The following is a 112,223-nucleotide window of genomic DNA, read 5'->3' on the forward strand; positions in this document are numbered from 1 at the left end:
GAGCGTCCAGAGAGGCGTTCCCACGCGGAGCGTGGGAACGATCATAGGGCCTCATTGCCGGCAAGCCGGCTCCCACAGGGATAGGCATGATCGTGGGAATGATCGTGTCGGCCGGTCCCTACATCCGGGCATAAAAAAACCACCTCTGGCAGGTGGTTTTTTTATGCCCGGTATTCACTCCCCGCGGTAGATACATCCGCTGGTGCAGGTCTCATGGATGCGGATCGCCGACAGCTCAGGCAATAGCGGCTTCAGTTCCTGCCAGATCCACTTCGCCAGATTTTCGCTGGTCGGGTTCTCCAGGCCAGGGATATCGTTCAGGTAGTTGTGGTCCAGGCGCTCATAGAGAGGCTTGAAGATCGCCTTGATCTCGGAGAAATCGCGAATCCAACCGGTATGCTGGTCGACTTCACCGCTCAGATGGATCGCCACCTTGAAGGAGTGACCATGCAGGCGGCCACACTTGTGTCCATCCGGTACGTGAGGCAGGCGGTGGGCGGATTCGAACGTAAACTCTTTGAAGATTTCCACAGTATTGTCAGCTCTGAAGGGTGGCTATCGCTTGAGCGATAAGTGCAACTCGGCAGTTTAACAGCTCCGCTGCGTGATGACCGACTCAAAGCGCCAGCAGGCGCTCGCCCAGCCCGCCGTTATCGGCCAGTTCGAGGAATTCGTCACCCAGGCGCCGGCTCTGTGCCATTGCCTCGCGCCAGTAGGCCTGGCGGCCCTTGTCATCGCCCATGTAGCGCTTGAAGTCATTGCGGTCCGGCAGTTTGCCGTGAGGCAGGCGGGCCAGGTATTCACGCGAAGGGGCCAGCAGCAGGACATCCTGCAGCCGGTCCGGATTCCCGCGTCGCCATGGCAGCGCCTTGTCGAACCAACCGGGAATGACCTTGTCCGTGAAGTGCGGATACAGCACCACATCCTCGCCGCTAAAGGGCAGGTCAAGGTGATAGTCGAGCAGGCCGCCGTCGCGATAGGTACCCTTGCCGACGCCGACGATGTCCCGTACGCCCTCCATCACCATCGGGATCGAGCCGGAGGCCAGCAGTCCCTGGCGCAGGTTATCCGAGGCCAGTGGCAGCAAGCGTGACGGAAAGTCCTGCAGGGGCAGCAGGGGAGGGGACAGGCGCGGGTCATGCAGGATCACCCGCTCGAAGTGGCGGGCCAGGCGCCCGCGTCCGACCAGGTTATCGGCAATGACCGAGGACAGCCCCAGTCCGAGACGACCCCGATGGTCGTGGGCCAGCAAGCCATGGCTCTTCACGATGACCACGTTCAAGCGGTAGTGCTCGTTTGTCAGGATCGAGGCGTCCCGGCCATCGAGCAGGTCATGCAGCATGCGCTGACAGCTCTGGCTGACCTCGGCCATGGTCACGCCCTTGGCGAAGCTCTGTTCGTTGTACAGCTGTCCCAGGCGTTCGATGCCTTGCGCTGCATTCGGCAGACAGGCACTGGCAAACCGCCAGGCACCGATCGAGGCGCCGATCAGCGAGCGCTCTCGTGGACTCGCCGGCAGCCATTCACCGAACAGTGCCAGGTCCAGGCCCTGGATGCCCAGGGCTTTCGGTCCGCCCGCCGCGCCCGGCAGCGTGCCGACATCGGCGGCCTTCAGGCCACCTTCACGAATACGCCGGAATGCGCGCTTGCCGGCCTTGAGGGTCAGCGCGGGAAATTTGATGTGAATCGCAGTCATACAGCCCTCGTTCTCTGGGTCGCCGAATTATAGGGAAGGTTGCCGCGAAAGGCTGTCGACATCAGGAAAAGGGCCGGTTTGTGAATAGGCGTGAATAGATGACAGCCGGGGAAATTCAGCTTCGCTTAAGTTGAGACGGTTAACGTGGCGGGCATAACTGGCCATTTGCCATGGAGACCTACGATGAAAGCCCTGGGCGCCGCTTTGGCCTTTTTCGCTCTGGTAGTCACCACCTGTCATGTATCGGGTCGTGATATTGCCAGTGACGAAGCGGCGAAACTGCAAGTGGCAGGTACAATCCAGCCTCTTGATCGATTGACGGCCGTTGCCTTGGCCCGACACCCTGGCGCTGTGCTGGGGGATACCGAGTTGGACGAGAAATACGGCCACTACATTTATCAGGTAGAACTGCGCGATGCTCAGGGAATTGAGTGGGAGATTGAATTGGACGCCATCAGCGGTCAGGTTCTCAAGGACCATCAGGACAGGTAATGATCTTCAATGCGCGTGCCTGCGCTCTGCTGGCGCTGACCACTCTCTGTTCCCTGGCGTCGGCCAGGGACCTGGACCAGGACGAAGCCCTGCGCCTGCGTCAGCAGGGGGTGATCCTGCCTCTTGAGCGCCTGCTGCAGCAGGCCATGGGGCATTACCCCGGGGCGAAGCTGCTGGAGGCTGAACTGGAGGCCAAGCATGGCCTCTATGTCTACGAGGTCGAATTGCTGACCCAGGCCGGTGTGGTCCGGGAACTCAAGCTGGACGCCAGCAATGGTGACTTATTGAAAGACGAGGAGGATGACTGATGCGGCTGCTGCTGGTGGAAGATAACGTGCCCCTGGCTGATGAGCTGCTGGCCGGCCTGGCACGCCAGGGATACGCCGTCGACTGGTTGGCTGATGGGCGCGATGCGGCGTATCAGGGGGCGACCGAGCCCTATGACCTGGTCATTCTCGATCTGGGGCTGCCGGGCTTGCCGGGTTTGGAGGTGCTGCAGCAATGGCGGGCCGGTGGCCTGACGGTGCCGGTGCTGATCCTGACCGCACGGGACTCCTGGGCCGAGCGTATCGAAGGGCTGAAGGCCGGAGCCGACGACTACCTGACCAAACCCTTTCATCCGGAAGAGCTGCAACTGCGGGTGCAGTCGTTGCTGCGTCGTGCCCACGGCCAGCCCAACCAGCCGACGCTGAAGGCTGCGGGCCTGCATCTGGATGAGGGCCGCCAGTGCGTCAGCCGCGACGGTGCGGAGATCCAGCTGACCGCGGCCGAGTTTCGCCTGTTGCGCTACTTCATGCTGCACCCCGAGCAGATTCTTTCCAAAGGTCATCTGGCCGAACATCTCTACAACGGTGAAACCGAACGCGATTCGAATGTGCTGGAAGTGCACGTCAATCACCTGCGCCGCAAGCTCGGGCGTGCGGTGATCGAGACTCGCCGCGGCCAGGGTTACCGGTTCGGCGGAACCACCGGGTGAGGTCGATCCAGCGCCGCCTGAGCCTGGGCCTGGTCAGCGTGCTGCTGGTGGTCGGCCTGATCGTCGCGCAAACCAGCCTGTGGTTGTTCGAAGTGGGCCTGCAGCGCTATCTGGAGGATGGCCTGCACGCCGACAGCGAGAACTTGCTGGTCGCCCTGGTACGCGGCCCCCAGGGGCTACAGCTGGATGAGCGGCGATTGTCCCCGGCTTATCAGCGACCGTTCTCCGGGCACTACTTCCGGATCGACTTCGCCGATCATCACTGGCGTTCCCGTTCGCTCTGGGACCAGGAGCTACCGGTTCCGGCGCAACCGGGCCTGCATGCCAACCTGCAACTGGGACCCGAAGGGCAGATGCTGCTGGTGCTGCGTTCGGACTACCGGCGGCTCGGGCAGTCGATCAGCATCAGCGTGGCTCAGGACTACACGCCGGTGCGGGAAAGCTTCCAACTGATGCAGCGTATCGGCCTGGGGATCGGCCTCGCGGCGCTGATCGTGATGCTCTTGTTGCAACGGGTCACCGTTCGCCGGGCCTTGCGTCCTCTGGAAAACGCTCGGGAACAGATCGCGCAATTGCAGCAGGGGCAGCGCTCGCAACTGGATACCCAGGTGCCGCTGGAACTCGAACCGCTGGTGGCGCAGATCAACCATCTGCTGGCCCATACCGAAGACAGCCTCAAACGTTCACGCAATGCCCTGGGCAATCTCGGCCATGCCCTGAAAACCCCGTTAGCGGTGCTGCTGAGCCTGGCGTCGAGCACCCGGCTGGATGGCCAGCCAGACTTGCGCAAGGTGTTGCGCGAACAGCTGGAACAGATCGAACAGCGCCTGAGTCGTGAGTTGAACCGTGCCCGTCTCGCTGGCGAGGCCTTGCCGGGCGTGCCATTCGATTGTGATACGGAGCTGCCCGGGTTGCTCTCGACCCTGAGCATGATCCATGGCGATCACCTGCTGTTGAGCCATGCCTCACCACCCGGCCTGCAGTTGCCCTGGGACCGGGAGGACTTGCTCGAACTGCTGGGTAACCTGCTGGACAACGCCTGCAAGTGGGCCGATGCCGAAGTACGCCTGAGCATCGCCGAAACCGCGGGAGGTCATCGCCTGAGTATCGAAGATGATGGTCCGGGGATTCCCGAGCAGAATCGGGATGCGGTATTCAGCCGTGGAACGCGCCTGGATGAGCAGACCATCGGGCATGGGCTGGGATTGGGCATCGTGCGCGATATCGTCGACGCCTGGGGGGCGCGGATGAGCTTGTCGAGCAGCCCGCTGGGCGGGCTGCTGGTGACGATCGATTTGCCGCGCAGAAGCTGAAGCGACTGCGCGCGGGACCTCAGGCCCGGAACTGATCCATCAGCCCCTGTTGCTGGTTGGCCAACTGGTTGAGCGACTGGCTGACCCGTGCCGATTCGTTGGCCTGGCCGGACAGCGATTCGGTGACATCGCGAATGCTCGCCACGTTGTTGTTGATTTCCTCGGCCACCGCGCTCTGTTCTTCCGCCGCGCTGGCAATCTGCAGGTTCATGTCGGTGATCACCGTTACCGCGTCGCCGATCTGCTGCAATGCCGTCACTGCCTGGCTGACCTGCTCGACACTGCCCTGGGCCTGGCGGTGGCTGTTGCCCATGGAGGTCACCACTTCGCGGGTGCCGGTTTGCAGTTCCTCGATGACCTGGCGGGTTTCCTCCACTGACTCCTGGGTGCGCCGCGCGAGATTGCGCACTTCGTCGGCGACCACCGCAAAGCCGCGTCCGGCTTCACCGGCCCGAGCGGCTTCGATGGCGGCGTTGAGCGCCAGCAGATTGGTCTGCTCGGCAATCGCACGAATGACTTCCAGCACCGAACCGATCTTCTCGCTGTTGGCCGCCAAGCCTTCGACCTGGCCCATGGCGTCGCTCATGTCGGCGGCCAGATGGCCGATGCTGGCGGTGGTGCGACCGATCACGGTCAGTCCCTGGCGCGTCGCCTGGTCGGCATCACGCGCGGCCTGGGCGGCCTGGGCCGCGCTGCGGGCGACATCCTGGGCGGTGGCACTCATTTCATGGGAGGCGGTGGCGACCTGGTCGACCTGGCGGTACTGCTGCTCCATGCCGGCGCTGGTCTCGGTGGCGATGGACGCTGACTGGTCGGCGGTGCCACGGGCGTCCTGGACCGAACGCTTGACGTCGGCGATCACCGGCTGCAGCTTGTCGAGGAAACGGTTGAACCAGCCTGCCAGTTGGCCCAATTCATCCTGCTTGTCGTAGTGCAGGCGACGGGTCAGGTCACCTTCGCCACTGGCGATATCTTCGAGCATATTGGCCACGCCGAGAATCGGCCGGGTCACGCTGCGGGCCATCAGCCAGACCAGCAACAGTCCGATCACGGCGCCGAGCAGGCCCAGACCCAGCTCGATCAGGGTGCCGGCGGCGTTGCGCTCATCGAGTTGGGTCTTCAGCGCTTCGGCCGGCCCGACCAGGACTTTTTCCGGCACATCGAGCAACACGCCCCATGGCTTGCCGCCGGGAATCGGCAGGAATGGTGCGAGAATCTTCAGTTGCGCGTCACTGCGCAGCACCTGTGTTTCGCTGCTGCCGGCCAGTTGGCGGATCAGTGCGGCACCATTGTGGCTGTCGACCTGGTCCAGGCGCTGGCTGAGCTTGCCGGCATCCGGGCTGTAGCCGGCCAGCAGGCCCACCGGGCTGAGAATACTGACACTGGTCTGGCCGTCGTAGAGTTTCTTGCTCGCCTGCTGGCTGACCGCTTGCAGGCTGTTGAGATTGATATCCACGGACAGCGAGGCGATGACCTTGCCCTCGACGATCAGTGGAAACACGATGCTGGTCATCAGCACGTTATGACCATCGATCTCGTAGAAGTAGGGTTCGATCACGCAGGGCTTGAGGGTGCTGCGCGGGCAGGTGAACCAGGCGTTGTTCGGTTCGCCGCTGGGACCGGTGCTGGTGTCGCTCATGTCGCTTTCCGGCAGCGCCATGGAGGTCAGTTGGCCCGGGGTCGGTTGCGACCAGTAGAGGGCAAAGCGGCCCTTGTCGTTGCTGCCCAGTTCCTTCTGGCCGGCGAACAGTTCGTCCTTGCTGTCCAGTGCATTGGCTTCGAAGACCAGAGACAGGCCGAGCAGGTCCGGGTTGGCCTGCAGTGCGGCCTTGACCTGGCGGGTCAGGTCCTCGCGCAAGTCGAAGGCATCGAGAAAACGCTTCTGCGCCTGTTCGCGCAGGAACAGCACCTGGCGGGCAAAACCGTTGCCGTACTGGTAGGCGTCCATGAACTGGCGACGAATGATCAACGCCTGCACTTCACCCTGGGCCTCGATGCGCGCCTGGGCGGCCTCGTTGAGCATCTCCATGCTCGATGCCTTGACCAGCTCCGAACTGTGCTCCATGCGATAGAGCGAAAGGCCGACCAGCAGGGTGACGATCCCCAACAGGCTGAGTCCGGCGAGCAGGGTGATTTTCCATTGGATGGAAAGCTGTCTGAGCGACATGAAAGACGTCCTTAATCTTGAACTACAGAGGTTTGGAAGTTTAACGGCCTGGTCAGCTTTTTCTTTATTTGAACGAACAAATAAAAAACAATGACCTGTGTCAGGAAAGTGCGGGTTTTATCCCATCGAATGACTGTCGATTGAAATCGACAATACGTCGTTGACGGTCGATTTCATGCTGGCCATAACTGCCGTCCCCACGGTTCGTGTGGCTTCTGCGGGTGCCGATGGCCCTCAACTTTCCGGCGTCGGGGCCGTTAACCCCTTACCTGCCGACAATAAAGAGAACACCACCATGCGCCTGAGCCTGAAGGCCAAAGTCCTGTCCCTCGCGGTATTGCCGGTCCTGCTGTTCGCGGTCGTGATCAGCCTGACCACTGTGCTGATCCTGCAGAACCAGGCCCGCAACGAAGTCGAGGAAACCCGGCAGCGACTGATCTCCGAGGCCAAGGCCACCTTGCAGAGCTATGTGGCGGTGGCGATGACCGCGATCAAGCCGCTCTACGATGCCGCCGCGCCGGGTGACCAGGCTTCCCGCGATCAGGTGATCAAGCTGTTGGCGAGCATCAAGTACGGCAAGGACGGTTACTTCTTCGGCTACGATTCGCAGATCGTCCGGCTGTTCAAGAGCAACAGCCCGGAAGGCCTGGGCAATAGTTTCAGGGAGGCCCGTGATCCCAACGGCGTCTATGTGAACCGGGATCTGGTGCAAGTTGCCAAGGACGGTACCCATTACCTGCAATACAGTTCGCCGCTGCCGGGCAATGAGACGGTGCTGGTACCCAAGCTGGGCTACACCGAGTACCTGTCCAAGTGGGACATGGCCATCGGCTCCTCGGTCAACCTCGATGGCATTGAAGCCCAGGTCGCGGTGGTGCAGGGCAAGGTCAACGAACGCATGGAAGGCGTGGTGCTGAGCATCGTCGGGATTGCCGTGCTGGTACTGCTGGTGATCGCGGTGGTCGGGATGATCGTCGCCAATACCATCCTGCGCCCGTTGATCCTGATGAAGGCCAACCTCGACGATATCGCCGCGGGCGAGGGTGACCTCACGCACCGCCTGGCGATCACCAGCCAGGACGAACTGGGGGAACTGGCCGGCTCGTTCAACCGCTTTGTCGACAAGATCCATGGCCTGGTCCGGCAGATTACCGAGATGACCGGCCAGTTGACCGGGCTGGTCGGTCAGGTCTCCGAGCAGGCCAACCGCTCGGAGCAGGCGATGGAGCGTCAGCGCCACGAAACCGATCAGGTCGCCACGGCGATCAACCAGATGTCGTCGGCGGCCCAGGAAGTCGCGCGCAGTGCCCAGGGCGCGGCGGTCGCGGCCCAGCAGACCGATGCCGAAGGCCAGACCGCCAAGCGCGTGGTGGATGGCAGCATCCAGCAGATTCACGCGCTGGTGGAGGATATCCGCAGCAGCGGTACCTCCCTGGACAGCCTGCAGCAGGACGTGACGTCGATTGTCAGCGTGCTGGGAGTGATCCGTTCGATTGCCGAACAGACCAACCTGCTGGCGCTCAACGCGGCCATCGAGGCCGCCCGGGCCGGTGAGGCCGGACGTGGTTTCGCGGTGGTCGCCGACGAGGTCCGGGCGCTGGCCAGCCGGACCCAGCAGAGCACCCAGGAAATCCAGGGGATGATCGATCGTTTGCAGTCGGGCACGCAGTTGGCGGTCGAGGCCATGCGCCGTTCCAGTGAAGCGGGCGACGGCACTTCGGTGCGCGCCAACGAAGCAGGTGCCTCGCTGGATACCATGGCGCAGTTGATCGGCACCATCAATGCGATGAACGCGCAGATCGCCAGCGCTGCCGAGGAGCAGACGGCGGTCGCCGAAGAGATCAACCGCAGCGTGCACCAGATTGCCACGGCGGTGGACAGTGTGGCCGATGAAACCCAACGGGGCGCCCAGACTTCCCGCAGCCTGGCGGATCTGGGGCAGCGCCTGGGCAAGCTGGTGGGGCAGTTCCGGATCTGAAAACATCGCCGGCAAGCCGGCTCCCACAAATCCCCTGTGGGAGCCGGCTTGCCGGCGAAGAGGGCAGCCCAGCCAGCAATGCTCTACGGGCTGACCTGAATATCGCGCATCAACAAACCGAAACGCAGGTCGACCTGATCCGGAATCGGCAGATACACCGTGTGTCCATCCCCCGGCGCCACTTCAATCGCGCCGCCGCTGCCATTGCGCAGCTCATGCAGATCGAAATGAAAGTTGCCCCTGGGCGTCATCAACTCCAGGTGATCGCCCAGCCCGAAACGGTTTTTCACCTTGACCTCGGCCAGCCGGTCGCGACGTACTCCCGTCAATTCGCCGACAAACTGCTGGCGTTCGCAGACCGAGCTGCCGTTCTGATAGTTCTGGTATTCGTCATGCACATGCCGGCGCAGGAAGCCTTCGGTATAGCCGCGCTGGGCCAGTGACTCGAGGTTGTTCATCAGGTTGCGATCGAACTCGCGTCCGGCCACCGCATCGTCGATGGCCTGGCGATAGACCTGGGTGGTCCGGGCGCAGTAGAAGTGCGATTTGGTCCGGCCTTCGATCTTCAGCGAGTGCACGCCCATGCGTGCCAGGCGCTCGACATGCTGCACCGCGCGCAGGTCCTTGGCATTCATGATGTAGGTGCCGTGTTCGTCCTCGAAGGCGGGCATCGATTCCCCGGGGCGATTGGCTTCGTGCAACAGGAACACTTGGTCGGTCGGTGCGCCGAGGCCCAGGGTCGGCTCGACCGGTTCGGGGGCGAAGACCTTGACGATCTCGCCCGTGAGGTTTTCCTCGGCCGGCTGCGCCGTGTATTTCCAGCGGCAGGCGTTGGTGCAACTGCCCTGGTTGGCATCGCGCCGGTTCATGTAGCCGGACAACAGGCAGCGTCCCGAGTAGGCCATGCACAAGGCACCGTGGACGAAGACTTCCAGCTCCATGTCCGGGACTTGTTCACGGATCTCGGCGATCTCTTCCAGGGACAGCTCCCGCGACAGGATGATCCGCGTCAGCCCCAGTTGCTGCCAGAACCGCACACTGGCCCAGTTCACCGTATTGGCCTGTACCGACAGGTGAATCGGCATCTGCGGGAAATGTTCGCGCACCAGCATGATCAGCCCCGGATCGGACATGATCAGCGCATCCGGCGCCATCGCGATCACCGGTGCCAGGTCCTTGAGAAAGGTCTTGAGCTTGGCATTGTGCGGGGCGATGTTCACCACCACATAGAAGCGCTTGCCCTGGGCCTGTGCTTCACGGATGCCGAGTGCCAGGTTGGCGTGATCGAATTCGTTGTTGCGCACTCGCAGGCTGTAGCGCGGCTGGCCGGCATACACGGCGTCGGCGCCGTAGGCGAAGGCATAGCGCATGTTCTTGAGGGTACCGGCGGGGGCCAGCAATTCAGGAGCGGGAAGGGACATGGTCGGATCGTTCGCAAAAAGTCGCGAGGTTAAACCGCCCGGGCTTCGGGTTTATTGATCTGGGTCCAGACCGGGTGAACGAATGAGCCCGTCCGGCGGACTAATGTGGGAGGGCCTGAGCGTCCCCGCCGTTTTTTCCCAGGTGGACCGGCCATGAGCGAAACTTCCCTGCACAACAAATCCCTGCTGGTCCTGCTGGCATTGGTGACGATTGCCTTTCTGTGGATTCTCCAGCCGTTCTACGGCGCGGTGTTCTGGGCGGTCATCCTCGGCATCGTCTTCGCCCCCTTGCAACGCCGTCTGCTTCAGCGCCTGAACGCCCGGCGCAACCTGGCGGCGCTGTGCACCCTGGGGATCTGTCTGGTGATCGCGGTGCTGCCGGTGATCGTCATCGGTGCCTTGCTGGTGCAGGAAGGCACGGCGTTGTACCGCAACATCGAAAGCGGCCAGCTGGATATCGCCGGGCATGTCGCGCAGTTCAAGCATCTGTTGCCGGCGTCTTTCCAGCGCGGGCTGGATCAGTTCGGGCTGGGTGATCTCAACGGGCTCCAGGCCAAGGTGGTCAAGGGCGCGACGCAAGGCAGCCAGTTCTTTGCCAGCCAGGCCGTGAGTGTCGGGCAGGGGACCTTCGAGTTCGTGGTGAGCTTTTTCATCATGCTCTACCTGCTGTTCTTCTTTCTGCGCGACGGTCCGGAACTGGTGCGCCGGATTCGCGCCGCCGTGCCCCTGGCCGAGCAACAGAAGCGCCGCCTGCAACTGAAGTTCAACCGCGTGGTACGGGCCACGGTGAAGGGCAATCTGCTGGTGGCGGTGACCCAGGGTGCCCTGGGCGGAGTGATTTTCTGGCTGCTGGATATTCCCAGCGCCTTGCTCTGGGCGGTGACCATGGCGTTTCTATCGCTCTTGCCGGCGGTGGGTGCGGGGATCGTCTGGGCGCCGGTGGCGGTGTATTTCCTGATGACCGGAGCCATCTGGCAAGGCGTGGTGCTGGCGTTGTTCGGGGTACTGGTGATCGGTCTGGTGGACAATGTCCTGCGCCCGATCCTGGTGGGCAAGGACACACGCATGCCCGATTACCTGATCCTGATCAGCACCCTGGGCGGATTGTCGGTGTTCGGCTTGAACGGCTTTGTCATCGGGCCGCTGATCGCCGCCTTGTTCCTGTCCAGTTGGGGCATCTTCACCGAGAGCAAGAAACGGATAAAGCTTCCCGCCTGAACACATCATCTGAAACTGTAGGAAACCCCGGCATACACGCCCATGCCTTCGCCAGGCACCGAACGCGCGGCATCGGTGCCCTTGTCGTCGTAGCCGGGCACCACCACGGCGGCATAGCGCTCGTTACCCAGGTTGCGCAGGTCCAGCCAGGCCTGCCAGTCCTGCTTGGGCGAGGTATAACCCAGGGTCGCGCCGAGCAGGGCATAGGACGAGGCATCACGGGAGTTGGCGTAGTCCACGGCGACCCGTGAGGCCATCTGCGTATTCAGGCCGACATAGACACCGGTCGGATGGGCATAGCGAATCTCTGCCTGGTAGTAATGCTGGGGAATACCCGGCAGGCGGTTGTCGCCGAATGTCGCGTCGTCGCGATAATGGAAGTCGCTGAGGGTATAGGCCTGGCGCAGGGACACCGTGCCCAGGCCCGGATGCTCCCACAGCAGGCTTTCCAGGCCGGCTTCGATACCCTGGTGCACGGTGGGGCTGGCGTTCACCTCTCCCGTGATCTGCGCCTGGGTCTGTGTGGCGGCCTGCATCTCCACCGTCAGCAGTTCATGGCGGACCGCCGAGTAGTACCACGCCAGGTCCCATTTGCCGAGCCAGGCTTCGCCCCGGCTGCCTAGTTCCAGAGTGGTCGCGGTCTGGTTCCTGAGTTGCATCGGCGTGCTTTGCAGACCGGTGGCGGCGCCATTGCCCGCGCCGAAGCGGGTTCCCGAACTCCAGATCAGTGCCCACGGATGCGGCGGCTCGACCGAACGGCTGAGGTTGCCATAGACCTGTAACCGTGGGCTGAACGCGTAACGCAGGCCCACCCGTGGCGCGTAGTCCCAGTCGTGCTGGCTGACCTTGCCGCCGTTGGCCGGATAGCTCACATCACTTTCGCGACGGGTATGGATCATCGCCAGGCCGGTGGTCAGCCAGAGATCGGGCATCAGTTCCAGATCATTGCCGGCATGCAGCACATTGTCCGAGCCCTGGTAACTGAAATCCCGGGTCTTGGTGCCGACCGGGTAGAGCGGATTGGTCTGGATCCGCACAAACTCCGAGGCACCGCTGTTGGGCAGGTGTTTGGTGCTGCGCCAACCCAGGGTGCTTTTGCTTTCCAGGCCGAACAGTGTGTCGCGATGGGTGTAGTTCAAGGTACCGCTGACATCGGTGTAGGCGACCTTCAGGCGGTTGATGCCTTCGCGCAGGTCCATCGGGTAGTCGTGGTAGACCAGCCCGACCTCGAGCTGCGAATCGTCGTCCAGGTATATCGTGGTCTTGCTGCCCAGCCAGGTACTGCCTGGTTGCGGACGGCTGGCGTCACGACTGACATAGAGCGGGTTGGCGGCGCGCGGGTGGTGCCTGATCTGGTCCTGGGTCACGCGTCCGGCCAGTTCGTTGTCGGTTTCGCGATAGCGCAGGTAAAGGCGGGTCTCCAGTTCCGGGCTGAAGCGATAGCCGACATTTGCCGCGAGGCCCTTGCTGCTGCCCCGGGTATGGTCCTGATAGCCATCATCGTCCGAGTCGGTCAGGGCCAGGTAATAATCCAGGTCGCCGAGAACCTGGCCGGAACTGATCTGGCGCTTGCGATAACCATGGCTGCCGGTTTCATAACGCACCTGCAGCGGCGCGGCATCCCGTCCGGTGTGGGTGACATAGTCGATGGCCCCGCCGAGGGCGAGAGAGCCACGGTCAAAACCGTTGGCGCCCCGTAGCACTTCGGCACGGCTGAGCCACAGCGGTTCGAACAATTCATAGGGCGTGCCGCCGGGACCGGTCAGTGGCAGGCCGTCGAACAGCGTGTAGATGCCCGAACCGTGGGCGCCGGGCGCACGGTTGAGGCCTGAGCCACGAATCGACACCTTGGTGCCGTCATTGCCGGCTGACTGGGCATATACCCCGGGCTGGTAGGCCAGCACGTCCTGGTTGCTGGCGGTGCGGCCGTTTTCGACCCGATCGAGGTCGATCAGATTGCTGGCGCCGGGAATCTCATGCAGTTGCGCACGGGCGTTGTCGAATTCACTGACCTCTTCGCTGCGTACGTCCACTTCACCGAGCTCCAGCAGGTCGGGCGCGGCTTGCAACGGTGCGGCGCAGAACAGCGCCGCCAGAGGCAACAGGGAAGAGGGCAGGGCGATACGCATTGATCATGGCTCGGCGGAACAGGGCGCGCCAGCCTATAGAAGTCGAGAATCGTTCGCAATGGATTGACGGGGCGCTGAAAACAAAACACCCCGCCGGAGTTGCCTCGGGCGGGGTGTCGGGTCGGGCTGGCCGCTTGCTTAGCTGGCCAGTACCGCGTGTTGCACCAGTTCCAGCAACGGCTGCGGGTACAGGCCGAGGAAGAAGGCCAGTACCGCGATTGCCAGCAGCATCACACCGCCCGCACGTTGTTCCCAATGCAACTGGGCATCGTGGCGGCGCAGGTTCGGCTCGATCAGGTACAGGGTGACCATCACGCGCAGGTAGTAGAAGACACCGATGGCGCTACCGATCACCAGAGAGCCGATCAGCCACCAGTGCTGGGATTCGACACCGGTCGCGATGATGTAGAACTTGCCGATGAAGCCGGCGGTCAACGGGATACCGGCCAGGGACAGCATCATCACGGTCAGTACGGCGGTCAGGTACGGACGACGCCAGAACAGGCCGCGATACTCGTACAGGGCATCCATGTCACGACCGTTGTACGGCGAGGACATCAGGGTGATCACGCCGAAGGCGCCGAGGCTGGTGATCACATAGGTGACCAGGTACACGCCCATGGCTTCCAGCGCCAGGCCCTTGCTCGCCACCAGGGCGATCAGCAGGTAGCCGAAGTGGGCGATGGACGAGTAACCGAGCAAACGCTTGAGGTTGCTCTGGGTCAGGGCCAGCAGGTTACCGACCAGGATCGACGCGACGGCAATCACCGCCAGCACGTTGCTCAGGACACCACTGCTGGCGACCGGCGAGATCTGGAACAGACGGATCATCACGGCGAACACGGCAACCTTGCTGGCGGTGGCCAGGAAGGCCGCTACCGGCGCCGGGGCACCTTCGTAGACGTCCGGGGTCCAGAGGTGGAACGGTACCAGCGACAGCTTGAACGCCAGGCCGACCAACATCATGCCCAGGCCCAGTTGGGCAATCGGGCTAGGCAGGCCGGTGGCGGCCAGGGCGTGGCCGATACCGGTGAAGCTCAGGGTGCCTGCTTCGGCATAGAGCAGGGCCATGCCGAACAGCAGAAACGCGGAACCGGCGGCCGACAGCACCATGTACTTGATACCGGCTTCCAGCGAGCGCTTGTTGAAGAAGGCATAGGCCACCAGGCCGTAGACCGGTACCGAGAGCAGTTCCAGGCCGATGAACAGGCTGGCCAGGTGCTGCGCGCTGACCAGGACCAGGCCACCGGCGGCGGCCATCAGGATCAGCAGGTACAGCTCTTCGCGATTGCCCGGGTAGCCCGCGCCGCCATCACCCAGGTAGGCGTGGGCGAGGGTGACGCAGGCCAGGGTCGCCACCAGGATCAACGCCATGTACAGGCAGGCGAAATCGTCGATCTGGATCAGCGGGGTCACCACCAGCGGGGCGACTTTCAGTGCCGGCAGAATCGACAGCAACGCCAGGTTGAGACCGGCTACCGAGAGCAGGAAGGTCTGTGAGTGGTTGCGGCGCCAGGCGATTGCCAGCATCACCACGATAATGGTGAGGCTGGTGATCAGCAGCGGCGCCAGCGCGATAAAGTGTTGGATCGTGAATTCCATAGCGCTCTTACCGGGCCGAAGCGAGTTGAGTGAAGGCGGTGCCGAGCCACTGCTGCACGCCATGCATGGTGGCGGCAGACGTGTCGAGGAACGGTTGCGGGTACACGCCGATGTAGATCAGCAGTGCCGCAAGACCGAGCACCATGGCCAGTTCGCGACCGTCCATGCCGTGCAGCACTTCGTCCGACTTGGCCGGACCGAAGTAGGCGCGGTGGATCATGATCAGCGAGTAGACCGAACCGAACACCAGGCCGGACGTGGCAATCGCGGTGATCCACGGCGCACTGACAAAGGTGCCGATCAGGATCAGGAACTCGCCGACGAAGTTGCCGGTTCCCGGCAGCCCCAGCGAGGCGGCGGCGAAGAACAGGCTGATGGCCGGCAGGTAGGCGATCTTCGACCACAGGCCACCCATTTCACGCATGTCACGGGTGTGGGTACGCTCGTAGAGCTGGCCGCTGAGGATAAACAGTGCCGCCGCCGACAGACCGTGGGCCAGCATCTGGATCACCGCGCCTTGCAGGGCTTGCTGGCTGCCGGAGTAGATCCCGATCAGCACGAAGCCCATGTGCGAGACGCTGGAGAAGGCGATCAGGCGCTTGATGTCGGTTTGTGCGAAGGCCAGGAACGCGCCGTAGAAGATCCCGATCAGACCCAGGGTCATGGCGATCGGCGCGAATTCGGCCGAGGCGTTCGGGAACAGCGGCAGGGCGAAACGCAGCAGACCATAGGCAGCGGTCTTCAGCAGGATACCGGCGAGGTCGACGGAACCGGCGGTCGGCGCCTGGGCGTGGGCGTCCGGCAGCCAGGAGTGGAACGGCACCACCGGCAGCTTGACCGCGAAGGCGATGAAGAAACCGAGCATCAGGATGTACTCGGTGGTCAGCGACATCTTGGTCTTCAACAGATCGGCGTAGTTGAAGGTGATCACGCCGGTGTTGTTGAAGTTGACCAGCACCAGACCGAGGATCGCCACCAGCATGATCAGGCCGGAAGCCTGGGTGAAGATGAAGAACTTGGTCGCCGCGTAGATCCGGGTTTTCTTGCCGTCCGAAGAACTGTGACCCCAGAGCGCGATGAGGAAGTACATCGGCACCAGCATCATTTCCCAGAAGAAGAAGAACATGAACAGGTCGAGGGCCAGGAACACGCCGACGACACCACCCAGGATCCACATCAGGTTCAGGTGGAAGAAGCCCACGTGACGCTGGATCTCTTTCCACGAGCAGAGTACCGAGAGGATACCCAGCAGGCCGGTCAGCAGGATCATCAACAGCGACAGGCCATCGAGGGCCAGGTGCACGTTGATGCCGAAACGCTGGATCCAGACGTGCTTGAACTCAATCGCCCAGGTCGGATCGGCGCCAGGCGCCGGTGCCAGGTGGAAATCCCCGTGGGCCCACAGCCAGAGGCCGAGGGCGAGTTCGAGGGACATGGTCAGCAGCGCAATCCAGCGGGGGAGGGTAGAGCCGAAACGCTCACCCAGCCAGCACAGCAGGCCACCGATAAAGGGGATCAGGATTAGCCAAGGCAGAATCATGACGGGCTCAATTCCTTTCGCAATGTCGCAAGGTTCATAGTCAGACCGCTACCAGTACGATGGCGCCAAGTACCAGCACGGCACCAGCGGCGATCGACGCGGCATACCAACGCAGCTGACCGGTCTCGGTGCGGCTCAGGGCGGTGTGACCGCCTTTGGCCATACGCGGGATCAGGCCTATGGTCTGGTCGAGCGGGTCTTTGCGCAGCACATGACTGATCGCCAGGTATGGCTTGACGAACAGCTTGTCGTAGATCCAGTCGAAGCCCCAGGCGGCAAACCACCAGGCCGACAGGAAACGCCCGATGCCGCTGTTGGCGACGGCGGTGGCGAAGCGACGCTTGCCGAGGAACAGCAGGGCCGCCAGCAGGATACCGGCCAGGGCGATGGCGCCCGAGGCGATTTCCAGGCTGTGCTTGGCTTCGCCGCCGGCATGACCGGCGCTTTCCGGCAGGACGCCGGCCAGTGGCGGATGAATCCAGGCGCCGATGAAGGTCGACAGTACGATCAGCACGCCCAACGGCAGCCAGTGGGAAATCCCGTGGCCGGCATGGGCTTCGGTCTTGGCTTCACCGTGGAAGGTGATGAAGATCAGGCGGAAGGTGTACAGCGAGGTCATGAACGCACCGACCAGACCGGCGTACAGCAGGCCGTGGTTGCCGCTGGCGAAGGCTTCCCAGAGGATTTCGTCCTTCGAGTAGAAACCGGCGGTGACGATCGGCAGGGCGGCCAGGGCGGCACCACCGACGATGAAGCTGGCGTAGGCCAACGGCAGTTTCTTCCACAGGCCGCCCATCTTGAAGATGTTCTGCTCGTGGTGGCAGGCAACGATCACCGCACCGGATGCAAGGAACAGCAGGGCCTTGAAGAAGGCGTGGGTCATCAGGTGGAAGATTGCGCCTTCCCAGGCACCGACGCCCAGGGCCAGGAACATGTAGCCGATCTGGCTCATGGTCGAGTAGGCGAGGATACGCTTGATATCGGTCTGGACCAGGGCGGCGAAGCCGGCGAGAACCAGGGTCACGCCACCGACGATACCGACAAGATGCAGGATATCCGGCGCCAGGGCGAACAGGCCGTGGGTACGGGCGATCAGGTAGACACCGGCGGTCACCATGGTCGCGGCGTGGATCAGTGCCGAAACCGGGGTAGGACCGGCCATCGCATCCGCCAGCCAGGTCTGCAGCGGCAGTTGGGCCGACTTGCCGACCGCGCCGCCCAGCAGCATCAGGGTCGCCAGGACGATCCAGAAGTCGCCGACCTTGAAGTGCTCGGGCGCCTTGACCAGCAGTTCCTGGATATTCAGCGTACCCAGTTGCTGGAACAGGATGAACAGGCCGATGGCCATGAACACGTCGCCGATGCGGGTGACGATAAAGGCCTTGAGTGCCGCGTTACCGTTGTTGCGGTTGCTGTAGTAGAAACCGATCAACAGGTAGGAGCACAGGCCCACGCCTTCCCAGCCGAAGTACAGGAACAACAGGTTATCGCCCAGGACCAGGAACAGCATGCTGGCGATAAACAGGTTGGTGTAGGCGAAGAAACGCGAGTAGCCGTCCTCACCGCGCATGTACCAGGACGCGAACAGGTGGATCAGGAAACCCACGCCGACCACGACACCGAGCATGGTGATCGACAGGCCGTCGATGTACAGGGCGAAGTTCGGGGCAAAACCGTCCACCGACATCCACTGCCACAACAGCAGAGTGTAGTGACCACCCTCCGGTGGTGCGACATTGAATTGCCAGATCACGTAGGCGGCGACAATCGCCGACAGGCCGATGGAGCCGACACCGATCAGCGCCGAGAGGTTTTCCGAGAGGCGTCCACGGGAGAACGACAGCAGCAGGAAACCGATCAGGGGGAATACGAAAGTCAGAAAGATCATGTTCATCCGCGCATCTCACTGGCAGCGTCGATATCGAGCGTGTGGAAGCGGCGATACAGCTGCAGCAGGATCGCCAGGCCGATACTGGCCTCGGCGGCTGCCAGGCTGATCACCAGGATGAACATGATCTGTCCATCCGGTTGCGCCCAGCGTGCGCCCGCGACGACGAAGGCCAGGGCGGCGGCGTTCATCATCACCTCCAGGCTCATCAGCACGAAGAGGATGTTGCGGCGGACCATCAGGCCGACCAGGCCGAGGCAGAACAGGATACCGGCGACGGCCAGTCCATGCTCAAGAGGGATAGCAGGCATGGTATTACTCCTTCGCCTCGTTGCGGCCCAAGTGGAATGCCGTGATGGCTGCGGCGAGCAGCAGCATCGAGGCAAGTTCGACCACCAGCAGGTACGGGCCGAACAGGCTGATGCCCACGGCCTTGGCGCCTACGGTGGTTTGACCGATCGCGGCACCGCTGCTGTGGCTGAACAGTACGTACAGCAGTTCGATCAGCAGCAGCAACGACAGCACGGCCGGCCCACCCCAGATACCGGGCTTGAGCCAGACGCGCTCCTGCTGGACCGCGGCCGGGCCGAGGTTGAGCATCATCACCACGAACACGAACAGCACCATGATGGCGCCGGCGTAGGCAATCACTTCCAGGGCACCGGCGAACGGTGCGCCGAGGCTGAAGAAGGTCATCGCCACGGCGATCAGCGAAATGATCAGATAGAGCAGGGCGTGCACGGGGTTGGTGTTGGTGACCACGCGAAGCGTGGACACAACCGCGATACCCGATGCGAAATAGAAAGCGAATTCCATCGTTCTTCCTTAAGGCAGCAAGCTCTTCACGTTGATCGGCTCGGCTTCGTTCTGGGCGGAGCCTTTCGGCTTCCCGGCAACAGCCATACCTGCAACACGATAGAAGTTGTAATCAGGGTTCTTGCCGGGGCCGGAGATCAGCAGATCCTCTTTCTCGTAGACCAGGTCCTGACGTTTGAACTCGGCCATCTCGAAATCCGGTGTCAGCTGGATCGCGGTGGTCGGGCAGGCTTCCTCGCAGAGGCCGCAGAAAATGCAGCGCGAGAAGTTGATGCGGAAGAACTCCGGGTACCAACGACCGTCGTCGGTTTCGGCTTTCTGCAGCGAGATGCAGCCCACCGGGCACGCCACGGCGCACAGGTTGCAGGCTACACAGCGCTCTTCGCCATCGGGGTCGCGGGTCAGGACGATGCGGCCGCGATAGCGCGGTGGCAGGTACACCGCTTCCTCGGGGTATTGCAGGGTGTCGCGTTTGCGGAAGCCATGGCCGAAAACCATCACCAGGCTTCGCAACTGGGTACCGGTACCCTTAACGATGTCGCCAATATATTTGAACATGGGTCAAATCCTCACTGAACCGCGCCCGCAGGCGTGTTCAACAACACAAGCGCAGCGGTCACCAGCAAATTGATCAGGGTCAGCGGCAGGCAGAATTTCCAGCTGAAGTCCATCACCTGGTCATACCGTGGGCGCGGGATCGAAGCGCGCAGCAGGATGAACAGCATGATGAAGAACGCGGTCTTCAGGGCGAACCAGATGAACGACAGTTGCGGCAGGATGCCGAACGGACCGTGCCAGCCACCGAAGAACAGGGTGACCAGCAGCGCCGAGATCAGGATGATGCCGATGTACTCGCCAACGAAGAACATGCCCCATTTCATGCCGGCATATTCAATGTGGTAACCATCGGCCAGTTCCTGTTCCGCTTCCGGCTGGTCGAAGGGGTGACGGTGAGTCACGGCCACGCCGGCGATGAAGAAGGTCAGGAAACCGAAGATCTGCGGGATGACGAACCACAGGTGCTGGGCCTGGTAGTCGACGATGTCGCGCATGTTGAACGAGCCGACCTGGGCCACGATGCCCATCAGCGACAGACCCATGAACACTTCGTACGACACGGTCTGGGCCGAGGCCCGCAAGCTGCCCAGCAGGGCGAACTTGTTGTTGCTCGACCAACCGGCGAACAGCACCGCGTAGACCGACAGGCCGGCCATGGCGAAGAAGAACAACAGGCCGATGTTCAGGTCCGCGACACCCCAGGTCGGGGTAATCGGGATCACGGCGAAGGCGATCAGCAAGGCACTCATGGCCACAACCGGTGCCAGGGTGAAGATCACCTTGTCGGCGAACGGTGGCGTCCAGTCTTCCTTGAAGAACATCTTCAGCATGTCGGCGGCGATCTGGAACATGCCGAACGGGCCGACACGGTTCGGACCGTAGCGGTCCTGCCACCAGCCCAGCAGGCGACGTTCGACGAAGCTCAGCAGGGCACCGCAGACCACCACGGCCAGCAGGATGACAATGGCCTTGATGACCGTGAGGATCACGTCAATCACTTCAGGTGTGAACCAGGTCATTGAGCTGCCTCCTGCAGACCGTCGACGGATTTGCCGAAAATCGCTGGTGGAATCCCGGCCAGACCGGCCGGCAGGGCCACCAGGCCGGCGCCCAGTTGTTCATTGATGCGCAGTGGCAGGCGCAGTTGAATGCCCGCCACGTTCAGGCTGAGCAGCGCGCCATCGTTGACGCCCAGGCGGTCCGCTTCGGACTTGGCCAGCGCGACGTAGGCCGCCGGGATGCGCTCTTGAACCGGTGCGGCCTTGGAAGAGTTCTCTTCACTGCCGAACAGGTGGAAGAACGGCACCACTTGCCAGGTGCCCTGGGCTGGGTTGAAGGCGCGTGGAACACTGGCGAACCAGTTCAGCGCATCACCCTGGCTTTCGATCAGGCGGGTGCCCGGGTCGCCGGCACGGATGTGACCACCGACTTCGTCCTGGAACTTGTTCCAGGCCTGTGGCGAGTTCCAGCCCGGCGACCAGGCGAACGGCACCTGTTGGCGCGGTTCGACGGAGCCCGAGTAACCTTCCATGGAGAAGGCGAACGCGGTATCGACGTCCTGGGAGGTACGCGGCTCATGCACGCTGATATTGGCGCGCATGGCGGTGCGACCGGAGTAGCGCAGCGGTTCGCGGGCCAGTTTCATGCCCTTGATGCGGAACGCCGCGGACGGTGCCGCATCGATGATGCGGGCCAGTTGCGGCGTGCTCGATGCACAGGCGGCAGTGACGTGGTCCAGTTGGGTCCAGTCGATCGGCTGGTTCAGCAGGGTGGCACGCAGGGCATGAAGCCAGCGCCAGCCTTCGTGGACCAGGATGCTCGCATCGAGGTACTTCGGATCGAAGACCTGGAAGAAGCGCTGGGCGCGACCTTCCTGGCTGACCAGGGTACCGTCGCCTTCGGCGAAGCTCGCCGCCGGCAGCACCAGGTGGGCGCGGTCGGTGGTAGCGGTCTTCTGGTGGTCGGCGACGATCACCACTTTCGCGGCATTCAGCGCAGCGTCGACCTTGGCGGCGTCGGTGCGGGTGAACAGATCGTTTTCCAGCACGACGATGGCGTCGGCCTTGCCATCGATGACCGCTTGCAGGGCAGCGTCCAGCGACTCACCACCGAGCATGGCCAGGCCGAGGCTGTTGGCTTCCGGCACGATCAGGCTGATGGAACCGGCTTTTTCGCGCAGCTTCAGGGCCTTGGCAATGTTTGCGGCGGCTTCGATCAGCGCCTTGGAACCCAGGGAGGTACCGGCGATGATCAATGGGCGCTTGGCGGCGAGCAGGGCGTCGGCGATGCGCTTGGCCAGTTCAACGGCTTCAGCGTCCAGGCCTTCGACAGCCGGTGCGCTGGCGTCAAGGGCGTGGGCCACGGCGAAACCGAGGCGGGCCAGGTCGTCAGGTGCGGCGTGCACGCATTCTTCGGCGATGTCGTCGAGCTTGGTTTCTGCCAGGCTGGCGATGAACAGCGGGTTCAGCGCGTGCTGGCCGATGTTCTTCACCGCGGCATCGAGCCAGGGCTGGACACGCATGGCATCGGCCATGGCTTCGGCCTTGCCCTTGACCGACTGGCGCAGGGCCAGGGCCATGCGAGCGGCGGTCTGGGTCAGGTCTTCACCGAGGACGAACACGGCATCGTGGTCTTCGATGTCGCGCATGTTCGGCACGGGCAGCGGGCTGTCCTTGAGTACCTGCAGGACCAGGCGGATGCGCTCCAGCTCGGATGCTTCGATACCCGAATGGAAGTGCTCGGCACCGACCAGTTCGCGCAGGGCGTAGTTGCTTTCCAGGCTGGCACGGGGCGAACCGATACCGACGATGTTGCGACCGCGCAGCAACTCGGCAGCTTTATCCAGGGCGTTGTCCAGGCTCAGCCTGGTGCCGTCGGCCAGCAGCGGCTGGCGTGGGCGGTCGGTGCGGTTGACGTAGCCATAGCCGAAACGGCCACGGTCGCACAGGAAGTACTGGTTCACCGAACCGTTGAAACGGTTCTCGATACGACGCAGTTCGCCGTAGCGTTCACCCGGGCTGATGTTACAACCGCTGGAGCAGCCATGGCAGATGCTCGGCGAGAACTGCATGTCCCACTTGCGGTTGTAGCGCTCGGAGTGGGTCTTGTCGGTGAACACACCGGTCGGGCAGACCTCGGTGAGGTTGCCGGAGAACTCGCTTTCCAGGGTGCCGTCTTCGACGCGACCGAAGTACACGTTGTCGTGGGCGCCGAACACACCGAGGTCGGTACCGCCGGCGTAGTCCTTGTAGAAACGCACGCAGCGGTAGCAGGCGATGCAGCGGTTCATTTCGTGGGAAATGAACGGGCCCAGTTCCTGGTTCTGGTGGGTACGCTTGGTGAAGCGATAACGGCGCTCGTTGTGGCCGGTCATCACGGTCATGTCTTGCAGGTGGCAGTGACCGCCTTCCTCGCAGACCGGGCAGTCGTGCGGGTGGTTGGTCATCAGCCATTCGACGACACTGGCGCGGAACGCCTTGGATTCTTCATCGTCGATGGAGATCCAGGTGTTGTCGGTGGCCGGGGTCATGCAGGACATGACGATACGACCACGGGTGTCGTTCTCGTCGTTGTACTGCTTGACCGCGCACTGGCGACAGGCACCGACGCTACCGAGCGCGGGGTGCCAGCAGAAATAAGGGATGTCGAGGCCTAGCGACAGACATGCCTGTAACAGGTTGTCTGCCCCATCGACTTCGAGCGCTTTGCCGTCTACGTGGATAGTGGCCATGGTTCAAAGTTCTTCGTTGGCCCGCGTCTGCGGGCGTGGCTAATGGAATCCTGGTGCTCGCCTGGCGCATCGGGATGCGTCTTCAGACGAGGAAGAGGGCGGCACGGACCGCCCCCCTTCGATACGTTCTTATGCGCCGACTACGATCGGCCGCGCCAAAGGCGGGATGGCCGCACGGGTAGGTGCGATGCCAGCCTCGAACTCCGGACGGAAATATTTGATTGCGCTGCCCAATGGCTCCACGGCGCCCGGTGCGTGAGCACAGAAGGTCTTGCCCGGGCCGAGGAAACCGACCAGACCCAGCAGGGTCTCGATATCGCCGGCCTGGCCTTCGCCGTTCTCGATGGCGCGCAGGAGCTTGACGCTCCATGGCAGGCCGTCGCGGCAAGGGGTGCAGAAACCGCACGATTCACGGGCGAAGAACTCTTCCATGTTGCGCAGCAGCGAAACCATGTTGACGCTGTCGTCCACCGCCATGGCCAGGCCCGTACCCATCCGGGTACCGACCTTGGCGATGCCGCCGGCATACATCTGGGCGTCCAGATGCTCCGGCAGGAGGAAGCCGGTACCGGCGCCACCAGGCTGCCAGCACTTGAGCTTGAACCCGTCGCGCATGCCACCGGCGTAGTCTTCGAACAGCTCGCGGGCGGTCACGCCGAACGGCAGTTCCCACAGCCCCGGGTTCTTCACCTTGCCGGAGAAGCCCATCAGCTTGGTGCCGTGGTCTTCGCTGCCTTCGCGGGCAAGGGACTTGTACCAGTCGGTGCCGTTACCGATGATCGCTGGCACATTGCACAGGGTCTCGACGTTGTTCACGCAGGTCGGCTTGCCCCAGACGCCGACAGCGGCGGGGAAGGGCGGCTTGGAGCGCGGATTGGCACGGCGGCCTTCGAGGGAGTTGATCAGTGCGGTTTCTTCACCGCAGATGTAACGCCCGGCACCGGTGTGGACGAACAACTCGAAGTCGAAGCCGCTGCCGAGGATGTTCTTGCCCAGCAGGCCCGCGGCCTTGGCTTCTGCCACGGCACGGTTGAGGTGCTTGGCGGCGGTGGTGTATTCGCCGCGCAGGAAGATGTAGCCGCGGTAGGTCTTCAGTGCACGGGCACTGATCAGCATGCCTTCGATCAGCAGATGGGGCAGTTGCTCCATCAGCATGCGGTCTTTCCAGGTGTTGGGCTCCATTTCATCCGCGTTGCACAGCAGGTAGCGGATGTTCATGGATTCGTCTTTGGGCATCAGGCCCCATTTCACGCCGGTGGGGAAGCCCGCACCGCCGCGACCCTTGAGGCCGGCGTCCTTGACCGTCTGGACGATGTCGTCCTGGGACAGGTCGGCGAAAGCCTTGCGCGCGGCGGCATAGCCGTCCTTTGCCTGGTATTCGTCGAGCCACACCGGTTCTGCGTCATCGCGCAGGCGCCAGGTCAGCGGGTGGGTTTCCGCCGACCGCGCAATGCGGTTGGCAGGGCCGAAGGAAGTCAGGGTCATACGTAGCCCTCCAGCAGTTTGGCAACGCCAGCTGGCTGGACGTCGCCGAAGGTGTCGTCGTCGATCATCAGTGCCGGGGCCTTGTCGCAGTTGCCGAGGCAGCAGACGGGCAGCAGGGTGAAGCGGCCGTCGGCGGTGGTTTGACCCAGGCCGATGCCGAGCTTGCTCTGGATCTCGCTGACCACCGACTCGTGGCCGCCGATATAGCAGACCATGCTGTCGCAGACGCGAATGATGTGACGACCGACCGGCTGGCGGAAGATCTGGCTGTAGAAAGTCGCTACGCCCTCGACGTCGCTCGCCGGGATGCCGAGGATCTCGCCGATGGCGTAGAGCGCGCCGTCAGGCACCCAGCCACGTTCCTTCTGGACGATCTTCAGGGCTTCGATGGACGCCGCGCGCGGGTCTTCGTAGTGATGCAGCTCATGCTCGATGGCCGAGCGCTCGGTTTCGCTGAGGGCGAAACGGTCTGTCTGGATAAGCGTGCTGTTCATGCTTAGCGGTCCACGTCGGCCATAACGAAGTCGATACTACCCAGGTACGCGATCAAGTCCGCGACCATGCTGCCGCGGATCACCGAAGGGATCTGCTGCAGGTGCGGGAAGCTTGGGGTACGAATCCGGGTGCGGTAGCTCATGGTGCCGCCATCGCTCGTCAGGTAATAACTGTTGATGCCCTTGGTCGCTTCGATCATCTGGAAGGATTCGTTGGCCGGCATGACCGGGCCCCACGAAACTTGCAGGAAGTGCGTGATCAGGGTCTCGATGTGTTGCAGCGTGCGCTCTTTCGGCGGCGGCGTGGTCAGCGGGTGATCCGCCTTGTACGGGCCTTCCGGCATGTTGCGCATGCACTGGTCGATGATCTTGATGCTCTGGCGCATCTCTTCGACGCGTACCATGCAGCGGTCGTAGGCATCGCCGTTGGCCGCCAGCGGCACTTCGAACTCGAAGTTCTCGTAGCCGGAGTACGGACGGGCCTTGCGCAGGTCGAAATCGCAGCCGGTGGAACGCAAGCCTGCACCGGTGACGCCCCATTCCAGGGCTTCCTTGGTGTTGTAGGCGGCGACACCGATGGTCCGGCCCTTGAGGATACTGTTCTGCAGGGCGGCCTTGGTGTACTCGTCGAGGCGTTTTGGCAGCCAGTCGACGAATTCCTTGACCAACTTGTCCCAGCCGCGCGGCAGGTCGTGGGCGACACCACCGATGCGGTACCAGGCCGGGTGCAGGCGGAAACCGGTGATGGCTTCGATCACCTTGTAGGCGCGCTGGCGGTCGGTGAAGGTGAAGAACACCGGGGTCATGGCGCCGACGTCCTGGATATAGGTACCCAGGAACAGCAGGTGGCTGGTGATCCGGAAGAACTCGGCCATCATGATGCGGATGGTATCGACCCGGTCCGGCACCTTGATCCCGGCCAGTTTCTCGACCGAGAGCACGTACGGCAGGTTGTTCATCACCCCGCCGAGGTAGTCGATACGGTCGGTGTAGGGGATGAAGCTGTGCCAGGACTGGCGCTCGGCCATCTTCTCGGCACCACGGTGGTGGTAACCGATGTCCGGCACGCAGTCGACGATCTCTTCACCGTCCAGTTGCAGGATGATCCGGAAGGCACCGTGGGCCGAAGGGTGGTTCGGACCGAGGTTGAGGAACATGTAGTCCTCGTTGGCGCCGGAACGCTTCATTCCCCAGTCTTCCGGACGGAAGCGCGCAGCCTCTTCCTCAAGCTGCTGCTTGGCCAGGGTCAGGCTGTACGGATCGAATTCGGTGGCGCGGGCAGGGAAGTCCTTGCGCAGCGGGTGACCTTCCCAGGTCGGCGGCATCATGATGCGCGACAGGTGCGGGTGACCTTTGAAGTCGATGCCGAACATGTCCCAGACTTCACGTTCGTTCCAGTTGGCATTCGGCCAGATGCTGGTGACGCTCGGCAAGCTGAGGTCGCTTTCGGACAAGGCGACCTTGATCATCACGTCACTATTACGCTCGATCGAGAGCAGGTGATAGAAGACGCTGAAATCGGCCGCCGGCAGGCCCTGGCGCTTGGTGCGCAGACGCTCGTCCACGCCGTGCAGGTCATAGAGCATGACGTATGGCTTGGGCAGGTTGCGCAGGAAGGTCAGGACTTCGACGAGTTTGGCACGGCTCACCCACAGTACCGGCATGCCGGTGCGGGTGGCCTGGGCGATGAACGCCTCCGGGCCAAAACGGTTGTTCAGTTCGACGACCACATCCTGGTCGTCTGCCTTGTAAGGCGGGATGTACAGAGCACTGCCTGTAGTCATGGTTTTTTATCGCTTTCGGTCAACGTAAAGAATGAAGCCAGGTACTCGTTTCTTTATAAGAAGCAGGACTGGATCAGACTTCGTCGGGGCTGCGCAGGTTGGTTACCTGAATACGCTGTTCGCGGCGCTGTTCCTTTTGCGACGGCATCTCGGCGCGATACACGCCTTGGTCACCGACGACCCAGGAAAGTGGGCGACGCTCCTGGCCAATCGACTCTTGCAAGAGCATCAAGCCTTGCAGGAAAGCCTCGGGGCGGGGCGGGCAGCCAGGCACGTAGACGTCCACGGGCAGGAACTTGTCCACCCCCTGAACGACGGAGTAGATGTCGTACATGCCACCGGAGTTGGCACACGAACCCATGGAGATCACCCACTTCGGTTCGAGCATCTGCTCGTACAGGCGCTGGATGATGGGGGCCATCTTCACGAAGCAGGTCCCGGCAATAACCATGAAGTCGGCCTGGCGTGGTGATGCCCGGATAACTTCGGCGCCGAAGCGTGCGATGTCGTGAGGTGCCGTGAAGGCAGTGGTCATTTCCACGTAGCAGCAAGACAGACCGAAGTTGTACGGCCACAGGGAGTTCTTGCGCCCCCAGTTGACCGCGCCACTCAGCACGTCTTCCAGCTTGCCCATGAAAATGTTCTTGTGGACTTGATCCTCTAACGGATCGGAAACGGTTTCCCGTTCGCCGATCGGATACTGCTCGTTAGGAGCGTCCGGGTCGATTCTGGTGAGATTGTATTGCATTGCCAAAGCCTCATTGTTTCAGCTTCGCCTGCCGCTTCTGACGAGCTTGCGGAGCCCAATCAAGCGCCCCCACTCGGTAAAGGTAGACAAGACCTGCCAACAGAATTGCTATGAAAACGAGAGCTTCGACGAATCCGGTCCAGCCGCTTTCGCGGACGGACACAGACCATGCAAAGAGAAAGAGGGCTTCGATATCGAAGATCACGAACAGCATCGCGACCAGATAGAATTTGGCGGAGAGCCGCAAGCGGGCGCTACCGGTAGGCAGCATGCCGGATTCGAACGGTTCATTCTTGCTGCGACCCCAGGCTTTTGACCCGAGGAGGCTGGAAAGACCGAGCATGAAGGCACAGAGGCCGACGACGCCGAGCAGGAAAATGGCAAAGCCCCAGTTGTGGGCCATGAGTCCGGTCGCTTCGGTCATGCGGGTAATCCTTAACAGAGAGCAAGGGTCTCTGAGCTTGAAAAAGAAACAAAGCAGTGACGATATGTCGCAGCGCGATCAATCCCGGTGATTTTATGGCTAAACACCCGGCAAGTAAAATTCCTATAGCGAAATTATTTAATGGAATAAGGACATAACGACCTCCGGACAGCCCGCGGGCCATGCGCTGCGGGCATTAGGTGGCTTTTGGTTAATTATGTTTTATCCGGGCTGTAATGAACAAAGCGTTTGTTAAATGATAATTAATATCGTTTGGGGCGGCTTTGATTACAGTCACCGGTGACCCGGGTGTTTCCAGTTGCCTTATATAGTAGACCGATGAAAGTTGCAGGGAGGGCTGTTTTAGCGAGTTCTGTCGTTGCGTGGACTGCCCTGGATCAATACCTCGCGCAAAAAAAATGCCCCGAACCAGTCGGGGCATCAGTTTTTCAGGCATTCCAGTTAGGTTTTACAAGGCCTGGAATGGCCGCTTGCTCTAATCACTCAGTGGAACTGCTCTTCTTCGGTCGAGCCGGTCAGCGCGGTCACCGAGGACGAACCGCCCTGGATCACGGTGGTCATGTCGTCGAAGTAGCCGGTGCCCACTTCCTGCTGGTGCGCAACGAAGGTGTAGCCCTTGGCGGCGTCGGCGAATTCCTGCTCCTGCAGCTTCACGTAGGCGGTCATGTCGTTGCGGGCGTAGTCGTGCGCCAGGTTGAACATGCTGTGCCACATGTTGTGGATGCCCGCCAGGGTGATGAACTGGTGCTTGTAGCCCATGGCCGACAGTTCGCGCTGGAACTTGGCGATGGTTGCGTCGTCCAGGTTCTTCTTCCAGTTGAAGGAAGGCGAGCAGTTGTAGGACAGCAGTTGGTCCGGGTATTCCTTCTTGATCGCTTCGGCGAAGCGGCGGGCCTCGTCCAGGTCCGGCTTGGCGGTTTCACACCAGATCAGGTCGGCGTACGGTGCGTAGGCCAGGCCGCGGGCAATGGCCTGGTCGAGGCCGGCACGGACCTTGTAGAAGCCTTCCTGGGTGCGGGTGCCGGTCACGAACGGCTGGTCGTACGGGTCGCAATCGGAGGTCAGCAGGTCGGCGGCGTTGGCATCGGTACGGGCCAGGATGATGGTCGGTACACCGGCAACGTCGGCAGCCAGGCGGGCAGCGGTCAGCTTCTGCACGGCTTCCTGGGTCGGTACCAGGACCTTGCCGCCCATGTGGCCGCACTTCTTCACGGAAGCCAGCTGGTCTTCGAAGTGCACGCCGGCGGCACCCGCTTCGATCATGCTTTTCATCAGCTCGTAGGCGTTCAGTACGCCGCCGAAACCGGCTTCGGCGTCGGCCACGATAGGTGCGAAGTAGTCGATATAGCCATCGTCACCCGGGTTCTTGCCGGCTTTCCACTGGATCTGGTCGGCGCGACGGAACGAGTTGTTGATGCGCTTGACCACGGTCGGAACGGAGTCCACCGGGTACAGCGACTGGTCAGGGTACATCGACTCGGCGGAGTTGTTGTCCGCGGCCACTTGCCAGCCCGACAGGTAGATCGCCTGGATGCCGGCCTTGACTTGTTGCACGGCCTGGCCGCCGGTCAGGGCGCCCATGCAGTTGACGAAATCCTTGTCCGGACGGAAGGACGGCTTGGCGCCCTGGGTGACCAGGTTCCACAGTTTCTCGGCGCCCAGGCGGGCCAGGGTGTGCTCGGGTTGAATCGAGCCACGCAGGCGGACCACGTCAGCGGCGGAGTAAGTGCGTGTCACGCCTTTCCAGCGCGGGTTTTCAGCCCAGTCTTTTTCAAGGGCTGCAATTTGCTGTTCGCGTGTCAGTGCCATGGAGATAAACCTCGTCGCATAGGTCTGGGGTGGAGAATTCCTTGCTCCGCCGAGTGCTCAAGTTGAGGCTTGGGCAAAACGGCTGCTCGCTGACCAGAAGCTTAGGCGCTCAGGTGCGGTCCGGCGGGGAAGGCGACGATTGAACGATGGGCTCAAGGGGGAAGTGAGCGAGGCGAGGGCGATCCTTCGGGCGCATTGGGGCGTCGTGGGCCTTCATGCGGGCTTCAGAGTTCTTGCCGTTCTACCTATTACGCTTCCGTCCCTCGGGACAACTTCGTTCCAGTCGCAACCTCGTCAAACACGCCTTGTGGGCGGTACAGACACGAATCGGCTCAGGTGGGTAGGTTAGAGCGGCGATCCGAAGGCCCTTGCCAGGGCCCCTGATTAGCGGGAGCGAGGCCATCATGCCTTCGGTTTTTTGGCTCGTCAAACGTTTTGTAGTGCTTTTTTTAAAGCACTACATCTTTGGTCTAATACGACTCATCGGTCAGTTTTCGGTGCTTTAGTCCAGGGTGTCGACTTTCACCCGCAAAGTCATGTCGTTACGGCTGGAGGTAGAGTAGCTGCGGGTTAGGGCCTGGCGGTCGGCCTGGCTCTGGCCGTTGACGCCGGCCAGGGTGATCCACTGGCCGAGCGGTCCGCTGACGGTTGTGTCGGTGCTTTGTACGTTCACTACATCCTGACGTTCCTGGCTCATCCGGTCACGATTGGTGCTGATGGCAAGGTGCACGATATTTCCGGTGACGCTGGCGGTGACGTAGAACCCCTGGGTGACGTTGCGATACTGGGTCTGTGTCTGTGGCCGGCCATAGGCGTCGAGCTGGCCGGTGCTGCTGGTCAGTGGCACGCTCTGGCCGACCTGGATCAGTGCCGGTGTGCCTTCGCTGGCCTGGACCTGCTGGATGCCGCCGTCGCGGCTGTCGGTGCTGCGGCTGATGATACGGGTCTGGCCCTGGCCGTTGATCGAATAGCCCTGGGCGCCCTGGTCATTGTTCTCGCTGGTGTCGACGCTGATCAGCAGGCGCTTGGCGGGCTTGTCCAGTTGCCCGAGGAAGTCGCGCAGTTCGTTGATCTTGCCGGGTTCGGCGTTGACGATCAGCTGGTTCTGATAGGCGCTGACCTTGCCATCCTGCCCGAGGAAGTTCTGTGCGACGGGCAGCAGGTCGCTGCTGGTGCGGTAGTTCAGGGGGATGATTTCAGTGGCTGCCTGAGCGCTGAAGGCACAGGCCAGCAGCAAGCCGCTGAAGAGGGTGCGTAGGGACATGTCCGGTATCTCCGCGTTGGACTGGGCAATGCATTGAGTTTGACAGTTTCTCGGCTGTTGGTGGGTCAAGTTGAATCGCGGACGGCAAAACGCCCCGATGGCGGGGCGTTTTTTAGGGGCTTGGTCTGCTTGTGGCGAGCGGGCTTGCCCGCGCTCGGCTGCGCAGCAGCCGTTTCTGGTACAACGGGTTTGCTGCTTTTGGGGGCGCTGCACGCCCCGGCGCGGGCAAGCCCGCTCGCCACAGGTTAAAGATCCCAGGCCTTTGGGGTGTCAGGCGGAATTGCGCACCATGTCGACGTGGGGAATCCCGGCTTCGAGAAACTCCTCGCTGACGATGCTGAAACCGTGCCGTTCATAGAACGCCGTGGCCTGCACCTGGGCGCTGAGCATCTGTTGCTTGAGGCCGCGTTTCTCGGCTTCACCGATCGTGGCCTGCAACAGTGCATCACCGACCTTCAGTCCGCGCCAATCGCGCAGGACCGATACGCGGCCGATATGCCCGTCGGGCAGCAGGCGTGCGGTACCGATCGGGAAGTCACCCTCGAACGCCAGGAAATGCACGGCGCTGGCGTCTTCCGCGTCCCACTCGAGTTCCGGCGGTACGGCTTGTTCGGCAATGAATACCGATTCACGAATGCGCCGAATCTCGGCGTTATCCTTTTGCCAGTCCGCGACACGTACGTGAATTCTATTCATCGGCAAATCCCAGGCTTCCTTGTTTGACCAGCTCGCAGAGCAGGCCGCGTCCATCTTCGTCGTCAAGCCAGTGGCCGAGATTGTCGGCATGCAGGGCGTCCGCCGCGCAGATCATTTTCAACAGCTCGCGCAGCTTGCCCGGCAGGTAGCGGCTCTGGCCGCTGGCAAACAGCAGCAGGTCGTCATCGACTTCCGACCAGGCCAGGCGCGCGCTCGGGTTGCGGATCAGTATCGCACCCTGTTGCAGGCCGTCGAGCAGGTCTTCTTCTTCGAGTTCGGGGCCTACCACCAGTTCCGGATAACGTGGTTCGGTCATGAACTGGCCGAACCAGGTCAGCAGCAGGCGCTCGTCGCTCATGTGCTCGGCCAGCAGGCTTTTCAGGCGGTCGAGGGCGTCGTGCTGGATCTGGTGCGGATCGGCCACCGGCTGTACGTCGGCGTCGGTGTAGCGTTCTTCGTCCGGCAGGAACTGGCTGAGGAAGTCGGTGAAGTGGGTCAGTACTTCAGCCGCGCTCGGTGCGCGAAAGCCCACCGAGTAGGTCAGGCAGTCGTCCACGGCGACACCGCAGTGGGCCAGGCGCGGTGGCAGGTAGAGCATGTCGCCCGGTTCCAGGGTCCACTCGGCGGTTTCCTGGAAATCGGCGAGGATACGCAGGTCGGCGTGTTCCAGCAGCGGGCTGTCGGAATCGCACATCTGGCCGATCTTCCAGTGGCGCTTGCCGTGGCCCTGGAGCAGGAATACATCGTAATTGTCGAAGTGCGGACCGACGCTGCCACCCGGGGCGGCAAAGCTGATCATCACGTCATCGATGCGCCAGCTCGGCAGGAAACGGAAGTTTTCCAGCAGTTCGGCGACTTCCGGGACGAACTGGTCGACCGCCTGCACCAGCAGGGTCCATTCACGTTCCGGCAACTGGCTGAAGGCGTCTTCGGCGAACGGGCCGCGGCGCAGCTCCCAGGGGCGCTCGCCGTGCTCGATGATCAGGCGCGATTCGACTTCTTCTTCCAGGGCCAGGCCGGCCAGTTCGTCGGCGTCGATCGGGCTTTCGAAGTCGGGAATGGCCTGGCGGATCAGCAGCGGCTTCTTCTGCCAGTAGTCGCGCAGGAATTCGCGAGCAGTGATGCCGCCCAGCAGTTGAAGAGGAGTATCAGGATTCATGTGTAACCTATTGAAAAAAAGCGTTTTCCATACGGGAATAAAAACGCCCGGCTCAACCGGGCGTTCAGAGCGGGTGCCGTACGATCAGATACGCTGGGCTTGGGCCACGGCGTTGCCGATGTAGTTGGCCGGGGTCAGTTGTTTCAGCTCGGCCTTGGCGTCGGCAGGCATGTCGAGCCCGTCGATGAAAGTTTGCAGCGCTTCAGGGCTGATGCCCTTGCCGCGAGTCAACTCTTTCAGTTTTTCGTACGGGTTTTCGATGTTGTAGCGGCGCATCACGGTCTGGATCGGCTCGGCCAGGACTTCCCAGCAGGCGTCCAGGTCGGCGGCGATCTTCTGCTCGTTCAACTCCAGTTTGCTGATGCCCTTGAGGCTGGCTTCGTAGGCGATGACGCTGTGGGCGAAGCCGACGCCGAGGTTGCGCAGCACGGTGGAGTCGGTCAGGTCGCGCTGCCAGCGGGAGATCGGCAGCTTGCTGGCCAGGTGCTGGAACAGGGCGTTGGCGATACCCAGGTTGCCTTCGGAGTTTTCGAAGTCGATCGGGTTGACCTTGTGCGGCATGGTCGAGGAACCGATTTCGCCGGCAATGGTGCGCTGCTTGAAGTAGCCCAGGGAGATGTAGCCCCAGATATCGCGGTCGAAGTCGATCAGGATGGTGTTGAAGCGCGCGATCGCATCAAACAGCTCGGCGATATAGTCGTGCGGCTCGATCTGGGTGGTGTAGGGGTTGAAGCCCAGGCCCAGCTCGTCTTCGATAAAGGCGCGTGCGTTGGCTTCCCAGTCGACCTGCGGATAGGCCGACAGGTGGGCGTTGTAGTTGCCCACGGCACCGTTGATCTTGCCCAGCAGCGGCACGGCGGCCACCTGGGCGATCTGGCGCTCCAGGCGGTAGACGACGTTCGCCAGTTCCTTGCCCAGGGTAGTCGGCGAAGCCGGCTGGCCGTGGGTGCGCGACAGCATCGGCACGGCGGCGAAGCGCTGGGCCAGTTCGCGGATGGCTTCGGCGATCTGGCGCATCAGCGGCAGCAGCACGTCATCACGGCCTTCGCGCAGCATCAGGGCGTGGGACAGGTTGTTGATGTCCTCGCTGGTGCAGGCGAAGTGGATGAATTCACTGACGGCGGCCAGTTCAGGCAGCTTGGCGGCCTGTTCCTTGAGCAGGTACTCGATCGCCTTGACGTCGTGGTTGGTGGTGCGCTCGATCTCTTTGACGCGCTCGGCGTGCTCCAGGGAGAAGTTCTCGGCCAGGGTATTCAATACCGCGTTGGCTTCGGCGGAAAACGCCGGGACTTCAGTGATCGCAGGGTGAGCGGCCAGGCGCTGGAGCCAGCGCACTTCCACCAGGACGCGAGCACGGATCAGGCCGTATTCGCTGAAAATAGGGCGCAGGGCCTGGGTTTTGCCGGCGTAGCGGCCGTCAACAGGGGAAACCGCAGTGAGCGAAGAAAGCTGCATGGGGTGTTCTCGGACAGTCGGGCAACGAAATGGGGCGCGTATCATACATGAAAAAATCCGCCGGTCCGTTGCCAACTGACCGGCGTATCGCGCTTTTACAGCTCCGTCGATGGCCTCAGGCGCTACGCATCAACGGATAGAGTTCCTTGAGCAGCTTGCGCCGGCTGATGACCAGTTGCCAGCGATGACCGCCCAGCTGGCGCCACAGGCGGGCCGAGCGGATCCCGGCCAGCAGCAGGGCGCGGATCTTCGAGGCATTGCTCGGTTGTTGCAGGTTGCGCATGTCGCCGTGTACCTGGATCCGCTGGCGCAGGGTGCTCAGGGTGTCCTGGTACAGTGCGCCACAGGCGGCCACCACGTTTTCATGGGCCGGGCCGAAGTGTTCGACCTGGGACTGGATCTGCGGCAGGCGCTTGCCGATGATTTCCAGCATGTCGTCGCGCTTGGCCAGCTGGCGCTCGAGGCCGAGCATCGACAGCGCATAACGTAGCGGCTCGCGCTGCAGGGCGCTCGGGTCGCGTTCGAGGGCGCCGATCAGCGCGCGATAACCGTCGCGCAGGTTGATATCGTCGCCGCCGTAGACTTCCAGTGTGTCCTTGGGGTCGCGGATCAGCAGGCTGCCGAGCATGCAGCTCAGGCCAGCTTCGCTGGACTGGCCGGTCTTGGCAATCTTGTCCACCAGAACCGCCGCGAGAAACACACCGCCCAGTGCCGTCAGTTGCTCCTGGGTCGGGCTCATGGGCGCGCTCCGCTGGTCCAGGGCTCGGCAACTTCGATCACGCCGCCGCCCAGGCAGATTTCCCCGTCGTAGAACACCACGGACTGGCCCGGCGTCACGGCGCGCTGGGGTTCATCGAACACCGCGCGATAGCCGCTGGCGGTTTTTTCCAGGATGCAGTGCTGGTCGCCCTGGCGGTAACGGACCTTGGCGGTCAGCTTGCGCGGACTGCTCAGGTCGACCGGGTTGACCCAGAAGATCTCGGAGGCGAGCAGGGCGCGGGAAAACAGCAGCGGGTGCTCGTTGCCCTGGCCGACGATCAGCTCATTGTGCTCCAGGTCCTTGATCAGCACGTACCACGGCTCGTCGCCGGCGTCCTTCAGGCCGCCGATGCCCAGGCCCTGGCGCTGGCCGATGGTGTGGTACATCAGGCCGTGGTGGCGACCGATGACTTCACCTTCGGTCGTCTTGATCTCGCCGGGCTGGGCCGGCAGGTACTGCTTGAGGAAGTCGCTGAAGCGTCGTTCGCCGATAAAGCAGATTCCGGTGGAGTCCTTTTTCTTGGCGGTCGCCAGGCCGTGCTTTTCGGCAATCGCGCGCACGGCTGGCTTTTCCAGCTCGCCGACGGGGAACAGGGTCTTGGCGATCTGTTCGCCGCCCACGGCATGCAGGAAGTAGCTCTGGTCCTTGTTCGGGTCCAGGCCCTTGAGCAGTTCGGTGCGGCCGTCGATATCACGGCGGCGCACGTAGTGGCCAGTGGCAATCAGGTCGGCACCGAGCATCAGGGCGTAGTCGAGGAACGCCTTGAACTTGATTTCGCGGTTGCAGAGGATATCCGGGTTCGGCGTGCGCCCGGCCTTGTATTCGGCCAGGAAATGCTCGAACACGTTGTCCCAGTACTCGGCGGCGAAGTTGGCGGTGTGCAGCTTGATGCCGATCTTGTCGCACACGGCCTGAGCGTCCGCCAGGTCGTCCATGGCGGTGCAGTACTCCGTTCCGTCGTCTTCCTCCCAGTTCTTCATGAACAGGCCTTCCACCTGGTAACCCTGCTCCATCAGCAGGACGGCGGAAACGGAAGAGTCCACGCCGCCGGACATGCCGACAATGACGCGCAGGTTTTCTGGGGCGAGGGAAGCTGGATCACGCATAGGGATTCAATGAGTGTCTTCGAAAAAGGACGCGATTCTAACAGGCCCGCGCCCGCAAGGCTAAAGAGAAGGGCGGATCAGTTCGAGACTGTGCGGCGGGCCCGCCCGATAGTCGTCGATGCAACGGATGATCAGCTCGCTGCGCCACTGCGGGCGCAGGACCAGCAACTCGTCGCGGGTCAGCCAGCGCGGGCCGATGATGCCTTCGTCCAGTCGATAGTCGGGGTGGTGTCTGAGCGGTTTGCCGGCAAAGCACACACGCTGGTAGGTCACGCCGTTGCTGGGGGCGGTGTACAGGTAGATGCCGATCACGCCGGTCAGTTCGACATCCCAGCCGGTTTCCTCCAGGGTTTCGCGGATGGCCGCCTCGTTCAGGCTTTCGTCGGGGTCGAGGTGGCCGGCCGGCTGGTTGAAGACCGCCTGTCCGTTTTGCAGTTCTTCGACGAGCAGGAAGCGACCGTTGTCTTCGACGACGGTGGCGACGGTGATATGGGGTTGCCATTCCATAGGGTGGGGTTCTCTTTGAATATGAGGGCATCATAAGGCGAATGCGGTCCCGTGCAGGAGTCGGCTTGCCGGCGATGGCGTCCGTAAGGGCAATGCACGGCTCTAAGGCCTCATCGCCGGCAAGCCGGCTCCCGCAGGGTTTGTATTCGCAGATTGACGAATGCTCGGGCCGTAAACACAAACCCCGGCTCTGGGCCGGGGCTTGTGATCTTTCCTGAGCGGTTACACCAGCGCAGCGATTGCCGCGTTGAGGGTAGCGCTCGGACGCATGGCCTTGCTGATCAGCTCGGCGCTGGCGTGGTAGTAGCCGCCGATGTCGACTGGCTTGCCCTGTACGGCGTTGAGCTCGGCAACGATGGTCGCCTCGTTCTCGGTCAGGGTCTTGGCCAGTTGGGTGAACTGGCCTTGCAGCGCGGTGTCTTCGCTCTGGGCGGCCAGGGCCTGGGCCCAGTACAGCGCCAGGTAGAAGTGGCTGCCGCGGTTGTCGATGTTGCCGACTTTGCGCGATGGCGACTTGTTGTTGTCGAGGAACAGGCCGGTGGCCTGGTCCAGGGTCTTCGACAGCACCAGGGCTTTCGGGTTGTTGTAGGTCACGCCCAGGTGTTCCAGGGAAGCGGCCAGGGCCAGGAACTCACCCAGGGAATCCCAGCGCAGGAAGTTCTCTTCCACCAGTTGCTGAACGTGTTTCGGTGCCGAACCGCCGGCGCCGGTTTCGAACAGGCCACCGCCGTTCATCAGAGGGACGATCGACAGCATCTTCGCGCTGGTGCCCAGTTCCATGATCGGGAACAGGTCGGTCAGGTAGTCGCGCAGGACGTTGCCGGTCACCGAGATGGTGTCCTTGCCTTCGCGGGTGCGGGCCAGGGTGAACTTCATCGCGTCGACCGGCGACATGATCTGGATGTCCAGGCCGGCGGTATCGTGATCCTTCAGGTAGGTCTGGACCTTCTCGATCACCACGCCATCGTGGGCGCGCATCGGGTCGAGCCAGAAGATCGCCGGGGTGCTGCTCGCGCGGGCACGGTTGACGGCCAGCTTGACCCAGTCCTGGATCGGGGCGTCCTTGGTCTGGCACATGCGGAAGATGTCGCCAGATTCCACGGCCTGTTCCAGCAGGGTGCGACCGGTGTTGTCGGAAACCCGTACCACGCCGTTGGTCTTGATCTGGAAGGTCTTGTCGTGGGAGCCGTACTCTTCGGCCTTCTTCGCCATCAGGCCGACGTTCGGCACGCTGCCCATGGTGGTCGGATCGAAGGCGCCGTGTTGCTTGCAGTCTTCGATCACCGCCTGGTAGATGGTGGCGTAGCAGCGATCCGGGATCACCGCCTTGGTGTCGTGCAGTTGGCCGTCGGTGCCCCACATCTTGCCGGAGTCACGGATCATGGCCGGCATCGAGGCGTCGACGATGACGTCGCTCGGCACGTGCAGGTTGGTGATGCCTTTGTCGGAGTTGACCATGGCCAGCGCCGGACGAACGGCGTAGACCGCCTGGATGTCCGCTTCGATCTGTGCCTGCTGCTCGGCCGGCAGGGCCTTGATGCGGGCGTACAGGTCGCCGATGCCGTTGTTCAGGTTGAAGCCGATCTGCGCCAGCACGTCAGCGTGCTTGGCCAGGGCGTCCTTGTAGAACTCGGCAACGATCTGACCGAACATGATCGGGTCGGAGACCTTCATCATGGTGGCTTTCAGGTGAACCGACAGCAGCACGCCTTGTTGCTTGGCGTCTTCGATCTCGGCGGCGATGAAGCTGCGCAGGGCGTTCTTGCTCAGTACGGCGCAATCAAGGATCTCACCGGCTTGTACGCTGGTCTTCTCTTTCAGGACGCTGGAAGTGCCGTCCTGGGCGATCAGTTCGATCTTGACGCTGCCGGCGGCGTCGATCAGGGCGGCTTTTTCGCTGCCGTAGAAATCGCCGTTGTTCATGTGCGCGACGTGGGACTTGGAGTCAGCAGCCCAGGCGCCCATCTTGTGCGGGTGCTTGCGTGCGTAGTTCTTCACCGACAGCGGTGCGCGGCGATCGGAGTTGCCTTCGCGCAGGACCGGGTTCACGGCGCTGCCCTTGATCTTGTCGTAACGGGCGCGGGCGTCTTTCTCGGCGTCGCTGCTCACGGTCTCCGGGTAGTCCGGGATGTTGAATCCCTGGGCTTGCAGCTCCTTGATCGCGGCCTGCAGTTGTGGCACCGAGGCGCTGATGTTCGGCAGCTTGATGATGTTGGCTTCAGGTGTGATGGCCAACTCGCCCAGCTCGGCGAGGTGATCCGGCACGGCCTTGGCGCCCAGTTGTTCAGGGAAGCTCGAAAGAATACGTCCGGCCAGCGAGATATCGCGGGTTTCCACGGCGATATCAGCCGAAGCGGTAAAGGCCTCTACGATAGGCAACAGTGAATAGGTGGCGAGGGCGGGAGCTTCGTCGGTGAAGGTGTAGATGATCTTCGAGCGGGTGGGCATATTCGGATTAACTCTCTTCTTTGCTAAAGCATGCGCAGAAACTCGAGATGCGCCGGATAAGCGCGTTCGTTCAAAGTCGTCCATGAGCCGAATATCGAGGTTTCTTCGCGGTGATGTTGGGTTGCATCAGTCGAGCGTCAAGCGGTCGGACTGCGGTAACAGCCCGGCTTTTGGGCGGAAAGTCTCGGCTACATTTCGGTAGCTGGGAGAGGTCGGCCGTCGTGACCCTATGGTCAGCGGGGCGATTATACATAGGTTGCTGGCAAAGCGCCGAGGGTTCATAAACAACTCTTTTCGTCCATTGGTCTAAAGGTCGCACGGGCAAAAGCGCCGGGCGCGGCCGGCAAATGCTGGAGATTGGCGCTTTTCCCTTTGATTTCAGGCTTGTACGCCGCTAACTGCAGCGCTTTCAAGGCAAATGGGGGTGGTCGAGGTTTCCGTCTACATTTAACTGGGGTAGGCTCGAAAGCAGCCAGATGTTCAATCCATAGATGGAGTACAACATGGGATACAAGAAGATTCAGGTTCCAGCCGTCGGTGACAAAATCACCGTCAATGCAGACCACTCTCTCAATGTTCCTGATCACCCGATCATCCCCTTCATCGAAGGTGACGGTATTGGCGTCGATATCAGCCCGGTGATGATCAAGGTCGTCGACGCGGCTGTCGAAAAGGCTTACGGCGGCAAGCGCAAGATCTCCTGGATGGAAGTCTATGCCGGTGAGAAGGCCACCCAGGTCTATGATCAGGACACCTGGCTGCCCCAGGAAACCCTCGATGCGGTCAAGGATTATGTGGTCTCCATCAAGGGGCCCCTGACTACCCCGGTGGGCGGTGGTATCCGTTCCCTGAACGTGGCCCTGCGCCAGCAACTCGACCTGTATGTCTGCCTGCGTCCGGTACGCTGGTTCGAAGGCGTGCCGAGCCCGGTGAAAAAGCCCGGTGACGTCGACATGACGATCTTCCGCGAGAACTCCGAAGACATCTATGCCGGGATCGAGTGGAAAGCCGGCTCGCCGGAAGCGAACAAGGTCATCAAGTTCCTCAAGGAAGAAATGGGTGTCACCAAGATCCGTTTCGACCAGGACTGCGGTATTGGCGTCAAGCCGGTATCGAAAGAGGGCACCAAGCGCCTGGCGCGCAAGGCCCTGCAATATGTCGTCGACAATGATCGCAAGTCGCTGACCATTGTCCACAAGGGCAACATCATGAAGTTCACCGAAGGCGCCTTCAAGGAATGGGCCTATGAAGTGGCAGCCGAGGAGTTCGGCGCGACGCTGCTCGACGGCGGTCCTTGGATGCAGTTCAAGAACCCGAAAACCGGTCGCAATGTCGTGGTCAAGGACGCCATTGCCGACGCCATGCTCCAGCAGATCCTGCTGCGTCCGGCCGAGTACGACGTGATCGCCACCCTGAACCTGAACGGTGACTACCTGTCCGACGCCCTGGCGGCCGAGGTGGGGGGGATCGGTATCGCGCCGGGGGCCAACCTGTCCGACACCGTCGCCATGTTCGAGGCGACCCACGGTACCGCACCCAAGTACGCCGGCAAGGACCAGGTAAACCCTGGTTCGCTGATCCTGTCCGCGGAAATGATGCTGCGTCACATGGGCTGGACCGAGGCGGCCGACCTGATCATCAAGGGCACCAACGGTGCGATTGGCGCCAAGACCGTGACTTATGACTTCGAGCGCCTCATGGATGGTGCCAGGCTGGTGTCGTCTTCCGGCTTCGGCGATGCCCTGATCGCACACATGTAGATCGCTCGGCGCTGAACAAAAAAACGCCCGGCTCTGGTTTTCGAGTCGGGCGTTTTTTTATGCCTGGATATTTCTACTGATTGATTTCAGGCACTGACGTTGTGTGTCTTGGTCTTGGGGAGCTGTGCTTTCTCTTCGGTGGGGGTCGCGACAGCTGCGCTCTGTATATTGACCGCATGCAAACCTTTGGGGCCCTGGATGATCTCAAAGCTCACTGCCTGGCCAGCCTTAAGGGTTTTGTAGCCATCCATCTTGATGGCTGAATAATGGGCAAACAAGTCTTCATCCTTGCCTTCTTCCAGGACGAAACCATAGCCCTTGGCGTTGTTGAACCACTTGACCTTACCGCTCGGCATGCTCATATCCCTCTGCAAACGACCCCATCACTGGAGTATCATCCAGTTCATCCTTCACTACGTGAACCAGAAAAATGGTTGACGATATGGACCTTTATTACCCAATGTGGGCTCTATTGGTTGTAACACCGATTTGCCGATAGTCAAGGTGACCTTTCGGTCGGTATTGAAACTGTCCGAAACGTCCCCATTACTGCAACAGCTCAACTGACGAACCTTTCTTTCCATGCATGCAATCAGCCAGATTCGACTAACATTCAATCAGGATCGCCCGGATTTCCACGATGACGATTCCGCGGGCATTGCCATACAGGAAGCAAAGCCTGCGTTGCAGGCGCCGCCGATGTACAAGGTGGTGTTGTTCAATGATGACTACACGCCGATGGATTTCGTCGTCGAAGTGCTCGAGGTGTTTTTTAACCTGAATCGCGAGCTGGCTACCAAGGTCATGCTGGCAGTTCATACAGAAGGACGGGCAGTATGTGGAGTGTTTACCCGCGACATCGCCGAGACCAAGGCCATGCAGGTCAACCAGTACGCCAGGGAAAGCCAGCATCCGCTACTCTGTGAAATCGAGAAGGACGGTTAACGCCGACCACTTGGGTATGAGGTGAACTATGTTAAACCGCGAGCTCGAAGTCACCCTCAATCTAGCCTTCAAGGAGGCCCGTTCGAAGCGTCATGAATTCATGACGGTCGAGCATCTCCTGCTGGCCCTTTTGGATAATGAGGCCGCCGCAACCGTTCTACGGGCCTGTGGCGCGAACCTCGACAAACTCAAGCACGACCTGCAGGAGTTCATCGACTCCACCACGCCGTTGATCCCCGTTCATGACGAAGATCGCGAAACCCAGCCGACCCTGGGCTTCCAGCGTGTCCTGCAACGTGCCGTATTCCATGTGCAGAGCTCCGGTAAGCGCGAAGTGACAGGCGCCAACGTGCTGGTCGCGATCTTCAGCGAACAGGAAAGCCAGGCGGTATTCCTGCTCAAGCAGCAAAGCGTTGCGCGTATCGATGTCGTCAACTACATCGCCCATGGCATCTCCAAGGTGCCCGGGCACGGCGATCACTCCGAAGGCGAGCAGGATATGCAGGACGAAGAGGGTGGTGAGTCTTCATCTTCGGGCAATCCCCTGGATGCGTATGCCAGCAACCTCAACGAGCTGGCACGCCAGGGGCGTATCGACCCATTGGTCGGTCGCGAGCTGGAGGTCGAGCGTGTCGCGCAGATCCTCGCCCGTCGGCGCAAGAACAACCCGCTGCTGGTGGGTGAGGCGGGCGTCGGCAAGACCGCGATCGCCGAAGGCCTGGCCAAGCGTATCGTCGACAACCAGGTGCCGGACCTGCTGGCCAACAGTGTCGTCTACTCCCTCGACCTGGGTGCCCTGCTGGCCGGTACCAAGTATCGCGGCGACTTCGAGAAACGCTTCAAGGCGCTGCTCGGCGAGCTGAAGAAACGCCCGCAGGCGATCCTGTTCATCGACGAGATCCACACCATCATTGGTGCGGGTGCCGCGTCCGGTGGCGTCATGGATGCCTCGAACCTGCTCAAGCCGTTGCTGTCCTCGGGTGATATCCGTTGCATCGGCTCGACCACCTTCCAGGAATTCCGTGGCATTTTCGAGAAGGACCGTGCCCTGGCCCGGCGCTTCCAGAAGGTCGATGTGTCCGAGCCTTCGGTAGAAGACACCATCGGTATCCTGCGCGGCCTGAAAGGTCGTTTCGAGCAGCACCACAATATCGAATACAGCGACGAGGCGTTGCGTGCGGCGGCCGAGCTGGCTTCGCGCTACATCAATGATCGGCATATGCCGGACAAGGCCATCGACGTGATCGACGAGGCGGGCGCCTACCAGCGCCTGCAGCCGGTCGAGAAGCGTGTAAAGCGCATCGAAGTGCCGCAGGTCGAGGATATCGTTGCGAAAATCGCGCGGATTCCGCCGAAGCATGTCACCAGCTCCGACAAGGAACTGCTGCGTAACCTCGAACGTGACCTGAAACTGACCGTGTTCGGCCAGGATGCGGCCATCGATTCGCTGTCGACAGCCATCAAGCTGTCCCGTGCCGGGCTGAAATCGCCGGACAAGCCGGTCGGTTCGTTCCTGTTCGCCGGTCCTACCGGTGTCGGCAAGACCGAAGCGGCACGGCAGCTGGCCAAGGCGATGGGTATCGAGCTGGTGCGTTTCGACATGTCCGAGTACATGGAGCGTCACACCGTATCGCGTCTGATCGGTGCGCCTCCGGGCTATGTCGGTTTCGACCAGGGCGGCCTGCTGACCGAAGCGATTACCAAGCAACCGCATTGCGTGCTGCTGCTCGATGAAATCGAGAAGGCCCACCCGGAAGTCTTCAACCTGCTGCTGCAGGTCATGGACCACGGGACCCTGACCGACAACAACGGGCGCAAGGCCGACTTCCGCAACGTGATCGTGATCATGACCACCAACGCCGGTGCTGAAACCGCGGCCCGGGCGTCGATTGGCTTCACGCATCAGGACCACTCGTCCGATGCCATGGAAGTGATCAAGAAGAGCTTCACGCCGGAGTTCCGCAACCGTCTGGACACCATTATCCAGTTTGGTCGCCTCAGTCATGAGGTCATCAAGAGTGTGGTGGACAAGTTCCTTACCGAACTTCAGGCGCAGTTGGAAGACAAGCGCGTACAGCTGGAAGTGACCGACGCGGCTCGCAGCTGGCTGGCCGAAGGTGGCTACGATGCGGCCATGGGCGCACGTCCGATGGCACGCCTGATCCAGGACAAGATCAAGCGTCCGCTGGCCGAGGAGATCCTGTTTGGCGAGTTGTCCGACCATGGCGGTGTGGTACACATCGACATCAAGGATGGCGAACTGACCTTCGACTTCGAAACCACGGCTGAAATGGCCTGATCCAGTCTGATGCAGCACAAGACAAAGGCGCCTTCTGGCGCCTTTGTTATCTTCGCGATCCTGAAAATGCCACCCCCTCCCACAAAAGATAGATTTCAGGGGGGGCAAAAAATGCGCAAACAAAAACGCCCGGCGGTGCCGGGCGTCTTGTATTGACCTGATTAGCGGGCGCGGTAGGTGATGCGCCCTTTGCTCAAGTCATAGGGCGTCAGCTCGACGCGCACTTTGTCACCGGTAAGAATACGGATGTAGTTCTTGCGCATCTTGCCGGAGATATGCGCGGTTACGACGTGCCCATTTTCCAACTCCACGCGAAACATGGTGTTGGGCAGGGTGTCGACGACAGTGCCTTCCATTTCGAAGCTGTCTTCTTTCGACATGCAGTAAAGCCCTCGGTGTCCAGTGAATGGCCCGGTGCAACTGCGCCAGGCAAAAGCGGCGTGCATTGTGCCCGAAAAACCACCATCACGCCAAGTGGTTAGTGCCGCCCGCAAAAATAACTGCCCGCTTGCGACGACGCCTGTCGCCGCAATACGGGTGTTTTTGCGAGGTGGGGGAGGCTTAGCTGAGCGTGACCCAGCGTTGATTGATCAGCAGCTCGATCGGCCGGTACTGGGTCTTGTAGTTCATCTTCTTGCAGTTCTTGATCCAGTACCCGAGATAGACCGCGTCCAGGCCCATCCGATGGGCCTCGCCGATCTGCCAGAGAATCGCGTAGCGACCGAGGCTGCGGCGTTCTTCGTCCGGCTCGTAGAAGGTGTAGACCGCCGAGAGGCCGTTGGGCAGCAGGTCGGTCACCGCCACGGCGACCAGCCGGCCTTCCAGGCGAAACTCGTAGAACCGTGAAAAGGGCAGGTCGCGTACCAGGAATGTCGAGAACTGGTCGCGACTGGGCGGGAACATGTCGCCATCGGCATGGCGTTGCTCGATGTAGCGCTGGTACAGGTCGAAGTATTCTTCGCTGAATCCGGGCTTGGCGGCTCGTACCTGAAGATCCATGTTGCGCTTGAGAATGCGTTTCTGCTGGCGGTTGGGCAGGAACTGCGCCACGGGGATGCGCGCCGGCACGCAGGCATTGCAGTTCTGGCAATGGGGTCGGTAAAGATGGTCGCCGCTGCGACGAAATCCCATCTCCGACAGGTCTGCGTAGACATGCACGTCCATGGGCTGGCTAGGGTCGAGGAACAGCGTGGTGGCCTGCTCTTCGGGCAGATAGCTGCAAGAGTGGGGTTGAGTGGCATAAAACTTCAAACGCGCCAGCTCGGTCATGATCAACCCTCGGAATAAGCTTTGAATTAAGTGTAAGCCAGCCTGTGGAACTCGCCTAGGAAACCCACAGGGCCGTGTTTGGCTGGTCGAGATGGTGCTGCAGGTAGTCGGCAAAAGTGCTGCGGGGAATGGCTCGGGCACCTAGGCTGTGCAGGTGATCGGTGGGCATCTGGCAGTCGATCAGGACAAAGCCCGCGGCCTTGAGGTGGTTGACCAGGGTGGCGAAGCCGACTTTCGAGGCGTTGTCGGCGCGGCTGAACATGGATTCGCCGAAAAACAGCTGGCCCATTGCCAATCCGTACAGGCCGCCGACCAGTTGCTCCTGATCCCAGACCTCGACCGAATGGGCGAAACCGCGCTCATGCAGTTGCAGGTAGGCGTTCTGCATTGCCTCGGTGATCCAGGTGCCGTCGGCGTAGGCGCGTGGCGCCGCACAGGCCTTGATGACAGCGGCGAAATCGCGGTCGAAGGTGACCTGGTAGCGCTGCTGGCGCAGCAGTTTGCCCAGGCTGCGCGAGATATGCAGTTCGTCGGGAAACAGCACGGTGCGCGGGTCCGGCGACCACCAGAGAATCGGCTGGCCTTCGGAAAACCACGGGAAACAGCCGTGGCGATAGGCCTGGATCAGCCGATCGGCGGACAGATCGCCGCCGGCGGCCAGCAGCCCGTTGGGTTCGCGCATGGCCTTGGCCAGCGGGGGGAATGTCAGGGTGTCGCGTTGTAACCAGGTCAGCATGGCATTCAGGCTTGAGCAGAAGGGGGAGGGCGCTATGCAACCTGTGGGAGCTGGCTTGCCAGCGATAGCGATATAGCATTTACCATCGTCATCGCTGGCAAGCCAGCTCCCACAAGGTTTAGTTATCGTCCAGGTATTTCTCGGCATCCAGCGCCGCCATGCACCCGGCACCGGCCGAGGTGATGGCCTGGCGATAGACATGGTCGGCGACATCGCCGGCAGCGAACACCCCGGGGATTTCCGTGGCCGTGGCATTGCCTTCGCTGCCACCCTGGACCTGCAGATAGCCGTTGTGCATGGTCAGCTGGTCCTGGAACAGGTCGGTATTGGGCTTGTGGCCGATGGCGATGAATACGCCGGCCAGCGACAGCTCGCTGGTTTCGCCGGTCAGGCTGTCGCGCAGGCGGGCGCCGGTCACGCCAGTCGCGTCGCCGAGCACTTCGTCCAGGTTCTGGTTCCAGTGCAGGCGGATATTGCCGTTGGCGGCCTTTTCGAAGAGCTTGTCCTGGAGGATCTTCTCCGAGCGCAATTTGTCACGGCGGTGGACCAAGTGCACTTCCCTGGCGATATTGGCCAGGTACAGCGCTTCCTCGACCGCGGTATTGCCCCCACCGATAACGGCAACCACTTGATTGCGATAGAAAAAGCCGTCGCAGGTGGCGCAGGCGGAGACGCCCTTGCCGGCAAAGGCCTCCTCGGAAGGCAGGCCCAGGTACTGGGCAGAGGCGCCTGTGGCGATAATCAGCGCGTCGCAGCTGTAGATACCGTTGTCACCCTTGAGGATAAACGGCCGCTGCTGCAACTCTGCGGTATGAATGTGGTCGTAGACGATCTCGGTATCGAAACGCTCGGCGTGTTTCTGCATGCGCTCCATCAGGACCGGACCGGTCAGGCCTTCGACATCGCCTGGCCAGTTGTCGACTTCGGTGGTGGTGGTCAACTGACCGCCGACCTGCAGGCCGGTAATGACGACAGGCTTGAGGTTGGCACGGGCGGCATAAACGGCAGCGCTGTAACCGGCGGGGCCGGAGCCCAGGATGATCAGGCGTGAATGCTTGGCTTCGCTCATAAAAACACCTCATAAGCCTTTGTCACAAAAGAGAATGCATGCTCAAATTGAAGCGCATGAAAAGCGCTGTTGGCTATGCTACACCCAAGCGGCAACCGCGTGGCATCGAGCGTGTAAACCCGTACAATGTCCATCATCGAACGATGATAGTTTCTGACGTGGCAAGTGCCGAGCATGCAAAGGACTGATAGTGAAAATAGTCCAGGTAGAGCCAGAGAACTGTTCACCTGCCCTGAATGGGCAGTATTTTGTCGTCAATCAACAGCTGGGCGCGCCTTGGGCGCAGGAAAAGACGCGTTTTGAAGAAATCCACCGCTACACCCCCTAAGGCAGTCGTGCCGCTCTGGCGTCAGCAACTGCACTATCGTCTCAAGGAAGGCGCGCTGATTGCCATCGGCGCCTTGTGCCTGTTCCTGATGATGGCCTTGCTTACCTATGGCAAGGACGATCCGGGTTGGAGTCACAACAGCAAGATCGACGATGTGCAGAACTTCGGTGGGCCTGCCGGCTCCTACAGCGCCGATATCCTGTTCATGGTGCTGGGTTATTTCGCCTACGTGTTCCCGCTGTTGCTGGCGATCAAGACCTGGCAGATCTTCCGCCAGCGTCACGAACCCTGGCAGTGGAGTGGTTGGCTGTTTTCCTGGCGGTTGATCGGCCTGGTGTTCCTGGTGCTGTCCGGCGCCGCGCTGGCGCATATCCATTTTCATTCGCCGACCGGCTTGCCGGCCGGTGCCGGCGGTGCCCTGGGTGAAAGCCTGGGCGACCTGGCCCGCAATGCCCTGAATATCCAGGGCAGCACGCTGTTGTTCATTGCCCTGTTCCTGTTCGGCCTGACGGTGTTCACCGACCTGTCGTGGTTCAAGGTGATGGACGTCACCGGCAAGATCACTCTGGACCTCTTCGAACTGTTCCAGGGCGCGATGAATCGCTGGTGGGCGGCGCGTACCGAGCGCAAGCAACTGGTGGCGCAATTGCGTGAAGTCGATACCCGGGTCGAGGAAGTGGTGGCCCCGAGCATCGCCGACAAGCGTGAACAGGCCAAGGCCAAGGAGCGCCTGATCGAACGCGAGCAGGCCCTGAGCAAACATATGTCCGAGCGTGAAAAGCACGTTCCGCCGGTCATCGCCCCGGCACCGGTCAAGCCGCCGCAGCCGAGCAAGCGCGTGGAGAAAGAGAAACAGGCGCCGTTGTTTATCGACAGCGCGGTCGAAGGCACCTTGCCGCCGATCTCGATTCTCGACCCGGCCGAGAAGAAACAGCTCAATTACTCTCCCGAGTCCCTGGCGGCCGTCGGCCACCTGCTGGAGATCAAGCTCAAGGAGTTCGGGGTCGAAGTGTCGGTGGACTCGATCCACCCCGGCCCGGTGATTACCCGTTACGAAATCCAGCCGGCCGCCGGCGTCAAGGTCAGTCGTATCGCCAACCTGGCCAAGGACCTGGCGCGTTCGCTGGCGGTGACCAGCGTGCGGGTGGTGGAAGTGATTCCCGGCAAGACCACCGTCGGTATCGAGATTCCCAACGAAGACCGGCAGATCGTGCGCTTCTCCGAGGTGCTGTCGACCCCCGAGTACGATAACTTCAAGTCGCCGGTCACCCTGGCCCTCGGCCACGATATCGGCGGCCGGCCGGTGATCACCGACTTGGCGAAGATGCCGCACCTGTTGGTGGCCGGTACCACCGGTTCCGGTAAGTCGGTGGGGGTGAACGCGATGATCCTGTCGATCCTGTTCAAGTCCGGCCCGGAAGACGCCAAGCTGATCATGATCGACCCGAAGATGCTCGAATTGTCGATCTACGAAGGCATTCCGCACCTGCTGTGCCCGGTGGTCACCGACATGAAGGACGCCGCCAATGCCCTGCGCTGGAGCGTTGCCGAGATGGAACGGCGCTACAAGCTGATGGCCAAGATGGGCGTGCGCAACCTGTCGGGCTTCAATGCCAAGATCAAGGAAGCCCAGGAACGCGGCGAGCCGATTGCCGACCCGCTGTACAACCGCGAAAGCATCCACGACGAAGCGCCGCTGCTGACCAAGCTGCCGACCATTGTCGTGGTGGTCGACGAATTCGCCGACATGATGATGATCGTCGGCAAGAAGGTCGAGGAACTGATCGCCCGTATCGCGCAGAAGGCGCGAGCGGCCGGTATCCACCTGATCCTCGCGACCCAGCGGCCTTCGGTGGACGTGATCACCGGTCTGATCAAGGCCAACATCCCGACCCGCATGGCCTTCCAGGTATCGAGCAAGATCGACTCGCGGACCATTATCGACCAGGGCGGTGCCGAGCAGCTGCTGGGTCATGGTGACATGCTCTACATGCCGCCGGGCACCAGCCTGCCGATCCGCGTCCACGGCGCCTTTGTCTCCGACGACGAGGTGCACAGGGTAGTCGAAGCCTGGAAGCTGCGCGGTGCGCCGGAGTACAACGACGATATCCTCAACGGTGTCGAAGAAGCCGGTAGCGGCTTCGAGAATGGCGGCGGCAGCGGCGGTGACGACGATGCCGAGACCGATGCGCTGTACGACGAGGCGGTGCAGTTCGTCCTGGAAAGCCGCCGGGCTTCGATTTCCGCGGTCCAGCGCAAGCTGAAGATCGGCTACAACCGGGCTGCCCGCATGATCGAGGCCATGGAAATGGCCGGGGTGGTGACAGCCATGAACACCAACGGTTCGCGCGAAGTGCTTGCGCCAGGGCCGATGCGCGACTGATCCTGTGCCGCGTGAGGTCACGCGGCATACCTTTCAAACGAATTCCATGAGGACTCCCATGCGTCTTATCCGCATGCTGTTGTTGCCGGTTCTGGCGTTGACCACCTTGTCGGCTCATGCCGACCAGAAGGATGTGGCGCGCCTGACGCAGTTGCTCGAAAAGTCTCAGACCCTGACGGCGCGGTTCTCCCAGTTGACCCTGGATGGCAGCGGCACCCAGTTGCAGGAAACCGCCGGTGAGATGTCCCTGCAGCGCCCGGGCCTGTTCTACTGGCACACCGATGCGCCCCAGGAACAGACCATGATCTCCGATGGCCAGAAGGTCACCCTGTGGGATCCGGACCTGGAGCAGGTGACCATCAAGAAGCTCGACCTGCGCCTGACCCAGACCCCGGCCCTGCTGCTGTCCGGTGATGTGTCGAAGATCAGCGAAAGCTTCGATATCAGCGCCAAGGAAGCTGGCGGCGTGATCGACTTCATTCTCAAGCCGAAAACCAAGGACACTCTGTTCGACAGCCTGCGCCTGTCGTTCCGCAACGGCCTGGTCAATGACATGCAACTGATCGACAGCGTCGGCCAGCGCACCAACCTGCTGTTCACCGGGGTCAAGGCCAACGAGCCGATTGCGGCTTCCAAGTTCAAGTTCGACATCCCCAAGGGTGCTGACGTCATCCAGGAATAAGAGGTTTCAAACGCAGCCCATGGACCTGTTTAGCCGTGCCCCGATCGCTCAACCCCTGGCCGCCCGTCTACGTGCGACCAACCTGGATGAGTACGTCGGCCAGGAACACTTGCTGGCCCGGGGCAAGCCGTTGCGCGAAGCCCTGGAGCAGGGCGCGCTGCATTCGATGATCTTCTGGGGCCCGCCAGGGGTGGGCAAGACCACCCTGGCGCGGCTGCTGGCGGAAGTCTCGGACGCGCACTTCGAAACCGTGTCGGCGGTACTGGCCGGGGTCAAGGAGATCCGCCAGGCGGTGGAAGTCGCCAAGCAGCAGGCCGGGCAGTACGGCAAGCGCACCATCCTGTTTGTCGACGAAGTCCATCGGTTCAACAAATCCCAGCAAGATGCCTTCCTGCCTTATGTCGAGGACGGCACGCTGATCTTTATCGGCGCCACCACTGAAAACCCGTCGTTCGAGCTCAACAACGCGCTGTTGTCCCGGGCTCGGGTGTATGTGCTCAAGAGCCTCGACGAAGCCGCCCTGAACAAGCTGGTGCAGCGGGCGCTGACGGAAGAGCGCGGCTTGGGCAAGCGCCAGCTGAGCCTGGGCGACGAAGGCTTCAGGATGCTGTTGTCGGCGGCGGATGGCGATGGCCGGCGGCTGCTCAACCTGTTGGAAAACGCCTCGGACCTGGCCGAGGACGGCAGCGAGATCGGTGTCGAGCTGCTGCAAAGCCTGCTCGGCGATACCCGGCGGCGTTTCGACAAGGGCGGCGAAGCCTTCTACGACCAGATTTCCGCCTTGCACAAATCGGTGCGCGGTTCCAACCCGGACGGCGCGCTCTACTGGTTCGCGCGGATGCTCGACGGCGGTTGCGATCCGCTGTACCTGGCGCGGCGCGTGGTGCGCATGGCCAGCGAGGATATCGGCAATGCCGATCCACGGGCGTTGAGCCTGTGTCTGGCGGCGTGGGATGTGCAGGAACGGCTGGGCAGCCCGGAAGGTGAACTGGCTGTGGCCCAGGCCATCACGTACCTGGCCTGTGCGCCAAAAAGCAACGCCGTGTACATGGGCTTCAAGGCCGCCATGCGTAGCGCCGCCGAGCACGGCTCGCTGGAGGTGCCGCTGCACCTGCGCAATGCCCCGACCAAGCTGATGAAACAGCTGGGCTACGGCGACGAGTACCGTTATGCCCACGACGAGCCCGATGCCTATGCGGCCGGCGAAGACTATTTTCCCGAAGCGCTTGAACCACAACCCTTCTACCAGCCGGTCCCCCGCGGGTTGGAGCTGAAGATCGGCGAGAAGCTCAACCACCTGGCCGCGCTCGACCGCAACAGCCCGAAACAGCGGAGAAAGCCATGATTCGTACCGTGCTGGCTGTCTCCATCGCCGGTATCGTCGGCACCCTGGTGCGCTTTGCCACGGGTAATCTGATCAACGCCAATTGGCCGAAGCACTTCTATACCGCGACGTTGGCCGTTAATATCGTGGGCTGCCTGGTGATTGGCGTGCTCTACGGTCTGTTTTTGCTGCGCCCCGAGGTCCCGGTTGAAATCCGCGCCGGCCTGATCGTGGGGTTTGTCGGCGGCCTGACCACATTTTCATCATTTTCACTGGATACGGTGCGCCTGCTGGAAAGCGGGCAGGGCCTCCTGGCCATGGGCTATGTGGCCCTCAGCGTATTCGGCGGGCTGCTCGCGACCTGGGCCGGCCTGTCCTTGACCAAACTCTGAATAACGAGAAACCGACATGCTCGATTCCAAACTGTTACGTAGCAACCTCCAGGACGTAGCGGATCGTCTGGCCTCCCGTGGCTTCAGCCTCGATGTTGCCCGCATCGAAGAGCTGGAAAGCCAGCGCAAGGTGGTGCAGACCCGCACCGAACAATTGCAGGCCGAGCGCAATGCGGTTTCCAAAAGTATCGGCCAGGCCAAGCAGCGCGGCGAAGACATCGCGCCGCTGATGGCCAGCGTCGAAACCATGGGCTCCGAGTTGAGCGAAGGCAAGGTGGCGCTGGATGCCATCCAGTCCGAGCTGGACCAGATCCTGCTGGGCATCCCGAACCTGCCCCATGAATCCGTGCCGGTCGGTGCCGATGAAGACGGCAACGTCGAAGTGCGCCGCTGGGGCACGCCGACCGCCTTCGATTTCCCGATCCAGGACCATGTCGCTCTGGGCGAGAAGTTCGGCTGGCTGGATTTTGAAACCGCCGCCAAGCTGTCCGGCGCGCGTTTCGCCCTGCTGCGTGGCCCGATTGCCCGCCTGCATCGGGCACTGGCGCAGTTCATGATCAACCTGCACACCGCCGAGCACGGCTACGAAGAGGCCTACACGCCTTATCTGGTCCAGGCGCCTGCGTTGCAGGGTACCGGCCAGTTGCCAAAGTTCGAGGAAGACCTGTTCAAGATCACCCGCGAAGGTGAGGCTGATCTGTACCTGATCCCGACCGCCGAAGTGTCGCTGACCAATATCGTCTCGGGCGAGATCATCGATGCCAAGCAACTGCCGTTGAAGTTCGTGGCACACACGCCGTGCTTCCGCAGCGAAGCCGGCGCCTCGGGCCGTGACACTCGCGGGATGATCCGCCAGCACCAGTTCGACAAGGTCGAGATGGTGCAGATCGTCGAGCCGTCGACCTCCATGGACGCCCTGGAGGGCCTGACCGCCAACGCCGAGAAAGTCCTGCAACTGCTGCAACTGCCTTACCGCGTCCTGGCCCTGTGCACCGGCGACATGGGCTTCAGTGCCGTGAAGACCTACGACCTAGAGGTGTGGGTGCCGAGCCAGGACAAATATCGTGAGATTTCGTCGTGCTCCAACTGCGGCGACTTCCAGGCCCGGCGAATGCAGGCCCGTTTCCGCAATCCGGAAACCGGCAAGCCCGAGCTGGTCCACACCCTGAACGGTTCCGGCCTGGCCGTGGGTCGCACACTGGTGGCGGTACTGGAAAACTACCAGCAGGCCGACGGTTCGATCCGTGTGCCAGAAGTGCTCAAGCCCTACATGGGCGGCCTTGAGGTCATCGGCTGATGGAATTCCTGCCGCTGTTTCACAACCTGCGTGGCAGCCGTGTTCTGGTCGTCGGTGGCGGGGAGATTGCCTTGCGCAAATCACGCCTGCTGGCCGATGCCGGAGCGCTGCTGCGGGTGGTCGCTCCCGAGATCGAGAGCCAGTTGAGTGAGCTGATCAGTGGCAGTGGCGGCGAAACGCTGCTGCGCGGTTATATCGAATCCGACCTGGACGGTTGTGTGCTGATCATTGCCGCCACTGACGACGAAACGCTCAATGCACAGGTCTCCGCCGATGCCCATCGGCGCTGCGTGCCGGTCAATGTGGTCGATGCGCCGGCCTTGTGCAGCGTGATCTTCCCGGCCATTGTCGACCGTTCACCGCTGGTGATCGCGGTTTCCAGCGGCGGCGATGCGCCGGTGCTGGCGCGGTTGATCCGGGCCAAGATGGAAACCTGGATTCCCTCGACCTATGGCCAGTTGGCCGGGCTGGCGGCACGCTTCCGCACTCAGGTGAAAACCCTGTTTCCCGGTGTGCAGCAGCGTCGCGCATTCTGGGAAGACGTGTTCCAGGGCCCTATCGCCGACCGGCAGTTGGCCGGGCAGGGCGCCGAGGCCGAGCGTCTGCTGCTGGAGAAGATCAACGGTGCGGCACCGAATGCGCCAGGCGAGGTGTACCTGGTGGGCGCGGGGCCGGGTGATCCCGATCTGCTGACCTTCCGCGCACTGCGTCTGATGCAACAGGCCGACGTGGTGCTCTACGATCGCCTGGTCGCCCCGGCGATTCTTGAACTGTGCCGGCGTGATGCCGACCGTATCTATGTCGGCAAGCGTCGCGCCGACCATGCCGTGCCTCAGGACCAGATCAACCAGCAACTGGTGGATCTGGCGAAGCAGGGCAAGCGGGTGCTGCGTCTGAAGGGCGGTGATCCGTTCATCTTCGGCCGTGGTGGCGAAGAGATCGAGGAACTGGCGGCCCACGGTATTCCTTTCCAGGTGGTGCCGGGGATCACGGCAGCCAGTGGTTGCTCGGCCTATGCCGGGATTCCGCTGACGCACCGTGACTATGCGCAGTCCGTGCGATTTGTCACCGGTCATCTGAAGGATGGCAGCACCGACCTGCCGTGGGTCGACCTGGTGGCGCCGGCACAGACCCTGGTTTTCTACATGGGCCTGGTCGGTTTGCCGATCATCTGCGAACAGCTGATCAAGCACGGCCGTTCGGCGCAAACGCCGGCGGCCCTGATCCAGCAGGGCACCACGTCGAACCAGCGGGTATTCACCGGCACGCTGGCCAACCTGCCGCAACTGGTGGCGGAGCATGAGGTCCATGCACCGACGCTGGTGATTGTCGGAGAAGTGGTCCAGTTACGTGAGAAGCTGGCCTGGTTCGAAGGCGCGCAATCGCAGGTCTGACGCTGATTTGCTCTCTACTGTAGGAGCCGGCTTGCCGGCGATGAGGCCCTCAAGGACGCCATCGCCGGCAAGCCGGCTCCTGCAGGTTTGTGTGCACCGTCGTTAGCCTCTCCAGACCCCACGTCCGGCCAGACGCTCACGATCATGCTCTGCCATGAAATCCTGCGCCGGTCCCTTGGGTACGATTCCCGTCGGATTGATGGTGCGGTGACTGGCGTAGTAGTGCCCCTTGATATGGGCAAAATCCACCGTCTCGGCCACTCCCGGCCACTGATACAGCTCGCGCAGCCAGTTCGACAGGTTCGGATAATCGGCAATCCGTCGCAGATTGCATTTGAAGTGACCGTGATAGACCGCATCGAAACGAATCAACGTGGTGAACAGACGTACGTCCGCCTCGGTCAGGTATTCGCCCGCCAGGTAGCGATGCTCCGCCAGTTGCCGTTCCAGATGATCGAGTTCGGCAAACACGTCGTCGAACGCCGCTTCATAGGCACCCTGTGAGGTCGCGAAACCGGCCCGATAGACGCCGTTGTTCACCGCCGGGTAGATCCGTTCGTTCCAGCTGTCGATCAGCCCGCGCAAGGCTTCGGGATAGAAGTCCAGCCGGTTGCCGGTCAGTCCGTCGAATGCGCTGTTGAACATGCGGATGATCTCCGCCGATTCATTGCTGACGATAAGTTGCAGCTTTTTGTCCCACAGTACCGGCACGGTCACGCGCCCGGTGTAGTCTGCGCTGTCGGCGGTATAGCGCTGGTGCATGAAGGCGAGCTGATCGAGCCGGTCGCCGCTGGAGCCGTGGTTCTGGTCGAAGGTCCAGCCGTTTTCCAGCATCAGCCAACTGACCACCGACACATCGATCAGGTTTTCCAGGCCCTTGAGTTTGCGCAGGATCAGCGTGCGATGAGCCCAGGGACAGGCCAGGGACACATACAGGTGATAACGCCCGGCTTCGGCGGTAAAACCGCCTTCACCACTGGGTCCGGGCTTGCCATCGGCCGTTACCCAGTGACGGCGTTGCGCCTGTTCGCGCTGGAAGGCGCCGTCCTTGCTGCTTTCATACCACTGGTCATGCCAGCGGCCTTCGACCAAAAGACCCATCGGAAACTCCTCGGCAGATGTGCGTTGGAGTCCAGTCTAAAGTGATTCGTTCGAAGAAATAGCGCAAACCCTGGGGGTAAATGATCGACTAAATCGATCTGTTGCGGGCATCCCAGTATCGTTGAGCCTGTTCGAAGGCTTGTTCGCGAGGCATGCCGAGACCGCGCAGGGCCAGGGCCATGGTCGACAGCAGGGCCAATTGCGGGTAGCTGTCTTCGACTTCGCCACGCCACAGGGCCTTGAGGTGCTCGGGTTCCAGCGTCGCCGGTTTCACATGGCGCTGCTCGGACAGGGCGGGCCATTCTTCATCCCAGCTTTCGCCATTGGCCGTCCCGTAGAGATGGCTGGGACTGTCGGGATTGACCTCGATTTCGCCACCATCGCCCTTGATCACAATGGCCGTATCGCCCAATAGACCACTGGCATCGCGATGCACCGCCTGGTAGCCGGGATGGAAGATGCTTTGCAGGCCGCAGCGGGCGCCCAGCGGGTTGAGGATGCGTGCCAGGGAGTGGATCGGCGAGCGCAGGCCCAGGGTATTGCGCAGGTCGATCATTCGCTGCAGCTGTGGTGCCCAGTCACCCAGGGGGAAGAACGCGATATTGCCACTGGCCAGGGCCTGTTCGACGGCCTGCCAGTTGCGGCACAGCGGAATCTGCAGGGTGTCCAGCAACTGCTCGGTGTACAGCCGGCCCGCGGTATGGGCGCCGCCGCCGTGCATCAGGATCTTCACGCCGTTCTGTGCCAGGCACTTGGCGGCCAGCAGGTACCAGGGCAGGTGGCGCTTCTTGCCGGCGTAGGTCGGCCAGTCCAGGTCGATCGGCAAGTCCGGCGCAGCGAGTCGCTCGCGCAGGGCTTCGGTGAAACCGGCCAGTTCATCCGGGCTTTCTTCCTTGTGGCGCAGCAGCATCAGGAAGGCGCCGAGCTGGGTGTCCTCCACCTTCTCGTCGAGCAGCATGCCCATGGCTTCACGGGCTTCCTCACGGGTCAGGCTGCGGGCGCCGCGCTTGCCCTTGCCGAGGATCCGCACGAAGGTCGCAAACGGATGTTCGGCCGGTGTTTCGGTGATCAGGGGAGCAGGGTTGGTCATAGACAGTTCGTCGGTTTGGGCAGGCCCGCCAACTTGGCGGCGAGTTTGGCGGGAGTGCCATTGAACAGGCGGTTGAGGTGCAGGCTGTTGCCCTTTTCGGCACCCAGTTTCAAGGCGGTGTACTTGATCAGCGGGCGCGTGGCCGGCGACAGCTCGAACTCCTGGTAGAAACCGCGCAACAACTCGAGGATCTCCCAGTGCTCCGGGCTCAGCTCGATGGTTTCCCGGGCGGCGAGGGCGCTGGCCACCGCGGGCGACCAGTCGCTCAATCGCACCAGGTAGCCGTCCTTGTCCAGGGCGATGTCCTGCCCGTTCACAATCAGGGTGTTCATAACCAGGTATTGACCTTGTCGTAGCGGATCGACAGCTCGACGAACCCCGGATAGTCCACGCGCGTGGCCCAGTCCGGGCATTCCAGGCCGCGGGCCAGCAGGTCTTCGTCGAGCACGAACAGGCGCAACTCGGCCGCACGTTCTTCCAGGGCTTCGAGCGGCAGGCTGCGCGGTTGCAAGGCGTAGACCGCATCACCACTGAGCAACAGCGCATCTTCGTTGCCCAGCAGGCGCAGACAACTGCCCAGGCGGCTGTCGGTAAACGGGGAGTGAGACAACACATGCAAGGTCGACATCAGAGGGTGATCACCTGGTCATAACGATTAACGAGCGCGACGATTTCTTCGGCCGTGAGCAGGCTCAGGTCCTCGCCGGCAACTTGGGTGGCAAAGAGCCCCCGGTCGGCCAGGCTGTCGCGGCAGGCATACAGGTCTTCGACACCGAACAGTGACAGCGCCTGGAGGTTGGCGGTCAGGTCTTTCTGCTGCACGGCCCTGGCATTCTGTCCGGACGTCAGCTGGAACACGCCGTCATCCATGAACAGCAGGCCGATAGGGAGATCGAAGGCGCCACCGGCCAGCACGATATCCAGGGCTTCGCGGGCGCTCGGACCGGACCACGGTGCCTGGCGGCTGATGATCAACAGGGACTTGGGCATTTCAAGGCCCTCCGAAACAGATCAGTCGGTCGGCGGCCTGCACGGCATCGTGCAACTGCCCCAGCCCGGAGAGTTCCCAGGGCGCGCCCAGGTTCACCGCCGCGCGCTGATAGCGCTGGGCTTCTTCACTGTTCAGTACGCCACGCCGCAGCGCCGCGGCAATGCAGACCACACCGTCGAGCTGGTGGTCGCTGACGAAGGTCGCCCACTGTTGTGGCAGGTCCTGTTCGTCCTGGGGTGTGACCACATTGCTCGACGCGCTGTGCACGCCATCCTGGTAAAAGAACAGCCGCACAATTTCATGCCCGCCGGCCAGCACTGCCTGGGCGAACAGCAGGGCGCGGCGGGAGGAGGGCGCGTGGGGCGCGGAAAACAGCGCAATGGCAAACTTCATGGGGCACTCTGTCAGCAAATCTGCTGTCATGATAAGGCCAGAAACGCCAGGAAGCTAAATCGCCGACAACAAAAAGCCCGCCGGAGCGGGCTTTTTGCCTGAGCGGTGCGATCAGTCGTCACGACCCATGATGCCGAAGATCTGCAACAGGCTGATAAACAGGTTGTAGATCGACACATACAGGCTGATGGTCGCCATGATGTAGTTGCGCTCGCCGCCATGGATGATGGCGCTGGTCTGGAACAGGATGCAGACCGAGGAGAACAGCACAAAACCGGCGCTGATCGCCAGCTGCAAGCCGCTGATGTTGAAGAAGATGCTGGCCAGCATTGCGCCCAGCAGGACGAAGAAACCGGCGGTGATGAAGCCGCTGAGGAAACTCATGTCCTTGCGGGTGATCAGCACATAGGCCGACAGGCCGCCGAAGACCAGGGCGGTCATGGCGAATGCCGAGCTGACCACTTCAGCGCCGCCCTGCATGCCCAGGTAGCGGTTGAGGATAGGGCCGAGCAGGAAGCCCATGAAACCGGTCAGGGCGAAGGCGGACACCAGGCCCCAGGCCGAGTCGCGCAGCTTGTTGGTGAGGAAGAACAGCCCGTAGAAGCCGATCAGCACCACGAAGATATTCGGGTAGCCGACACGCATCTGCTGGGCGACGAAAGCCATCACACCGCTGAAAGCCAGGGTGAGGGCCAGAAGGCTGTAAGTGTTGCGCAGGACGCGGCTAACCTCTAGCTGCTCAGCCTGCACGCTGTTGTTAACGGCGTAATCCTGTTCGCGCATGGCGAAACTCCTTCGGGTTTGAAATGTTCAGTCGCAAAGATCATAACAGAGGCTCTGTAACAAGCTATCACCAGAGTTTGACAGTGTGTTTCATTACGGTATTATGGCGCCCGCAATGCATAGGAGGTGTGGCCGAGTGGTTTAAGGCAGCAGTCTTGAAAACTGCCGACTGTAACAGGTCCCAGAGTTCGAATCTCTGCGCCTCCGCCATATTACACACCACAAAGCCCCGATTATTCGGGGCTTTGTCGTTTCTGGGTGTCGCTCGTTCTGGCGGTCGAAATCAAGGAAGCGTTCCGAAACTTTTGCAGGCGTTCCGAAACTATAGGGTTTCTGAGGCCTATTTTGTTGGCGAGACAATCTCCCCGACACGCCTGTAAACAGTTTCTGTAATGCGCTTGTCGGAGTGCCCGAGCAGCTTGCTCGCCAAGGCCAGGTCCTCGATCTCACTTGCTGCTTTGGGTCGAATATCGCGGAACTGGAATGACTTGATGTCGGCGGCCAGCTTGTGGTCGAGTGCCTCCAGTGCCGTCGCTGCTGCCTGTCGGCGTGCCTCATCGAATCGTAGGCGCAGCATTGCCTTTGTGACGTTACGGCCATCTTCGGTCACAATCAGGTATGGATTTCTCGCGCCGCGTTCCTTGCGTTGTCGCAGCAAACGCTCAATCAATTCGCCAAGCTGATTCGGGCCACTGGAGTTGGTCAGCTTGATTCTTAGCTTCTTGGTGGTTTTCCCCTGGCTGACCTGCAGGTAATCGGAGATGGCGTCTGTTTCGCGCATCGACAGGACATCAGCAGGGCGCTGTGCGCTCAGGTAGGCTAGGTCCATTGCATCGCGCAGCTCTGAAGCCCCCTTGTCGTAAACAGCCGACCAAATCGCGTCGCTGGCATAAAACTCCCTAGGGGTTTCCTTATTCTTGCGTACGCCTGTAACCGGGTTGTCGCAGGTAATCACTCCCCACTCCCGGCCGATGTTGTAGATGTGCGAGAGCAGGGCCAGCTCTCGGTTGGCCCTGACTTTCGCGGTTCGCGCATCCCGGTACTGTGCGCAGACGTGTGGGGTAATCGCCTCTGGCGGGGCGTCGGCGAAAGCGGCTCGCAATTGCTTTAATGACAGGCGATTCTCGCGTTGGGTGCTGGCCTTTTTGTTTGGGATGATATCCCTGTCGTAGCGATCGAATATCGGCCCAAGCAGCTTCATGACTCTCGGGACGGTCTTGCGGTCCAGTTTTGCCCATTCGATTTTTGCGATGTCCAGATCGGTTCCCAGGGGGATTTCCAGCCGCTTGCCATCTGGACCTTTTGCTGCATAGAAATAGCAGACGTAGTCAGGGCCTTTCTTGCGTTTGCGGATCCTCCGCAGCATGCGCGGCGGAAGATCTCGGTTCTGAGGTTTTCTCGGTCGCATGTACTATCCCACGCGCGAAAGGTCGAGGGTCCAGGTTTCCGCCACGGTATTGGAAGTGGTGGGCCGGACCCCGGCCAATTTCAGCCGGGCATAGACCCGGCCGACGACAGGGCGGCGTGCACCGGTCAGCACATGTTGCCAACCGTTGTTCACGAGCCAAGCGATCTGTTTGCGGGGTAGGTGATACCCAGTGATCGCTACGAGCTCTTCCTCGGCGAGGGTTTCGCTTTGAATTTCCATGTTTCTCTCCGGCCCGCCAGTCGGGACTGGCGGTGTCCAATGGTTTTTAGTGCTGTGCGATTGCTGTCGGGGTCGGCTCAGTAAAACAACTGGGGGTGGGCGACAGTGCCCACTCCTCGGGACGGACGTCGGTCAGGTCGGCAGGCCAGTAGCGGGGCCCTCCTGCCCGGATTTCTGCTGTTGGTGTAGGGTGCGTATACCCCTTAACAGGCTGCGCGGGCGAGCGTTCCAGAGCTATCAGCGATGCTCTGGGTGTGGCTGCCTCGCGCAGCTTTTCGTGGGGTACAAGACCCTCGGTGGTGGCGCTGAGAGGGTCAATAATGCTTGCTGCTTCGCAGCAGCTGTTTGTTACGGGCGTGGCGATCCCATTTTCGTTGCGGAGCAAAGCGGCCTGGGCTTGTGTGGTGTCCTGTGCGTGCATCATGCCGCTTTCCTCCGGTGTTCGATTGTGAGCTGATCCATCAGGCGCTGGTGATAGGTGAGCCGCGCTTCGGTGGCAGACCAGGGGCGGATGGTTTCAACCATGGGCTCAATGTCAACCAGACAATCCCAGGTGGCCGGGTCCGGTGGCATCAGATCGCGGCGTTCGGTCGCCAGGGCAATGAGATCCGCCTTATGGACGTCGGCCGACAGTTCGCTATCGATGTCGAAACGGGCGCAGATGCATTGCCAGATCCAGTCTTCGACGTCCTGGTAGGCGTGCATCCATTGCTTGAGGGGGCGCACCATGTCCCCGATGTATGCCTTGGTTGCGTCATGGAGTAGGGCGGCCAACTTGTGTTGCTCGGGCACCAGCTCGGCGACGATGCAGCTATGTTGGGCGACGCTATAGAACTCGCGGGTGTGTCCGTTGAAGCGGCACAGATGTGCGAGCGCGTGGGAGATATCCCTTGGATCAACGAGAGCGACGTCTGGCTGATAGAGGTCGAAGCGTTTGCCGGTTACGGTAAGGATCTGGCTCATCACGCGGCCTCCTTGACCAGGTCGGCCAGCAGCAGGGCGTTGGTGGTGTCCTTGTGCAGTTTGCGCAGGGCCTCGTAGCCGATCAGAGCCTTCAACTGGCGGTCGAACTCTTTGCGGTAGCGAGTCAGGGCGCTGAGTTCAGCGGTGGCTTTTGCGTGTTGCTGTTGCAGCTCGCCAGCGGCCTGGGGGGTGAGGCGCAGCAGTGGGGTGGGCCGCTTCATGCTGCTGTCTCCTGGTCGGTCTGCTCCAGAAGGGCCGCAAGCTCCAAGGCTTTGGTGCGCAGCAGGTGAGTGCGTATCTCGTGGTCTTGCGACTTCAGGGCTTTGAATGTCTCGGCCGCTAGCTTCAGCTGCTGTGCGATAGCCAGTAAGGTGGCGCGGTCTTTGTCACCCAGTTTCGAAGCTGCGAGTGCGCGTTCGTAATGGGTGTACAACCGCTGGTAGTCCGCTCTGGCCTGGTCGCGTAGTAACTTCAGGTCACGGATCATCCCCGACGTGTCAGACCGTTGAATGGCTCTACCTTCCTCGATGCCTTCGATCTGGCCTTTGGCGCGGCCGTCGAGCAGGCCGCTCCGATAGCCGGCGTAGTAGGTCAGACCGATGAACAGAATGGCGATGATCAGTGCGCAGATCTGTGTGGTTGTCAATGTCATGTGGTGTGCTCCTAGTGGATTGATGGCTGGTGGTGTCAGCCGTTGATTACTGGTCTTGCTCGGGTGATTCGGTCTGCAGCTTTGCGTGATGCTCGTCAGCTCTGTAGGCGCAGATGTCGATCAGAGCTGCGACATGTTTGATGTGCACGAACTTCGGCGCCTTGCGGCTGTTGTCCAGGGTGGTAACTGGCAGTTGAATGCGGCCGTTCTGGATCTCGGTGGCGAAGGTCTGCTCGTTGAGGTTGCGGAAGTACTGCACGCGTAGCTTTTCCAGCGGGATCAGCACGTCGCCGAAGGTGCGGTAGAGCAGTTCGACGGTCGCCGTCTCGGGTGCGGGCATCAGCCGGAGTGGGGATTGGTTGGTGTCCTTCATGTGCTGTTCTGCTTCCTTTTTGGGTGGTTCCAATAGTTCAGGCAGTGGCGTTTGGTCAGCTCGCGCAGATGTTCCGGCACCTCAAGCAGCGCTGCGTTGCGCTGCTCGCGTGTCGGAAGGGCTACGATCTGGCGGGCATACTCCCTAGGCCACGTCACGACGGTCTGCCGGGATGGCAGGGAGTTCGAGGCTCAGTTGCTTTGCCAGCCACGGAATGCCGGCTTGCCGCACTCGGGTTGACTGGCAGTACTGCGTGCCGAATTCATGGTGGAACCAACTGCCGTCTTTGATCCGCAGGTATTCGCGGTCGCGGACAGGGAAGGCCGGCAGGTTCTGCTCGTTCAGCAGGCCTTTCTCGCGCATCAACGCGATCAGTTTTGGCCGGGTTGTGCCGAAGTACTTGGCGGTTTTTTGGAGGTCGCGGTCCATGTCTGCCTCCTATGCCGCGTGCGCAGCCGGCGTTGCGGCGGCGGCAAGGTGGTTGAGCGACTCGATGACCCGCTTGTACATGTCGACATCGGTGCCGCAGACCGTGAAGCACTTGGTGCGCGGGCGTGAGTTGCCGATGCTCATGATGGTGGTGATGCCGGTCCGGGTCTGGTTGCGGTGCACGGCGATGTTGATCGGCAGCTCAAACCCGAGATTGAGGCTTGCCGATCCGCCGCGGCTGACCAGTTCGAATACCTGCTGCTTGTGTTCGATCTCGAAGGTGCCGTAGTCGCGCTCGGCGTGCGGCAGCTCAGTTGAGGTGTCCGGGTCGATGGGACCGTTTACGATCTCTTCAATGAAGTCTGCCAGCTTGAGGTGGATCTTCGGGCTGTTGGGCAGGGTCAGCGTGTGGTGTTCGCTGCCGAGCAAGATGCCGAAGGTGGTATCGGCCTGGTTGTGCTCAACGGCCAGCCGGAAAGATACGACCTGGCGTTGCGGTGCGGCCCGCAGCGTGTGAGTGAAGGTCTCGGTCAGGCTTGCCTGCGCTTGGAGAAGGCTTAGCGTGCGGTTGTCCAGTTTGAATTTTTTCATGCTGCCCGGCCCCCGTCGTTGGGGTCGAACGGAGCCGGAGTTTGGCGGGTCTGCTGTTTCGGTTTGGTGGCGATGTATGCGCAGCCGGATTCACGCGCTAGGCGGCGAATCTCGAAGATGCGGTAGATGTCTGCAACGGCCGGGTGGGCGTGTAGGGTTGCAACTGTGCTGCCGTCGCAGTTGGGTTTTACTGTCCGGCGATTTGCGGCAGTGGATACGGCCGGATGAATGTGGAGTATTGCTGTGGGGTGCATGGTGTTGCCTCGCTCTGTGGTGGAAGAGTGAGGCAAATATCACGCATCGTGCTTTTTGTGTCAATTCAATCTGTGATTATTTGTCCTGTGATAAATGGAGGAACCGTGATGATTTCAGGATTCCACCGACGAGGTGAATTTTTTCTACCTCGGTTTCGGCCAGATGGATGGGGGCATGCTCTGCGTTTACGCTGTCGAGTCGATACATCCCGTCCCTCAGATATATGAATTCTTTGATCATGGCTCTGCCGTCAGTGGTGCGCACCATGACCTCGTCACCGCTGTAGAACGCTTTGTTGGGCTCTACAAGCACGAATTCACCGTTCTTGATTCTAGGGAGCATGCTGTCCCCAAGCACCCTAAGCCCGTAGGCATCAGGATCATCGCTGTGAATGTTTAAGTAGCCGTCACCATGGCCCTGGGGGAAGTCTAGTGGCTCGAAGAAACCTAGATTTCCCAGTTGTGCATTGCCTACCACAGGAACAGCTCCTTCTTTTGCCCAGCCCACATTACTAGATATCGGCTGACCTCTGTCCCGTGACCGCCCGTACTCGGCGTTAGCTCGATCCTCCGAACGTACCCGCCCCTGTACTGCCTCCGGCAGGGTATGAATTTCTGATCGGTCTTTTCCTGCAACTAGATCGGGAAGGCTGACGCCCAGGGCGTGAGCGATCTTCTCCATATCACCTAGGTTTGGCTGCCGGGTTCCTTTCTCATAGTTCCCAATGCGTGACTGGGATTCCCAGCCGCATTTCATCGCAAGAGCCTGCTGGCTCATGCCCAGGGCCTTTCTGAGTTGTTTGATGCGTATGCCGAGTGTGTTCATGTGCTTTTTTTACCACGATATGAAATAAAAAAATCTCACCTTTCGTGTTGAAAAGTTCACGATCCGTGTTTATTATTGCCGTGCAATTTGGAGCTAAGTCATGAATAGCATTGCTGAATACAGAGAGAAATTTGGTATCAAGCAGCGCACTCTTGTCGCTGCGCTGGGTTGGACCCAGACAAGGCTCAGTAACTACGAGTCGGGACGCAGGACGGCAGGGCTCGCTGAATGCCGTGCAATTGTGATGGCCTTCAATCAGTTGGGAACCAAGTGCACTCTGGACGACGTGTTCCCGCCTGATCCACCGACCGCTCAGGCTTCGTAGAAAGCCGCCGTACTTAGAAAAAAGGCGACCCAAGGGTCGCCCAGTTTCCCCCGACCCGCGCCACCACAGCGAGGTTGGGCCGCGATGAAGGTCGGTGTGCACACCACATGCAAAAACCGCCGATCTTTACCGCGTATTTCAAGGCACGGATGCCTTGGGTTGCTGCCTCTCCACCACAGATTGGCAGCTGTTGCGCCAGGGGTGAGCGACGGATCGCTTGCCTCGGCACGGTGCCGGTTTCGATCTTGCGGATCTGACCGGCGTTTGGGCCCATACAAGCCACGCGACAAATGTATCACCACTACATGTCGCGCGGCACTGGCAACTTACAAGGATTAATGCCATGAGCCGTATTGCTCTGCACAGCGTTGATCGAGCCAAGCGGGAAGTCCTGCCGCTCGACCTCGCGCTTTACCATGCTGTCCGCGACTACCCGGGCGGCGCCGCTGCAATCGCCGCAACCACCGGCCGCAACGCGACCACCCTCCAGCACAAGCTGTCCCCGACGCACCCGAGCCACTCCGTCAACATTCAGGAGTTCGGCGAGATCCTCGAGCTGACTAAGGACCGCCGCATCCTCGACGCAGTGCATGCCCTGGTCGGTGACACCATGTGGCAGGACCTGTCCGACACGTATACCGGTGATATGCCGGAGACGCTTACCACCGGCATTGCTGCCTACTTCCGCCAGGTCGCCGACTTGGCCGAAACCTGGGCTAAGAGTATCGGTGATGGTGTGGTGTGTGATCAGGAGCTCGCGCAGATCCGCCTGCAAGTGTTTCGCGGCATTCAGGGGCTGCTCGGGTTGTACAACCGCGCCTCATACGTGAACCAGACCACGCGAGGTGCCGAACGTGGCTGATGCTGCTGATTTTGCGAATGATCTGGTGCAGGAGCGTATCGATCAGGCGCTGGCTGCGCGAAATGCAAACAAGCCCGTCGCGGTCGCTCATTCCTTCCTGTTCTGTGAATCCTGCGATGATCCGATCCCTCCTGCTCGCCGAGAGGCGATTCGTGGCTGCACTCAGTGCGTGACCTGCCAGACCTTCAACGAGATGTGGGAGGCCCGGTATGCTCGATGAGGTTCTGAATCAGTTCGCCGACTACGGTCTGGAGCCTGCGCAGCCTTTGGTGTTCGGCAAGCTGACCCGCTGCAAGACTGCCCAGGACAAGGGCACGGAAAAGAATGGCTGGTACGTGGTGCATGAGCACCGCACGGAAAAGGGCGATACGCTGATCTTCGGCAGTTTCGGTGACTGGCGTTCGGGTGAGTCGCAGAAGATCAAGGTTAAGGCCGGCAGGATGAGCGCCGAGGACCGAGAGGTCCTGCGGGCTCGTCAGGAGGAGGCCAAGCGTAAGGCCGCTGAGGTTGCTGCCAACGCGGCGCGCCGAGCTGCGAACCGGGCTTCCGGCATGTTCAAGCGCATGGCGGAGAAGGGGCGTAGCGCCTACCTCGATCGAAAGCAGATCGTTGGCTTCGGTGTTCGCTACGCGCCGCGATCTGGCGCGGTGCTTGTGCCGATGTGCAATGCCCGTGACCAGATCGTCGGGCTGCAGGTGATCTACCCGGAGAAACAGGAAAGCACCGGGCGGGATAAGTCCTACTGGCCTGCTGGCATGTCGAAGGAGGGGGCTTTCCACCTCATCGGGCCGCACCCTGAGCCCGGCGAGCCGGTGCTGGTGTGTGAAGGCTATGCGACCGGCGCAAGCCTGCATATGGCGACCTCATTGGCGGTCGCCATTGCCTTTGATGCGGGCAACCTGATGGTGGTTTGTAAGGCCATGCGAGAGCGCTGGCCTGGCCGGCCGATCATTATTTGTCGGGATGACGACTGGAAGACCAAGCGCCCGAATGGCGAACCCTGGAACCCTGGCGAAGAGAAGGCCAACAACGCCGCAACGGTTGTCGGCGGCCAGGTGGTGGCACCAGTGTTCTCCGGCGATCGCGAGGACAAGTGGACCGACTTCAACGACCTGCATTGCGCTGAGGGATTGGACGCTGTTCGCCGCCAGGTGCTCGCGGTCGTTCGTCCACCTGCAGCGGGTGGCTGGAAAGACCAGTTGGCTCGGACCGAGAACGGCATGTTGATCGCTCACATGCAGAACGTCGAGTTGATCCTCGGCAACGACGAGCGTTGGGCCGGGGTGATCGGCTTCAGCTCGTTCAGTTCGAAAATCGTGAAGCTGCGGGTCGCCCCGTATGGCGGAGGGACCGGGGACTGGGCTGACATCGACGACATGCTGGTGATGAAGTGGCTCGCCCAGCAGTACAACCTGCGCGTGAAGGCCAGCAACGTGATCGAGGCGGTCAGTGTTGTTGCCCATGACCACATGTTCCACCCTGTCCGCAACTATCTAAATAAGCTGGAGTGGGACCGCGTACCACGGCTTAGCACCTGGTTGACCGAGATCATGGGTGCGGGTCTGACGGATTACAACTCAAAGGTCGGCAAGCGCTGGATGATCGCAGCTGTTGGGCGTGTCATGAAGCCCGGTTGTAAAGCCGACTGCGTGATGATCCTCGAGGGCGCGCAGGGCGCTGGTAAGTCGACAGCGATGTCTGTTCTTGGCGGGGAATGGTTCATGGATACCCCTTTCGCCTTGGGCGACAAGGATGCGTACCAAGCGATCCGGGGTAAGTGGATCGTTGAACTCGGCGAGCTGGACAGCTTCAACAAGGCCGAGTCCACAAAGGCCAAGCAGTTCTTCTCAGCTTCCACCGACACATACCGCGAGAGTTACGGCCGCAGAACGATGGACGTGCCACGCCAGTGTGTTTTCGTGGGTACGACCAACCAAGACGAGTACCTCAAGGACGCCACCGGCAACCGGCGTTATTGGCCTGTTGCCTGTACCAAGGTCGATCTGGAGCAACTGCGGCAGATCCGCGATCAGCTGTGGGCCGAGGCGATGTATTGCTACTTGGCCGGGGATGTCTGGTGGGTAAACCGTGATGAGGCTCCGTTATTTGCCGAGGCCCAGGAGGAGCGATTCGTTGTCGACGAGTGGGAAGGCCCAATCGTGAAGTGGCTGGAGGAGTCTCAGATCGGCGAGACGGCTTCCGGCACTGACATTCTCTCGGGCGCTCTGAAGCTGGATTATGGGCATTGGGGCAAGCCTGAACAGATGCGCGTAGGCGCGATCCTGCATCGACTCGGATGGCGCAAGGTTCGAATGCCTGCTCTACCAAAGACCGGCGTACGGCCATGGGCTTACAAGAAGCCGGCAGACTGGGGGCGCAGCTCGGCCCTGGTGGTCGAGCGCTTCGAGGAGCCTTGCTTTGATTAAGGAGATCGACGCTCTGCTTCGCACCTGGGCGCAGGAGCTGCACAGCGAGTTCAGCAAGGGCGGGCTGGCCGGGGGCAACATGGTCGCCATGATGATGGAGAGCAACGGGCAACTGATTCGTGGTCGGCGGGCAGCTCGGGCACCGTTGGAGGGCTCGTTGGATGTCGAGCTGATCGTGACCAAGCACTTGCCCTCGCATCTGGTGACTGTTGTCTACGAGCACTACTGCAACTTCGAGGCAGACATGCGGCTTCGCTACGCCCATTGCGGCTGTGGCCGCGACACCTACTACGATCGCCTGCATGAGGCGCATCTACTCATCTGGATGAAACTGCACGGGCGGGTGGCTGCTTGATCTTCGCCCTTGCTCCGTCAGTCGTTGTCCTACCGGCCCGACCTATCCCACTGCAATTAGACGCAGTAGGACCAGCACGGGCCGCGCCGCTTCTGGTCTGTCCTACTGTCCAACCTCCCCGCTCGTCACACACACATGAGCGCAGCGCAGATGCATACGCGCAGTCGCGCGCACGCGTGTTTTAAAGTTTTCCTCTTTACGCGAGAAAAGGATAAATAAGGTAGGACAGTGGGGCAGAGCCCCGAATTTAGGCGCCTGTAGCTGTCCTACTTCGACAGGAGCAGGTTAGGCAGCATGGACAGCGCCGCAGGCGCTGGAAGCCGGACTTAAGATATTCACCGACATTGCCGGGACATTCACCAGACATTCACCGGGTGGCATTAAAACAGGGTTGCTGCCACCGGAATCGACCTGTAAAAAGTAGTCATCTTCGATAGGTGCGACCGCATGATGCGGCAGGCACTCCACACCAAACCCGGCCCTTGCGCCGGGTTTTTGCGTTTAAGGGGCGAGAGAATGACGAGCGAGCAGCAGGCGTTGATTGATATGCCGATCTGGATGGTGATTCTGCTGTCGATGATCGGCGGGGTTTCGGGGGAAGCATGGCGGGCCGACAAGGCAGGGGTGCGAGGTTGGTCGCTGATGCGGCGCCTCGCACTCCGCTCCGGGGCATGTGTTGTTTGTGGGTTGTCGACCATGATGCTGTTGAGCGCCGCCGGGGTTTCGATCCTGGCGGCGGGAAGCATTGGCTGCATCACGGCCATGGCCGGCGCCGATGTCGCGATCGGGTTGTACGAACGTTGGGCCGCCAAGCGGCTGGGCCTGAGCGAAGAGCCGCCAGCCAGCAGCGAGGCGGGGCAGTGACCCGGCCAGGGGGCGGGGGTGGGGGCCGATTTTTTGGGTCCTCCCCCCGGGCCGCCCCCTACACGGGTACGCAGACTCGCGGTTTCCCTGCAGCTGAGACCTACGCAGGGATGTCCGTCTTTTCAAGGACTTAGCGATGGGCAAGACAGTCAGCAAGCTCGAACTCGGCGAGATCATCGGCCGGGACGAGCGCACATTGAGCCGGTGGCAGAAGGATGGAATGCCGGTGAACGAGTTCGGCCTGGGGCGCGGCAACGAAAACCAGTACGACACCCAGGCGGTGATCGAGTGGCTGATGCGGCAGGCGGCACTGAACGGCAAAAAGGAGTCCACCCGGGACCGGCTAGACAGGCTGCGCGGCGACCGCGAAGAGCTGGCGCTGGCCAAGGATCTCGGCGAGGTCGTGATTGAGGCAGAGATGGTCGAGCGCTTCGAGGCAGTCATCACCGCCGCCAAGATCGAGCTGTTGAACACATTCCCGGATGAGCTGGCGGCAACCCTGTCTGCCGAGTACGGCGTGCAGGTGGATGACCAACTGATTCGGACGCCCATTGAATCAATACTTAGGAGATTGTCAGCGTATGACGAGGACGACGATCTCGCTGGCGATCCTGACGAGTCGGACGACGAGGAGGGCTCTGAAGAAGACGGCGAGTAAAGCGATGGTCCGCGTGTGCCGCAAGTGGGCGCCGCCGCCACGCATGAGCATCATCGAGTGGGCAGACAGATACCGTTGGCTGTCGCCGGAAGAATCGGCCACGCCGGGCAAGTATCGGTTCGATAAAACGCCGCACCTGGTGTGGCCAGGTGGCCCGTTGGAAGCGCTGGACGATCCGAACGTGATTGAGGTCGTCGGCCGCAAGTCGGCGCAGGTAGCCTGGACCTCGGGCGTGATGGGCAACGCCATAGGCAAGTGGATCGATCTCGACCCGTCGCCGATTCTGATCCTGTTCCCCAAGGCCGAGGCGGCCAAGCAGTACGTCGCTGAGAAACTGGAGCCGATGATCGAGGCCACTCGGCGCCTGCGTAAGAAAGTCGATCTGCGTAGTCGCAAGCTGCAGCAGCGGCAGGACTTCAAGCGGTTCCCAGGTGGATTCCTCAAGATGGTCGGGTCCAACAGCCCGTCCAGTGTGAAGTCGACCCCGGTGCCTCGGGTCGCGATCGAGGAGCCCGACGACTGCAACCTCAACCTGCGGGGGCAGGGCGACAGCATCAAGCTGGCGAAGGAGCGTCTCAAGACCTTTCGGCGGTCGAAGATCATCATCGGTGGGACGCCGACCATCAAGGGCCTGTCCGCAATCGATGCGGAACTGGAGCTGTCGGACAAGCGCGTGGGCTTGGTTCCTTGCCACGGCTGCGGCCAGTCGCATGCGCTGAGTTTCGATCACCTGCACTGTGACGAGGACGAAAGCTACCATCACGAGATCTACGGTAAGCGTCGTCCAGAAACGGCGTACTACGCCTGCCCGCATTGCGGCGAGATCTGGGATGACCACCAGAAGAACGCCAACCTCAAGAGCGGTCGCTGGGAGGCCACGGCCGAGTTTCGCGGGATCGCCGGCTACATTCTCAATGAACTGTATGCCACGTTCCATGGCTCGCGTTTTGAGGTGCTGATGGAGAAGAAGCTGCAGGCTGAGCATGCCCTTTCGCTGGGTAACATCGGCCCCATGATCGCCTTCACCAACAGCTCCAAAGGCGAGAGCTACGAATACAAGAGCAACGCGCCCAAGACCGACGAGTTGGAGAAGCGGGCCGAGCCTTACGCCGAGCTGACCGCCCCGAAGGGCGTGCTGTTGGTTACGGTCGGTGTGGACGTGCAGGGCGATCGACTGGCCCTGGTCATCGTGGGTTGGGGCAGAGGTGAGGAGTCCTGGCGTCTCTACTGGGGGGAGCTGGAAGGCAACCCCAAGGACATCAACGACCCGGTGTGGACGGAGTTGGACAGGATCATTGCTACGCCGATCCAGGCCGAGGGTGGCGCGCAGCTCGCTGTTTCGGCCGTCAGCGTCGACAGCTCGGACGGTAACACCAGTGATGCGGTGTACACCTACGTCCGGGATCGCCAGCGCTTCAACATCATGGCGATCAAGGGCGCCTCGATCGACAGTCGGGATCGGGAGATCTTCACCAAACCGGCCCAGTCGATCGACACCACCCAGGACAACACCAAGGCTGCGAGATATGGCCTGCGGGTATTCATCGTCGGCACGCACAAGGCCAAGACGCTGATCGACGGCCGGATCCGCCTGAAGGGGAATGGACCAGGTCGCATGCACTGGTACAGCGAGATCCGCGCGGACTACTACGAGCAACTGACCAACGAGGTCCTGGCGCCTCATCCCCGCCAACCCAGCAAGATGGTCTGGCAGAAGAAGGCAGGCCGGCGCAACGAAGCGCTGGACTGTGAGGTTTATGCCCTGCACGCGGCCCGCAGCCTGAAGACCCACCTGTTGCGCGACAACGAGTGGGACCAGCTGGAGCAGCAACAGCTCCAGCCAACCCTTTTCAATACTGAGCAGGCGGTGGCGCCAGTTCCTCGCCGTGTAGTAGCTCGCGGCAGGGGCACCCGGAGCCGCGTCGGCTAATCGAGGTTCACCATGACAGATGCACAAAAGCGCCTTGCAGAGGTCCGGGCGGCGATCTCTGCCGTCCTGAAAAACGGCCAGCGGGTGCGTCGGCAGGACCGCGAGGTCCAGTTGGCGGAGCTGAACAGCCTGCGCTTGCTGGAAAAACAGTACGCCCAGGAGGTCGCCAACGAGCAGGCCGCCCTGCAGCGCCGCAGCCGCAGTCGCGTCTCGTACCTGGGGATTTGACCATGTGGCCATTCAGAAAGCGGGATGGTGCTGCCGAGCAGCTTATGCAGGAGGCGATCCGGGTGGCCAGGGCATCGGTCGACGGCCAGCAGATCGTCTCCCAGGGCGGTGGCGGCGGCGTTGAAACCCGCTGGCGCGGCGCCTCGCGGGTGCTACGGAGCATGGCCAGCTGGATCCCCGGGCTCGGCAGCCCGCGTCGTGACTTCAACCGAGGTGAGCGCCGGATGCTGGTGGCGCGATCGCGTGATGCGATGCGTAACCACCTGGTGGCCCGGGCGGCTATCACTCGATTGCGCACCAACGTGGTGGGCACCGGCCTGGTTTGCCGTGCACAGGTCGACCATGGCGCGCTGGGCCTGACGGAGGAGCAGGCCGACGATCTCAACGGTCGGCTCGATCGCCTGTGGTCGTTGTACGCGGACGATCCGCGAGAGTGTGATGCGGAAGCCACGCTCAACCACTACCAACTGCAGGCGCTGGTCCTGGTGTCGTCACTGGTTGGCGGCGATGTGTTGGTGGCCACGCCGGACAAGGAGCGACCGGGCTGCATCTTCAGCACCCGGCTGCAACTGATTGAGTCCGACCGGGTCGGCAACCCGAACAACGGCCTTGACCGGTCGAACCTGGTGGATGGCGTCGAGTTCGACGACCTGGGCGCTCCGGTGGCGTACCACGTTTGCACTGGCTACCCCGGTGAGCATGTCGTCGGCAAGCCGCTGGTCTGGGAGCGGCTGAGCGCCTTCGGTGCCCAGACCGGTCGCCGCCGGGTGCTGCATGTGCTGTCCGACAAGGAGCGGCCCGGTCAGAAGCGTGGGGCTCCCTACTTGGCCCCGGTGCTGGAGCCACTGCAGAAGTTGGAGCGCTACAGCAGCGCCGAGCTGATGGCGGCGGTGATCTCGGCCATGTTCACCGTGTTCATCAAGAAGGGCTCGGACTTCCAGTCCGGTAATCTCCCGATGACTGCATTGAGCGATGAGCAACCCGGCGGCGACGACACCTCCGATGGTGAGCTGAGCCTGGGCGAGGGCGCTGTGGTCGACCTGGGCGTCGGCGAGGAGCCGGTAGTGGCTAACCCGGGCCGGCCCAACGCCCAGTTCGATCCGTTCTTCACCGCCGTGGTGAAGGAGATCGGCGCCGCCCTGGAACTGCCGATGGAGGAGTTGCTGCTGCACTACAGCAGCAGTTACAGCGCGGCCCGTGCTGCGATGCTGCAGGCGTGGCGGTTCTACAGCCTGCGCCGCTGGTGGTTGGCGTGTGACTTCTGCCAGCCCAGTCGCGAGCTTCTGATCGACGAGGCGGTGGCCAGGGGCATGATCGATCTACCTGGTTATGCCGATCCGGCCAGGCGCAAAGCCTATTGCCAAGCCATCTGGATTGGTCCTGCTCGCGGTGCCATTGACGAACTCAAGGAAGCCAACGCCGCCGGCAAGCGCATTGATATCGGCGTGAGCAACGAAACCCTGGAAACGGCCGCCATGACCGGCGAGCCCTGGCAGCAGGTATTCCGTCAGCGCGTGCGTGAAGTGGAGCAGCGCCGGGCCAACAACCTGCAGCCGTTGCCCAAGGGCGGGCTTGAAAATCCGCCAGACCCAACCCCCCAAGAGGAATAAGCATGCCGCGAGCACTTGAGCTGGCTGCCTCGCAGCCCTGGCTAATGCTGCCCGACGCGCTGGATAACCTGTTGACCATCTCCGATCGCATGGGCGATCCGATGGCGCTGGCGACCAAGCGTGGCGAGCGGCTGGAAGACACCCGCCAGGTCACGATGCGCAATGGCGTAGCCGTGGTGCCGGTCGTGGGCCCGATCTTCCGCTACGCCAATCTGTTTACCGAGATCAGTGGTGCGACCAGCACCCAGGTCCTGGCCACCGACATTCAGCGTGCCCTGGATGACCCCAAGGTCCGTTCGATCGTGCTCAACATCGACAGCCCGGGCGGTGTTGCATCGGGCATCAATGAGCTGGCGGAGATGATCTTCGCCGGCCGGTCCCGCAAGCGCATCGTCGCCTACATCGGCGGCACTGGAGCGAGTGCGGCGTACTGGATCGCCTCGGCCGCCAGTGAAATCGTCATCGACGAAGCCAGTCTGGCGGGGAGCATCGGCGTTGTCGTGGAAACCGTGGTTGAGAACGAGAGCGCGAGCGGTCGCAAGCGCTATTCGATCGTCAGCCGCAACGCGCCAAACAAGCGTCCTGACCTCTCTACGGAGGAGGGGCGCGCCAAGCTGGGCGAAACGATCGACGCCCTGGGCGATGTCTTCGTGGCCAAGGTCGCCCGCAACCTCGGGGCTGATCCCGAGAAGGTCCCCGAGATGGGCGACCACGGCGGTCTTCGCGTCGGTGCCGATGCCGTCCAGCACGGTTTGGCCCACCGCACGGGCTCGCTGGAATCCCTGATCACCGAACTGGCCAAGCCGGCCATCAACTCACCAAGGATACACACCATGACCACCGTCAATAGCACGGCAGAACTGCGTACCGCTCTGGCAGCCGGTACTGACCCCAACACCATCGAGATCGCCCAGGCCAGCCAGCCGGATGTCAGTGCGATCCGTGCCGAAGCGGCGGCGGCTGAGCGCACCCGCATCAACGGCATCAACGCGCTGGCCAGTAAGGGCTTCGAGAAGGAGATCGAGGCCGCGATCGACGACGGCAGTTCGGTCGAGGCCACCGCCCTGGTGCTGTTCAAGGCTGCCCAGGACCGCGGCATCTCGTTGAGCGCGATCAAGAGCGACGCCCAGGGCGTCGTCGGAACCACCCCGAACGCTGACGGCAAAGAGGGCGAGCGCAAGGCTGCTGTTGGCTCCATTGTCGCTGGCGCTACCAACAAGCGTCGTTGAAGGAGATCCCATGAGCAATCCCGAACGCAAATCCTACATCCCGAGCCAGATCTCGGCAGGTGATTTTCCTGTCGTGATGGAAGCTGTCGTTATCGCCGCTGGCCAGCAGCTCAAAAGCGGCTCGGTACTCGGCCAGGTTACGGCCTCCAAGGAGTACGTGCTGTGCAAGGCCGCTGCTCAAGACGGCTCGCAGGCGCCGTCCGTCATCCTCGACCAGGACGTCGACACCACGGACGGGGCCCGAAGCGCTCCGGTGCGCCTGACCGGCCAGGTGCTGGGTAGCCAGCTGGTCCTCGGCGAAGGGCTTTCCCTTGCCACCGTGAAGGTTGCCCTGCGGCCTCTCAGCCTCTTCATTCGTTGATCGGAGACACCATGACTGACATTTTCGACACCCTGACCATGCTGGAAGCCGTCGAGCAGATGACGTTGCCGCGCCGCTTCCTCATGAACACCTTTTTCAATGCGGCGAACCCGCAGACCTTTGGCACCGAGGCGGTGACGATCGACATCATCAAGGGCCAGCGCAAGATGGCGCCGTTCGTTCATCCGACCCTGCCGGGTAGCGTTTCGCTGCGAAAGGGAATGGAGAGCGCGACCTACAAGCCGCCCTACGTGCAGCCCAAGCGGCCTACCCGGGCAGAGCAGATTCTGAAGCGTGCGCCGGGTGATAACCCGTTCTCTGCACGCACTCCCGCCGAGCGCGCTGGTGAGATGCTCGGTCGTGACCTGGTAGATCTCGACGAAGAGATCACCCGTCGTGAGGAATGGATGTGCGCCCAGGCCCTGACCACCGGCCGTGTCCGTGTGGTTGGCGAGGGTGTGGACGACACCATCGACTTCCTCATGGAAGACAGCCACAAGGTGACCCTCGCCTCTGGACGCTGGAACACCTCCGGTTCTGATCCGATTGCCAATATGCGGCAGTGGCGGCGATTGATTGCCAAGGATTCGGGGCGTACGGCCAACGTCGCGGTGTTCAGCGGTGAAGCGCAGGATGCTTTCCAGGGCAACGAGATGGTGATGAAGCAACTCAACACTCGCCGGGTCGACATGGGCATGATCAAACCTGAAGAGCTGCCGGACGGTGTCACCTACCTCGGCTATCTCAACGACCCGGGCGTCGATATTTACACCTACGACGAGTGGGTTTTGCCTGATGACGGCGAGCCCCAACCTCTCATTCCTGCGGGCGGCCTGATCCTCGGCTCCTCGTCGACCCGTAACGCCATGCTGTATGCCGCGATTCAGGACATCGAGGCCATCGAGAGCGGCTTGGTGGAAGCGGCCCGCTTCCCGAAGAGCTGGGTCACCCAAGAGCCGAGCGTGCGTTGGCTGAAGCTGCAAGCAGCTCCTCTGGCCGGCCTGCTTGAACCGAACGCTTTCCTCTACGCCAAGGTGGTGTGACATGGCCAAAGTCGAGTACGTGGTGGTTGATGGCTGCATTCAGGACGGCAAGAAAGTCTACGTGAAGGGGGATGTGTACGTGGCCCCCTCCACTGAGATCCGGGATCTGCTGCTGGATGAGGGCAAGATCGTGGCTCGTGGGAAACTGGACCCACCTGCTGCGCGGTCTTCCGGCCGTAGCCAGCAGCCCGGCGGCTCCCAAGCTCCTGGCGGGGCTCAGAGTGGCTCGCCCAACGGCGGCGCCTCCGGCGATGATGACAACGACGATGACCCGGGTAACCCGGGTGGGGACGACTGATCATGACCTTTCGCGACCAGGTGGCATTCATGGACGAATCGCTACTGGACGCCCTGGGGGATGAGGCTGAGATCGAGGGGCTCGACGATCCGGTGCGTGGTTTTCTCTCCGTGCCTTGGCAGCAGCCCAGGGTCGGGACCATCAATACCGGTCTTCGGCAGCCCGTCTACTCGGTCCGCGTTGGTGATGCCAATGGCATCAAGGAAGGCCTGCATCTGGTGTGCAAGCTGGCTCCCGCAGACGGCGGTGGTCGGTACGTCATCGCCAAGCGGGAGCCCGATGGTACTGGCTGGGTCAATTTCATTCTGCGGGAGGTGCGATGAGTATCGGCAGCCATTACAGGCAGACATCCCGTGACGGCCTGATCACTCTGCAGGCCAACGCTCGGCAGGTTCAGGGGTTCGACCAGTTCACTGGCCTGGCGCCCAAGGCCATCGCTGCAGCGCAACGCCGTGCGATCAACAAGACGTTGCGTTGGCTGCGTACTCACATTGCCCGGTCGGTTGGCCAGCAGGAGCGTATCGCCATTGCAGCGGTGCGGCAGCGTTTGAGGGCTTACCTGGCGGGCAGCAACAGCCAGGGCAAGCTTTGGTTTGGTCTTGATCCTATCGAGGCCAGCCGCGCAGGCCGGCCCCGGCAGTCACGTACAGGCGTATCAGTCGCAGGCCGGCGCTACGCGGGGGCCTTCTACAAACAGGTATATGGCGGCAAGCCAGATATCTGGATCCGGACGGCGAGTCGGCATTTCAGGGCGAGCGACTATCCGGACAGCGAGGTGTCGTCCTCGGGAGGGTCCAGCTCCGGCTGGATTGCCGAGAACGACAGCCGGTTCCCGCTCGCCAAGGCCAAGATCTCGTTAGCCGAGGTGCGGCCGCACTTCGAGTCATGGACGAACCAAGCCCACCAGCGGCTCCTTGTGGTGATGACGCAGGAACTCAACTTTGAATTGCACAAACTTCTAGGGAGGGTTCGCAATGTCTGAGGATCCTATCCCGCTTGCGCGGGTTTACGGGGCGATAGAAGAAGGCATCCGGGCCGCTATTCCCGGTTTGGGTTATGTGGGAACGATGCCTGGGCTTCTTGAGACGGTGGCAGTGCCAGCGGTGGTGCTCGAACTGTCTGGCTTCGAGCCAGCAGACCACGACCCTGGCACGGGCGAGGTGGCAATCGATGCGCGCTTCGAGGCGCGGGCCATCGTGGGTGTGGAGGACGATGACCACCTGCATGTTGTCGCGTTTGTAGCGGCCCAGTTGGCTGTCCTGTTGCGTATTCAGACCTGGGGTATCGAGGTCGAGCCCGCTCAGTTCGTGCGCGCTGAACGTGACTGGAGCCGCCCTGAGCTGGATAACATGGCGGTTTGGGTCGTCGAGTGGACGCAGGTCATCTACCTCGGTAAGGAAGAATGGCCGTGGCCGATCGAGTCGGGCGGTAAACCGATGGTGCCCGACGATGACGGTAACCCCGTTGAGCTGGAGGATCCCGTATGAGCTACGCCTCTGCGCAGCATGACCGGATGATTGCTGACCTGGTGCTTCCCTGCTTTGTTGTCGCGGTCGATCTGGTTGCTGGCAAGGTGCGGGTGTCCGACGGCGACGGTTGGGCCAGCGCCTGGGTGAAATGGCATTCGCAAGCGGCGGGCAAGGCTCGGCACTGGCGGGCGCCGAGCCTGAGTGAAGAGGGCGTCCTGTTCAGCCCAAGCGGTGATCCCGCGCAGGGCACGTTCGTGCCGGGGCTTTACGGCAACGCGGGCCCGCAGCCCGACAACCGCGACCACGTCGAGGTCTGGCGCTTCGATGACGGTGGTTCGCTGATCTACGACTGGCAGGCCAACAGCTACACCATCGAGCTGCCGGCCGGCACGGTCACGATCAAGGTTGGCGGCTCTCAGTTGGAGGTCACGCCGGATCAGATCCGTTTGCTCTCCAGCAAGATCGACCTGGTGGGTGCGGTCACCGTCAACGGCACACTCGCTACCACCGGCAACATCACCAGCGCTGGCTCGATCATGGACACGACCGGTAACAGCGCTAACCACAAGCACTGACCTTTACCCATCAATCTGCCCGCCGCGTGCGGGTTTTTTCGTTTCTGGAGCATTCCATGAGCAAATCGAGCCCTGTTGTCGTGCAGCCCGATCCGGACACCGGACAGGCGGTTTCTTCTGACGCGATCGAGGCGGCAAGTTCAATCGGTCCGCCGCGTGGCTTTCGCGACAAGTTGTTCACCTCGCGCACCCTCGTCATGCCTGACGGCCGCACCCTGCCGGTCGCCGAAGGCCGCGTCTACGCGGTCGGTGACGATCAATACGCCTTTCTGAAGGCCCACCCTGACCTCGAACCCCTGGAGTAGCCGCCATGATCGGAATGGATCGCCGTACTGGCTTACCTCTTTCCGATCGTGAACACCTGGTCCAGTCGATCGAGGACATTGTATCGACCCCGATTGGCAGCCGGCGGCTGCGCCCGGAGTACGGTTGCGACCTTCGTCGCTTCGTCGACCTGCCCGTCAACGATGGTTGGAAAAGTGCGGTACAGGCTGAGGTCGCCCGAGCGCTGGCACGCTGGGAACCTCGTTTCAAGCTGCAGCGGGTGAGGGTGCTTTCTGTGCTGGATGGCCGGATCTCGCTTGAGCTGTCCGGTCAGTACTTGGGCGATAACCAAATAATTGAGGTGGCCGCGTGAGCATAGTTGATTTGTCGACGCTTCCGGCACCGCAGGTGCTTGAAAGCCTGGACGTCGAGGATATGTATCAGGCGGACCTGGCTGTCTTTCGATCGTACATGGGGGAGAGCTGGAACGCGCAGCTTGAGAGCGATCCGGTCCTGAAGCTGCTGGAAGTCGGCGCTTATCGCAGGGTCGGCAACCGGGCCCGGGTCAATGATGCGGCCAAGGCACTGCTGCTGGCCTACGCCGCGCGTGGTGACCTCGACCAGTTGGCTGCCAATGTCCGCCTGCAGCGCCTGGTTGTTCAGGCTGAGGATCTGACAGCGGTACCCCCAGTGGAGCAGGTCCTGGAGGAGGACGATGCACTGCGCGAGCGGATCCAGCTCGTTTACGAGGGACTGACCACGGCAGGGCCGCGTAGCAGCTACATCCTGCATGCCCGTAATGCCTCTGGCCAGGTGGCCGACGCTGAGGCACAAAGCCCCTCGCCGGCGGTGGTGGTGGTCACGGTGCTGGCCTTGGCCGACGAGGGGGTTGCTGGCCAGGATCTGCTGGATACTGTGCATGCGGCATTGAGCGACGAGGATGTCCGGCCGTTGGGTGACCGGGTGTTGGTGCAGGCTGCTGAGATCCTGCGGTATCGCGTCGATGCCGTGGTGCACATGGCGAGTTCCGGATCTGAAAACGAAGCGATCCTGGCCGAGTGTCAGCGGCGCCTTGCTGCATGGATCAACCCTCGGCGGCGGCTTGGTGTCGCGGTGTCGCGTTCTGCGGTGGATGCACAGTTGCATATCAGCGGTGTGAGTAAGGTCGAGCTGCCGAACTGGGTGGACATCACGCCCAGCAAGTCCCAGGCGGCCTACTGCACGGGCTTCAACATCGTGATGGGGGAAGCCTGATGGACAGTCTTCTCCCGAACAACAGCACCGAGCTGGAGCGTGCCATCGAGGCCGCTGCTGACGAGGTCGTCGAGGTGCCCCTGCGCACCCTGTACAACCCCGATACTTGCCCGGCGCACCTGCTGCACCAGCTCGCTTGGGCCTGGTCGGTGGATCGCTGGGACAACGCCTGGCCCGAGGCGACCAAGCGAGCGGTGTGCCGATCGGCGTTCTTTGTGCACTCGCGCAAGGGCACGATCGGCGCGATCCGTCGTGTTGTCGAGCCGCTGGGCTTTCTGCTCAAGGTCACCGAGTGGTGGCAGACCTCGCCGATGGGGGAGCCCGCGACATTTGCCCTTGAGGTCGGTGTACTCGACACCGGTATCACCGAGGACATGTACACCGAGCTGACGGCGTTGATCGACGACGCCAAACCGGTCAGTCGGCACATGTCCGCGCTCAACATCAGCCTGCAGAGCCCCGTCACATGCGTAGTCGGTGTCATGACATACGACGGCGACGAGCTGGACGTTTACCCCTGGGAAAACCCCGATATCGACGTGCAGGTGCTGGGCACCTACGGCGTCCACACAATCACGAATGACGAACAGGACGTGTACCTGAATGGTTAACCAAAACTCTATTTTTGGCGGCATGCTGACGAATGCCGGTGCCGCCAAGAAAACCAACTGTGATGCCTTGGGTATCCCCTGGCAGCCGAGCTTCATGCTGATCGGCGATGCCAATGGCGCAGACCCGGTGCCGGCGCCCGAACAGACGAAGCTGATCAATCAGGTCTACCGGGCCCCGCTCAATCAGCTCTACGTGTCTCCGACCGACGCCAATGTGTTGGTAGCCGAGTTGGTGCTGCCTCCGAACGTAGGCGGCTGGTGGATCCGCGAGCTAGCCCTGGAGGATGTCGACGGGGTGTTTTCGGCGGTGGCCAATTGTGCACCGAGCTACAAGCCGTTGCTGGTTCAGGGCTCGGGCCGTAACCAGGTCGTGCGGATGCACATCGTCACCAGCAACACGGCGAACATCCAGCTCAAGATTGACCCGGCGGTGGTGCTGGCAACGCGTGAGTACGTCGACACGTCGATTATCGCGGCGCTGAACAAGCAGGACTTCAAGCACTCGGTGCAGGTGGCCACCACGGCGCCGATCGTGCTGAGCGGCCTGCAGACGGTCGACGGTGTCGCACTGGCGGCCGGCGCCCGGGTGCTGGTCAAGGATCAGGCCGCCGGCAAGGACAATGGTATCTGCCTGGTGGCTGCGGGGGCTTGGCCCCGTGCTGCCGATGCCGATACGAGCATCGAAGTCACTCCGGGATTGTTTGTGCATGTTGAGCAGGGCGCTGTCGGTGGCGACAGCATCTGGCAACTGATCACCGATGCGCCGATCATCCTGGGCACGACGCCGTTGGCGTTTGAGATGATCGCCGGCCGGACTGGCGTTATCGCTGGCACGTACACGAAGCTGACCGTGGACAAGAACGGTCGGGTTATTGCCGGTACAAGCCCAGCCACGCTGGCGGGTTATGGCATCACGGATGCCTACAGTAAGGGCGAGGTTGACTCGAAGGTCGCCCAGGCATCCTCGTTGCCGGTTGGCTCGATGGTGGCATTTCCCAAGGCAACGGTGCCGCCCGGCTTTCTGGAGCTTGATGGTAGCGTGCAGAGCATTGCGACCTATCCGGATCTGGCCATGTATCTCGGTACTTCATTCAACAAGGGGGATGAAGGGGCTGGTAACTTCAGGCTGCCAGAGTCCCGTGGCGAGTTCTTGCGTGGTTGGGATCATGGTCGTGGGGTTGATGCTGGGCGGGCGGTTGGTAGTTACCAGGTCGGTACGCTTGTCGGAAGCGATTACGATGGCCTTGGGACTCAAACCATGGGGTCGGCGGTCAGCACAAACCCCAATTCCGGGCCGTCACACATCGGTGCTGACCCGGTTATCGCTTCCCAATACCCAAATGCTTCCGTTGTGACAGGTGCTGGAGCTGCAATCAACACGCCCGGTGTGGCTCCGAACTTGTTCGGTGTGAATCGTCCGCGCAACTTGGCTGTAATGTGGTGTGTTAAGGCCTGGAACACGCCCATCAATCAGGGAAGCATTGATATCGCGGCTCTGGCGCTGGAGGTCTCGAAGCTGAAACCAATGACCCCTGGTCAACAGGCATTTTCGGCGCCGGGAACCTTCACCTTCACAGTGCCTGCCAGCACCAAGGTCGACTCCGTATTTGATGTGGAGGTTTGGGGTGGTGGCGCCAGTGGTAGTGGCGGCGGTGCTGGTGGTGCTGGTGGCGGTGGCGGTGGGCCTGGCGGCTACGCATTCAAGAGAATCACCGGTCTGGTGGCAGGCGCTTTGATCACAGTCACGGTCGGCGCGGGTGGTGCACCTGTGGTGAGTGGTGCAGCAGGTGCCACAGGCGGAACGAGTTCTTTTGGTGACTACTGCAGCGCGACCGGAGGAAAGGGGATCGCTGTGCCGGCCAATGGTTCAGCGCCGGGCGGCCTCGGCGGGACTGGTTTCGGCGGTGACTTGAATCTCACTGGCAACCCCGGTGACCCGAGTGAGTACACCGTAGGCGGGGACGGCGGTGCCGCTCCCCGTGGTGGCGGCGGCGGCCAGGGCGGATTTGGTACTACTGGAGCCGCTGGTAACCAGCCAGGTGGTGGCGGCGGTGGTGGTGATGGTCCCGGTTTGGCCAGTGGCGCCGGTGCTGCAGGTATGGTGGTGATTCGATGGAGATAGCAATGAAGCAATTCGCTCGTATTGAAGACGGCTATGTCGTTGAGCTGCTGCGTGCAGTAGAGCTTCCACCGTTTCACCCGTCATTGGTGTGGGTCGAGTGCGGTGCGGAAGTCGAGGTTGGCTGGCAGCAGAACCTCGGCAGCCTGATACAGCCCGAAAAGCCGCCAGAAGATCCATTACTGCTGGTTGCCGCAGAACGGGTGTGGCGTGACGCAACTATTGAGAGTGTCAAATGGTTGCGTGAACGTCATCGCGACGAAATCGATCTCGATCGTGAGACGACGTTGAATGCCGAGCAGTTCATACAGTTGCTTGGATACATGCAGGACCTGCGAGATTGGCCGCAGTCCGATCAATTTCCAGCTTTTGCACACCGTCCGGTAGCCCCTCCCTGGATCGCCGAACAAACCCCTTGAGCGCCCCGCACTGACGGGGCGTTTTCTTATCCATTGCTGACTCACAACACCTTCATGGCCTCGCATCTGCGGGGCCTTGTCGTTTCTGGAGAATGACTTATGAGCTTTTTTCACGGGGTTACCGTCACGAATGTGGACACCGGTAGCCGCACCATTTCGTTGCCGTCTTCATCGATCATCGGACTGGTTGATACCTTCGTCCCTGGGCCGGCCTGCAGTGCGCAGCCGAACGACCTGGTGCTGATCACCCGCGAGAGCGAAGCGATCGCAGCCTGGGGGCCTGATTCGGCAATCACGAAGGCCTGTCAGGCGATCTACCAGCGTGCACGGGCGGTCATTGTTGCCTGTGGTGTGGCAAAGGTGGCTGATGCGGCCCAGCAGACGTCGGCGATCATCGGCGGCGTGCTGGTCGATGGTAAGCGGACGGGCCTGCAGGCGCTGCTCGACGGCAAAAGCCGCTTCAACGCTCAGCCGCGGCTGCTGATCACCCCGAAACACAGCTCGACCCTGCCGGTCGGCACAGCCCTCGTTGGCTTGGCAGACAAGCTGAGAGGGCTGGCGATCCTTGATGGACCGAATACCACCGACGAGGCAGTGCAAGCCTACGCTAAGAACTTCGGCGCCAAGCGCGCCTTTTTGGTGGATCCGGGTGTTCAGTACTGGGACACCACCGCCAGCGCCACGGTCGATGCGCCGGGCTCTGCCTGGGTGGCCGGGCTGTTCGCCTGGACTGACAACGAATACGGCTTCTGGGCATCGCCCTCGAACAAGGAGTTCACCGGCATCACTGGCACCACTCGCCCGATCGAGTTTCTCGACGGCGATGAAACCTGCCGGGCCAACCTGCTGAACAACGCGAACATCACCACGATCATTCGTGATGACGGCTACCGCCTGTGGGGTAACCGAACCCTGTCGAGCGACCCGAAGTGGGCGTTTGTCACGCGCGTACGGACGATGGACATCGTCATGGACGCAATCCTGTACGGCCACAAGTGGGCGGTCGACCGCTCGATCACTGCCACCTACGTCAAGGACGTCACCGAGGGCCTGCAGGCATTCATGCGTGACCTGAAGAACCAGGGCGCGATTATCAACTTCGAGGTCTTCGCCGATCCGGAGCGCAACACGGCCAGCCAACTGGAGCAGGGCAAGGTGTACTGGGTCATTCGCTTCACCGATGTCCCTCCGGCCGAAAACCCCAATTTCCTCGTCGAAGTCACCAACCAATGGCTGACCGAAGTCCTCGACTCTGCTGCTTAAGGAGCGCATCGCATGGCAATGATTCCCGAAACCCTGTCGAACCTGAACCTCTTCGTAGACGGTGTCAGCTTCCAGGGCGATGTACCCAGTCTGACCCTGCCGAAATTGACCCTGAAGATGGACGAACACCGTGGCGGTGGCATGGACGTGCCGGTCGAGCTGGAAATGGGCATGGAAAAGCAGGAGGCCGCTTTTACCACGACCGGTGTCCGCCGCGAGTCGTTGAAGTTCTTCGGTCTGGCAGACGGCTCTGCATTCAATAGCGTGTTCCGGGGGGCCTACAAGGGGCTCAAGGGCAAGATCACTCCGGTGATTGTCACCCTGCGTGGAGCTCTCAAAGAGGTCGACATGGGTGATTGGAAGGCCGGCGAAAAGGCCGAGATCAAGCACTCGGTGGCCCTCATTTACTACAAGCTCGAAGTCGACGGGCGTGTGGTGTACGAGATCGATGCGCTGGGTATGAAGCGCGTCATCAATGGCGTCGACCAGCTCGCGGCACAGCGTCAGGCGCTGGGCCTGTAACCACCCTCTATCTAATTAGGAAGTTATCCAATGAGCAAGAAAGTACCTGCCTATCTCGAAGTCGATGCTGAGCGCGTCGTTGTGAAGCTGAGCAAGCCTTCCGAGGCGAATGGTGTGGTGGTCGACAGGCTGGTGATGCGTGCCCCGACCGTACGCGATGTGCGTGCAGCCCAAGCAACCGCCAATGGCGATGATGAATTGCGCGAGCTGAACCTGTTTTCATCGCTGGTCGAAGCCGGCGTGAAGGATCTCGAAGGGCTCACGCTCAAGGACTACACGCGCTTGCAGGCCGGCTATTTTCGTCTGGTGCAAGACGACGAATTTTGATCCTGTCACGCAGAAGCGGCTGGCCAAACGGCTGGCCGCTGAGCTGGGTTTCTCTGCAGCTGAAATATCGACGATGTCGTGGGTCGACATGATTTGGTGGCTCACGGATTGAGCCGCAGGAGGTGACATGGCGCGTTTGGCGATTGCGTTGGAGATCGGTGGGGCCGTGGCGTCGTCGCTCGGCGCCGCCTTTGGCACTGCCCAGGGCCATATCAAGAAACTGGAAGACGCGGGCAGCAAGGCGAAGGTGTTGAAGAACACCATCGGCGAAACGATCAAGCTGCGGGACGAGTGGAAGCGTGCCCATGACAGCGGGGCCGCATCCGCTGCAGGGCTGTTGCGCAAGCTGGAGGGCAATCTGGATGCCCTGAAGCGGCAGGGCGTCGAGGTCGGGCGCCTGTCTCGGGAGTACCAGCGCCTCGGCCGCGAGGTAAAAGCGGCTGAGATGCAGCAGAAGGGGCGGCAGCAGATCGACTCGGGCAAGTCCATGCTCAAGTCGACCGTAGGCGCTGCTGTCGTCGGTGTGGGCATGGCCGCGATCCCGACCAAGATCAGCGCGGATTACCAGGCGATCATCCGTGACATTGCGATCAAAGCGGATATTGCGAACAAGCCCGAGGAAGCGCAGCTGACTCGGACCGTTCTCGACACGTCGAAAGACACGGGCATGTCGCGTAACGATGTCGCCGACCTGGTCAACCAGTTGGTCGGCGCCGGCATGGAGCTGGATAAGGCGTTGTCCTATGCGCCGATCGCGGCGAAGTTTGCGATCGGCCAGGGCGCGAGCGGTGTCGACACGGCGAGCATGATCATGGCGCTGCAGCAGAACGCCAAGATCAACGACCCGAAGGTGATGCAGCAGGCGCTGGAGGCGATCGCGTACCAGGGCCAGGCAGGTAGCTTTGAGGCCAGCGACATGGCCCGATGGTTCCCGCAACTGCTGGCGAGCATGGAGAAGAACGGCAGCACAGGCATGGATGCAGTGACGTCGCTCGGCTCGATGCTACAGGTGCAGATGAAGACCGCCGGCAGCTCGGACGAGGCGGCGAACAACTTCAAGAACTGGGTCGAGAAGATCGGTGCGGGCGATGTGGTCAAGGCCTACAAGGACGCAGGCATCGACTATCAGGCATCGCTGAACACGGGGATCCAGAAGGGGATGTCGACGATCGAATCGTCGATGGCCCTGGCAATGAAGTACGTCGAGGCCACGGATCCGGCCAAGGCCCAAAAGATCAAGGACGCGAAGGCCTCGATCAGCAAGGAGGCGGATCCGGAGAAGGCGAAGGCCGCCCTGGATGCGTTGGAGAAGACACTGCGTACCGGCGACTTGTTTGCCGACATGCAGGTCAAGGCCGCGCTCACGGCCTACTCGCAAAACAAGGACCTCTACACCCAGCTCAAGAACGACTCGGCCAATGCCACCGGGATTCTGGACAAGAACCTGGCGGAACGCCGTGAGACGTCATCGCAGATCTGGGCAGAGACGATGCAGTCGATCAACGACAGCATGCGTAGCGTCGGTGATGCAATCCGGCCGGTCACCGACAAGGTTGCGGAAGGCATCACATTCGTGGCCAAGAAGCTGACAGAGCTGTCGGACAGCTCGCCGAAGGTTGTCATGGGCATTGCCGGCATCGCGGCGGCGGTCGGTGGGCTGATCACCCTGTACAGCACGGCGAAGATCGGGCGCGGCGTGCTGAATGTAGTGCGTGGCCGGCGTGGTCGTGGTGCTGCAGCTGGTGACGATGAGTTGCAGCAGACCGGTAACAAGGTCGTCGACGCGGGCCTGGGCGCGTTGGGCAAGGTGCTGGGTGGCAGTGCCGCGAACGACGTCGGTGCTGCTCTTGGTGAGCCGCAACGCGTGTTCGTTGTGAACGCCAGGGAAATAGGCGGGATCGGCTCCACAGGTGGCGTAGGCGAGCCAGCAGGGCGCCGCCGTCGCGGTCGTCGACGGCGCGGCGGTCGTGGTGTTGGTGCTGCGGTTGCGGGGGCTGCAACGATCGTCCCGGCCGCCGCCGAAGTCGGCCGCTTGGGGAGGGTTGTCGGGGCGATGCGAGGAGCATCGAAGGTCGCCGCGCGGTTGCCGGGCGGCAAGATCGTCGACGCCAGTATGTCGGTGCTCGATACGGCGCTCAACGCCAAGACCCAGGATGAGAAAGCCGAGGGCTACGGTGGTGCTGCCGGTGGTCTGGCGGGAGCGCTGGCCGGCGGCGCTGCAGGTGCTGCGATCGGGTCCATTGTCCCTGTGATTGGTACCGCGATCGGCGGTGCGATCGGTGCGGCGTTGGGTGGTATGGGGGGTGAGGGCCTGGGCAGTTGGCTGGGTAAGAAGTGGTTTGGTGATGACGAGCAGGTCGCTGATGCGGATAAGGTCAAGGCTGCAGCACCTGGTGATATTGCGCGCTCGATCGCGGCAACCGCCTCTGCCCCGACCGCGCCGGTTGTGGCCCAGGTTCTGGAGCAGGCCAAACCCAGCGATCCTCCCCGGGTCGATCAGCAGTTCTCGTACGCGCCGAACATGCCGATCACGATTCAGGGCGATGCAAAGGATCCGGACCAGTTGTTCCGATCTCTTGAATCACGGCTCCGGAGTAGTTGGGAGGAGTGGTCGCGTGAATCGATGTCTCGGCAGTCGGCCGGTCAATTGTTCGATGCGCCGCACGTTTAGGAGGGGGTATGGCATATATGGAGTCAATGCAGTCAACGCTCTCGGGGTTGGTTGCAGCGGGAGAGGCTGGTCGTACCAGCCTCGACGGCATGCTGGTCCCATTGACCGGTGCCGTTAGCGATATGTCGGGGGCTGCGGCTGAACTGGAAGGGCTGCCGGTCATTGGCCCGACTGTCGGGGCGAAGTTGCAGCGGACGATGCGGGCAATCAGCGCGGCTCAGTCCACGGTTGGCCAGATCGCGTCGACGTACAGCCAGGTTGTCAGCGGTGCAGCAGCGGTGCAGGAGCGCCTCGGTTCACTGAGCGAACAGGCGGGCAAGGCCAGCGCAGCGATCAATCGCATCGCCGGCCAGGTCAGCCCCTCGCTTGCAGGCATCCTACCGACCAGCGCGATTACGGCGGGCGGCTCGCCAGCAGCGGAAGCGATCAAACCATTTCCGCACCTGCTGATCCTGCAGCCTCTTGATCACAAGCGGCCGCCGTACTACTTCAACCTGGATACGGCGACCTTTGACGAGCTGCGTCGGCAGACGTCGGCGCGCTGGGCGGCTCAGGAGCGCCTGACCCGTGACATTGCCCAGCAGGCGGTGGGCCATGGGGAGGACAAGTTGAGCCTCAAAGGGGCGATCTACCCGGGCTTCAAGGGCGGGCTCAAGCAACTGGACACGCTTCGCTCGATCGCTCGATCGCTTCAACCGGTGAGCCTGGTCACGGGCTATGGCGAGGTGCTCGGCACCTGGTGCCTGGTCAGCATCGACGAGGAGCAGAGCGCATTTCTGTCCGGCGGCATCCCGCGAAAACAAGGCTTCTCTCTGGAGTTCGTGAAGTATGGCGAAGACATGCAGAACATCTAGCGGGGATCTGCTCGATACCCTGTGTTACCGCTACTACGGACACCTCAACGGCTCGATGGAGGCGGTGCTGGAGGCCAACCAGGGGCTGGCCGACGAGCCACAGCCATATCGTGCCGGCGTCCTCATCACGCTGCCGGATCTGCCGGCACCGTCCACTGAGACGATCCTCTTGTGGGATTGACCTCGTTCATTCACTGAGCCCCGCCCTGTGCGGGGCTTTTCATTTTTGGAGTTCACATGCAACCGACCTTTCGTGTTGTCGCTGACGGCAAGGACATCACGGCGTTGATCAATGACCGGCTCTTGCTGCTCAGGACAACGGACAAGCCAGGAATGGAGTCCGACGAGTTCGAGTTGCGGATCGATGACCGCGACTCTGCAGTGGCGCTGCCGAAGCGGGGAGCGGGGATCGAGATATACATGGGGTACGCGGGGAAGGCCCAGGCCCGCCTGGGGAAATATGCGGTCGACGAGATCGAGGTGTCAGGCCCGCCGAGTACGGTAGTCATCCGGGGCAAGGCCAGCGACATGCGCGGCTCAGGCAAGACAACCCGAAGCGGTTCATGGGAGAACGTGCCTCTGTCGAAGATCGTCAGCGACGTGGCCGCGCGCAACGGCTGGACGCCGGTCTGCCCGGTGCAGACGAAGGTCGAGCGCATCGACCAGCGCAACGAATCGGACTTTAACTTCATCACCCGCCTGGCCAAGCAGTACGACTGCACGGCGAAGGTCGCCGACGGCAAGCTGCTGGTGATGCCCCGCGAGGCCAGCAAGAGCGCAAGCGGAAAATCCTTCGCGGCGATCACGATCACCCCGGCCGACGTCAGCCGCTGGCAGTTCCACCTCGGCGATCGCAGCTCGAACAAGGCGGTGAAGACCAAGCACAAGAAGGACGGAAAGCTGGTCACGGTCGAGCTGGGGAACGATGACGCTCCGTCCGGACTGCCGGCGGTCCATACCGATCGGCACATCTACCCGAACAAGACCGCTGCAGAGCAGGCCGCCAAGGCCAAGCTGGCCGCGTTCAACCGCAGCACCGCAGGGGTGCGCCTGCAGATGTTGGGGCGTACCGACCTCTTCGCCGAACGCAAGATCAACGCCCAGGGCTTCAAGGTCGGCCTCGATGGCGAGTACCTGGTCGACAAGGTCGAGCAGACTTTTGACGCCTCGGGCTGGACGACCGTTGTCGAGTGCAACGGCGGCAAGAAGGGCAAGGCGAAAGCCAAGGGCAAGAAAAAGAAAGAAACCAAGCCACTGAAGGTGGTCGACGTGAAACCGACCTGATGGGTCGGCCAATACAGGAGCACAGCAATGACAGTCACCCTGCAACAGCTTCAGCAGATCCTCCCCAGCGCCGGCAAAAAAGCCGGCGTTTTTGTGTCTGCCCTCAACGCCGCCATGGACCGCCGGCAGATCAACACTCCCAAGCGTGCGGCCGCGTTTCTGGCCCAGGTGGGGCACGAGTCCGCGCAGCTGCTCTACGTGCGCGAGCTGGGCAACGACCAGTACCTGAGCAAGTACGACACCGGTACCCTCGCTGCTCGCCTGGGCAACACCCCGGCCGCCGACGGTGATGGCCAGCGTTATCGCGGTCGCGGCTTGATCCAGATCACCGGGCGCAGCAACTATCGTCAATGCAGCCTCGCGCTGTTCGGCGACGAGCGCCTGCTGCAGCAACCGGAGCTGCTGGAGCAACCGCAATGGGCTGCTGAGTCGGCGGCCTGGTTCTGGGAGCAGCAGGGGCTCAACGCGCTGGCCGATGCCGATCAGTTCAACAGCATCACCCGCCGGATCAATGGTGGCCTGAACGGCCTGGAGGATCGCCTGCAGATCTGGGCGCGGGCGAGGGCGGTGCTATGCGTCTCCTAGAACTGATCCCGGTGCCCTATCGCCTGGCTACTGTTGTCGTGTCGCTGGCCCTGGTGGCCGCTGGCTCGGCGGCGGCGTCCTGGCAGGTTCAGAACTGGCGCTACGGCCAGCAGCTCGAGCAGCAAGCTCGACTGCAGGCGGATGCACTCAACGAACAGTCCCGCGCATCGGCCGCGCTGCAGCGTGCCGAGCAGGACAAGCGCCTGGCCCTGGAGCAGCGGCTTCAGGCCAGTGACCAGATCCATTCGAAGGAATTGAACGATGTGCAACAGAATCAGGCTCGCCTGCGTGATCGCCTTGCTACTTCCGATCTGCGGCTGTCAGTCCTCCTCGATCGGAGCGACCCCGCCGTCGGATGTGCGGTGCCAACCACCCCCGCCGCCGGCAGCGTGGTTAATGCAGCCCCACGAGCCCGACTTGACCCGGCGCATGCTCAACGAATTGTCGCCATCACCGACGATGGTGACCGAGCCCTGATAGCCCTGGCGGCCTGTCAGGCCTATATAAATGAGGTACTTCACTGATCCAATAGGCTGCCGAGCATGTGGCAGCCTTTTGGAGAACCGCTTGCGTTTGACTATTCGTCCTTCAACCGATCCAGTTGATGATCATAGAAACTGCTCTCATCTCGGCAGCTCTCACATATGAATCCATCACCGTAGCTTTCGCTGTCCAGCGCTTCGACGAGAGCGTTACCCTCAAGCTCAGTCGAGCAATTGTTGTGATGGCCTCCGGGATCGGTCACACCCTCACATTCCCGAGTCAGGAATGGGGCAAGAACGTTTTTCTGCCGTTCGCTCAGGGTGTTGTAGCCCTCGTCGAGGGCCCGTTGCGCGATGCCTCGCACCGTGTCGCTCTCTCTGTCGAGGTGTCCGTACTCAAGCAGTTTACTCAACACATTATCTTCGTCACTCATGGTTCCCTCCTCAGTGTTTCCGTGAAGGGCTAACAATAGCATTGTGCTACTTCTATCAGAAACCCCCGTCTACTTGGAGTCCTCGTACCCGGCTTAACCCGGCGCATGCTCAACGAATTGTCGCCATCACCGACGATGGTGACCGAGCCCTGATAGCCCTGGCGTCCTATCAGGCCTATGCAAAGGCAGTCTCAACCCCGCAATAAAAGGAGCGGCCGCTCCGGGTGCGTCAACACCTGGTCCGGCCGCCGTCCCCGCAGATAGCCCCTGCAAGTCCAGCCAAGGCTCCTGCTTCGTGCACAAAGCGGAGCGAGCCTAGCACCTGTTTATTCATACAGTAAAGGTCTTGCTTTCTATGTCCTCTCCAATCATCCCCTGGATGGGTGGCAAACGCCGCCTAGCCGATCGCCTTATCCCTCTCTTTCCTCCCCATGAATGCTATGTCGAAGTCTTTGCCGGCGGTGCCGCGCTCTACTTCATGCGTCCCCAGGCCGCGCCAGTGGAGGTCCTGAACGACCTCAACGGCGACCTGGTGACGTTGTATCGCGTCGTACAGAACCACCTTGAGGAGTTCGTGCGCCAGTTCAAATGGGCGCTCAGCTCGCGGCAGATCTTCGAGTGGCAGAAGATGACTCGGCCCGAAACGCTGACCGACATCCAGCGCGCGGCCAGGTTCTTTTACCTGCAGCAGCACGCGTTCGGCGGCAAGGTTTCCGGCCAGACGTTCGGTACCGCGACCACCGGCCCGGCCATCAACCTGCTGCGGATCGAGGAGAACCTCTCGGCCGCGTGGCAGCGCCTCGCCGGCACCTATGTCGAAAACCTCCCGTGGCTTGAATGCGCCGAGCGCTACGATCGGGCGCATACCTTCCACTACATGGACCCACCTTACTGGCAGACCGCCGGCTATGGCCTCGATTTCCCGTTCGAGGAGTACGAGCGCATGGCCGACTTCATGCGGCGCTGCAAGGGTAAGGTGATGGTCAGCATCAATGATCACCCGGACATTCGCCGGGTGTTTGAGGGCTTTCATTTCGAGACGGTGGACATCCGCTACACCACGGCCAATCAGCGACAGGGAAAGGCCGAGGTGACTGGTGAGCTGGTGATCATGAACTGGGAGCCGGCCGCGCTGGGAGGGTTGTTCTGATCGCTCCCAAAAATCGAGCAAGATGATCGTCAGGTTGAATGGGCTATGCGAGCATAATGGCTAGAGGGGGGCTGCTTTCGGCCAGAAGCTGCCGTTTGAATTAATCCATGAAATAAGTGATATTCCATACTGAAAAATTGATAGTTCAATATGTAAAGTTATTCGGCAGCGGCTTTCATATCAGACAGCAAGAAATCTTTTACATCCCAAAATAGTTTGGAAAACCGAGAAAACCTGGATTCATCCAATTCAGGAACGATATCTCTAGCAAACGCCAATTTTCCTCCTGAAATTTCTCTTGTTTCTGGAATGTCACTCTTCCTTGTATCAATCACCAAACCAGACCCACTTTTTACCCTGATTTCTAAGTCAGGATATCTTAGTTCAAGACCATGTCCTTGCTCGTTTTTTTGGTTTAGCACATCATCATCAAAAAGAAACTCTATGGAGTAATTTTGCATCTCCACATATTTTTCCCGATCTTTAGAAGCGGGTATCAACATCGCGCCGGCTCGACCGCTCTCAGAAAACTTTCCAGGTTTGGCGTACTTCCCTTCACCTCTACTTCTAAAATATTTTGGAAGTCTCTTGTAAGCTTCAACGCCTTCTCGATCATTATCAAATAGAGCCAGTGCTGGGTACGCACTATCCTGCCTGACAGTAGATATGAAACTGGAAAGCGTTTGTGCTCCCCCGGAACCGCCCTTGCTCCCTCCAGTTATATCGCATTCCTTTATCAGGAATGGTATTTCTTCATCTGGAAAAAGCTTGTTATAAGCAGTGTTTAAAATCATGCGATCGGTCTTTCCCTCCACATACAGTACTGGCTTGGTAACTGCGCTCAATCCTCGCCTTAATGCAATCAGCTCTTTGTGAGAGTTGCTTAAAAGCTCATCCTCAGGTGACCATTCTTTCCTTAGGGCTTCTTCAGTTAGAAAGTGCTGACTCCTAATCATTGGGTCATATTCTTCCAGTATGTTGTATCTGCTATTTATCCGATTTTGCAGCTCGCTCCACCTGTGTTTTCTGATCAACATAAATATATGGCTTGGTATGTGAAAAAGATCCCATGTTAACATATTCATAATGTCAGTCATGTCTGCAGGGCGTCTATATTCAAAAACTATATCAAGCATTTCGGTGATTAGAATTCTACCCGAATCGTTCACCCACAAATCTGTGCCGTAGCCATATTCGTGCAAATCCGAAGTTTCAAAGCTCTTGAATATCATGCTTAGCAGAGAGCCTGGAATATGGACATCGGTAATGTCTTTAAGCATCCTGAGCACGAACAGTGCCTCTAGAATCCTCTCATGCTTTTCCAATATAGCTGGCAATAGATCATTTAGGCGCTCTAGTAGCTCTAAGACTACGCTATCTCCCAAGTAGTATTGTTCTTGCCGTTTCTCAACAGGAGAAAAAGGATAACCAAATCCATCAATTGGATGAGTTTTGTCGAAATCTTTCATTTCAATCATAATTTGAACTCACAAAAATCGGTGTGCTTTTAATTTTTGGTGTTACGCTCTGAAAACTCGTTGATTTAAGCTGTTCTTGAAATTAGTTCAACCTAAAGATTATAAGCGGATTGATTTTTTATGCGATTTTTTACTTTCGGTCAAGGAACGGCGTTGCTTGAGTGGTCGCTTTTGGCCGAGAGCGGTCTATTGCGAGATTTTATATTACCCATCGTCGGGCTTGCCTGCAGCTACCCTTAAGCAGGAGCTATTCTGCTCAATCGTAAGCTGGCTGAGCTTCCAGAAAATTTGGCATGGAGATCAGGGTGGGTATGAGACGGAAGCTGGATGACGGCTTCAGAGCAAGTGAACTCCTAATCCAGCAGGCTGTTGAGGGCTTGCGACGGTACGAGGCTGCGCTATCAAAGGGAGCATCTACAGAGGAGATAAAGCGCCTGCGTGTGCTGGCTGAGTCGCTGTTTCAGGCTGTGACTGAGCATCACCTCCGTGCAGCCGGTTGCTATCTTTCTACCCGGCATTAGGTGAGTCAGTGGTACAGAAATGGTACAGGCTCAAATGGATCCGTCTGTAAGGCTCGTAGTGCAAGAGTTTCAGGAAGAATAGGTCCAATCCATCATCGCGCGTATTACTGGCTGGTCATCAGTCGCGGTTTTTCGAATGACCGCTTTGGGTCGCATGCTAGCGTCCGCTATCGGCCAAAAGCGGCCAATCATTACCGGCATAGGCGAGCCTCCAGAATAGGACTGCCTGTGCAAGAGAATCCGAGTTGATTAGATGAGCCGGTATGGGTTAGAGCAATGCAGCAATTCTTGGGATGCATCGCGAGAGGCTAGGAGATCGTTCTGCCGCCCTCTCAGCGCTCCAAAATTCTTGAACGAATTGTGTTAAGTGTATGTTGTAACCTAAGCCTGTAGGGCTAGAACTCCCTTTCCGAGGGAGCATTTCTTCTCTCAGGTCTCGACGTTTGGATTTACGTATTAAACGAAGTAGTTCTTGCTTCGGATCCACTATCACATCGGGTGTGCGGTTCATCAAAGCAGCGCTGAATTGAGCAAAGGCAGACAGACCTTCATGATCGGCGAGAACCCATGCTTCCGCTTCTCTCACCGCTAGTCTGAGCGCTAGCCGGGGAGATGGATGAGAAGGCATCCATGCATTTCTTTGAGTTACTACACACGGAGCTTGATCAGCATCTGCCAGCATGATCACCGGCATAACTGAATTAGCGACTACGTTCATTTTTTCAATCATCGCCCGAAAAGGAGCACATCCATTCGTGATTGTTCTCTGTTGGATTATTGCCCCCTTGTTCGATTGAAGAATTATTGCCTCAGCTAACACACAACACAGTTGATCCTCTCCCACTATGACAACACGCTCTCCCATCACAGCAAACCTAGCTGGTCTATATTACTTGGCCTTGCCTTCGGCAACATCACATCTGCCGGAGTCATCCCAGACTTCATCAGCTGCGTTTCAAATTCGTCAGCAACCCGGGCGGTAGTTCCATCCGCTCCAGCCTCGAGAAGCAAAATTGAATTACTCTCCAATGGATTTCTAAGTAGCGCCTCACTATGAGTTGTGATTATTACCTGCCTATTGAGAGCCTTCTGCTTGCGTAGAATTCTATCAATCATTAATGGTATATGCGAAACGATTGCATCATTAAGCGATAGCTCTGGCTCTTCAAGCAATAACAAAGTATTGTTCTCTTGGAGCATCCATAGCAATCCGATCAGCCGAAGTGTGCCATCAGAAAATTGATCCTCTCGCTGCCATGCCCCATGGTTCCTCCAATGCTGATAGGATGCCATAAGATGAGGCTGGCCATTAACTTTATCCAGCTCGAACTTTAGCTCACTAAATTGCGGGACCGCTTTCTCCAGCGCTGATTGAATACGACGAAGTTTCGCATCTCTGGACCGAGGTGATGTTTTAGCAACCCGCTGCAATAAACCTTGACCAAACGGATCATCCTCCAATATCCTTCCTGAAATCTCTGAGAATTTTAAAAGCTGGGGAACTAAGTGCAGGTAAGTGGTACTACCGAAGAAATCGGCAATTCCGCGAAAATCTTTGTTTGCATTAATCTGCTCTAGTGCAGTCTGAGTTAGACGCACCCTATCCTTGGCATCATCTTTATCTGGCCGATTCAGAACAACCTTTCCATTGAACTTTGCGATTTCACGGGTTATAAATAATCGCTGTGCTCCAGTACCTTCGGGTTTAAAGCCCAAGGAATACTCCCATATGGGAGGCTCGCCAACTTCCTCAGAAATTTCGATGTCTATTTTCACTTCGATATCAGACCTTGCCTGCAAACAGCGAAGCTTTTTTATTCCACCTCGATCTTCGATGGCTTTCTGCAATCCTCCACCGGCAGGCTTACATATATCTCTCAAAAACCTAAAAACATCTAGCAAATTAGACTTTCCAGATGCGTTTGAACCGATTATGTAAGTCCGACTTTGAAGGGGGATTTCAAGACGCTTGAAGTTTCGCCAGTTTTTTAAAGTCAACTTAGTTATTAACATTTCGTTTCATGTCCTTCTTTGTGGCTCGCCTCCGCTATCTTACCACTTCGATTGGCAAGGAGCAGGCAGCACGAAATGTGTACACATTACGGAGTCGTTAGAGGCGTGTCCATGGTCAAAGACCTTCCGTGTGGTAGTCATGGCGATGGTACCGGAGAAAAACCAGAGTTGACTGTCCACTTATGGCCGATTTCCGCCTTTCGTGAAGGGCTGATATCGACCCAAAGCTGTCGGTCAAGAACGCCGAAGACATGATTGCATTCATGCATTCATGTCGTTCAGACGCAGTTCAGATCATTGCTTGATCAAATCCCCCGGTTTCCATGCCTTCTCGAAGAACGCCTTGGTCGGGCCATATAACCGCAGAATCACGAAGTAGCCTTCGCCAGGCAGGGTTTTGATCCAGTTTTTGCCGGCGCCCGGTGAGTTCGGGCCGAAATGCACATCGATCGAGCCGTCGGCGTTGGTGACGGGCTTGTCCATGGTGTTCAGCGACGGGAACGGCTGGCCGTTATCCAGGCCTGATGCAGTGATCGAGTCATACGCCGTCACCGACCAGAACAATGCCGCCGGAATGCCTTTGGGCAGGTTCAGCGAGTAGCTGTTGCTGCCGGACAGGAATTGGCCTTTGGCATCGACGAAAGTGGCCGGGTACTTGGCACCGACGTTTTCCATGTTCACCGCCATTCCCGGACTCGCCGAGTAGGCATTGGTGAAAAAACCGGTGCGCGGGTCGATGTAATTGAAGGTGTCGGCGGTGAACGTCGCATTGCCGGGGAATACGTTCAACCACTTGCGATCCGGATACCAGGTGCCATTGGCGACAATGGTTTGCGGCGTGTAAGAAATGGCATGGCCGATCTTGCTCGCGGTTTTCGCTGCCTTGTCGAGCAGGTCGCGGGTGGCAGGCTCCGGTTTGAACGGTTTGCCTTTGACGATGCCCAGAGCGGCGAGCATGCCGCGCATTTCCATGTCTTGCGGGTCAACGTATTCGTGATCGATGAACCGCGACAGCATGTCGAACGCACTGCCGTCGGAGGGGTAGAGCATGTTGACCGGAGTTTTCGAGGCGTTGGGGAATTCCATCGCTTTGGCCGTGGCCTGTTTGCCCAGCGGATAGATGCGCGTCTGCTCCATGACTGCGACCGGTGCCGCCAGTTGTTTCGGGTCCTTGAAGAATCCGCGCCAGAACACGAACACACCGTAAGTACGCGAGCGGTAAGTCAGGTAGCCCGGCGGTACCTCGCCCTTGTAGTCCGGTGGCAGCACCAGATACTTGGCACCCTTGCCTTTATCCGGTCCCGGCAGCCCGACATCACCACACCATTGGCGACCTTCGATCTGGCCCTCGGAGCAGATCGGCCGTTGGAAGAAGTCATCGAGAATGCCCTGCAAGCCTGGCGGGACTTCGATCACCATCGGGCCGTCCTGCTTGAGATCCAGATAGCCCATGGCATAGATCACGTCGGAATTGGGCGTGGTGACGCGGGTCTTGGCGTTGAGGCGGTCCTTCCAGATCGGCAGCACGTTGTAGCCGGCACCGAAGGCTTTTTCCGAACCTTCTTTCATGGCGTACATGTTCAACGCCGGCAGTGCCCAGATGTACGACTGCACGGCACGCTGGAAAAGCAATTCGTTTTGCAGTTGCGCCACGCCCTCCAGTGTTGGATAGCCGCCGGCAAAAGGCAGATCGGCCAACTGTTCATAGTGCGTGGCGGCCTGGGCGCTGAGGCTGATCGAGATGGCCAGGCCCGTTGCAGTCAGTGATTTTGCAAATGTGCTCATCGCGAACGTCCTGTTCTGGTCAATTGGTTTTCAGTACGGCTGGGGGCACCCACTGGCCATTCAGTGCGGCCGGTTCAGGCCAGTAGGCGCGGATGTACAGCGAGAAATCAGCACCTTGGGGCGTCGGCAGCCAATTGCTTTCCTTGTCCTTGCCCGGTGATTCGCTCTGCACGTAAATCGTCAACGAACCATCGGCATTGGCCTGCAGTGATTTGTTCTTGGTGCCGATCGAATAGCGCTTGAGGTCATTCGGGGAAAAGAAGTGCTGCTCGTTGTACAGGGTCAGCGACCAGAAGCCTTTAACCGGCGGCAGTTGCCCCTTAGCAAAGGTCACGGAGTAGCTGTTCTGCCCATTGAGACGCGTACCGGACTTGTCCAAGTCCTGATAGAAGTATTTGGTCTCTTTCTGTTGGTTGACGAAAATATTCGAGCGCGCTACGGCGGTACGGCTGAAGTAGTCGGTGCCAAACGCTGCACCGTTGCTGATGGTGCTCCAGTGATCCGGCAGTTGCAGGCCATAGTTGCGGAACTGCAACAGCGGATCGATCACTTCGCTGTCGGCTTTTTTCGCTTCATCGATCATCGCCGCCTTCAGTTGCGGATCAGCCCTGGCGATGGCCGCGAGGGTGGCCATCTGCGCGTAGCGGGCTTCTTCGCCCGGCAACGGTTTGGCGTCCTCGAGTAGCGCCGGCAACTCGTCGAAGAATTTCTCCGGCATCACCCATTTGGTTTCGCCGCTGCCCGCCGCCTGCGCCGGGAATTTTGGCAGTTTCGCCCAGTCCCGGTGTTTGACCTTGCCGTCGTATTGCGACAACGGGTACATGTCCACGCCCGACAGCGACGCTTGAATGGCTGTGCGGTCGGCTGCGGTATCGTCCTGGAACACTCGGGGAATCACGAAGCCGGTGCTGGTACGTGCCCGAAAGACTTTGGAGATGCCCGCAGGCACCTTGCCATTCCAGTCAGGGCCAACCAGCAGATAGAAGCCGGGTTTGCTGCCGTACATCTTGCCGAGTTCGGCAAAGCTATCGGAGCGTAGATCCACCACCTGATACACCCAAAAACGGCTTCCGAAGTCCGGCACTTGCAGCACGACCGGTTCCAGATCCAGCGCGATGCTGCCCGCGCCGTACACCACATCCTGATTCGGGCATGCGACCAGCCGTTCTGCCGGATCAATGTAATCACTGAGCATCGACAGTCGATTGATCGGCGCGACCGGAACGATGCCACCCATCAAGCCCGGTTCGGGCAGGTCTTTGAAGGCCTGGCGACGGTTGAAAATATTGGCCATCGGCCAACCCCAGAAATACGCTTCGCGCGCCATCATGCGCACATAGGGTTCGGTGACCTTGGTGCCGGCGACAGGCCCGGCAACGGAAGCTTCGCCAGCGTAGCTGGGTGGCACCAGTAGGGATGTGGTTGCCAGTGCACCGAGCAGTGTCAGTGCGAACAGGTTCAGGCGATGGGGTGATTGATTCATAAAAGCATCCTTACTTGCGGGATCACCTTTTGCTGGTGAGTCGCAGGAAAGATAGCTCAAGTTTGGTGGGGTGACGTTTGATCGGCTTGAACGTCAGCTTTTGGCCGATTGCAGCCGGTGACGACGGGCAGCTATCGGCCGGAAGTGAACACTGGAGGAGGAGCAAAATCAGTTCCGAAACTCAAAAGATCAGCCTTGTAGTTTGAGACTTGTAGGGGAGGAAAGCATCCTTTTTTGCGGAATCTTTTTATCTATAAGATTTTGATTTTTAAGGATAAATATGAGGACTTGAAAACTGCCGACTGTAACAGGTCCCAGAGTTCGAATCTCTGCGCCTCCGCCATATTACACACCACAAAGCCCCGATAATTCGGGGCTTTGTCGTTTCTGGGGCTGTCGGTTGGTACACCGACCGATGTCTTGATCCTGGCTCGGATAATTCCCCAAGCGTCTCCGCAGGCCGAGTTTTTATTGGCTCATAATCAGAGCGCAATCCAAGACTTTCGTACGGTATGTGCTCCCATATCCTATATCTCCAGCCGCCCAGCAAGCGCTAAGGTCAAGGTGTCGTTGAATTTCAGCGATACAGGATTGGCGTCCTGGCTGGTTAGGAAGACACGAAAAACCGCCATAGCGGCTTTTCGTGTCCTGCGTGTGGCTGTCTGTTATGGGCGGGCCGTATGTGGGCATCTTCGGATGCGCCGGGGTCCAACTAGCCGGTACACCCGCCCATCGGGTTTCTGATCAGCCCCTTTCATGGTGGCTGAGTGTGAGAGGGCTGGCGATTGGCCGAGATATGCCAGTTGGTCGACTGAGCATGCCTGATCTTGTGGCAGACGCTCCTACTCTGTATAGATCATGCTTATACTGTGTCTATACAGTGTAGTGCTGATAGGAGGAGATCATGTCCGAAGCCACTGTTGTCATCCGGGTCGATGATGAGTTGAAGACAGCCTTTGCCTCCGCGGCCAAGGCGGCGGATCGCACTGCTTCGCAGCTGCTGCGCGATTTCATGCGTGATTTCGTGCGACAGCAAGGCGAACAGGTTGAGTATGACACCTGGTTACGTCAGAAGGTCGAGGTGGCCAGAAGTGCGGCCAGGGCTGGACACAGCAAGTCTGGTGAAGAGGTCGAGGCGTACTTTGCACAACGCCGAGCCGAATCGTTGCGCAAAGCTGATGAGGCCGGGCGGTGAAGCTGATCTGGACCGATCCGGCGATTGCGGATCGTCTCACCATCTACGATCACATCGATGTTGAAAACCCTCGGGCTGCGGTGGAACTGGATACGCTTTTTGTCCAGGCGGCCGAACACATCTGTAATCATCCGGCGATGGGCCGAAACGGAAAAATTCCGGGAACCCGTGAGTGGGTTGTGCACCGACATTACCTTCTGGTGTATGAGCACATTGCAGACAAAGTGCTCATGTTGGCGGTGGTTCACACCGCTCGCCAGTGGCCCCCATTATTGGACGATGAGTCATTCTGAGGCATACATCGTCGAAATCTCCGAACAGGAGAGTTCCTGCTGGGCCAAACGAACGGCCTCTTTTCTCCCCCCGACCTGTTTTTTCAGAAAAGTTCGCAGAGGTGACAGCTATCCCGAGACCTGGGCCACGGTGCACGGCGCATCATTCAGGTGCCCGTTCCTGTTTCTTCCTGCTGGCAGCCGCCTCCGCGGCAAGGCACTCCAGGGCAAACTGCTCGGTGTAGGTCATCTGAATGGGGGTGGTTTCGCCCTTGACGGTTCTTTCGCCATCAAGGATGTATCGGATGCGCTTGTCGGTCACTCCGATGCGTTTTGCAATCCAGGATGGTGTTTGTCCGATACGCGAAATCAGCTTGTCGGCATATTCAGTGGAAGGGTTGTAGCGCTCTGCGTTGGGTGTCATGTGACGTCCGGGTAAAAGTGGGGCTGCGATGCCTGGGTAGGTGCGACACGGTGCACCAATTATCCGATGGTGTCGCGACCTTGATGAAGCACCACATGCCTTGTGTCTGCGCACCATGGGCAACCCGCACGGAAAAACCTGCCTTTCTCCGAACGTCCCCCATGAAGGCGGGACGGGAATGAGCACCCATCAGCAGGGGCGGAGTCGCGTCGTTTAGCGCGCGACCTCCTTGAGATAGAGCTTGCGGGCAGCGAATGCGGTCGGCGCGAAGTCTGTAAATACGCCATCGACACCGGCTCGGAAAAAGGCCAGGTATTCCGCCGTTGGGTCGCCCTTGTAGGCCCCTGCCAGGTATTTCGCTTCGTTGCGGAAGGTGAATATATGGACGAACAGATTGGCCTTGTGAGCATCGCTGATCAGGCTGGTCGGCTTGATCGTGTCGGCCTTGTCCAGGCCGGCGTCGGAAGATGAACCCTGGGCGACGGTGAGTGACATTGCCTGCGGCTTCCACGGGCCGATGCCGTCGGCGTAGGTCTTGACCTCGGCCAGTCCCGCCGGCGTCAGCATCGCCCCGAAGGAGCGTGGGTCGCCTGCTACGGTCCAGCTGTAGGGGCGGCCGCTGACGAACGTGTTGGGTTTGTCCGTGATGAAAATGGTTTCGCCGGTCTTGAAGTTCACACCGTTTCCATCGACCAGTTGGACTGCCTTGGACTTCAGGCCGATGGAACGCAGATATTTCAAGCTGGCCGGGTCAAAGCTTTGCACAAAGACCGGGGCTTCCTTGCGATTGAGATCGTTGTCGTTGAGGACCTTGAGGAACGTCTTCTCGAACGGATGACTGCCCGGTGCGCCGCAACCATTGGCAATGGCCTGGGCATTGTTCCAGATCGGATTCTTGCTTTCCGGATAGACCGTAATGACCCGACCCGTGGCCGCGCTTTTGGCTTTGGCAATATCGATCACGTCCTGGAAACTCAAGATCGGCAACTTGCCGTTCAATTCGCTTGGGCGCTGGTCGCGGGCGTCGTAAGTGGTGCCACCGATCCATTGCCGGAGTTCGGCCATGGTGAAATCGCTGATTGACCAGTCGTTGGTATGGTCTTCGCCATCGACGACCAATGATTTCAATACGGATTTCGGATCGTTGGGATCGGTCAGGTCACTCAGGTACTGGGCTGGGCCGTTTTCTGCCGTGGCGGGATATCTGACATTGACCAGTACACCTGGAACGGTGCGCTTGCGACGTGCAACTTCGGCGTTGATCTTCGCGACTTCGCTGATATTGGTGTTGTCGCTCAACCACGGATTGTGCCGGGCCACCAATACGCAGTCCTTGGTCATATGCAGATCCAGTTCGAGCGAATCTGCGCCGGCATCGGCGGCCTTTTCGTAAGCGGTCCGGGTTTCCTCCGGATACAATCCAGGCAAACCACGATGCCCGATAATCAAGGGCGGTGCACCGTCAAGGGTTTTGAACGAGGCCGAGGCGGTTCCTGGCAGGTGCTCGTTCGTGCCGTTACAAGCGCTTATCAACAGGCCGCATCCGAGAACGATAAAGCGAGCAAGGTACTTCGTGGCTACGGGGAGGGCTGGGTGAGTGTGCATGTGTCGTCCTTCAGGATGAATAAGAACAGTTATTATCCGAAGGTACTCCGAGCGCGTGACGAAATCATGGCGATGCAAGTGGGGTCAGGCGCAGCGACCGAAGATTGCCTTCGGCCGCCGCGCTGTCTGAACGTCGTGACTCAGTAGATTTCCAGCTTGAACGGTGCATCCGCGATGGCGTTGCCGGCGCTGAGCAGGCCCGCCGCCTTCGGCCGCTTCAGGACTGTTTCACGGGTCGTCACTTCCACTTCGATGCTGTTTTCGTCAATCGCCGAAGCATCGGCGTTGAGCGGCAGCTTGAATATGGCTGTGGCTTCCAGATGCGTCTGGCAGTTCATGCAACCCTCGACGTGCCACCGGCTGAGGATCGGTCGGGTTCCCAGGTACACACGCTGGCCATCGACTTCGGCATAGGCCGAAATCAGGAACGAACCACGGATTTTTGCCCGGTTGATACGGCTGACCCGCAGGGCCTTGCTGGCTGGCTGCACAGCCTTGGCCTTGAACAGCAACTGCTTGGTGGGTTGGGCATAGGCATCCAGGGAGCCCTTGCCATAGATGTAGCCCAGTTGCTTCTCGATGTTGATGCAGTCACGGGTGGTGAAGGCTGTGCCATCGGCCTTGGCGAAGGGATCCAGGGTACTGTCCAGGCTCAGGGTGGCGTTCGGATTCTCGCCCGCGGGACCCGCGGGTGGGGGCACGCCTGCGTCTGGATGGTAGGTGGCGCCGGGATCCGTGGGGTCGATGCTGAATTCATCGGTGGCCCCTTGCCGACGCTGCCAGGTCCAGAACACATAGTCGATAAAACAGTGGTGGAAGAAGAAAATCGGATCCAGGCCGGCGGTTTCATTTTCGCCCATATCGCCGTTGGCTCCGGGAATCACAGAGTCGGTGCCCACGTTCGGATAGTCGAAACCGCCAACCGCCAGATGCATGTAGTTGTGGGGAGACTCCAGCGGCACAGACTGGGGGCCTTTCGGGTCTGCGTCGTTCTTCGCGCCAGCCGAGGTGGTATTGGAAAACAGCGTGTAGTTTGGCGCGTCGAGGCAGCTTTCGAAGCTGCTGAACACCTCGGGGTACTGATTGCCCTCGATAATGATCTGGCCGTTCAACCAGGCGCTGATGTTCTTGTTGAGGTAATCGATGTTCTGCGCCGGATCCTTGAACTGCGCGTTGTGCAGCTTGGTCGCCTCGCGGTCCGCCGGGGTACCCACCAGTCCGGATAGCGGATAGCGCACGGTTTCGTAACCTTCAGGCTTGCTGTAGATGATGGGGTTGTCCGATGTCACCGGGAGTTCATCGATGATGGCTTGCGGGAACACGAAAGAGCGCAACGGGTTGTCGATCTTGCGCCCGCCGATGACGAAGTGTTCCTGGGTCAGGGCCGAAGGAAGGCCGTTTTCCCGCGAATGCTCGCTGCATTCATCCCAGAACGGCAGGGTGACGTTGCTACATCCGGGAATACTGCGCAATGCCTCTTCCAGGCGCCAGAGATAGGCGCGGTGCCAGCTCGGGAAGAGCACCGTGCCGTGCTGGCAGTAGCCGCCCCACCATTTGGCGTCGGTCTTGCCTTTGCCACGGAACGGCTCGCCATGCAGGCCGCCGATGGAGAAGAAGGAGTTGGGATGGCTGGCGGGAAGATCCTTGATGCCTTTCCAGGCGAGGATCAGGGCTTCAAGTTCATCTTTCTTGCCGTGGTCATAGTCGTACTGGATATCACTGAGAGAACGGCGTACACGCGGGGTGGATGACATGGTGACCTCCTTGTTGCCGGGTATCCCGAAAAACTTCGGGGGACTACTGCCTGATGCAGCATATCCGGGATCTGGCAACGTGCCAGTATGGGCGCCAAACGGTCATGGATGGCGTAGATTGACAAACCCGAGGCACGCGAATTCCCGCATGCACGGTCAGTGTGTGCTGATAAACAACCTGGGCAGGAATTCCGGAAAATGGTCAATGTGACGGACAAGGAGTTCAACGCAGCTTTGCCAGTGATGCAAAAGCTGCTTTGGGCCGATCAAAAAGACAGGCAACGGTTGCAAGAGCACGCCCTCAATATCATTCCCGCCAATTTCTACTCCAACACGCCCTCGATTTCCGAGACGCTGGCTTCCTACGAATACAATGAGACTGAACCTCCCTACCTGGAATGCGGGATATTCGACCAGGACAAGCTGCGTATGGAACTTGCCGAACTGGTTCCCTATGCGGCCGATTTTTCGCCTGTGGAAGCCGGGAACGAGGAAACCTGCACCGCGTATTTCTGGAAGAACAGTCAATTCTCCTACAGTGATGCAATGTCCTATTACGCCTATATCAGGCGTATCAAGCCTAAGCGAATCGTTGAAGTCGGAAGCGGCTTCTCATCGCTGATCGCCCTCGAGGCGCTGCGTAAAAATGGCGGGGGCACGCTGAGTTGCATCGAACCCTTTCCCAGGCCATTCATCACCTCACTGGGTCGCGAGGGGGCACTCGATCTGCAAGTGCAGCGTGCCCAGGACATCACCGTGGAGGTATTGAACGCCACTCTGGAAGATGGCGATATCCTGTTTATCGATTCCACGCATACGGTAAAGACCGGCAGTGATTGCCTGCACATCTACCTTCGGCTGCTTCCACGAATCACCCGGAAAATATTCGTGCATGTTCATGATGTCTTTCTTCCTTTCGGACTGCCGCAGAGATGGCTGATCGATCACCAGATCTATTGGACGGAGCAGTATCTTCTCCTGGCGCTGTTGATGGACAACCCGCGGGCGAGGCTGTTGTTTGGCAGTGCCTATCACAAGCATTTCAATGCCGACCTGTTGGACAGCCTCATGCACGGTCGCTATGAAAGTGGCGGCGGTAGTTTCTGGTTCGAATACGATGGACGGAAATAGGATCATCAATCTCTCTGGCCGGCCAGTCGCTGCAGCCCGGAGCACACCCGGCCGAACAGACAGCACATACCTGCAATTCCTGCCGCCCGGCGAAGGGGATAGTGATGCAGGCCACCGGCATTCCCGCCGGCGGCTCGCTACCTCCCTCTCTGCGACTGCAAGCACAACAGGAGTTGTTCATGAGCACGTTCGTGACACGCGATGGCACCGAGATCTATTACAAGGACTGGGGCTCCGGCAAACCGGTAGTGTTCAGTCACGGCTGGCCGCTGGATGCCGACATGTGGGAATACCAGATGGAGTACCTGAGCAGCCGTGGTTATCGCACCATTGCCTTTGACCGGCGCGGTTTCGGTCGCTCCAGCCAGCCCTGGGACGGTTATGACTACGACACCTTCGCTGATGACCTGGCCGGCCTGATCGAGCACCTTGATCTCGACGCGGTCACGCTGGTGGGGTTCTCCATGGGCGGTGGCGATGTCAGTCGCTACATCGCCCGCCACGGCAGCCAGCGGGTCGCCGGCCTGGTGTTGCTGGGGGCGGTGACCCCGTTGTTCATCCAGACCGAAGACCATCTGCAAGGCGTGCCGAAAGCGGTGTTCGATGGCATCAGGGCCGGCCTGCTCAAGGACCGTGCACAGTTCATCGCCGATTTCGCCAGCCCGTTCTACGGCACCAACCACGGCCAGGTGGTCTCCCAGGGCGTGCTGACCCAGACGCTGAACATTGCTCTGATGGCGTCGCTCAAGGGGACCGTGGATTGCGTGACGGCGTTCTCGGAAACCGACTTCCGCGCGGACATGACCAGGATCGATGTCCCGACCCTGGTGATCCATGGCGATGACGACCAGATCGTGCCGTTCGAGGCCACCGGCAAGCTGGCCGCCGCGATGATTCCGGGCGCGCAGCTCAAGGTCTACGCCGGCGCGCCCCACGGCTTTGCCGCGACGCATGGGCCGGCGCTGAACGAGGATCTGCTGGCCTTCCTCGAAGGCTGATTGACCACGACACGACCGATATCGCTCGTGTCGTGCCTTCTGATCAACGTGATACGAGAGCTGATCGCCCGGGCTGACGATGAGGCGCTTCGTCAGTTGCCCGTAGCGCAGGTGGCTCCGCCGGGCGTCAGCTTCGTATGCGCCTGCAGGCACTGTACCAGTGCATCGAAAACCGCCCGGCAGCTCGCGCTGGCCCGCAGGTCTTCGTGCATGGTCACCCAGGTTTCCAGCCGGAAGGTGAAATGCTCGCCGAGGATCCGCACCAGGTCCGGGTCACGCAACGCCAGGGCGCTCTGGCAGATGCCGATGCCACAGCCGGCGCGGATCATCGCCAACTGCGCCAGGTTGTTGTCGGTACGCAGGGTGAAGGTTTCCCGCTGCCAGAGGGGAAGCCGTTTGCTTGCGGCACGCACGAAGGGTGTTTCGCTGTCGAAACCGATCAGTGCGTGGCGGCCGAGATCCGCCGGGACACGGGGGGTGCCTTGCCGTTGCAGATACGCGCCATGGGCATAGAATCCCAGCTCGACGTCGCCTACCCGTCTGGCAATCAGGGCGTCCTGGCGGGGCGTGGTCATGCGCACGGCGATGTCGGCTTCCCGTTGCAGCAGGTCATGGACCCGGTCGGTGGCCAGCAGCTCGATCCTGAGTTGCGGATGGGCTTGCCTTAGTAGGGCCAGCATCGCCGGCAACACCTCCACCGCAATCACTTCGCTGGCCGAGATCCGCACCGTGCCGTTGACCTGCGTGCCCTGGGCCGTGGCGGCGCGTTCCAGGGCGGCGGCGGTATCGCGCATCGACTCGGCGTAGCCGCGCAGGCCCAGGGCGGTTTCGGTTGGCAGCAAGCCGGTTTGCGAGCGAATGAACAACGGCTGTCTGAACGAGGCCTCAAGCGCGGCGATATGCCGGCCCGCGGTGGGCTGGGTAATGCCCAGCGTCCGCGCCGCGCCCGAGAGCGAGCCCTCTGTCAGCACGGCCAGAAAAGTGCGGTACAGCTCCCAACCGATCGATTTATCCATACATAAATGTATGGCTGATCTCTTCTCTTGTGCAATTTATTTGTCGAAGCATCAGGGCCAGACTTTGCTCACCACGACTTTTTCGGAGAGCGGACATGGCAGTGAACAACAAGGTACTGGTCCTCGGGGCCAGCGGCGGTATCGGTGGTGAAATGGCACGGCAACTGCGCGACAGCGGTTGGCACGTGGTGGCGTTGCAGCGCGGGATGGCCGTCGAGAGCGAGCAGCGCGAAGGCATGACCTGGCGGCGCGGCGATGCGATGAACCGCGAGGATGTACTGCGCGCCGCCCGGGGTTGCAGTGTGATCGTCCATGGCGTCAACCCGCCGGGCTATCGCAACTGGGCCACGCTGGTACTGCCGATGATCGACAACAGCATCGCCGCGGCACGGGCCGAAGGCGCCACCGTGGTCTTGCCCGGCACGGTCTACAACTACGGCCCGGACGCCTTTCCCATCCTCGATGAAGAAGCCCCCCAGCGGCCACTGACCCGCAAGGGCCTGATCCGTGTCGAACTTGAAGCGCGGCTGCAAGCCGCCACGAACGACGGTGTGCGGGTGATCATCGTGCGCGCGGCCGATTTCTTCGGACCCCAGGCCGGCAACACCTGGTTCTCCCAGGGCCTGATAAAGCCGGGCCGGGCGGTCAGGGTCGTTCATCTGCCGGGGGCGCCGGGCGTCGGCCACCAATGGGCCTACCTGCCGGATGTGGCCCGGACGCTGGTCGAGTTGCTGGAGCAGCGGGAGCGACTGGCGCCCTTCGCGAGCTTTCAGTTCGCCGGCCATTGGGATGCCGATGGCACCCAGATGGTCGAGACGATCCGGCGCGTGGTCGAGCGTACGGGCGGGGCGGTCAAGCAACGGGCGTTTCCCTGGTGGCTGGTGCGCCTGGCCGCGCCCGTGGTGCCGACCTTCCGCGAGATGCTGGAAATGCGCTACCTGTGGCAGCAACCGCTGCGCATGGACAACACCAGGCTGTTGGCGGTGTTGGGCAAGGAACCGCACACGCCTCTGGACCAGGCGGTGCTCGCCACACTGGTGGGTCAGGGCTGCCTGTAGCACGTGGGGCTCAGCGTTTATGGATCTTGATGTCACGCACGCCCAGTGCCCGGGCGACCTCCTCCAGTTGGGTGTCGTCGGTAAAGAGCGCGCCGTGGTGGGCGCAGATCAGGATCAGCGCATGCTCGCTGGACAGCTTGTTCACGCAGGCTTTCAACTGCGCGGACAGGCGATGCCGATGCAGCTTGTAGCTGACATTGAAGGTGTTCACCGGCTTCATCACGGGCTGTCGAACCACACGGGGGTCAGGGGTTTGTGCCAATGCCCGGACATGACCAGCATGCCCAGCAGCTTCAAGGTGTTGGCGTAGTAGTCATTGTTCGGCAGCGGCTGTTGCTGGAGGTCATCCCATATCGCGTTCAGCCAGGCCTGATTGTCGCCGCTGACCATCGCGCTGACGCCGAGCGCCGCGATAAATGCCGGGCTGTCGCTGCCTTCGTCGGGCAGTGGCTTGCCGTCGAGCAGGTAGCCGTCGTGAAAGGCTTTCGGGCGGTTGCCGGTCGTGGCACGGGCCCAGCGATTGAGCGGGCCGAGTGCGCGGAAGGCCCGTTGATCGCCATACAGCAGGTAGTCCAGCCCGACGCGCCAGGGGTAACGGGCCGCGTTCCAGGAGTAATTGCCGTCGTGTGCCCCCTCAAGCAGCTCGCTGCGGGCGGGAGAAGGCGACTGGTTGAGGCGGCTGATGAAGTCCGGCATCAGGCCGGTTTCCTTCGCGTGGTTGCGCAGGATGCTCTTGATAATGAAATAGGTCCTGTCGCGTACGTTCAGCCAGCGGCGGTCCTGGGTCGCGAGAAAAAAGGCATACAGATGCGAGGTCATGAAGTCGGAGGAGCGGGTGCTGTACTCGATCTCCGGGTTGTCGTCGCCGCTGACCCAGTCGCCGAGCAGCAGGTGGCTGGCGTTGGTATGCACCTCGTGTTCGAGGATGGCCTTCATCACCGCTTTCGCTTCGCGCAGGTAGTCGATCTGGCCCTTGCTACCCCAGGTCTTGTCGGCCAGCAGCAAGGCATAGGCGATATCCAGGTCGCCATCGGTGGCGCTGTTTTCCCCGCCGAACGGAGCGCCGGCATTGGCGCAGCCATGGATCTGGTTCCAGGCCATCAGGCCGTGATCCGATCTGGCCGGATGATCCTGGAAGTAGCGGAACATGCCGTCGAAAACGGTTTTTGCCTGTGGATCGGCGCCGGCCATCATCACGCTGATCAGCATGCCGTAGCCATGGGCTTCGGAGACCGTCAGGGTCCTGGGTGCGGTCCCGCCGCCCATGGGTTTGCCATCGGCGTCGACCCTGACCAGGTAACGGCCGGGTCCGCAGGCCTGGGTCAGGTAGGTGGTTTTCCAGTCGTTATAGAAGGCGATCAG

The 112,223-nt window shown here is 60.8% G+C and carries 113 protein-coding genes, 1 tRNA gene and 1 pseudogene (1 of these 115 running past the window's edge); 56 read left to right on the top strand and 59 right to left on the bottom strand.

Features of this window, described 5'->3' with window-relative positions; translation table 11 throughout:
* Window positions 1-174: 174 nt before the first annotated feature.
* Together queD and HX851_RS27390 are read right to left on the bottom strand one after the other, a co-directional pair.
* On the bottom strand, window positions 175-531 hold the full coding sequence (gene queD, locus HX851_RS27385) for a 6-carboxytetrahydropterin synthase QueD (RefSeq protein ID WP_177066234.1): 357 nt from the start codon (window positions 529-531) through the stop codon (window positions 175-177).
* An 85-nt stretch (window positions 532-616) separates the two neighbouring features.
* Complete coding sequence (locus HX851_RS27390) at window positions 617-1,696, bottom strand: patatin-like phospholipase family protein (RefSeq protein ID WP_177066235.1); 1,080 nt, start codon at window positions 1,694-1,696, stop codon at window positions 617-619.
* A gap of 183 nt (window positions 1,697-1,879) precedes the next feature.
* On the opposite strand from HX851_RS27390, the gene HX851_RS27395 reads away from it, so the two are divergent.
* The 4 genes from HX851_RS27395 to HX851_RS27410 are packed head-to-tail and all read left to right on the top strand — an operon-like array spanning window position 1,880 to window position 4,477.
* Window positions 1,880-2,188 (top strand): PepSY domain-containing protein, encoded by a 309-nt coding sequence (locus HX851_RS27395; protein ID WP_177066236.1) that lies wholly within the window; start codon window positions 1,880-1,882, stop codon window positions 2,186-2,188.
* The gene (locus tag HX851_RS27400; protein WP_177056691.1) at window positions 2,188-2,496 is read left to right on the top strand and encodes a PepSY domain-containing protein; all 309 of its coding nucleotides are present in this window, start codon (window positions 2,188-2,190) and stop codon (window positions 2,494-2,496) included. The genes HX851_RS27395 and HX851_RS27400 overlap by 1 nt, the downstream gene beginning before the upstream one ends.
* Window positions 2,496-3,164 (top strand): response regulator transcription factor, encoded by a 669-nt coding sequence (locus tag HX851_RS27405; RefSeq protein WP_177056690.1) that lies wholly within the window; start codon window positions 2,496-2,498, stop codon window positions 3,162-3,164. The genes HX851_RS27400 and HX851_RS27405 overlap by 1 nt, the downstream gene beginning before the upstream one ends.
* Window positions 3,161-4,477: an ATP-binding protein gene (locus HX851_RS27410; RefSeq protein ID WP_177066237.1), complete on the top strand. Its 1,317-nt coding sequence runs from the start codon at window positions 3,161-3,163 to the stop codon at window positions 4,475-4,477. The genes HX851_RS27405 and HX851_RS27410 overlap by 4 nt, the downstream gene beginning before the upstream one ends.
* Before the next feature lie 19 nt (window positions 4,478-4,496).
* Here the strand turns inward: HX851_RS27410 and HX851_RS27415 are convergent, their stop codons facing one another.
* The gene (locus tag HX851_RS27415; RefSeq protein WP_177056688.1) at window positions 4,497-6,644 is read right to left on the bottom strand and encodes a methyl-accepting chemotaxis protein; all 2,148 of its coding nucleotides are present in this window, start codon (window positions 6,642-6,644) and stop codon (window positions 4,497-4,499) included.
* Between the two features lie 295 nt (window positions 6,645-6,939).
* On the opposite strand from HX851_RS27415, the gene ctpM reads away from it, so the two are divergent.
* Complete coding sequence (ctpM, locus tag HX851_RS45655; RefSeq protein WP_177066238.1) at window positions 6,940-8,622, top strand: methyl-accepting chemotaxis protein CtpM; 1,683 nt, start codon at window positions 6,940-6,942, stop codon at window positions 8,620-8,622.
* An 83-nt stretch (window positions 8,623-8,705) separates the two neighbouring features.
* Here ctpM and trhP read toward each other — a convergent pair whose 3' ends face one another.
* Window positions 8,706-10,043: a prephenate-dependent tRNA uridine(34) hydroxylase TrhP gene (trhP, locus tag HX851_RS27425; protein ID WP_177066239.1), complete on the bottom strand. Its 1,338-nt coding sequence runs from the start codon at window positions 10,041-10,043 to the stop codon at window positions 8,706-8,708.
* A 153-nt stretch (window positions 10,044-10,196) separates the two neighbouring features.
* Between trhP and HX851_RS27430 the strand changes: the two genes are divergently transcribed.
* Window positions 10,197-11,261 (top strand): AI-2E family transporter, encoded by a 1,065-nt coding sequence (locus HX851_RS27430; RefSeq protein ID WP_177056685.1) that lies wholly within the window; start codon window positions 10,197-10,199, stop codon window positions 11,259-11,261.
* A 5-nt stretch (window positions 11,262-11,266) separates the two neighbouring features.
* On the opposite strand, the gene HX851_RS27435 is transcribed toward HX851_RS27430, so the two are convergent.
* The 23 genes from HX851_RS27435 to HX851_RS27545 all read right to left on the bottom strand — a co-directional run bounded on the left by HX851_RS27435 (window position 11,267) and on the right by HX851_RS27545 (window position 39,684).
* Window positions 11,267-13,390, bottom strand: coding sequence for a TonB-dependent receptor family protein (locus HX851_RS27435; RefSeq protein ID WP_177066240.1), 2,124 nt, complete (start codon window positions 13,388-13,390; stop codon window positions 11,267-11,269).
* A gap of 138 nt (window positions 13,391-13,528) precedes the next feature.
* Window positions 13,529-14,992, bottom strand: coding sequence for an NADH-quinone oxidoreductase subunit NuoN (nuoN, locus tag HX851_RS27440; RefSeq protein WP_177056683.1), 1,464 nt, complete (start codon window positions 14,990-14,992; stop codon window positions 13,529-13,531).
* A 7-nt stretch (window positions 14,993-14,999) separates the two neighbouring features.
* Window positions 15,000-16,532, bottom strand: a complete 1,533-nt coding sequence (nuoM, locus tag HX851_RS27445) for an NADH-quinone oxidoreductase subunit M (RefSeq protein ID WP_177056682.1) — start codon at window positions 16,530-16,532, stop codon at window positions 15,000-15,002.
* Between the two features lie 40 nt (window positions 16,533-16,572).
* Entirely contained in the window at window positions 16,573-18,426 is a 1,854-nt protein-coding gene (nuoL, locus tag HX851_RS27450) for an NADH-quinone oxidoreductase subunit L (RefSeq protein ID WP_177066241.1), read from the bottom strand.
* Window positions 18,423-18,731, bottom strand: coding sequence for an NADH-quinone oxidoreductase subunit NuoK (nuoK, locus tag HX851_RS27455; protein WP_010444593.1), 309 nt, complete (start codon window positions 18,729-18,731; stop codon window positions 18,423-18,425). Before nuoK ends, nuoL begins: the two co-directional genes overlap by 4 nt.
* 4 nt (window positions 18,732-18,735) lie before the next feature.
* Window positions 18,736-19,236: an NADH-quinone oxidoreductase subunit J gene (nuoJ, locus tag HX851_RS27460; RefSeq protein ID WP_017123830.1), complete on the bottom strand. Its 501-nt coding sequence runs from the start codon at window positions 19,234-19,236 to the stop codon at window positions 18,736-18,738.
* A gap of 9 nt (window positions 19,237-19,245) precedes the next feature.
* Window positions 19,246-19,794, bottom strand: a complete 549-nt coding sequence (gene nuoI / locus HX851_RS27465) for an NADH-quinone oxidoreductase subunit NuoI (protein WP_017123831.1) — start codon at window positions 19,792-19,794, stop codon at window positions 19,246-19,248.
* An 11-nt stretch (window positions 19,795-19,805) separates the two neighbouring features.
* Window positions 19,806-20,813 (bottom strand): NADH-quinone oxidoreductase subunit NuoH, encoded by a 1,008-nt coding sequence (nuoH, locus tag HX851_RS27470; protein ID WP_177056680.1) that lies wholly within the window; start codon window positions 20,811-20,813, stop codon window positions 19,806-19,808.
* Window positions 20,810-23,524, bottom strand: coding sequence for an NADH-quinone oxidoreductase subunit NuoG (gene nuoG, locus HX851_RS27475; RefSeq protein ID WP_177066242.1), 2,715 nt, complete (start codon window positions 23,522-23,524; stop codon window positions 20,810-20,812). Before nuoG ends, nuoH begins: the two co-directional genes overlap by 4 nt.
* Window positions 23,525-23,653: 129 nt before the next feature.
* Window positions 23,654-25,009 carry an NADH-quinone oxidoreductase subunit NuoF gene (nuoF, locus tag HX851_RS27480; protein WP_177056678.1) on the bottom strand — a complete coding sequence of 452 codons (1,356 nt, stop codon included), beginning with the start codon at window positions 25,007-25,009 and terminating at the stop codon, window positions 23,654-23,656.
* Complete coding sequence (gene nuoE, locus HX851_RS27485) at window positions 25,006-25,503, bottom strand: NADH-quinone oxidoreductase subunit NuoE (protein WP_007970445.1); 498 nt, start codon at window positions 25,501-25,503, stop codon at window positions 25,006-25,008. The genes nuoF and nuoE overlap by 4 nt, the downstream gene beginning before the upstream one ends.
* Window positions 25,504-25,505: 2 nt before the next feature.
* On the bottom strand, window positions 25,506-27,287 hold the full coding sequence (gene nuoC / locus HX851_RS27490) for an NADH-quinone oxidoreductase subunit C/D (RefSeq protein WP_177056677.1): 1,782 nt from the start codon (window positions 27,285-27,287) through the stop codon (window positions 25,506-25,508).
* A gap of 73 nt (window positions 27,288-27,360) precedes the next feature.
* Window positions 27,361-28,035 (bottom strand): NuoB/complex I 20 kDa subunit family protein, encoded by a 675-nt coding sequence (locus tag HX851_RS27495; RefSeq protein ID WP_017123836.1) that lies wholly within the window; start codon window positions 28,033-28,035, stop codon window positions 27,361-27,363.
* Between the two features lie 10 nt (window positions 28,036-28,045).
* On the bottom strand, window positions 28,046-28,459 hold the full coding sequence (locus HX851_RS27500; RefSeq protein WP_010444610.1) for an NADH-quinone oxidoreductase subunit A: 414 nt from the start codon (window positions 28,457-28,459) through the stop codon (window positions 28,046-28,048).
* Window positions 28,460-28,963: 504 nt separating this feature from the next.
* Window positions 28,964-30,289, bottom strand: a complete 1,326-nt coding sequence (gene aceA, locus HX851_RS27505) for an isocitrate lyase (protein WP_177056676.1) — start codon at window positions 30,287-30,289, stop codon at window positions 28,964-28,966.
* Between the two features lie 502 nt (window positions 30,290-30,791).
* The gene (locus tag HX851_RS27510) at window positions 30,792-31,553 is read right to left on the bottom strand and encodes a secretin N-terminal domain-containing protein (protein ID WP_177066243.1); all 762 of its coding nucleotides are present in this window, start codon (window positions 31,551-31,553) and stop codon (window positions 30,792-30,794) included.
* 270 nt (window positions 31,554-31,823) lie between these two features.
* Window positions 31,824-32,249 carry a GNAT family N-acetyltransferase gene (locus tag HX851_RS27515; RefSeq protein ID WP_177056674.1) on the bottom strand — a complete coding sequence of 142 codons (426 nt, stop codon included), beginning with the start codon at window positions 32,247-32,249 and terminating at the stop codon, window positions 31,824-31,826.
* Window positions 32,242-33,408: a ribosomal protein uL16 3-hydroxylase gene (locus HX851_RS27520; protein WP_177056673.1), complete on the bottom strand. Its 1,167-nt coding sequence runs from the start codon at window positions 33,406-33,408 to the stop codon at window positions 32,242-32,244. The genes HX851_RS27515 and HX851_RS27520 overlap by 8 nt, the downstream gene beginning before the upstream one ends.
* Before the next feature lie 84 nt (window positions 33,409-33,492).
* Complete coding sequence (gene purB / locus HX851_RS27525; RefSeq protein WP_177056672.1) at window positions 33,493-34,863, bottom strand: adenylosuccinate lyase; 1,371 nt, start codon at window positions 34,861-34,863, stop codon at window positions 33,493-33,495.
* A 115-nt stretch (window positions 34,864-34,978) separates the two neighbouring features.
* On the bottom strand, window positions 34,979-35,602 hold the full coding sequence (gene hflD / locus HX851_RS27530) for a high frequency lysogenization protein HflD (protein WP_017123843.1): 624 nt from the start codon (window positions 35,600-35,602) through the stop codon (window positions 34,979-34,981).
* Window positions 35,599-36,729 carry a tRNA 2-thiouridine(34) synthase MnmA gene (mnmA, locus tag HX851_RS27535; protein ID WP_177056671.1) on the bottom strand — a complete coding sequence of 377 codons (1,131 nt, stop codon included), beginning with the start codon at window positions 36,727-36,729 and terminating at the stop codon, window positions 35,599-35,601. The genes hflD and mnmA overlap by 4 nt, the downstream gene beginning before the upstream one ends.
* Before the next feature lie 60 nt (window positions 36,730-36,789).
* Window positions 36,790-37,236, bottom strand: a complete 447-nt coding sequence (locus HX851_RS27540) for an NUDIX hydrolase (RefSeq protein ID WP_177056670.1) — start codon at window positions 37,234-37,236, stop codon at window positions 36,790-36,792.
* Window positions 37,237-37,458: 222 nt separating this feature from the next.
* Entirely contained in the window at window positions 37,459-39,684 is a 2,226-nt protein-coding gene (locus tag HX851_RS27545; RefSeq protein WP_177066244.1) for an NADP-dependent isocitrate dehydrogenase, read from the bottom strand.
* 503 nt (window positions 39,685-40,187) lie between these two features.
* Between HX851_RS27545 and icd the strand changes: the two genes are divergently transcribed.
* Entirely contained in the window at window positions 40,188-41,444 is a 1,257-nt protein-coding gene (gene icd / locus HX851_RS27550; protein ID WP_177056668.1) for an NADP-dependent isocitrate dehydrogenase, read from the top strand.
* Window positions 41,445-41,530: 86 nt separating this feature from the next.
* On the opposite strand, the gene cspD is transcribed toward icd, so the two are convergent.
* Entirely contained in the window at window positions 41,531-41,800 is a 270-nt protein-coding gene (gene cspD, locus HX851_RS27555; protein WP_177056667.1) for a cold shock domain-containing protein CspD, read from the bottom strand.
* A 226-nt stretch (window positions 41,801-42,026) separates the two neighbouring features.
* On the opposite strand from cspD, the gene clpS reads away from it, so the two are divergent.
* Both clpS and clpA read left to right on the top strand, forming a co-directional pair.
* Complete coding sequence (gene clpS / locus HX851_RS27560) at window positions 42,027-42,389, top strand: ATP-dependent Clp protease adapter ClpS (protein ID WP_017123849.1); 363 nt, start codon at window positions 42,027-42,029, stop codon at window positions 42,387-42,389.
* A gap of 28 nt (window positions 42,390-42,417) precedes the next feature.
* Window positions 42,418-44,688, top strand: a complete 2,271-nt coding sequence (gene clpA, locus HX851_RS27565; protein ID WP_177056666.1) for an ATP-dependent Clp protease ATP-binding subunit ClpA — start codon at window positions 42,418-42,420, stop codon at window positions 44,686-44,688.
* A gap of 161 nt (window positions 44,689-44,849) precedes the next feature.
* Here the strand turns inward: clpA and infA are convergent, their stop codons facing one another.
* From infA to trxB, 4 genes are all read right to left on the bottom strand, one after another.
* Entirely contained in the window at window positions 44,850-45,068 is a 219-nt protein-coding gene (infA, locus tag HX851_RS27570; protein ID WP_002553999.1) for a translation initiation factor IF-1, read from the bottom strand.
* 181 nt (window positions 45,069-45,249) lie between these two features.
* On the bottom strand, window positions 45,250-45,957 hold the full coding sequence (locus HX851_RS27575) for an arginyltransferase (RefSeq protein ID WP_177056665.1): 708 nt from the start codon (window positions 45,955-45,957) through the stop codon (window positions 45,250-45,252).
* 55 nt (window positions 45,958-46,012) lie between these two features.
* Window positions 46,013-46,693: a leucyl/phenylalanyl-tRNA--protein transferase gene (gene aat / locus HX851_RS27580; RefSeq protein WP_177056664.1), complete on the bottom strand. Its 681-nt coding sequence runs from the start codon at window positions 46,691-46,693 to the stop codon at window positions 46,013-46,015.
* Window positions 46,694-46,811: 118 nt separating this feature from the next.
* Window positions 46,812-47,762: a thioredoxin-disulfide reductase gene (gene trxB, locus HX851_RS27585; protein ID WP_177066245.1), complete on the bottom strand. Its 951-nt coding sequence runs from the start codon at window positions 47,760-47,762 to the stop codon at window positions 46,812-46,814.
* A gap of 236 nt (window positions 47,763-47,998) precedes the next feature.
* Between trxB and HX851_RS27590 the strand changes: the two genes are divergently transcribed.
* From HX851_RS27590 to cysG, 6 genes are read left to right on the top strand one after another with little or no spacing between them, the layout of a single operon-like run.
* Complete coding sequence (locus HX851_RS27590) at window positions 47,999-50,473, top strand: DNA translocase FtsK (RefSeq protein ID WP_370590626.1); 2,475 nt, start codon at window positions 47,999-48,001, stop codon at window positions 50,471-50,473.
* A 58-nt stretch (window positions 50,474-50,531) separates the two neighbouring features.
* Window positions 50,532-51,155, top strand: a complete 624-nt coding sequence (lolA, locus tag HX851_RS27595) for an outer membrane lipoprotein periplasmic chaperone LolA (RefSeq protein ID WP_017123855.1) — start codon at window positions 50,532-50,534, stop codon at window positions 51,153-51,155.
* Window positions 51,156-51,174: 19 nt separating this feature from the next.
* Window positions 51,175-52,500: a replication-associated recombination protein A gene (locus HX851_RS27600; RefSeq protein ID WP_177056661.1), complete on the top strand. Its 1,326-nt coding sequence runs from the start codon at window positions 51,175-51,177 to the stop codon at window positions 52,498-52,500.
* Window positions 52,497-52,871: a fluoride efflux transporter CrcB gene (gene crcB / locus HX851_RS27605; RefSeq protein ID WP_177056660.1), complete on the top strand. Its 375-nt coding sequence runs from the start codon at window positions 52,497-52,499 to the stop codon at window positions 52,869-52,871. The genes HX851_RS27600 and crcB overlap by 4 nt, the downstream gene beginning before the upstream one ends.
* Before the next feature lie 16 nt (window positions 52,872-52,887).
* On the top strand, window positions 52,888-54,168 hold the full coding sequence (gene serS / locus HX851_RS27610; RefSeq protein ID WP_177056659.1) for a serine--tRNA ligase: 1,281 nt from the start codon (window positions 52,888-52,890) through the stop codon (window positions 54,166-54,168).
* Window positions 54,168-55,562 (top strand): siroheme synthase CysG, encoded by a 1,395-nt coding sequence (cysG, locus tag HX851_RS27615; RefSeq protein WP_177056658.1) that lies wholly within the window; start codon window positions 54,168-54,170, stop codon window positions 55,560-55,562. Before serS ends, cysG begins: the two co-directional genes overlap by 1 nt.
* A gap of 102 nt (window positions 55,563-55,664) precedes the next feature.
* Here cysG and HX851_RS27620 read toward each other — a convergent pair whose 3' ends face one another.
* The 7 genes from HX851_RS27620 to HX851_RS27650 form a co-directional block, all read right to left on the bottom strand.
* Window positions 55,665-56,663, bottom strand: coding sequence for a glutathione S-transferase family protein (locus HX851_RS27620; RefSeq protein ID WP_177066246.1), 999 nt, complete (start codon window positions 56,661-56,663; stop codon window positions 55,665-55,667).
* A gap of 88 nt (window positions 56,664-56,751) precedes the next feature.
* Window positions 56,752-57,753 (bottom strand): glycosyl transferase family protein, encoded by a 1,002-nt coding sequence (locus tag HX851_RS27625; protein WP_177066247.1) that lies wholly within the window; start codon window positions 57,751-57,753, stop codon window positions 56,752-56,754.
* A complete protein-coding gene (locus HX851_RS27630; RefSeq protein WP_177056655.1) occupies window positions 57,750-58,085 on the bottom strand; it encodes a TusE/DsrC/DsvC family sulfur relay protein in 336 nt (111 codons plus the stop codon). The genes HX851_RS27625 and HX851_RS27630 overlap by 4 nt, the downstream gene beginning before the upstream one ends.
* Window positions 58,082-58,381 carry a sulfurtransferase complex subunit TusB gene (gene tusB, locus HX851_RS27635; protein ID WP_177056654.1) on the bottom strand — a complete coding sequence of 100 codons (300 nt, stop codon included), beginning with the start codon at window positions 58,379-58,381 and terminating at the stop codon, window positions 58,082-58,084. The genes HX851_RS27630 and tusB overlap by 4 nt, the downstream gene beginning before the upstream one ends.
* Window positions 58,381-58,743 carry a sulfurtransferase complex subunit TusC gene (gene tusC, locus HX851_RS27640; RefSeq protein ID WP_177056653.1) on the bottom strand — a complete coding sequence of 121 codons (363 nt, stop codon included), beginning with the start codon at window positions 58,741-58,743 and terminating at the stop codon, window positions 58,381-58,383. The genes tusB and tusC overlap by 1 nt, the downstream gene beginning before the upstream one ends.
* A 1-nt stretch (window position 58,744) precedes the next feature.
* Window positions 58,745-59,137 carry a sulfurtransferase complex subunit TusD gene (gene tusD, locus HX851_RS27645; protein WP_177066248.1) on the bottom strand — a complete coding sequence of 131 codons (393 nt, stop codon included), beginning with the start codon at window positions 59,135-59,137 and terminating at the stop codon, window positions 58,745-58,747.
* 111 nt (window positions 59,138-59,248) lie between these two features.
* Entirely contained in the window at window positions 59,249-59,920 is a 672-nt protein-coding gene (locus HX851_RS27650; RefSeq protein WP_177066249.1) for a Bax inhibitor-1/YccA family protein, read from the bottom strand.
* Between the two features lie 122 nt (window positions 59,921-60,042).
* On the opposite strand from HX851_RS27650, the gene HX851_RS27655 reads away from it, so the two are divergent.
* Window positions 60,043-60,130, top strand: a tRNA-Ser gene (locus HX851_RS27655).
* 130 nt (window positions 60,131-60,260) lie between these two features.
* On the opposite strand, the gene HX851_RS27660 is transcribed toward HX851_RS27655, so the two are convergent.
* The 9 genes from HX851_RS27660 to HX851_RS27700 all read right to left on the bottom strand — a co-directional run bounded on the left by HX851_RS27660 (window position 60,261) and on the right by HX851_RS27700 (window position 65,656).
* A complete protein-coding gene (locus tag HX851_RS27660) occupies window positions 60,261-61,328 on the bottom strand; it encodes a tyrosine-type recombinase/integrase (protein ID WP_177066250.1) in 1,068 nt (355 codons plus the stop codon).
* A 3-nt stretch (window positions 61,329-61,331) separates the two neighbouring features.
* Window positions 61,332-61,568 carry a DUF4224 domain-containing protein gene (locus tag HX851_RS27665; protein ID WP_177066251.1) on the bottom strand — a complete coding sequence of 79 codons (237 nt, stop codon included), beginning with the start codon at window positions 61,566-61,568 and terminating at the stop codon, window positions 61,332-61,334.
* A 420-nt stretch (window positions 61,569-61,988) separates the two neighbouring features.
* Entirely contained in the window at window positions 61,989-62,531 is a 543-nt protein-coding gene (locus HX851_RS27670) for an HD domain-containing protein (RefSeq protein ID WP_177066252.1), read from the bottom strand.
* Entirely contained in the window at window positions 62,531-62,752 is a 222-nt protein-coding gene (locus tag HX851_RS27675) for a hypothetical protein (protein WP_177066253.1), read from the bottom strand. Before HX851_RS27675 ends, HX851_RS27670 begins: the two co-directional genes overlap by 1 nt.
* The gene (locus tag HX851_RS27680; protein ID WP_256262840.1) at window positions 62,749-63,183 is read right to left on the bottom strand and encodes a hypothetical protein; all 435 of its coding nucleotides are present in this window, start codon (window positions 63,181-63,183) and stop codon (window positions 62,749-62,751) included. Before HX851_RS27680 ends, HX851_RS27675 begins: the two co-directional genes overlap by 4 nt.
* Before the next feature lie 46 nt (window positions 63,184-63,229).
* On the bottom strand, window positions 63,230-63,556 hold the full coding sequence (locus HX851_RS27685) for a pyocin activator PrtN family protein (protein WP_177066254.1): 327 nt from the start codon (window positions 63,554-63,556) through the stop codon (window positions 63,230-63,232).
* A 144-nt stretch (window positions 63,557-63,700) separates the two neighbouring features.
* Complete coding sequence (locus tag HX851_RS27690; RefSeq protein ID WP_177066255.1) at window positions 63,701-63,985, bottom strand: phage antirepressor KilAC domain-containing protein; 285 nt, start codon at window positions 63,983-63,985, stop codon at window positions 63,701-63,703.
* A 9-nt stretch (window positions 63,986-63,994) separates the two neighbouring features.
* Window positions 63,995-64,576 carry a hypothetical protein gene (locus HX851_RS27695; protein WP_177066256.1) on the bottom strand — a complete coding sequence of 194 codons (582 nt, stop codon included), beginning with the start codon at window positions 64,574-64,576 and terminating at the stop codon, window positions 63,995-63,997.
* Window positions 64,577-64,906: 330 nt separating this feature from the next.
* Complete coding sequence (locus tag HX851_RS27700; protein ID WP_177062492.1) at window positions 64,907-65,656, bottom strand: XRE family transcriptional regulator; 750 nt, start codon at window positions 65,654-65,656, stop codon at window positions 64,907-64,909.
* A gap of 100 nt (window positions 65,657-65,756) precedes the next feature.
* Between HX851_RS27700 and HX851_RS27705 the strand changes: the two genes are divergently transcribed.
* The 33 genes from HX851_RS27705 (at window position 65,757) to HX851_RS27865 (ending at window position 92,586) form a co-directional block, all read left to right on the top strand.
* Complete coding sequence (locus HX851_RS27705; protein ID WP_177062493.1) at window positions 65,757-65,981, top strand: helix-turn-helix transcriptional regulator; 225 nt, start codon at window positions 65,757-65,759, stop codon at window positions 65,979-65,981.
* A gap of 343 nt (window positions 65,982-66,324) precedes the next feature.
* Complete coding sequence (locus tag HX851_RS27710; RefSeq protein WP_177062494.1) at window positions 66,325-66,843, top strand: phage regulatory CII family protein; 519 nt, start codon at window positions 66,325-66,327, stop codon at window positions 66,841-66,843.
* Window positions 66,836-67,063 (top strand): TraR/DksA family transcriptional regulator, encoded by a 228-nt coding sequence (locus tag HX851_RS27715; RefSeq protein ID WP_177062495.1) that lies wholly within the window; start codon window positions 66,836-66,838, stop codon window positions 67,061-67,063. The genes HX851_RS27710 and HX851_RS27715 overlap by 8 nt, the downstream gene beginning before the upstream one ends.
* On the top strand, window positions 67,053-69,269 hold the full coding sequence (locus HX851_RS27720) for a VapE domain-containing protein (RefSeq protein WP_177066257.1): 2,217 nt from the start codon (window positions 67,053-67,055) through the stop codon (window positions 69,267-69,269). The genes HX851_RS27715 and HX851_RS27720 overlap by 11 nt, the downstream gene beginning before the upstream one ends.
* Window positions 69,262-69,624, top strand: a complete 363-nt coding sequence (locus HX851_RS27725; protein WP_177062497.1) for a PA0613 family protein — start codon at window positions 69,262-69,264, stop codon at window positions 69,622-69,624. Before HX851_RS27720 ends, HX851_RS27725 begins: the two co-directional genes overlap by 8 nt.
* 516 nt (window positions 69,625-70,140) lie before the next feature.
* Window positions 70,141-70,488 carry a phage holin family protein gene (locus tag HX851_RS27730; protein ID WP_177066258.1) on the top strand — a complete coding sequence of 116 codons (348 nt, stop codon included), beginning with the start codon at window positions 70,141-70,143 and terminating at the stop codon, window positions 70,486-70,488.
* Between the two features lie 136 nt (window positions 70,489-70,624).
* Window positions 70,625-71,146, top strand: a complete 522-nt coding sequence (locus tag HX851_RS27735; protein ID WP_177066259.1) for a DUF1441 family protein — start codon at window positions 70,625-70,627, stop codon at window positions 71,144-71,146.
* 43 nt (window positions 71,147-71,189) lie between these two features.
* The gene (locus tag HX851_RS27740) at window positions 71,190-73,076 is read left to right on the top strand and encodes a phage terminase large subunit family protein (RefSeq protein WP_177066260.1); all 1,887 of its coding nucleotides are present in this window, start codon (window positions 71,190-71,192) and stop codon (window positions 73,074-73,076) included.
* 12 nt (window positions 73,077-73,088) lie between these two features.
* Complete coding sequence (locus HX851_RS27745) at window positions 73,089-73,304, top strand: hypothetical protein (RefSeq protein WP_177066261.1); 216 nt, start codon at window positions 73,089-73,091, stop codon at window positions 73,302-73,304.
* Between the two features lie 2 nt (window positions 73,305-73,306).
* Window positions 73,307-74,914: a phage portal protein gene (locus HX851_RS27750; RefSeq protein ID WP_177066262.1), complete on the top strand. Its 1,608-nt coding sequence runs from the start codon at window positions 73,307-73,309 to the stop codon at window positions 74,912-74,914.
* Window positions 74,915-74,916: 2 nt separating this feature from the next.
* A complete protein-coding gene (locus HX851_RS27755; protein ID WP_177066263.1) occupies window positions 74,917-76,143 on the top strand; it encodes a S49 family peptidase in 1,227 nt (408 codons plus the stop codon).
* A gap of 10 nt (window positions 76,144-76,153) precedes the next feature.
* The gene (locus HX851_RS27760; RefSeq protein WP_177066264.1) at window positions 76,154-76,504 is read left to right on the top strand and encodes a head decoration protein; all 351 of its coding nucleotides are present in this window, start codon (window positions 76,154-76,156) and stop codon (window positions 76,502-76,504) included.
* A gap of 11 nt (window positions 76,505-76,515) precedes the next feature.
* Window positions 76,516-77,547 carry a major capsid protein gene (locus HX851_RS27765; protein WP_177066265.1) on the top strand — a complete coding sequence of 344 codons (1,032 nt, stop codon included), beginning with the start codon at window positions 76,516-76,518 and terminating at the stop codon, window positions 77,545-77,547.
* A 1-nt stretch (window position 77,548) separates the two neighbouring features.
* A complete protein-coding gene (locus HX851_RS27770; RefSeq protein ID WP_177066232.1) occupies window positions 77,549-77,845 on the top strand; it encodes a hypothetical protein in 297 nt (98 codons plus the stop codon).
* Between the two features lie 2 nt (window positions 77,846-77,847).
* Entirely contained in the window at window positions 77,848-78,168 is a 321-nt protein-coding gene (locus HX851_RS27775; protein ID WP_177066266.1) for a head-tail joining protein, read from the top strand.
* Window positions 78,165-78,827, top strand: a complete 663-nt coding sequence (locus HX851_RS27780; RefSeq protein ID WP_177066267.1) for a hypothetical protein — start codon at window positions 78,165-78,167, stop codon at window positions 78,825-78,827. The genes HX851_RS27775 and HX851_RS27780 overlap by 4 nt, the downstream gene beginning before the upstream one ends.
* Window positions 78,820-79,332, top strand: a complete 513-nt coding sequence (locus HX851_RS27785) for a hypothetical protein (RefSeq protein ID WP_177066268.1) — start codon at window positions 78,820-78,822, stop codon at window positions 79,330-79,332. The genes HX851_RS27780 and HX851_RS27785 overlap by 8 nt, the downstream gene beginning before the upstream one ends.
* Window positions 79,329-79,889, top strand: a complete 561-nt coding sequence (locus tag HX851_RS27790) for a phage baseplate assembly protein V (RefSeq protein WP_177066269.1) — start codon at window positions 79,329-79,331, stop codon at window positions 79,887-79,889. Before HX851_RS27785 ends, HX851_RS27790 begins: the two co-directional genes overlap by 4 nt.
* 56 nt (window positions 79,890-79,945) lie before the next feature.
* Window positions 79,946-80,194 (top strand): hypothetical protein, encoded by a 249-nt coding sequence (locus tag HX851_RS27795; protein ID WP_177066233.1) that lies wholly within the window; start codon window positions 79,946-79,948, stop codon window positions 80,192-80,194.
* A 5-nt stretch (window positions 80,195-80,199) separates the two neighbouring features.
* Window positions 80,200-80,526: a GPW/gp25 family protein gene (locus tag HX851_RS27800; protein WP_177062519.1), complete on the top strand. Its 327-nt coding sequence runs from the start codon at window positions 80,200-80,202 to the stop codon at window positions 80,524-80,526.
* The gene (locus tag HX851_RS27805) at window positions 80,523-81,407 is read left to right on the top strand and encodes a baseplate assembly protein (RefSeq protein WP_177066270.1); all 885 of its coding nucleotides are present in this window, start codon (window positions 80,523-80,525) and stop codon (window positions 81,405-81,407) included. The genes HX851_RS27800 and HX851_RS27805 overlap by 4 nt, the downstream gene beginning before the upstream one ends.
* The gene (locus HX851_RS27810; RefSeq protein WP_177066271.1) at window positions 81,407-82,018 is read left to right on the top strand and encodes a phage tail protein I; all 612 of its coding nucleotides are present in this window, start codon (window positions 81,407-81,409) and stop codon (window positions 82,016-82,018) included. The genes HX851_RS27805 and HX851_RS27810 overlap by 1 nt, the downstream gene beginning before the upstream one ends.
* The gene (locus tag HX851_RS27815; RefSeq protein WP_177066272.1) at window positions 82,011-84,140 is read left to right on the top strand and encodes a phage tail-collar fiber domain-containing protein; all 2,130 of its coding nucleotides are present in this window, start codon (window positions 82,011-82,013) and stop codon (window positions 84,138-84,140) included. Before HX851_RS27810 ends, HX851_RS27815 begins: the two co-directional genes overlap by 8 nt.
* Before the next feature lie 2 nt (window positions 84,141-84,142).
* A complete protein-coding gene (locus tag HX851_RS27820; protein WP_256262841.1) occupies window positions 84,143-84,556 on the top strand; it encodes a tail fiber assembly protein in 414 nt (137 codons plus the stop codon).
* A 99-nt stretch (window positions 84,557-84,655) separates the two neighbouring features.
* On the top strand, window positions 84,656-85,819 hold the full coding sequence (locus HX851_RS27825; protein WP_177066274.1) for a phage tail sheath subtilisin-like domain-containing protein: 1,164 nt from the start codon (window positions 84,656-84,658) through the stop codon (window positions 85,817-85,819).
* A 12-nt stretch (window positions 85,820-85,831) separates the two neighbouring features.
* Window positions 85,832-86,341 carry a phage major tail tube protein gene (locus tag HX851_RS27830; protein ID WP_177066275.1) on the top strand — a complete coding sequence of 170 codons (510 nt, stop codon included), beginning with the start codon at window positions 85,832-85,834 and terminating at the stop codon, window positions 86,339-86,341.
* A gap of 30 nt (window positions 86,342-86,371) precedes the next feature.
* A complete protein-coding gene (locus HX851_RS27835) occupies window positions 86,372-86,668 on the top strand; it encodes a phage tail assembly protein (protein ID WP_177062523.1) in 297 nt (98 codons plus the stop codon).
* A 127-nt stretch (window positions 86,669-86,795) separates the two neighbouring features.
* The gene (locus HX851_RS27840; protein WP_177066276.1) at window positions 86,796-89,339 is read left to right on the top strand and encodes a phage tail tape measure protein; all 2,544 of its coding nucleotides are present in this window, start codon (window positions 86,796-86,798) and stop codon (window positions 89,337-89,339) included.
* Window positions 89,340-89,347: 8 nt separating this feature from the next.
* The gene (locus HX851_RS27845; RefSeq protein WP_177066277.1) at window positions 89,348-90,193 is read left to right on the top strand and encodes a phage tail protein; all 846 of its coding nucleotides are present in this window, start codon (window positions 89,348-89,350) and stop codon (window positions 90,191-90,193) included.
* Window positions 90,168-90,374, top strand: coding sequence for a tail protein X (locus HX851_RS27850; protein ID WP_177062529.1), 207 nt, complete (start codon window positions 90,168-90,170; stop codon window positions 90,372-90,374). Before HX851_RS27845 ends, HX851_RS27850 begins: the two co-directional genes overlap by 26 nt.
* A gap of 56 nt (window positions 90,375-90,430) precedes the next feature.
* Window positions 90,431-91,477, top strand: a complete 1,047-nt coding sequence (locus tag HX851_RS27855) for a phage late control D family protein (RefSeq protein WP_017127928.1) — start codon at window positions 90,431-90,433, stop codon at window positions 91,475-91,477.
* Window positions 91,478-91,504: 27 nt separating this feature from the next.
* The gene (locus tag HX851_RS27860; protein WP_177066278.1) at window positions 91,505-92,062 is read left to right on the top strand and encodes a glycoside hydrolase family 19 protein; all 558 of its coding nucleotides are present in this window, start codon (window positions 91,505-91,507) and stop codon (window positions 92,060-92,062) included.
* Window positions 92,050-92,586, top strand: coding sequence for a lysis system spanin subunit (locus tag HX851_RS27865; protein WP_177066279.1), 537 nt, complete (start codon window positions 92,050-92,052; stop codon window positions 92,584-92,586). Before HX851_RS27860 ends, HX851_RS27865 begins: the two co-directional genes overlap by 13 nt.
* A 53-nt stretch (window positions 92,587-92,639) precedes the next feature.
* On the opposite strand, the gene HX851_RS27870 is transcribed toward HX851_RS27865, so the two are convergent.
* The gene (locus tag HX851_RS27870) at window positions 92,640-92,978 is read right to left on the bottom strand and encodes a hypothetical protein (RefSeq protein WP_177066280.1); all 339 of its coding nucleotides are present in this window, start codon (window positions 92,976-92,978) and stop codon (window positions 92,640-92,642) included.
* 83 nt (window positions 92,979-93,061) lie between these two features.
* Between HX851_RS27870 and HX851_RS45195 the strand changes: the two are divergent.
* Together HX851_RS45195 and HX851_RS27875 are read left to right on the top strand one after the other, a co-directional pair.
* Window positions 93,062-93,184: pseudogene (locus HX851_RS45195) on the top strand (lysis protein); the annotation flags it as partial.
* A 149-nt stretch (window positions 93,185-93,333) separates the two neighbouring features.
* Window positions 93,334-94,128, top strand: a complete 795-nt coding sequence (locus tag HX851_RS27875) for a DNA adenine methylase (protein WP_177066281.1) — start codon at window positions 93,334-93,336, stop codon at window positions 94,126-94,128.
* Between the two features lie 158 nt (window positions 94,129-94,286).
* On the opposite strand, the gene HX851_RS27880 is transcribed toward HX851_RS27875, so the two are convergent.
* The 4 genes from HX851_RS27880 to HX851_RS27895 form a co-directional block, all read right to left on the bottom strand.
* Window positions 94,287-95,597, bottom strand: a complete 1,311-nt coding sequence (locus tag HX851_RS27880; protein ID WP_177066282.1) for a hypothetical protein — start codon at window positions 95,595-95,597, stop codon at window positions 94,287-94,289.
* Window positions 95,598-96,991: 1,394 nt separating this feature from the next.
* The gene (locus HX851_RS27885; RefSeq protein ID WP_177066283.1) at window positions 96,992-98,140 is read right to left on the bottom strand and encodes an AAA family ATPase; all 1,149 of its coding nucleotides are present in this window, start codon (window positions 98,138-98,140) and stop codon (window positions 96,992-96,994) included.
* 294 nt (window positions 98,141-98,434) lie between these two features.
* Window positions 98,435-99,925 (bottom strand): DUF1254 domain-containing protein, encoded by a 1,491-nt coding sequence (locus HX851_RS27890; protein WP_177066284.1) that lies wholly within the window; start codon window positions 99,923-99,925, stop codon window positions 98,435-98,437.
* A gap of 19 nt (window positions 99,926-99,944) precedes the next feature.
* Complete coding sequence (locus HX851_RS27895) at window positions 99,945-101,408, bottom strand: DUF1254 domain-containing protein (protein ID WP_177066310.1); 1,464 nt, start codon at window positions 101,406-101,408, stop codon at window positions 99,945-99,947.
* Window positions 101,409-102,312: 904 nt separating this feature from the next.
* Here HX851_RS27895 and HX851_RS27900 point away from each other — a divergent pair.
* Entirely contained in the window at window positions 102,313-102,603 is a 291-nt protein-coding gene (locus HX851_RS27900) for a hypothetical protein (protein ID WP_017123867.1), read from the top strand.
* Window positions 102,600-102,896 carry a type II toxin-antitoxin system RelE/ParE family toxin gene (locus HX851_RS27905; RefSeq protein ID WP_017123868.1) on the top strand — a complete coding sequence of 99 codons (297 nt, stop codon included), beginning with the start codon at window positions 102,600-102,602 and terminating at the stop codon, window positions 102,894-102,896. The genes HX851_RS27900 and HX851_RS27905 overlap by 4 nt, the downstream gene beginning before the upstream one ends.
* A gap of 142 nt (window positions 102,897-103,038) precedes the next feature.
* Here the strand turns inward: HX851_RS27905 and HX851_RS27910 are convergent, their stop codons facing one another.
* The 3 genes from HX851_RS27910 to HX851_RS27920 all read right to left on the bottom strand — a co-directional run bounded on the left by HX851_RS27910 (window position 103,039) and on the right by HX851_RS27920 (window position 106,658).
* On the bottom strand, window positions 103,039-103,299 hold the full coding sequence (locus HX851_RS27910; protein ID WP_017123869.1) for a hypothetical protein: 261 nt from the start codon (window positions 103,297-103,299) through the stop codon (window positions 103,039-103,041).
* A gap of 213 nt (window positions 103,300-103,512) precedes the next feature.
* A complete protein-coding gene (locus HX851_RS27915; protein ID WP_177066285.1) occupies window positions 103,513-104,904 on the bottom strand; it encodes a glycerophosphodiester phosphodiesterase family protein in 1,392 nt (463 codons plus the stop codon).
* Between the two features lie 140 nt (window positions 104,905-105,044).
* Complete coding sequence (locus HX851_RS27920; RefSeq protein ID WP_177066286.1) at window positions 105,045-106,658, bottom strand: tyrosinase family protein; 1,614 nt, start codon at window positions 106,656-106,658, stop codon at window positions 105,045-105,047.
* A 198-nt stretch (window positions 106,659-106,856) separates the two neighbouring features.
* On the opposite strand from HX851_RS27920, the gene HX851_RS27925 reads away from it, so the two are divergent.
* Window positions 106,857-107,789 carry a class I SAM-dependent methyltransferase gene (locus HX851_RS27925; protein ID WP_177062702.1) on the top strand — a complete coding sequence of 311 codons (933 nt, stop codon included), beginning with the start codon at window positions 106,857-106,859 and terminating at the stop codon, window positions 107,787-107,789.
* Window positions 107,790-107,968: 179 nt separating this feature from the next.
* Complete coding sequence (locus HX851_RS27930) at window positions 107,969-108,787, top strand: alpha/beta fold hydrolase (RefSeq protein WP_177062701.1); 819 nt, start codon at window positions 107,969-107,971, stop codon at window positions 108,785-108,787.
* A 92-nt stretch (window positions 108,788-108,879) separates the two neighbouring features.
* Here HX851_RS27930 and HX851_RS27935 read toward each other — a convergent pair whose 3' ends face one another.
* Window positions 108,880-109,803 carry a LysR family transcriptional regulator gene (locus HX851_RS27935; RefSeq protein ID WP_177062700.1) on the bottom strand — a complete coding sequence of 308 codons (924 nt, stop codon included), beginning with the start codon at window positions 109,801-109,803 and terminating at the stop codon, window positions 108,880-108,882.
* A 95-nt stretch (window positions 109,804-109,898) separates the two neighbouring features.
* On the opposite strand from HX851_RS27935, the gene HX851_RS27940 reads away from it, so the two are divergent.
* On the top strand, window positions 109,899-110,861 hold the full coding sequence (locus tag HX851_RS27940) for an NAD-dependent epimerase/dehydratase family protein (RefSeq protein ID WP_177062699.1): 963 nt from the start codon (window positions 109,899-109,901) through the stop codon (window positions 110,859-110,861).
* 10 nt (window positions 110,862-110,871) lie between these two features.
* Here HX851_RS27940 and HX851_RS27945 read toward each other — a convergent pair whose 3' ends face one another.
* Both HX851_RS27945 and HX851_RS27950 read right to left on the bottom strand, forming a co-directional pair.
* On the bottom strand, window positions 110,872-111,084 hold the full coding sequence (locus tag HX851_RS27945; RefSeq protein WP_177062698.1) for a hypothetical protein: 213 nt from the start codon (window positions 111,082-111,084) through the stop codon (window positions 110,872-110,874).
* Window positions 111,081-112,223 carry the 3' portion of a family 8 glycosyl hydrolase gene (locus HX851_RS27950; protein ID WP_369680909.1) on the bottom strand. 165 nt of this gene lie beyond the right edge of the window, so 1,143 of the gene's 1,308 nt are visible here — the last part of the coding sequence; its start codon lies beyond the right edge, outside the window; it ends in the stop codon at window positions 111,081-111,083. Before HX851_RS27950 ends, HX851_RS27945 begins: the two co-directional genes overlap by 4 nt.

The organism is Pseudomonas gingeri (genome assembly GCF_013385635.1).
In the GTDB taxonomy this organism is placed as follows: domain Bacteria; phylum Pseudomonadota; class Gammaproteobacteria; order Pseudomonadales; family Pseudomonadaceae; genus Aquipseudomonas; species Aquipseudomonas gingeri_A.

Coding starts and splice junctions, on each gene's coding strand:
- HX851_RS27895 (WP_177066310.1), bottom strand. CDS start 101,408: ATGAATCAATCACCCCATCGCCTGAACCTGTTCGCACTGACACTGCTC.
- HX851_RS27415 (WP_177056688.1), bottom strand. CDS start 6,644: ATGTCGCTCAGACAGCTTTCCATCCAATGGAAAATCACCCTGCTCGCC.
- cysG (WP_177056658.1), top strand. CDS start 54,168: ATGGAATTCCTGCCGCTGTTTCACAACCTGCGTGGCAGCCGTGTTCTG.
- HX851_RS27940 (WP_177062699.1), top strand. CDS start 109,899: ATGGCAGTGAACAACAAGGTACTGGTCCTCGGGGCCAGCGGCGGTATC.
- infA (WP_002553999.1), bottom strand. CDS start 45,068: ATGTCGAAAGAAGACAGCTTCGAAATGGAAGGCACTGTCGTCGACACC.
- HX851_RS27660 (WP_177066250.1), bottom strand. CDS start 61,328: ATGCGACCGAGAAAACCTCAGAACCGAGATCTTCCGCCGCGCATGCTG.
- nuoE (WP_007970445.1), bottom strand. CDS start 25,503: ATGAACAGCACGCTTATCCAGACAGACCGTTTCGCCCTCAGCGAAACC.
- ctpM (WP_177066238.1), top strand. CDS start 6,940: ATGCGCCTGAGCCTGAAGGCCAAAGTCCTGTCCCTCGCGGTATTGCCG.
- nuoN (WP_177056683.1), bottom strand. CDS start 14,992: ATGGAATTCACGATCCAACACTTTATCGCGCTGGCGCCGCTGCTGATC.
- HX851_RS27860 (WP_177066278.1), top strand. CDS start 91,505: ATGACAGTCACCCTGCAACAGCTTCAGCAGATCCTCCCCAGCGCCGGC.
- purB (WP_177056672.1), bottom strand. CDS start 34,863: ATGCAGCTTTCTTCGCTCACTGCGGTTTCCCCTGTTGACGGCCGCTAC.
- HX851_RS27765 (WP_177066265.1), top strand. CDS start 76,516: ATGACTGACATTTTCGACACCCTGACCATGCTGGAAGCCGTCGAGCAG.
- HX851_RS27900 (WP_017123867.1), top strand. CDS start 102,313: ATGTCCGAAGCCACTGTTGTCATCCGGGTCGATGATGAGTTGAAGACA.
- HX851_RS27435 (WP_177066240.1), bottom strand. CDS start 13,390: ATGCGTATCGCCCTGCCCTCTTCCCTGTTGCCTCTGGCGGCGCTGTTC.
- HX851_RS27920 (WP_177066286.1), bottom strand. CDS start 106,658: ATGTCATCCACCCCGCGTGTACGCCGTTCTCTCAGTGATATCCAGTAC.
- HX851_RS27510 (WP_177066243.1), bottom strand. CDS start 31,553: ATGTCCCTACGCACCCTCTTCAGCGGCTTGCTGCTGGCCTGTGCCTTC.
- HX851_RS27675 (WP_177066253.1), bottom strand. CDS start 62,752: ATGAAGCGGCCCACCCCACTGCTGCGCCTCACCCCCCAGGCCGCTGGC.
- HX851_RS27575 (WP_177056665.1), bottom strand. CDS start 45,957: ATGACCGAGCTGGCGCGTTTGAAGTTTTATGCCACTCAACCCCACTCT.
- HX851_RS27700 (WP_177062492.1), bottom strand. CDS start 65,656: ATGAACACACTCGGCATACGCATCAAACAACTCAGAAAGGCCCTGGGC.
- HX851_RS27620 (WP_177066246.1), bottom strand. CDS start 56,663: ATGGGTCTTTTGGTCGAAGGCCGCTGGCATGACCAGTGGTATGAAAGC.
- tusC (WP_177056653.1), bottom strand. CDS start 58,743: ATGCCCAAGTCCCTGTTGATCATCAGCCGCCAGGCACCGTGGTCCGGT.
- HX851_RS27865 (WP_177066279.1), top strand. CDS start 92,050: ATGCGTCTCCTAGAACTGATCCCGGTGCCCTATCGCCTGGCTACTGTT.
- HX851_RS27590 (WP_370590626.1), top strand. CDS start 47,999: ATGGGCAGTATTTTGTCGTCAATCAACAGCTGGGCGCGCCTTGGGCGC.
- nuoM (WP_177056682.1), bottom strand. CDS start 16,532: ATGATTCTGCCTTGGCTAATCCTGATCCCCTTTATCGGTGGCCTGCTG.
- nuoI (WP_017123831.1), bottom strand. CDS start 19,794: ATGTTCAAATATATTGGCGACATCGTTAAGGGTACCGGTACCCAGTTG.
- HX851_RS27650 (WP_177066249.1), bottom strand. CDS start 59,920: ATGCGCGAACAGGATTACGCCGTTAACAACAGCGTGCAGGCTGAGCAG.
- HX851_RS27790 (WP_177066269.1), top strand. CDS start 79,329: ATGAGCTACGCCTCTGCGCAGCATGACCGGATGATTGCTGACCTGGTG.
- nuoG (WP_177066242.1), bottom strand. CDS start 23,524: ATGGCCACTATCCACGTAGACGGCAAAGCGCTCGAAGTCGATGGGGCA.
- HX851_RS27710 (WP_177062494.1), top strand. CDS start 66,325: ATGAGCCGTATTGCTCTGCACAGCGTTGATCGAGCCAAGCGGGAAGTC.
- HX851_RS27730 (WP_177066258.1), top strand. CDS start 70,141: ATGACGAGCGAGCAGCAGGCGTTGATTGATATGCCGATCTGGATGGTG.
- HX851_RS27890 (WP_177066284.1), bottom strand. CDS start 99,925: ATGAGCACATTTGCAAAATCACTGACTGCAACGGGCCTGGCCATCTCG.
- HX851_RS27745 (WP_177066261.1), top strand. CDS start 73,089: ATGACAGATGCACAAAAGCGCCTTGCAGAGGTCCGGGCGGCGATCTCT.
- lolA (WP_017123855.1), top strand. CDS start 50,532: ATGCGTCTTATCCGCATGCTGTTGTTGCCGGTTCTGGCGTTGACCACC.
- HX851_RS27690 (WP_177066255.1), bottom strand. CDS start 63,985: ATGGACCGCGACCTCCAAAAAACCGCCAAGTACTTCGGCACAACCCGG.
- HX851_RS27685 (WP_177066254.1), bottom strand. CDS start 63,556: ATGAAGGACACCAACCAATCCCCACTCCGGCTGATGCCCGCACCCGAG.
- mnmA (WP_177056671.1), bottom strand. CDS start 36,729: ATGCGTGATCCAGCTTCCCTCGCCCCAGAAAACCTGCGCGTCATTGTC.
- HX851_RS27835 (WP_177062523.1), top strand. CDS start 86,372: ATGAGCAAGAAAGTACCTGCCTATCTCGAAGTCGATGCTGAGCGCGTC.
- nuoJ (WP_017123830.1), bottom strand. CDS start 19,236: ATGGAATTCGCTTTCTATTTCGCATCGGGTATCGCGGTTGTGTCCACG.
- HX851_RS27390 (WP_177066235.1), bottom strand. CDS start 1,696: ATGACTGCGATTCACATCAAATTTCCCGCGCTGACCCTCAAGGCCGGC.
- HX851_RS27545 (WP_177066244.1), bottom strand. CDS start 39,684: ATGCCCACCCGCTCGAAGATCATCTACACCTTCACCGACGAAGCTCCC.
- trhP (WP_177066239.1), bottom strand. CDS start 10,043: ATGTCCCTTCCCGCTCCTGAATTGCTGGCCCCCGCCGGTACCCTCAAG.
- nuoH (WP_177056680.1), bottom strand. CDS start 20,813: ATGACCTGGTTCACACCTGAAGTGATTGACGTGATCCTCACGGTCATC.
- HX851_RS27395 (WP_177066236.1), top strand. CDS start 1,880: ATGAAAGCCCTGGGCGCCGCTTTGGCCTTTTTCGCTCTGGTAGTCACC.
- HX851_RS27775 (WP_177066266.1), top strand. CDS start 77,848: ATGACCTTTCGCGACCAGGTGGCATTCATGGACGAATCGCTACTGGAC.
- HX851_RS27840 (WP_177066276.1), top strand. CDS start 86,796: ATGGCGCGTTTGGCGATTGCGTTGGAGATCGGTGGGGCCGTGGCGTCG.
- HX851_RS27845 (WP_177066277.1), top strand. CDS start 89,348: ATGGCATATATGGAGTCAATGCAGTCAACGCTCTCGGGGTTGGTTGCA.
- hflD (WP_017123843.1), bottom strand. CDS start 35,602: ATGAGCCCGACCCAGGAGCAACTGACGGCACTGGGCGGTGTGTTTCTC.
- HX851_RS27885 (WP_177066283.1), bottom strand. CDS start 98,140: ATGTTAATAACTAAGTTGACTTTAAAAAACTGGCGAAACTTCAAGCGT.
- crcB (WP_177056660.1), top strand. CDS start 52,497: ATGATTCGTACCGTGCTGGCTGTCTCCATCGCCGGTATCGTCGGCACC.
- HX851_RS27405 (WP_177056690.1), top strand. CDS start 2,496: ATGCGGCTGCTGCTGGTGGAAGATAACGTGCCCCTGGCTGATGAGCTG.
- HX851_RS27750 (WP_177066262.1), top strand. CDS start 73,307: ATGTGGCCATTCAGAAAGCGGGATGGTGCTGCCGAGCAGCTTATGCAG.
- HX851_RS27680 (WP_256262840.1), bottom strand. CDS start 63,183: ATGACATTGACAACCACACAGATCTGCGCACTGATCATCGCCATTCTG.
- icd (WP_177056668.1), top strand. CDS start 40,188: ATGGGATACAAGAAGATTCAGGTTCCAGCCGTCGGTGACAAAATCACC.
- HX851_RS27810 (WP_177066271.1), top strand. CDS start 81,407: ATGGACAGTCTTCTCCCGAACAACAGCACCGAGCTGGAGCGTGCCATC.
- HX851_RS27785 (WP_177066268.1), top strand. CDS start 78,820: ATGTCTGAGGATCCTATCCCGCTTGCGCGGGTTTACGGGGCGATAGAA.
- HX851_RS27740 (WP_177066260.1), top strand. CDS start 71,190: ATGAGCATCATCGAGTGGGCAGACAGATACCGTTGGCTGTCGCCGGAA.
- nuoL (WP_177066241.1), bottom strand. CDS start 18,426: ATGAACATGATCTTTCTGACTTTCGTATTCCCCCTGATCGGTTTCCTG.
- HX851_RS27870 (WP_177066280.1), bottom strand. CDS start 92,978: ATGAGTGACGAAGATAATGTGTTGAGTAAACTGCTTGAGTACGGACAC.
- HX851_RS27630 (WP_177056655.1), bottom strand. CDS start 58,085: ATGAACACCCTGATTGTGAACGGGCAGGACATCGCCCTGGACAAGGAC.
- HX851_RS27520 (WP_177056673.1), bottom strand. CDS start 33,408: ATGAATCCTGATACTCCTCTTCAACTGCTGGGCGGCATCACTGCTCGC.
- HX851_RS27850 (WP_177062529.1), top strand. CDS start 90,168: ATGGCGAAGACATGCAGAACATCTAGCGGGGATCTGCTCGATACCCTG.
- HX851_RS27430 (WP_177056685.1), top strand. CDS start 10,197: ATGAGCGAAACTTCCCTGCACAACAAATCCCTGCTGGTCCTGCTGGCA.
- HX851_RS27760 (WP_177066264.1), top strand. CDS start 76,154: ATGAGCAATCCCGAACGCAAATCCTACATCCCGAGCCAGATCTCGGCA.
- clpS (WP_017123849.1), top strand. CDS start 42,027: ATGCATGCAATCAGCCAGATTCGACTAACATTCAATCAGGATCGCCCG.
- aceA (WP_177056676.1), bottom strand. CDS start 30,289: ATGGCACTGACACGCGAACAGCAAATTGCAGCCCTTGAAAAAGACTGG.
- HX851_RS27540 (WP_177056670.1), bottom strand. CDS start 37,236: ATGGAATGGCAACCCCATATCACCGTCGCCACCGTCGTCGAAGACAAC.
- HX851_RS27880 (WP_177066282.1), bottom strand. CDS start 95,597: ATGAAAGATTTCGACAAAACTCATCCAATTGATGGATTTGGTTATCCT.
- HX851_RS27515 (WP_177056674.1), bottom strand. CDS start 32,249: ATGAATAGAATTCACGTACGTGTCGCGGACTGGCAAAAGGATAACGCC.
- HX851_RS27930 (WP_177062701.1), top strand. CDS start 107,969: ATGAGCACGTTCGTGACACGCGATGGCACCGAGATCTATTACAAGGAC.
- HX851_RS27665 (WP_177066251.1), bottom strand. CDS start 61,568: ATGGAAATTCAAAGCGAAACCCTCGCCGAGGAAGAGCTCGTAGCGATC.
- tusB (WP_177056654.1), bottom strand. CDS start 58,381: ATGTCGACCTTGCATGTGTTGTCTCACTCCCCGTTTACCGACAGCCGC.
- nuoK (WP_010444593.1), bottom strand. CDS start 18,731: ATGCCTGCTATCCCTCTTGAGCATGGACTGGCCGTCGCCGGTATCCTG.
- trxB (WP_177066245.1), bottom strand. CDS start 47,762: ATGAGCGAAGCCAAGCATTCACGCCTGATCATCCTGGGCTCCGGCCCC.
- HX851_RS27720 (WP_177066257.1), top strand. CDS start 67,053: ATGCTCGATGAGGTTCTGAATCAGTTCGCCGACTACGGTCTGGAGCCT.
- HX851_RS27600 (WP_177056661.1), top strand. CDS start 51,175: ATGGACCTGTTTAGCCGTGCCCCGATCGCTCAACCCCTGGCCGCCCGT.
- HX851_RS27815 (WP_177066272.1), top strand. CDS start 82,011: ATGGTTAACCAAAACTCTATTTTTGGCGGCATGCTGACGAATGCCGGT.
- HX851_RS27915 (WP_177066285.1), bottom strand. CDS start 104,904: ATGCACACTCACCCAGCCCTCCCCGTAGCCACGAAGTACCTTGCTCGC.
- HX851_RS27925 (WP_177062702.1), top strand. CDS start 106,857: ATGGTCAATGTGACGGACAAGGAGTTCAACGCAGCTTTGCCAGTGATG.
- HX851_RS27825 (WP_177066274.1), top strand. CDS start 84,656: ATGAGCTTTTTTCACGGGGTTACCGTCACGAATGTGGACACCGGTAGC.
- HX851_RS27495 (WP_017123836.1), bottom strand. CDS start 28,035: ATGCAATACAATCTCACCAGAATCGACCCGGACGCTCCTAACGAGCAG.
- HX851_RS27670 (WP_177066252.1), bottom strand. CDS start 62,531: ATGAGCCAGATCCTTACCGTAACCGGCAAACGCTTCGACCTCTATCAG.
- aat (WP_177056664.1), bottom strand. CDS start 46,693: ATGCTGACCTGGTTACAACGCGACACCCTGACATTCCCCCCGCTGGCC.
- HX851_RS27795 (WP_177066233.1), top strand. CDS start 79,946: ATGAGCAAATCGAGCCCTGTTGTCGTGCAGCCCGATCCGGACACCGGA.
- HX851_RS27820 (WP_256262841.1), top strand. CDS start 84,143: ATGAAGCAATTCGCTCGTATTGAAGACGGCTATGTCGTTGAGCTGCTG.
- nuoC (WP_177056677.1), bottom strand. CDS start 27,287: ATGACTACAGGCAGTGCTCTGTACATCCCGCCTTACAAGGCAGACGAC.
- clpA (WP_177056666.1), top strand. CDS start 42,418: ATGTTAAACCGCGAGCTCGAAGTCACCCTCAATCTAGCCTTCAAGGAG.
- HX851_RS27625 (WP_177066247.1), bottom strand. CDS start 57,753: ATGACCAACCCTGCTCCCCTGATCACCGAAACACCGGCCGAACATCCG.
- HX851_RS27910 (WP_017123869.1), bottom strand. CDS start 103,299: ATGACACCCAACGCAGAGCGCTACAACCCTTCCACTGAATATGCCGAC.
- nuoF (WP_177056678.1), bottom strand. CDS start 25,009: ATGACCCTGACTTCCTTCGGCCCTGCCAACCGCATTGCGCGGTCGGCG.
- HX851_RS27830 (WP_177066275.1), top strand. CDS start 85,832: ATGGCAATGATTCCCGAAACCCTGTCGAACCTGAACCTCTTCGTAGAC.
- HX851_RS27780 (WP_177066267.1), top strand. CDS start 78,165: ATGAGTATCGGCAGCCATTACAGGCAGACATCCCGTGACGGCCTGATC.
- HX851_RS27705 (WP_177062493.1), top strand. CDS start 65,757: ATGAATAGCATTGCTGAATACAGAGAGAAATTTGGTATCAAGCAGCGC.
- HX851_RS27735 (WP_177066259.1), top strand. CDS start 70,625: ATGGGCAAGACAGTCAGCAAGCTCGAACTCGGCGAGATCATCGGCCGG.
- serS (WP_177056659.1), top strand. CDS start 52,888: ATGCTCGATTCCAAACTGTTACGTAGCAACCTCCAGGACGTAGCGGAT.
- tusD (WP_177066248.1), bottom strand. CDS start 59,137: ATGAAGTTTGCCATTGCGCTGTTTTCCGCGCCCCACGCGCCCTCCTCC.
- HX851_RS27755 (WP_177066263.1), top strand. CDS start 74,917: ATGCCGCGAGCACTTGAGCTGGCTGCCTCGCAGCCCTGGCTAATGCTG.
- HX851_RS27770 (WP_177066232.1), top strand. CDS start 77,549: ATGGCCAAAGTCGAGTACGTGGTGGTTGATGGCTGCATTCAGGACGGC.
- HX851_RS27935 (WP_177062700.1), bottom strand. CDS start 109,803: ATGGATAAATCGATCGGTTGGGAGCTGTACCGCACTTTTCTGGCCGTG.
- HX851_RS27800 (WP_177062519.1), top strand. CDS start 80,200: ATGATCGGAATGGATCGCCGTACTGGCTTACCTCTTTCCGATCGTGAA.
- HX851_RS27855 (WP_017127928.1), top strand. CDS start 90,431: ATGCAACCGACCTTTCGTGTTGTCGCTGACGGCAAGGACATCACGGCG.
- HX851_RS27875 (WP_177066281.1), top strand. CDS start 93,334: ATGTCCTCTCCAATCATCCCCTGGATGGGTGGCAAACGCCGCCTAGCC.
- cspD (WP_177056667.1), bottom strand. CDS start 41,800: ATGCCGAGCGGTAAGGTCAAGTGGTTCAACAACGCCAAGGGCTATGGT.
- HX851_RS27500 (WP_010444610.1), bottom strand. CDS start 28,459: ATGACCGAAGCGACCGGACTCATGGCCCACAACTGGGGCTTTGCCATT.
- HX851_RS27695 (WP_177066256.1), bottom strand. CDS start 64,576: ATGAAAAAATTCAAACTGGACAACCGCACGCTAAGCCTTCTCCAAGCG.
- HX851_RS27400 (WP_177056691.1), top strand. CDS start 2,188: ATGATCTTCAATGCGCGTGCCTGCGCTCTGCTGGCGCTGACCACTCTC.